Origin of the sequence: Bradyrhizobium sp. CCBAU 45389 (assembly GCF_028128625.1) — a bacterium.
Classification (GTDB): domain Bacteria; phylum Pseudomonadota; class Alphaproteobacteria; order Rhizobiales; family Xanthobacteraceae; genus Bradyrhizobium; species Bradyrhizobium liaoningense_B.
In genome coordinates this window covers 339583-449389 of record NZ_LBIY01000099.1, presented here as the reverse complement: position 1 = coordinate 449389, position 109807 = coordinate 339583, and the positions used below count along the sequence as shown (strand labels likewise).

General features: G+C 65.0%; 116 protein-coding genes and 1 riboswitch (2 of these 117 running past the window's edge). Of the genes, 54 read left to right on the top strand and 62 right to left on the bottom strand.

Annotated features, from left to right (window positions below; all coding sequences use genetic code 11):
- From XH79_RS41345 to pqqA, 8 genes are all read right to left on the bottom strand, one after another.
- On the bottom strand, positions 1–581 hold the 5' portion of the coding sequence (locus XH79_RS41345) for an FAD-dependent oxidoreductase (RefSeq protein ID WP_212339800.1). It extends 1219 nt beyond the left edge of the window; 581 of the gene's 1800 nt are visible here — the first part of the coding sequence; the start codon lies at positions 579–581; its stop codon lies beyond the left edge, outside the window.
- A 239-nt stretch (positions 582–820) separates the two neighbouring features.
- Positions 821–1498 carry a DUF4286 family protein gene (locus XH79_RS41340; RefSeq protein WP_212339799.1) on the bottom strand — a complete coding sequence of 226 codons (678 nt, stop codon included), beginning with the start codon at positions 1496–1498 and terminating at the stop codon, positions 821–823.
- Positions 1499–1652: 154 nt separating this feature from the next.
- Positions 1653–2639 (bottom strand): prolyl aminopeptidase, encoded by a 987-nt coding sequence (gene pip / locus XH79_RS41335; protein ID WP_271585442.1) that lies wholly within the window; start codon positions 2637–2639, stop codon positions 1653–1655.
- The gene (pqqE, locus tag XH79_RS41330; protein WP_271585441.1) at positions 2629–3822 is read right to left on the bottom strand and encodes a pyrroloquinoline quinone biosynthesis protein PqqE; all 1194 of its coding nucleotides are present in this window, start codon (positions 3820–3822) and stop codon (positions 2629–2631) included. The genes pip and pqqE overlap by 11 nt, the downstream gene beginning before the upstream one ends.
- A complete protein-coding gene (gene pqqD, locus XH79_RS41325; RefSeq protein WP_018641076.1) occupies positions 3819–4130 on the bottom strand; it encodes a pyrroloquinoline quinone biosynthesis peptide chaperone PqqD in 312 nt (103 codons plus the stop codon). The genes pqqE and pqqD overlap by 4 nt, the downstream gene beginning before the upstream one ends.
- Before the next feature lie 11 nt (positions 4131–4141).
- Positions 4142–4921, bottom strand: a complete 780-nt coding sequence (gene pqqC / locus XH79_RS41320; protein WP_271585440.1) for a pyrroloquinoline-quinone synthase PqqC — start codon at positions 4919–4921, stop codon at positions 4142–4144.
- Positions 4918–5847, bottom strand: coding sequence for a pyrroloquinoline quinone biosynthesis protein PqqB (gene pqqB, locus XH79_RS41315; protein WP_212339794.1), 930 nt, complete (start codon positions 5845–5847; stop codon positions 4918–4920). The genes pqqC and pqqB overlap by 4 nt, the downstream gene beginning before the upstream one ends.
- A 119-nt stretch (positions 5848–5966) precedes the next feature.
- Positions 5967–6047 (bottom strand): pyrroloquinoline quinone precursor peptide PqqA, encoded by an 81-nt coding sequence (gene pqqA, locus XH79_RS41310; RefSeq protein ID WP_007595659.1) that lies wholly within the window; start codon positions 6045–6047, stop codon positions 5967–5969.
- 261 nt (positions 6048–6308) lie between these two features.
- On the opposite strand from pqqA, the gene XH79_RS41305 reads away from it, so the two are divergent.
- The 5 genes from XH79_RS41305 to tarD all read left to right on the top strand — a co-directional run bounded on the left by XH79_RS41305 (position 6309) and on the right by tarD (position 10079).
- Positions 6309–6566: a DUF6894 family protein gene (locus tag XH79_RS41305; protein ID WP_130365152.1), complete on the top strand. Its 258-nt coding sequence runs from the start codon at positions 6309–6311 to the stop codon at positions 6564–6566.
- Between the two features lie 82 nt (positions 6567–6648).
- Complete coding sequence (locus tag XH79_RS41300) at positions 6649–8049, top strand: amidase family protein (RefSeq protein ID WP_212339793.1); 1401 nt, start codon at positions 6649–6651, stop codon at positions 8047–8049.
- A 2-nt stretch (positions 8050–8051) separates the two neighbouring features.
- Positions 8052–8528, top strand: coding sequence for a glutathione peroxidase (locus XH79_RS41295; RefSeq protein WP_271585439.1), 477 nt, complete (start codon positions 8052–8054; stop codon positions 8526–8528).
- Between the two features lie 11 nt (positions 8529–8539).
- Positions 8540–8782: a DUF3297 family protein gene (locus XH79_RS41290; protein ID WP_035730878.1), complete on the top strand. Its 243-nt coding sequence runs from the start codon at positions 8540–8542 to the stop codon at positions 8780–8782.
- Between the two features lie 127 nt (positions 8783–8909).
- Positions 8910–10079, top strand: coding sequence for a D(-)-tartrate dehydratase (gene tarD / locus XH79_RS41285; protein WP_271585438.1), 1170 nt, complete (start codon positions 8910–8912; stop codon positions 10077–10079).
- Between the two features lie 386 nt (positions 10080–10465).
- Here tarD and XH79_RS41280 read toward each other — a convergent pair whose 3' ends face one another.
- The 3 genes from XH79_RS41280 to XH79_RS41270 all read right to left on the bottom strand — a co-directional run bounded on the left by XH79_RS41280 (position 10466) and on the right by XH79_RS41270 (position 14723).
- Positions 10466–11911 (bottom strand): MmgE/PrpD family protein, encoded by a 1446-nt coding sequence (locus XH79_RS41280; protein ID WP_271585437.1) that lies wholly within the window; start codon positions 11909–11911, stop codon positions 10466–10468.
- 234 nt (positions 11912–12145) lie between these two features.
- Complete coding sequence (locus XH79_RS41275) at positions 12146–13498, bottom strand: malonyl-CoA decarboxylase (protein ID WP_271585436.1); 1353 nt, start codon at positions 13496–13498, stop codon at positions 12146–12148.
- A gap of 400 nt (positions 13499–13898) precedes the next feature.
- Positions 13899–14723 (bottom strand): AraC family transcriptional regulator, encoded by an 825-nt coding sequence (locus XH79_RS41270; protein WP_212339788.1) that lies wholly within the window; start codon positions 14721–14723, stop codon positions 13899–13901.
- A gap of 51 nt (positions 14724–14774) precedes the next feature.
- Between XH79_RS41270 and XH79_RS41265 the strand changes: the two genes are divergently transcribed.
- Together XH79_RS41265 and XH79_RS41260 are read left to right on the top strand one after the other, a co-directional pair.
- Positions 14775–15947, top strand: a complete 1173-nt coding sequence (locus XH79_RS41265) for an MFS transporter (protein ID WP_212339787.1) — start codon at positions 14775–14777, stop codon at positions 15945–15947.
- Positions 15948–16353: 406 nt separating this feature from the next.
- Positions 16354–18615, top strand: coding sequence for a cation:proton antiporter domain-containing protein (locus XH79_RS41260; RefSeq protein WP_271585435.1), 2262 nt, complete (start codon positions 16354–16356; stop codon positions 18613–18615).
- Here XH79_RS41260 and XH79_RS41255 read toward each other — a convergent pair.
- Together XH79_RS41255 and XH79_RS41250 are read right to left on the bottom strand one after the other, a co-directional pair.
- Positions 18612–21764: an efflux RND transporter permease subunit gene (locus XH79_RS41255; RefSeq protein ID WP_271585434.1), complete on the bottom strand. Its 3153-nt coding sequence runs from the start codon at positions 21762–21764 to the stop codon at positions 18612–18614. The genes XH79_RS41260 and XH79_RS41255 overlap by 4 nt on opposite strands.
- Before the next feature lie 12 nt (positions 21765–21776).
- The gene (locus tag XH79_RS41250) at positions 21777–22970 is read right to left on the bottom strand and encodes an efflux RND transporter periplasmic adaptor subunit (RefSeq protein ID WP_271585433.1); all 1194 of its coding nucleotides are present in this window, start codon (positions 22968–22970) and stop codon (positions 21777–21779) included.
- Between the two features lie 232 nt (positions 22971–23202).
- Here XH79_RS41250 and XH79_RS41245 point away from each other — a divergent pair, with 232 nt between their 5' ends.
- Entirely contained in the window at positions 23203–23994 is a 792-nt protein-coding gene (locus XH79_RS41245) for an ABC transporter substrate-binding protein (protein ID WP_271585432.1), read from the top strand.
- 36 nt (positions 23995–24030) lie between these two features.
- Here XH79_RS41245 and XH79_RS41240 read toward each other — a convergent pair whose 3' ends face one another.
- On the bottom strand, positions 24031–25206 hold the full coding sequence (locus XH79_RS41240) for a YncE family protein (RefSeq protein WP_271585431.1): 1176 nt from the start codon (positions 25204–25206) through the stop codon (positions 24031–24033).
- Between XH79_RS41240 and XH79_RS41235 the strand changes: the two genes are divergently transcribed.
- Entirely contained in the window at positions 25205–25396 is a 192-nt protein-coding gene (locus XH79_RS41235) for a hypothetical protein (RefSeq protein ID WP_271585430.1), read from the top strand. The two genes, XH79_RS41240 and XH79_RS41235, sit on opposite strands and share 2 nt — an antisense overlap.
- Here XH79_RS41235 and XH79_RS41230 read toward each other — a convergent pair.
- From XH79_RS41230 to XH79_RS41215, 4 genes are all read right to left on the bottom strand, one after another.
- The gene (locus XH79_RS41230) at positions 25393–26376 is read right to left on the bottom strand and encodes an NAD-dependent epimerase/dehydratase family protein (RefSeq protein WP_271585429.1); all 984 of its coding nucleotides are present in this window, start codon (positions 26374–26376) and stop codon (positions 25393–25395) included. The genes XH79_RS41235 and XH79_RS41230 overlap by 4 nt on opposite strands.
- Before the next feature lie 95 nt (positions 26377–26471).
- Positions 26472–27545, bottom strand: coding sequence for a hypothetical protein (locus XH79_RS41225; RefSeq protein ID WP_271585428.1), 1074 nt, complete (start codon positions 27543–27545; stop codon positions 26472–26474).
- 70 nt (positions 27546–27615) lie between these two features.
- Complete coding sequence (locus XH79_RS41220) at positions 27616–29103, bottom strand: flavin-containing monooxygenase (RefSeq protein WP_271585427.1); 1488 nt, start codon at positions 29101–29103, stop codon at positions 27616–27618.
- Between the two features lie 100 nt (positions 29104–29203).
- Entirely contained in the window at positions 29204–29653 is a 450-nt protein-coding gene (locus tag XH79_RS41215) for a cupin domain-containing protein (protein ID WP_024339447.1), read from the bottom strand.
- 189 nt (positions 29654–29842) lie between these two features.
- Between XH79_RS41215 and XH79_RS41210 the strand changes: the two genes are divergently transcribed.
- Positions 29843–30868: an AraC family transcriptional regulator gene (locus tag XH79_RS41210; protein WP_271585426.1), complete on the top strand. Its 1026-nt coding sequence runs from the start codon at positions 29843–29845 to the stop codon at positions 30866–30868.
- Between the two features lie 6 nt (positions 30869–30874).
- On the opposite strand, the gene XH79_RS41205 is transcribed toward XH79_RS41210, so the two are convergent.
- Together XH79_RS41205 and XH79_RS41200 are read right to left on the bottom strand one after the other, a co-directional pair.
- Entirely contained in the window at positions 30875–32743 is a 1869-nt protein-coding gene (locus tag XH79_RS41205; RefSeq protein WP_271585425.1) for an ATP-binding protein, read from the bottom strand.
- A 133-nt stretch (positions 32744–32876) separates the two neighbouring features.
- A complete protein-coding gene (locus tag XH79_RS41200; protein WP_212339776.1) occupies positions 32877–33509 on the bottom strand; it encodes a cupin domain-containing protein in 633 nt (210 codons plus the stop codon).
- 219 nt (positions 33510–33728) lie between these two features.
- On the opposite strand from XH79_RS41200, the gene XH79_RS41195 reads away from it, so the two are divergent.
- The 6 genes from XH79_RS41195 to XH79_RS41170 are packed head-to-tail and all read left to right on the top strand — an operon-like array spanning position 33729 to position 41464.
- A complete protein-coding gene (locus tag XH79_RS41195; protein ID WP_271585424.1) occupies positions 33729–35420 on the top strand; it encodes a peptide ABC transporter substrate-binding protein in 1692 nt (563 codons plus the stop codon).
- Positions 35421–35447: 27 nt separating this feature from the next.
- On the top strand, positions 35448–36398 hold the full coding sequence (locus XH79_RS41190; protein ID WP_271585423.1) for an ABC transporter permease: 951 nt from the start codon (positions 35448–35450) through the stop codon (positions 36396–36398).
- A gap of 3 nt (positions 36399–36401) precedes the next feature.
- Positions 36402–37277 carry an ABC transporter permease gene (locus XH79_RS41185; RefSeq protein WP_271585422.1) on the top strand — a complete coding sequence of 292 codons (876 nt, stop codon included), beginning with the start codon at positions 36402–36404 and terminating at the stop codon, positions 37275–37277.
- A 40-nt stretch (positions 37278–37317) separates the two neighbouring features.
- On the top strand, positions 37318–38646 hold the full coding sequence (locus XH79_RS41180; RefSeq protein ID WP_212339772.1) for an NAD(P)/FAD-dependent oxidoreductase: 1329 nt from the start codon (positions 37318–37320) through the stop codon (positions 38644–38646).
- A 13-nt stretch (positions 38647–38659) separates the two neighbouring features.
- The gene (locus tag XH79_RS41175; RefSeq protein WP_271585421.1) at positions 38660–39586 is read left to right on the top strand and encodes a 2-hydroxyacid dehydrogenase; all 927 of its coding nucleotides are present in this window, start codon (positions 38660–38662) and stop codon (positions 39584–39586) included.
- 9 nt (positions 39587–39595) lie between these two features.
- Positions 39596–41464, top strand: coding sequence for an ABC transporter ATP-binding protein (locus XH79_RS41170; RefSeq protein WP_271585420.1), 1869 nt, complete (start codon positions 39596–39598; stop codon positions 41462–41464).
- A 24-nt stretch (positions 41465–41488) separates the two neighbouring features.
- Here the strand turns inward: XH79_RS41170 and XH79_RS41165 are convergent, their stop codons facing one another.
- The gene (locus tag XH79_RS41165) at positions 41489–42403 is read right to left on the bottom strand and encodes a LysR family transcriptional regulator (protein ID WP_271585419.1); all 915 of its coding nucleotides are present in this window, start codon (positions 42401–42403) and stop codon (positions 41489–41491) included.
- 159 nt (positions 42404–42562) lie between these two features.
- Between XH79_RS41165 and XH79_RS41160 the strand changes: the two genes are divergently transcribed.
- The 8 genes from XH79_RS41160 (at position 42563) to XH79_RS41125 (ending at position 52207) form a co-directional block, all read left to right on the top strand.
- A complete protein-coding gene (locus XH79_RS41160; protein WP_212339768.1) occupies positions 42563–43528 on the top strand; it encodes an agmatinase in 966 nt (321 codons plus the stop codon).
- A 45-nt stretch (positions 43529–43573) separates the two neighbouring features.
- Entirely contained in the window at positions 43574–44431 is an 858-nt protein-coding gene (locus XH79_RS41155) for a transporter substrate-binding domain-containing protein (protein WP_212339767.1), read from the top strand.
- A 67-nt stretch (positions 44432–44498) separates the two neighbouring features.
- Positions 44499–45158: an amino acid ABC transporter permease gene (locus tag XH79_RS41150; protein WP_212339766.1), complete on the top strand. Its 660-nt coding sequence runs from the start codon at positions 44499–44501 to the stop codon at positions 45156–45158.
- 4 nt (positions 45159–45162) lie between these two features.
- Positions 45163–45882: an amino acid ABC transporter permease gene (locus XH79_RS41145; RefSeq protein ID WP_271585418.1), complete on the top strand. Its 720-nt coding sequence runs from the start codon at positions 45163–45165 to the stop codon at positions 45880–45882.
- Positions 45882–46694 (top strand): amino acid ABC transporter ATP-binding protein, encoded by an 813-nt coding sequence (locus tag XH79_RS41140; RefSeq protein WP_212339764.1) that lies wholly within the window; start codon positions 45882–45884, stop codon positions 46692–46694. Before XH79_RS41145 ends, XH79_RS41140 begins: the two co-directional genes overlap by 1 nt.
- Before the next feature lie 4 nt (positions 46695–46698).
- Entirely contained in the window at positions 46699–47682 is a 984-nt protein-coding gene (locus XH79_RS41135) for an arginase family protein (RefSeq protein WP_271585417.1), read from the top strand.
- A gap of 320 nt (positions 47683–48002) precedes the next feature.
- Entirely contained in the window at positions 48003–48539 is a 537-nt protein-coding gene (locus tag XH79_RS41130) for a hypothetical protein (protein WP_271585416.1), read from the top strand.
- 293 nt (positions 48540–48832) lie between these two features.
- Positions 48833–52207, top strand: a complete 3375-nt coding sequence (locus tag XH79_RS41125; RefSeq protein WP_271585415.1) for an adenylate/guanylate cyclase domain-containing protein — start codon at positions 48833–48835, stop codon at positions 52205–52207.
- 3 nt (positions 52208–52210) lie between these two features.
- Here the strand turns inward: XH79_RS41125 and XH79_RS41120 are convergent, their stop codons facing one another.
- Positions 52211–53434, bottom strand: coding sequence for a polyhydroxyalkanoate depolymerase (locus tag XH79_RS41120; protein ID WP_271585414.1), 1224 nt, complete (start codon positions 53432–53434; stop codon positions 52211–52213).
- 183 nt (positions 53435–53617) lie between these two features.
- Between XH79_RS41120 and XH79_RS41115 the strand changes: the two genes are divergently transcribed.
- Positions 53618–54274: a glutathione S-transferase family protein gene (locus tag XH79_RS41115; protein WP_212339759.1), complete on the top strand. Its 657-nt coding sequence runs from the start codon at positions 53618–53620 to the stop codon at positions 54272–54274.
- A gap of 280 nt (positions 54275–54554) precedes the next feature.
- On the opposite strand, the gene XH79_RS41110 is transcribed toward XH79_RS41115, so the two are convergent.
- Entirely contained in the window at positions 54555–54779 is a 225-nt protein-coding gene (locus XH79_RS41110) for a hypothetical protein (RefSeq protein ID WP_211406954.1), read from the bottom strand.
- Positions 54780–54961: 182 nt separating this feature from the next.
- Here XH79_RS41110 and XH79_RS41105 point away from each other — a divergent pair, with 182 nt between their 5' ends.
- A complete protein-coding gene (locus XH79_RS41105; protein ID WP_271585413.1) occupies positions 54962–55318 on the top strand; it encodes a hypothetical protein in 357 nt (118 codons plus the stop codon).
- A gap of 3 nt (positions 55319–55321) precedes the next feature.
- Here XH79_RS41105 and XH79_RS41100 read toward each other — a convergent pair whose 3' ends face one another.
- The gene (locus tag XH79_RS41100) at positions 55322–56425 is read right to left on the bottom strand and encodes a mandelate racemase/muconate lactonizing enzyme family protein (protein WP_271585412.1); all 1104 of its coding nucleotides are present in this window, start codon (positions 56423–56425) and stop codon (positions 55322–55324) included.
- A 176-nt stretch (positions 56426–56601) separates the two neighbouring features.
- Between XH79_RS41100 and XH79_RS41095 the strand changes: the two genes are divergently transcribed.
- The 5 genes from XH79_RS41095 to XH79_RS41075 all read left to right on the top strand — a co-directional run bounded on the left by XH79_RS41095 (position 56602) and on the right by XH79_RS41075 (position 61373).
- On the top strand, positions 56602–57435 hold the full coding sequence (locus XH79_RS41095; protein WP_271585411.1) for an AraC family transcriptional regulator: 834 nt from the start codon (positions 56602–56604) through the stop codon (positions 57433–57435).
- Between the two features lie 133 nt (positions 57436–57568).
- Entirely contained in the window at positions 57569–58495 is a 927-nt protein-coding gene (locus XH79_RS41090; protein ID WP_271585410.1) for an SMP-30/gluconolactonase/LRE family protein, read from the top strand.
- 198 nt (positions 58496–58693) lie between these two features.
- A complete protein-coding gene (locus XH79_RS41085; RefSeq protein WP_271585409.1) occupies positions 58694–59287 on the top strand; it encodes a GNAT family N-acetyltransferase in 594 nt (197 codons plus the stop codon).
- 16 nt (positions 59288–59303) lie between these two features.
- The gene (locus XH79_RS41080) at positions 59304–60950 is read left to right on the top strand and encodes a GMC family oxidoreductase (protein WP_271585408.1); all 1647 of its coding nucleotides are present in this window, start codon (positions 59304–59306) and stop codon (positions 60948–60950) included.
- Positions 60951–61106: 156 nt separating this feature from the next.
- On the top strand, positions 61107–61373 hold the full coding sequence (locus XH79_RS41075) for a hypothetical protein (RefSeq protein ID WP_271585407.1): 267 nt from the start codon (positions 61107–61109) through the stop codon (positions 61371–61373).
- Positions 61374–61455: 82 nt separating this feature from the next.
- Here XH79_RS41075 and XH79_RS41070 read toward each other — a convergent pair whose 3' ends face one another.
- A complete protein-coding gene (locus XH79_RS41070) occupies positions 61456–61980 on the bottom strand; it encodes a hypothetical protein (RefSeq protein ID WP_271585406.1) in 525 nt (174 codons plus the stop codon).
- 90 nt (positions 61981–62070) lie between these two features.
- On the opposite strand from XH79_RS41070, the gene XH79_RS41065 reads away from it, so the two are divergent.
- The 3 genes from XH79_RS41065 to XH79_RS41055 all read left to right on the top strand — a co-directional run bounded on the left by XH79_RS41065 (position 62071) and on the right by XH79_RS41055 (position 63356).
- A complete protein-coding gene (locus tag XH79_RS41065; protein ID WP_271585405.1) occupies positions 62071–62370 on the top strand; it encodes a hypothetical protein in 300 nt (99 codons plus the stop codon).
- A 165-nt stretch (positions 62371–62535) separates the two neighbouring features.
- The gene (locus XH79_RS41060) at positions 62536–62904 is read left to right on the top strand and encodes a hypothetical protein (RefSeq protein WP_271585404.1); all 369 of its coding nucleotides are present in this window, start codon (positions 62536–62538) and stop codon (positions 62902–62904) included.
- A gap of 116 nt (positions 62905–63020) precedes the next feature.
- Positions 63021–63356, top strand: a complete 336-nt coding sequence (locus XH79_RS41055) for a DUF1493 family protein (protein WP_271585403.1) — start codon at positions 63021–63023, stop codon at positions 63354–63356.
- Positions 63357–64299: 943 nt separating this feature from the next.
- Here the strand turns inward: XH79_RS41055 and XH79_RS41050 are convergent.
- Positions 64300–65142 (bottom strand): AAA family ATPase, encoded by an 843-nt coding sequence (locus XH79_RS41050; RefSeq protein WP_235544201.1) that lies wholly within the window; start codon positions 65140–65142, stop codon positions 64300–64302.
- Between the two features lie 96 nt (positions 65143–65238).
- The gene (locus XH79_RS41045; RefSeq protein ID WP_212339748.1) at positions 65239–65484 is read right to left on the bottom strand and encodes a GlsB/YeaQ/YmgE family stress response membrane protein; all 246 of its coding nucleotides are present in this window, start codon (positions 65482–65484) and stop codon (positions 65239–65241) included.
- Positions 65485–65607: 123 nt separating this feature from the next.
- Here XH79_RS41045 and XH79_RS41040 point away from each other — a divergent pair, with 123 nt between their 5' ends.
- The 3 genes from XH79_RS41040 (at position 65608) to sseA (ending at position 68326) form a co-directional block, all read left to right on the top strand.
- Complete coding sequence (locus tag XH79_RS41040) at positions 65608–66783, top strand: vWA domain-containing protein (protein WP_080134207.1); 1176 nt, start codon at positions 65608–65610, stop codon at positions 66781–66783.
- Positions 66784–66907: 124 nt separating this feature from the next.
- Positions 66908–67321 (top strand): rhodanese-like domain-containing protein, encoded by a 414-nt coding sequence (locus XH79_RS41035; protein ID WP_018641027.1) that lies wholly within the window; start codon positions 66908–66910, stop codon positions 67319–67321.
- A 150-nt stretch (positions 67322–67471) separates the two neighbouring features.
- Positions 67472–68326 (top strand): 3-mercaptopyruvate sulfurtransferase, encoded by an 855-nt coding sequence (gene sseA / locus XH79_RS41030; RefSeq protein ID WP_271585402.1) that lies wholly within the window; start codon positions 67472–67474, stop codon positions 68324–68326.
- A 1-nt stretch (position 68327) separates the two neighbouring features.
- Here sseA and XH79_RS41025 read toward each other — a convergent pair whose 3' ends face one another.
- On the bottom strand, positions 68328–69104 hold the full coding sequence (locus tag XH79_RS41025) for a hypothetical protein (RefSeq protein WP_271585401.1): 777 nt from the start codon (positions 69102–69104) through the stop codon (positions 68328–68330).
- Between the two features lie 367 nt (positions 69105–69471).
- Here XH79_RS41025 and XH79_RS41020 point away from each other — a divergent pair, with 367 nt between their 5' ends.
- The gene (locus XH79_RS41020; RefSeq protein WP_271585664.1) at positions 69472–70665 is read left to right on the top strand and encodes a L,D-transpeptidase; all 1194 of its coding nucleotides are present in this window, start codon (positions 69472–69474) and stop codon (positions 70663–70665) included.
- A 55-nt stretch (positions 70666–70720) separates the two neighbouring features.
- On the opposite strand, the gene XH79_RS41015 is transcribed toward XH79_RS41020, so the two are convergent.
- Together XH79_RS41015 and XH79_RS41010 are read right to left on the bottom strand one after the other, a co-directional pair.
- Positions 70721–71683 carry a D-2-hydroxyacid dehydrogenase family protein gene (locus tag XH79_RS41015; protein WP_271585400.1) on the bottom strand — a complete coding sequence of 321 codons (963 nt, stop codon included), beginning with the start codon at positions 71681–71683 and terminating at the stop codon, positions 70721–70723.
- A gap of 130 nt (positions 71684–71813) precedes the next feature.
- Positions 71814–72029, bottom strand: coding sequence for a hypothetical protein (locus XH79_RS41010; RefSeq protein ID WP_212339743.1), 216 nt, complete (start codon positions 72027–72029; stop codon positions 71814–71816).
- Positions 72030–72263: 234 nt separating this feature from the next.
- On the opposite strand from XH79_RS41010, the gene ettA reads away from it, so the two are divergent.
- Positions 72264–73913 carry an energy-dependent translational throttle protein EttA gene (gene ettA / locus XH79_RS41005; RefSeq protein WP_271585399.1) on the top strand — a complete coding sequence of 550 codons (1650 nt, stop codon included), beginning with the start codon at positions 72264–72266 and terminating at the stop codon, positions 73911–73913.
- A gap of 7 nt (positions 73914–73920) precedes the next feature.
- The gene (locus XH79_RS41000; protein WP_271585398.1) at positions 73921–75147 is read left to right on the top strand and encodes a lytic murein transglycosylase; all 1227 of its coding nucleotides are present in this window, start codon (positions 73921–73923) and stop codon (positions 75145–75147) included.
- Positions 75148–75230: 83 nt separating this feature from the next.
- On the opposite strand, the gene XH79_RS40995 is transcribed toward XH79_RS41000, so the two are convergent.
- Together XH79_RS40995 and XH79_RS40990 are read right to left on the bottom strand one after the other, a co-directional pair.
- Positions 75231–75512 (bottom strand): hypothetical protein, encoded by a 282-nt coding sequence (locus XH79_RS40995; protein ID WP_212339741.1) that lies wholly within the window; start codon positions 75510–75512, stop codon positions 75231–75233.
- 237 nt (positions 75513–75749) lie between these two features.
- Positions 75750–76070, bottom strand: a complete 321-nt coding sequence (locus tag XH79_RS40990) for a hypothetical protein (protein ID WP_212339740.1) — start codon at positions 76068–76070, stop codon at positions 75750–75752.
- A 132-nt stretch (positions 76071–76202) separates the two neighbouring features.
- Here XH79_RS40990 and XH79_RS40985 point away from each other — a divergent pair, with 132 nt between their 5' ends.
- The 3 genes from XH79_RS40985 (at position 76203) to bfr (ending at position 77563) form a co-directional block, all read left to right on the top strand.
- A complete protein-coding gene (locus XH79_RS40985) occupies positions 76203–76511 on the top strand; it encodes a hypothetical protein (protein ID WP_212339993.1) in 309 nt (102 codons plus the stop codon).
- A gap of 157 nt (positions 76512–76668) precedes the next feature.
- A complete protein-coding gene (locus XH79_RS40980) occupies positions 76669–76941 on the top strand; it encodes a (2Fe-2S)-binding protein (protein WP_212339739.1) in 273 nt (90 codons plus the stop codon).
- A gap of 133 nt (positions 76942–77074) precedes the next feature.
- A complete protein-coding gene (gene bfr, locus XH79_RS40975; protein WP_011089420.1) occupies positions 77075–77563 on the top strand; it encodes a bacterioferritin in 489 nt (162 codons plus the stop codon).
- Positions 77564–77787: 224 nt separating this feature from the next.
- Here the strand turns inward: bfr and XH79_RS40970 are convergent, their stop codons facing one another.
- A complete protein-coding gene (locus XH79_RS40970) occupies positions 77788–78390 on the bottom strand; it encodes an MSMEG_1061 family FMN-dependent PPOX-type flavoprotein (RefSeq protein ID WP_212339738.1) in 603 nt (200 codons plus the stop codon).
- 22 nt (positions 78391–78412) lie between these two features.
- Between XH79_RS40970 and XH79_RS40965 the strand changes: the two genes are divergently transcribed.
- Entirely contained in the window at positions 78413–79930 is a 1518-nt protein-coding gene (locus XH79_RS40965) for a S8 family peptidase (RefSeq protein ID WP_271585397.1), read from the top strand.
- 46 nt (positions 79931–79976) lie between these two features.
- A complete protein-coding gene (locus XH79_RS40960; RefSeq protein WP_271585396.1) occupies positions 79977–80219 on the top strand; it encodes a hypothetical protein in 243 nt (80 codons plus the stop codon).
- A gap of 4 nt (positions 80220–80223) precedes the next feature.
- On the opposite strand, the gene XH79_RS40955 is transcribed toward XH79_RS40960, so the two are convergent.
- Positions 80224–80577, bottom strand: coding sequence for a hypothetical protein (locus tag XH79_RS40955; RefSeq protein ID WP_212339735.1), 354 nt, complete (start codon positions 80575–80577; stop codon positions 80224–80226).
- A 140-nt stretch (positions 80578–80717) separates the two neighbouring features.
- On the bottom strand, positions 80718–81779 hold the full coding sequence (locus tag XH79_RS40950; protein WP_271585395.1) for an alpha/beta fold hydrolase: 1062 nt from the start codon (positions 81777–81779) through the stop codon (positions 80718–80720).
- 128 nt (positions 81780–81907) lie between these two features.
- Between XH79_RS40950 and XH79_RS40945 the strand changes: the two genes are divergently transcribed.
- Complete coding sequence (locus XH79_RS40945; protein ID WP_271585394.1) at positions 81908–82174, top strand: DUF2277 domain-containing protein; 267 nt, start codon at positions 81908–81910, stop codon at positions 82172–82174.
- Positions 82175–82269: 95 nt separating this feature from the next.
- Positions 82270–82491 carry a hypothetical protein gene (locus tag XH79_RS40940; protein ID WP_271585393.1) on the top strand — a complete coding sequence of 74 codons (222 nt, stop codon included), beginning with the start codon at positions 82270–82272 and terminating at the stop codon, positions 82489–82491.
- A 47-nt stretch (positions 82492–82538) separates the two neighbouring features.
- Here XH79_RS40940 and XH79_RS40935 read toward each other — a convergent pair whose 3' ends face one another.
- Positions 82539–83054 (bottom strand): collagen-like protein, encoded by a 516-nt coding sequence (locus tag XH79_RS40935; protein WP_271585392.1) that lies wholly within the window; start codon positions 83052–83054, stop codon positions 82539–82541.
- Positions 83055–83211: 157 nt separating this feature from the next.
- On the opposite strand from XH79_RS40935, the gene XH79_RS40930 reads away from it, so the two are divergent.
- On the top strand, positions 83212–83481 hold the full coding sequence (locus XH79_RS40930) for a hypothetical protein (RefSeq protein ID WP_271585391.1): 270 nt from the start codon (positions 83212–83214) through the stop codon (positions 83479–83481).
- A gap of 21 nt (positions 83482–83502) precedes the next feature.
- Here the strand turns inward: XH79_RS40930 and XH79_RS40925 are convergent, their stop codons facing one another.
- Together XH79_RS40925 and XH79_RS40920 are read right to left on the bottom strand one after the other, a co-directional pair.
- Entirely contained in the window at positions 83503–83748 is a 246-nt protein-coding gene (locus XH79_RS40925; RefSeq protein ID WP_018641007.1) for a helix-turn-helix domain-containing protein, read from the bottom strand.
- A gap of 263 nt (positions 83749–84011) precedes the next feature.
- Complete coding sequence (locus tag XH79_RS40920) at positions 84012–84779, bottom strand: SDR family NAD(P)-dependent oxidoreductase (RefSeq protein ID WP_271585390.1); 768 nt, start codon at positions 84777–84779, stop codon at positions 84012–84014.
- Between the two features lie 111 nt (positions 84780–84890).
- On the opposite strand from XH79_RS40920, the gene XH79_RS40915 reads away from it, so the two are divergent.
- Positions 84891–85376: a J domain-containing protein gene (locus XH79_RS40915; RefSeq protein ID WP_271585389.1), complete on the top strand. Its 486-nt coding sequence runs from the start codon at positions 84891–84893 to the stop codon at positions 85374–85376.
- 130 nt (positions 85377–85506) lie between these two features.
- Here XH79_RS40915 and XH79_RS40910 read toward each other — a convergent pair whose 3' ends face one another.
- The 4 genes from XH79_RS40910 to XH79_RS40895 form a co-directional block, all read right to left on the bottom strand.
- A complete protein-coding gene (locus XH79_RS40910) occupies positions 85507–86139 on the bottom strand; it encodes a hypothetical protein (protein WP_271585388.1) in 633 nt (210 codons plus the stop codon).
- A 119-nt stretch (positions 86140–86258) separates the two neighbouring features.
- Positions 86259–86510 carry a hypothetical protein gene (locus XH79_RS40905; protein WP_212339727.1) on the bottom strand — a complete coding sequence of 84 codons (252 nt, stop codon included), beginning with the start codon at positions 86508–86510 and terminating at the stop codon, positions 86259–86261.
- 241 nt (positions 86511–86751) lie between these two features.
- The gene (locus XH79_RS40900; RefSeq protein ID WP_212339726.1) at positions 86752–87012 is read right to left on the bottom strand and encodes a hypothetical protein; all 261 of its coding nucleotides are present in this window, start codon (positions 87010–87012) and stop codon (positions 86752–86754) included.
- A 155-nt stretch (positions 87013–87167) separates the two neighbouring features.
- Entirely contained in the window at positions 87168–87551 is a 384-nt protein-coding gene (locus XH79_RS40895) for a RidA family protein (protein ID WP_271585387.1), read from the bottom strand.
- Positions 87552–88022: 471 nt separating this feature from the next.
- On the opposite strand from XH79_RS40895, the gene XH79_RS40890 reads away from it, so the two are divergent.
- Positions 88023–88457, top strand: coding sequence for a hypothetical protein (locus XH79_RS40890; RefSeq protein ID WP_212339724.1), 435 nt, complete (start codon positions 88023–88025; stop codon positions 88455–88457).
- Between the two features lie 143 nt (positions 88458–88600).
- Here the strand turns inward: XH79_RS40890 and XH79_RS40885 are convergent, their stop codons facing one another.
- The 4 genes from XH79_RS40885 to XH79_RS40870 all read right to left on the bottom strand — a co-directional run bounded on the left by XH79_RS40885 (position 88601) and on the right by XH79_RS40870 (position 91123).
- Positions 88601–89296, bottom strand: coding sequence for a glutathione S-transferase family protein (locus XH79_RS40885; RefSeq protein WP_271585386.1), 696 nt, complete (start codon positions 89294–89296; stop codon positions 88601–88603).
- Between the two features lie 14 nt (positions 89297–89310).
- A complete protein-coding gene (locus XH79_RS40880) occupies positions 89311–89703 on the bottom strand; it encodes a hypothetical protein (protein WP_271585385.1) in 393 nt (130 codons plus the stop codon).
- 134 nt (positions 89704–89837) lie between these two features.
- A complete protein-coding gene (locus XH79_RS40875) occupies positions 89838–90386 on the bottom strand; it encodes a hypothetical protein (protein WP_271585384.1) in 549 nt (182 codons plus the stop codon).
- Between the two features lie 86 nt (positions 90387–90472).
- On the bottom strand, positions 90473–91123 hold the full coding sequence (locus tag XH79_RS40870) for a glutathione S-transferase family protein (RefSeq protein ID WP_271585383.1): 651 nt from the start codon (positions 91121–91123) through the stop codon (positions 90473–90475).
- Between the two features lie 250 nt (positions 91124–91373).
- On the opposite strand from XH79_RS40870, the gene XH79_RS40865 reads away from it, so the two are divergent.
- Positions 91374–91811, top strand: coding sequence for a VOC family protein (locus tag XH79_RS40865; RefSeq protein WP_212339721.1), 438 nt, complete (start codon positions 91374–91376; stop codon positions 91809–91811).
- A gap of 441 nt (positions 91812–92252) precedes the next feature.
- Here XH79_RS40865 and XH79_RS40860 read toward each other — a convergent pair whose 3' ends face one another.
- The 8 genes from XH79_RS40860 to XH79_RS40825 all read right to left on the bottom strand — a co-directional run bounded on the left by XH79_RS40860 (position 92253) and on the right by XH79_RS40825 (position 99138).
- The gene (locus tag XH79_RS40860) at positions 92253–92774 is read right to left on the bottom strand and encodes a mismatch-specific DNA-glycosylase (protein ID WP_271585382.1); all 522 of its coding nucleotides are present in this window, start codon (positions 92772–92774) and stop codon (positions 92253–92255) included.
- Between the two features lie 85 nt (positions 92775–92859).
- On the bottom strand, positions 92860–93375 hold the full coding sequence (locus tag XH79_RS40855; RefSeq protein ID WP_271585381.1) for a hypothetical protein: 516 nt from the start codon (positions 93373–93375) through the stop codon (positions 92860–92862).
- Between the two features lie 147 nt (positions 93376–93522).
- The gene (gene thiC, locus XH79_RS40850) at positions 93523–95421 is read right to left on the bottom strand and encodes a phosphomethylpyrimidine synthase ThiC (protein ID WP_271585380.1); all 1899 of its coding nucleotides are present in this window, start codon (positions 95419–95421) and stop codon (positions 93523–93525) included.
- Positions 95422–95601: 180 nt separating this feature from the next.
- Complete coding sequence (locus XH79_RS40845; protein ID WP_271585379.1) at positions 95602–96210, bottom strand: thiamine phosphate synthase; 609 nt, start codon at positions 96208–96210, stop codon at positions 95602–95604.
- On the bottom strand, positions 96197–96979 hold the full coding sequence (locus tag XH79_RS40840; protein ID WP_271585378.1) for a thiazole synthase: 783 nt from the start codon (positions 96977–96979) through the stop codon (positions 96197–96199). Before XH79_RS40840 ends, XH79_RS40845 begins: the two co-directional genes overlap by 14 nt.
- Before the next feature lie 164 nt (positions 96980–97143).
- Positions 97144–97341 carry a sulfur carrier protein ThiS gene (gene thiS, locus XH79_RS40835; protein WP_271585377.1) on the bottom strand — a complete coding sequence of 66 codons (198 nt, stop codon included), beginning with the start codon at positions 97339–97341 and terminating at the stop codon, positions 97144–97146.
- Positions 97332–98357, bottom strand: a complete 1026-nt coding sequence (locus XH79_RS40830) for an FAD-dependent oxidoreductase (protein WP_271585376.1) — start codon at positions 98355–98357, stop codon at positions 97332–97334. The genes thiS and XH79_RS40830 overlap by 10 nt, the downstream gene beginning before the upstream one ends.
- Positions 98345–98473: riboswitch (TPP riboswitch) on the bottom strand. It overlaps the preceding gene by 13 nt.
- A gap of 134 nt (positions 98474–98607) precedes the next feature.
- Positions 98608–99138 carry a lytic transglycosylase domain-containing protein gene (locus XH79_RS40825; RefSeq protein ID WP_271585375.1) on the bottom strand — a complete coding sequence of 177 codons (531 nt, stop codon included), beginning with the start codon at positions 99136–99138 and terminating at the stop codon, positions 98608–98610.
- A 232-nt stretch (positions 99139–99370) separates the two neighbouring features.
- On the opposite strand from XH79_RS40825, the gene XH79_RS40820 reads away from it, so the two are divergent.
- A complete protein-coding gene (locus XH79_RS40820; RefSeq protein ID WP_212339712.1) occupies positions 99371–99571 on the top strand; it encodes a hypothetical protein in 201 nt (66 codons plus the stop codon).
- Positions 99572–99634: 63 nt separating this feature from the next.
- Here the strand turns inward: XH79_RS40820 and XH79_RS40815 are convergent, their stop codons facing one another.
- Positions 99635–100963, bottom strand: coding sequence for an ATP-binding protein (locus tag XH79_RS40815; protein ID WP_271585374.1), 1329 nt, complete (start codon positions 100961–100963; stop codon positions 99635–99637).
- Positions 100964–100976: 13 nt separating this feature from the next.
- Positions 100977–101732, bottom strand: coding sequence for a response regulator (locus tag XH79_RS40810; RefSeq protein ID WP_271585373.1), 756 nt, complete (start codon positions 101730–101732; stop codon positions 100977–100979).
- Between the two features lie 180 nt (positions 101733–101912).
- Here XH79_RS40810 and XH79_RS40805 point away from each other — a divergent pair, with 180 nt between their 5' ends.
- Both XH79_RS40805 and XH79_RS40800 read left to right on the top strand, forming a co-directional pair.
- Positions 101913–102464, top strand: coding sequence for a hypothetical protein (locus XH79_RS40805; protein WP_271585372.1), 552 nt, complete (start codon positions 101913–101915; stop codon positions 102462–102464).
- 227 nt (positions 102465–102691) lie between these two features.
- Complete coding sequence (locus XH79_RS40800) at positions 102692–103222, top strand: PRC-barrel domain-containing protein (RefSeq protein WP_212339708.1); 531 nt, start codon at positions 102692–102694, stop codon at positions 103220–103222.
- A gap of 345 nt (positions 103223–103567) precedes the next feature.
- Here the strand turns inward: XH79_RS40800 and XH79_RS40795 are convergent, their stop codons facing one another.
- From XH79_RS40795 to XH79_RS40770, 6 genes are all read right to left on the bottom strand, one after another.
- Positions 103568–104779 (bottom strand): ABC transporter substrate-binding protein, encoded by a 1212-nt coding sequence (locus XH79_RS40795; protein WP_271585371.1) that lies wholly within the window; start codon positions 104777–104779, stop codon positions 103568–103570.
- A gap of 279 nt (positions 104780–105058) precedes the next feature.
- Positions 105059–105889: an ABC transporter permease gene (locus XH79_RS40790; protein ID WP_271585370.1), complete on the bottom strand. Its 831-nt coding sequence runs from the start codon at positions 105887–105889 to the stop codon at positions 105059–105061.
- Positions 105886–107136: an ABC transporter permease gene (locus XH79_RS40785; RefSeq protein WP_271585369.1), complete on the bottom strand. Its 1251-nt coding sequence runs from the start codon at positions 107134–107136 to the stop codon at positions 105886–105888. The genes XH79_RS40790 and XH79_RS40785 overlap by 4 nt, the downstream gene beginning before the upstream one ends.
- Before the next feature lie 255 nt (positions 107137–107391).
- Positions 107392–108450 carry an ABC transporter substrate-binding protein gene (locus tag XH79_RS40780; protein ID WP_271585368.1) on the bottom strand — a complete coding sequence of 353 codons (1059 nt, stop codon included), beginning with the start codon at positions 108448–108450 and terminating at the stop codon, positions 107392–107394.
- A 42-nt stretch (positions 108451–108492) separates the two neighbouring features.
- Positions 108493–109602, bottom strand: coding sequence for an ABC transporter ATP-binding protein (locus XH79_RS40775; RefSeq protein ID WP_271585367.1), 1110 nt, complete (start codon positions 109600–109602; stop codon positions 108493–108495).
- Between the two features lie 107 nt (positions 109603–109709).
- Positions 109710–109807, bottom strand: the end of a protein-coding gene (locus XH79_RS40770) for a DUF4403 family protein (protein ID WP_271585366.1). 1471 nt of this gene lie beyond the right edge of the window; the window shows 98 of its 1569 coding nt (coding positions 1472–1569); its start codon lies beyond the right edge, outside the window; it ends in the stop codon at positions 109710–109712.

The window sequence follows — 109807 nt, the reverse complement described above, 5'->3', positions numbered from 1 at the left end:
ATCGCGTCGTATTTCTCCGCGAGCAGCGACTTCATGCTCTCGATGCGATGGCCGCCCTTGAAGTCGACGCCGAGACCCAGGATGTAGCCGGTCTCCTCGTCGATGACGGAATTGGGCAGGCGGAATTTCGGGATCTGCGAGCGCATCATGCCGCCGGCTTCGGGATCGCCGTCGAACACGGTGCAATGATAGCCGAGCGGCGCGAGATCGCGTGCAACGGTCAACGACGCCGGACCGCCGCCCACAAGGGCAACACGCTTGCCGTTCTTCGGCGAAGGCCGCGGCAGGCGCTGCTTGATGTCGTCCTTGAAATCAGCGGCAACGCGCTTGAGGCGGCAGATCGCGACCGGATTTTCCTCGACGCGTCCGCGGCGGCACGCCGGCTCGCAGGGACGATCGCAGGTGCGTCCCAGAATTCCGGGAAACACATTCGATTTCCAATTGATCATATAGGCGTCGCTGTAGCGGCCTTGTGCGATCAGTCGGATGTATTCGGGAACCGGGGTGTGCGCTGGACAGGCCCACTGGCAATCGACCACTTTGTGAAAGTAGTCGGGGGCCGCGATATCGGTCGGTTTCATTCCTACCCTGTCCGCGCAGGCTCAAAGACCCCCGCGGCCTTTTCTTGAGCTTGGCGAGCGCTTAGCGCGCTTCGATCCGGTTTCTGAATGACGTCATTGGGTTAGCTTATTAGAACCATTCCGAAGCACAACGGCAAATTTGGGTGATTACCCGCTTTCATGGGAGCTGCGCGTGCACAGCATTAACGCGCCGCGCGCAGCATGCGGCGGTGCAATATGTTGCGATGCGGATGGCCGCTTCAGCCGCGCGCGATGTCGCTCTTTGCGAGGTCCCACATCAGGCAGTAGGTGCCCACCGAGACCGGAAGCGGGAAGGGTGATGCAGTGGGACCGGTGAAGCGCTCGGCGATGACCGCCGAGACTGCGCCGACATGCGTGCCGTCGATCAGCACGAACCAGTCGCGTGCACCTTCGTTGCGCACTGCCGGAATCTCGGGCGTTGCGCCCGACAATTCCGGCTCGCTCTCGAGCAGATGCATCGAGATGATGCCGGCGTGCTTTTCCGGTGCCAGGTTTTCTTGCAGTGCATCACGCCAAGGTGCGGCATTGTCAGGCGTCGGCCGCAGCCGCACCACGCCGAGCGCCGTCCCACGTCCGGTGCCGTTGCTGATCGTGATGCGCGCGACCACGCGCAGCATGTCCTTGAAACGCGCCATGGTCTGTCGCGACCAGTCGGTCGGATTGGCGAGCCGCGCCTTGTAGGCGGGGCTGTCGAGCACGTCGAGCGTCGCGGTCGAATAGAGGCAGAGATACTTTGGATTGGCGGCGTGCGCGACATAGCGCCGCGCTTCCAGGAAGCCCTCGATCGCGACGCGCTCTTCCAGATGCTCGCGATCGTACCAGCGATTGAACTCGACCTCATCCGAAACGTCGATGTTCATCGACGTCAGCAGCATGCCTTTCCCGGCGAGCGGCATTGTTCTTGTCCTTCCATGCTCGCCCCTCATGGTTCTACCGGACGATGCCGCGCATCGCCGGGAGAACCATGAAGGCCCCCGCTATTGCATCTCGGCCTTTCATCCTTCGAGACGCGCGCGAAGGGCGCGCTCCTCAGGATGAGGGGATAGATCCTTATCGCGGAATCTTCGACGCAAGGTCGGCGATCGACTTCATGACCGCGTCCCTCACGCCGCCATCATAGAGCGAATGCCCGGCATCTTCCACGATGCGAATCTCGGAACCGGGCCAGACTTTCGCAAGGGCATGCGATGTCTCGGGCGGGCACAACAGATCGTAGCGGCCCTGGACGATGATGCCGGGGATTCCCTTGAGCCGGCCCGCGTTCCGCAGCAGCTGGTTTGCGGTCATGAAGCTGTCGTTGATGAAATAATGCGCTTCCATGAACGGGGTCGCCGGCAATGTGCGCCAGACGTTCAGCGCGGCGAGGTCAAGCCGTGTCTTCGCAGGCTTGTGTTCGGACAAGATGCGTTCGGTGTCGTGCCAGGCCTTCGCCGCCGGGCCATGCACGGCCGGGTCGGCGTCGAGGATGCGGCGCCAACAGGCGTCCACCGGCTGGTCGCGCTCTTCTAGCGGCAGCACGCTGAGGAAATCCTCGTAAAGCGAGGGATAGAATTGCGACAGGCGCGAGGTGAAGGCCGTCACGACCTCGGCCCGCGTGCCCAGGAAGGTTGCGCGGAGCGCGATGCCCGAGACGCGCTCGGGATGCGCCTCGGCATACGCCAGCGCCAGCGTCGCGCCCCAGGAGCCGCCGACCACCATCCAGCGCGAGATGCCGAACTTCTCGCGGATCTTCTCCATGTCCGCGATCAGATGCGCCGTGGTGTTGTGCTCGCGCGATCCCTTGGGACGGCTGCGGCCGCAGCCGCGCTGGTCGAACAGCACGGCGCAGAAGCGGTCGGGATCGAACAGCCGGCGATGATCGGGCTGGCAGCCGCTGCCGGGCCCGCCATGCAGATAGACCGCAGGGATTCCGTCGGCGCGGCCGACGCTCTCGAGATAAAGCTCATGGCCGTCGCCGACATCGAGCATGTCGGAGGTCAGCGGCGCAAAGGGGTCGGCACGCCTGACTGAGCTGGCCGCGTCGGCGTCAGGCGCCATTGTCGGATTCCAGGGTGCCGCCCGCGAAGTTGCGGTAGAGGAAGCGGTTGGTCTCGCCCTCGGCCTCGCGCTCGGCCTGCTTGAAAATGGTCTCGTGCAGCGGCGACAGCGCGCAGGCCGGATCGGTGTTGGCGGCATCGCCCGTCAGCGCAAAGGCCTGGCAGCGGCAGCCGCCGAAATCGATCTCGCGGAATTCGCAAGATTTGCACGGCTCCTTCATCCAGCCGGTGCCGCGATAGCGGTTGAAGGCCTCGGAGTTCTGCCAGATCCAGGCGATCGAATGGTTGGAGCGCACGGATTCGAAGTCGAGCCCGGTGATGCTCTCGGCGGCGTGGCAGGGCAGCACCTTGCCGGCGGGCGAGATGTTGAAGAACTGCCGGCCCCAGCCGCCCATGCACTTCTTCGGCCGCAGCGCGTAATAATCCGGCACGACGTAGTCGATGGTCAGCCGGCCCTTCAGCCGTTCGCGCGCCTCCTCGACGAGGCGGGTGCATTCGTCGAGCTGCGCCACGGTCGGCATCAGGGCGGCGCGGTTCTTCAGCGCCCAGCCGTAATACTGGACATTGGCGACCTCGAGCCGGTCGGCATCGAGATCGATCGCCATCTGGATGATATCGGGAAGGTGGTGCAGGTTCTGCCGGTGCATCACCGCGTTCACGGTGAGCGGCAGGTCGAGCTCGCGCGTCCATTTCGCGACCTCGAGTTTCTTGCGATGACCGTTCTTGTAGCCGGCGACGCGGTCGGCGAGGCCTTCCTCGACGCCCTGGAAAGAGATCTGGACATGGCAGAGCCCGGCATCGGCGAGATCGCTGAGCTTCTCGCGCGTCAGCAGCACGGCCGAGGTGATGAGGTTGGTGTAGAGGCCGGCGTCGCTGGCATGCTTCACCAGTTCGACGAGATCTTTCCGCGCCGTCGGCTCGCCGCCGGAGAAATGCACCTGCAGCACGCCGATCTCGGCGAGCTCGCTCAGCACTTTCTTCCACTCATCCGTGGTCAGCTCCTTGCCCGAGCGGTCGAGCTCGACCGGGTTGGAGCAGTACGGGCATTGCAGCGGGCAGCGATGGGTGATCTCCAGCAGCACGGCGAGCGGAATGCCGAAGGTCTCCGCCGTCGACCGTTGTTTCTCCAGCACCGCGAGGCTGTCGCTCATCCCGGGCTGGATGTTGCCGAGCACGTCGCTCATGACGTCTTCTCCCGGGCCTCGGTGAGGAAGCCCTTGTCGGCGAGATCCTGCAGCATGGCGATGACGTCGGTGAGGATCGCCTCGCGCGGCGCGGCATATTTCGCCGCCAGCTGATCGGCGACGTCGCCGACATTGCGCTCGCCGTTGCAGAGCTGCAAGACCTCGACTGCGATCTCATCCGGTGCCAGCACGCGCTCCGGCGCGAGGATCACCCAGACTTGTCGCGTCTCGTCATATTTCAGCTTGGCATGCCGCGGCAGCACGGGGCGGCTTGCCTCGCTGACGCTGATGTTCCGCGGCCCGGCCATTGCTTTATCCCTCAGCTCGCTTTGGGCACGAACGCGCCCGGCGGAATGTTGCCCTCGACATAGGCGTGCTGGAGCGCATCTAACTGCACCCACAGCACGTTGGTCTTGAAGATCAGCGCGTTGCACACCAGCGCGCGCTGCTCCGGCGTCGTGGCATGCGCCTTGACATAGTCGAGCGCGAAATTGGCATCGCGCGGCGCCTGTGTCAGGCGGCGCTTGAAGTAGCTCATGATATCAGGGTTGACGAAGTCGTAGTGCTCCAGCATCCCGGAGATGCGCTCTTCGTGCAGGTTCGGCGCGAACAGCTCGGTGAGCGAGGAGGCGATCGCCTCCAGCGGGCTTTTTTCGCGGCAGTAGTGCACGTAGGCTTCCACCGCGAAGCGGGTCGCCGGCAGAATGCCTTCGGTGGATTCCACATAAGCGGTGTCGAGGCCGAGGCCTTCGGTCAGCTTGAGCCAGCGCTCGATGCCGCCCTCGCTGCCGACATCGCCGTCATGGTCCTCGATGCGGTGGCGCCATTCCACGCGCGTGGCGCGGTCGCGGAAGCGCGAGATCACCACCGCGTCCTTGATCGGGATGGTGCTCTGGTAATAGTAGCGGTTGAGCGCCCAGGCCTGCACCTGGCCCTTGTTGAGCTTGCCGCCATGCAGCAGCTTATGGAACGGATGCAGGCTATGATAGCGCGTCGCCCCGATATGGCGCAGCGTCGCCTCCAGCTCTTCGGCGCTCGTGAGCCTGATGTTCTTGCCGATCGAGAGCGCGGTCATTCCAGTCAGTGACGCGGCATTCACAGCACGATCTCCGTTCCATCCCCAGGTATCTGCCAACCCGCCTGTTCGACCCTTTTACGCTCCGGTGAGGCGGGCAGCAGCGCCGGGTTCGAGTTATTGATATGCAGAAATATCTTCCTGTCGATATCGAGGTCGGCGAGGCGCGCAATCGCGCCGTCGGCGCCGGACATCGCGACATGGCCCATGCTCTTGCCGGTCTTGAAGCCGAGCCCGGCCTTGATCATCTCGTCGTCCTGCCAGACCGTGCCGTCGAAGAACACCAGCGCGGCGCCGTCGATCTCGGCCTTCAGCGCATCGGTGACCTCGGCACAGGCGGCGATAAAATAGAAGCACTTGCCGGTGGCCTTGTCGGTGACCTTCAGGCCCAGCGTGTCGCCGTCGCCGGTCTCGCCGCCGGGATGGGCCTTGCCTTCGAGATACCAGGCCGACTTGCCGGGCACGGCAAAGGGCAGCACCTCGAGTCCTGAACGCGCGCCGTCGGGCAGCCGCGGCTCGAACGGCTCGCTGACACCGATCGGCTGGCGCTTGACGTTCTTCTCGTTCAGCACATTGAAGATGCTGTTGCTGGCAAGGATCGCCAGCACCTTCTCATGCGCATAGACCGTGAAGGGCGAGCCTTCGCGCATCGACAGCAGACCCGCCACCGCATCGACTTCGCCGTTGGTCAGGATCACGCCCGCAACCGGCGTATGGCGCAGCGCGCCGGCCTTCGGATGCAGTTGCGGCGTGGCATTCAATTGCTGGCGAAGATCGGGCGAGGCGTTGATCAGGAACCAGTGCTCGCCATCGCCGCTGAAGGCAACCGAGGCCTGGGTTCGATGGAGCTCATGTCCATTCGCACGGGCCGCGCGGCAGCCCTCGCAACCGCAATTCCACTGCGGCACTCCGCCGCCGGCCCCTGCGCCCAGGACGACGACGCGAAGCATGATCCGTCTCCTGGAAGCAACGTCGCGAGGTGAATCTCAGGCCGGCACGGCTTCCGTCATCCGGAAACCAATCGTGACCGAAAGATCCACCTGCGCAGAACGCAAAGCTGACCAACCGCTTACTTGCGGGTGGCGCTCACATACATGTTGATTTCCATGCCGCAGGGCACTTCGACGATCTTCGGGGCTTTCCAGGCCATTTGGCTCTCCATTTTCGCGAATTCGGACGTGTCCGCCCGCAGATAAATTAATGCGGGCGGAAAAGTTCGCCAGTGAAATTTTCCCGACCTAGGTAGTAGGCTGGCGGAATTGTTGCACCGCAAAGAGAGCGCATTGCGGCCGTAAAGATGAGCGAATGACATCCGCAAAATTGTCGATAGGTCGTGATCCCTGTCGGGATAAACCAGTTGTGAGTATGAAACGGCTTCCAATCGACTACAGGCGACCCCATTGGATCAGGCATGCCCAGATATTTCTTCAACACCCGTATCGGCGATGAATTGATCGTGGATCCTGACGGCGAGGACCTGCGCAATCCCGATCGCGCCTGGGAGGTCGCCCGCCAGATGATCCTGGAGGTCCTGAAGTCGGAAGGAACCCAGCCGGCGCTGCTGGAGGCGGTCATCGAGGTCACCGATTCCGACGGGGAGATCGTGCTGGAATTCCCCTTCACCGAGGCGCTGCTGGACATGCCGGACCAGTCGGCGACACGGCACTAGCTCCCGCCCTTCGCCCCTGCGAAATCCGCATGGCTTTGCTGCGTTCCCGGCGCTAAAAGACGCCGGTCATACGGAGCAAGCCATGCAAGATCTCTGGCGCCTGTCGGCCGCCGACCTCGCCACCCTCGTCAGGTCCAAAAAGGTGTCCGCCCGGGAGGCGGCCAAGGCCGGCCTCGCCCGCCTGGATGCGGTCAATCCCGCACTCAATGCCGTGATCGATCACCGTCCGGAGGACGTGCTCAAGCAGGCCGACGCCGTCGATGCCGCAATTGCCAGGGGCGAGGACCCCGGCGTGCTCGCCGGCGTGCCCGTCACCATCAAGGCCAATGTCGACCAGGAGGGCTTTGCCACCACCAACGGCCTCAAGCTGCAGCGCGACCTGATCGCGCGCGAGGACAATCCGGTGGTCGCCAATTTCCGCAAAGCCGGCGCCGTTCTGCTTGGCCGCACCAATTGCCCGGCCTTCTCCTACCGTTGGTTCACCACCAACTTGGTCCATGGCGACACCAAGAACCCCCGCGATGCCTCGCTGACGCCGGGCGGCTCCTCCGGCGGCGCCGGCTCGGCGGTCGCGGCCGGCATTGGCCACATCGCCCACGGCACCGACATCGCCGGCTCGATCCGCTACCCCGCCTATGCCTGCGGCGTGCACGGCCTGCGCCCGACGCTCGGCCGCATCCCCGCCTTCAACCCAGTGCTGCCGGAGCGCCCGATCGGCCCGCAGATCATGGCGGTGTCCGGACCGCTGGCCCGCACCGTGAATGATCTGCGCATCTCGCTCGAAGCGATGTCGGCCCGCGACATCCGCGATCCCTGGTATGTCCCGGCGCCGCTGGAAGGCCCGGCGAGGCCCAAGCGTGCCGCGCTCTGCCTCAATCCGAACGGCCTTGCCACGACGCCGGAGGTGAAGGCCGCGGTGAGCGATGCCGGCAAGCGTCTCGAGCGCGCCGGTTGGACGGTTGACGTCATCGAGGATACCCCGCCGATGCGCGAGGCGGTCGAGTGGCAGATCAAGCTGTGGCTCGGCGACGGCTACGAGGCCCAGCTGGAAATGGCCGAGCGCGAAGGCGATCCCGGCGCGCTGGCGTGCCTGCGCGGCAACCGCGCAAGGGTGACGCCGATGGACCAGGCCAACTACGCCAAGGCGCTGACCCGAAGAGCCACGCTGACGCGCGACTGGATGCTGTTCTTCGAAAAATACGCCGTGCTGCTGACGCCGGTCTCCGGCGAATTGCCGTTCCCCGATCATCTCGACCGCAAGGATGACGAATCCTTCAAGCGCGTCTGGGAAGCGCAGCTGCCGCAGATCGCGATTCCCTTCATGGGCCTGCCCGGCCTCGCGGTCTCCACCGGTCTCGTCGGCAAGGCGCCGGTCGGCGTGCACATCGTCTCCGGCCGTTACCGCGAGGACCTGTGCCTGCTCGCGGGCGAAGCGATCGAGGCCGGCGGCGTGCCGCCGTCGCCGATCGACCCCGTGGGTTAGCGATGCCTGCGATCTACGACTTCAAGGCCAACTCGCTTGCCGGCGACGAAGTGCCGATGCGCCGGTTCGAGGGACAGGTGCTGCTGATCGTCAACACTGCGAGCAAATGCGGTTTCACGCCGCAATATCGCGGCCTCGAGGATCTCTATCGCGATCTGTCGCCGCGCGGCTTCTCGGTGCTCGGCTTTCCCTGCAACCAGTTCGGCGCGCAGGAGCCGGGGCAGGCGAGCGAGATCCAGGAATTCTGCTCGACCCATTACGACGTCACCTTTCCCCTGTTCGAGAAGATCGACGTCAACGGCGCCAATGCGCATCCCTTGTATGAGTACCTGAAACGTCAGCAATCCGGCCTGTTAGGGGCCTCCATCAAATGGAATTTCACCAAATTCCTGGTGGACCGTGCCGGCAAGGTGATCGCGCGCTACGCGCCGACCGCAAAGCCGGAAGGATTGCGGCAGCAAATCGAAACACTGTTGTGAGCGAGACAATCATGAGCGACGAATTTCCGGACCGCCTGTCGGTCGATCCGAACAGCCCGTACTACAACGCGGACATCCTGGCGCGCGACGTCGGCATCCGCTTCAAGGGCATCGAGAAGACCAATGTCGAGGAGTACTGCATCAGCGAAGGCTGGGTCCGCGTCACCGCCGGCAACGCCAAGGACCGCTACGGCAATCCGCTGACCATCAAGGTGCATGGTCCGGTCGAGCCGTATTTTCGGGATAAGAAATAACCCACTGTCATTCCGGGGCTCGCGAAGCGAGAACCCGGAATCTCGAGATTCCCCGGTGCGCAATTGCGCACCTGAGGTCTGGTCCTTCGGACCATCCCGGAATGACGCCAATAGAAAGCCAACCCCCATGTCCGTCCGCATCGTCGACGTCCGCGAAATCACAAAACCGATCTCGTCCCCGATCCGCAACGCCTATATCGACTTCACCAAGATGACGACGAGCCTGGTTGCCGTCGTCACCGACGTCGTACGCGACGGCAAGCGCGTGGTCGGCTACGGCTTCAACTCCAACGGCCGCTACGGGCAGGGCGGGTTGATCCGCGAGCGCTTTGCCTCGCGCATTCTGGAGGCCGATCCGAAGTCGCTGCTGGATAGCGCCGGCGACAATCTCGACCCCGACAAGGTCTGGGGTGCGATGATGACCAACGAGAAGCCCGGCGGCCATGGCGAGCGCTCGGTCGCGGTCGGCACCATCGACATGGCGGTGTGGGACGCGGTGGCGAAGATCGCGGGCAAGCCGCTGTTCCGCCTGCTGGCCGAACGCCACGGCGTCAAGGCCAATCCGCGCGTCTTCGTCTACGCCGCCGGCGGTTATTACTATCCCGGCAAGGATCTTTCGATGCTGCGCGGCGAGATGCGCGGCTATCTCGACCGCGGCTACAACGTCGTCAAGATGAAGATCGGCGGCGCTGATATCGACGAGGATCGCACCCGCATCGAGGCGGTGCTGAAGGAGATCGGCAAGGACGCGCAGCTCGCCGTCGACGCCAACGGCCGCTTCAACCTGGAAACCGGAATCGCCTACGCAAAAATGCTGCGCGATTATCCCTTGTTCTGGTACGAGGAAGTCGGCGATCCCCTCGACTACGCGCTGCAGGCCGCGCTCGCCGAATTCTATCCCGGCCCGATGGCGACCGGCGAGAATCTGTTCAGCCACCAGGACGCCCGCAATTTGATCCGCTACGGCGGCATGCGCCCCGACCGCGACTGGCTGCAATTCGATTGCGCGCTGTCCTATGGCCTCTGCGAATACCAGCGCACGCTCGAAGTGCTGAAGACCTACGGCTGGTCGCCCAGTCGCTGCATCCCGCACGGCGGCCACCAGATGTCGCTCAACATCGCAGCCGGCTTAGGCTTAGGCGGCAACGAAAGCTACCCCGACCTGTTCCAGCCCTATGGCGGCTTCCCGGATGGTGTGCGCGTCGAGAACGGCCACATCACCATGCCGGATCTTCCCGGCATCGGCTTCGAAGGCAAGTCCGATCTCTACAAGGAGATGAAGGCGCTGGCGGAGTAGGCGGGCGCTGGGGCAAGAGCCGCGACGGCAGCGCCACACACTCGGTGTCGTCCCGGCCTAGTGCGCAATTGCGCACGGGGGGCCGGGACCCATAACCCCAGGGAGGAGTTATGGCGCGAGCCGGCAACCACGATCTTCGCCAAACCCAATCCCGTGGCTATGGGTCCCGGCCTTCGCCGGGACGACGGCCGAGTTTGTGGCCACGTTCACTGGCTATTCGGCGACGTTTGCGGCCACGACCTCGCCAATTCCTCCGCTGTCATGCCCCGGCTTGACCGGGGCATCCAGTACGCCGCGGCGGATGTGGCGGGAGCGCGCTCTTCAACGCCGGCTTCTGGAATACTGGATCGCCCGGTCAGGCCGGGCGATGACACTGAGTTTGCCCCTCACCCCCGTTGCAGCAGCGGCCGCAGGCTGCGAATGTCAGCCACCGCCTCGATCCCGTACACCGACTTGATCAGCTGCTCGCTCTTCTCCGCGCCCACCACCGGCGCGATCAGGTCGCGGGCCTTGTCGATCACCTCCTCGCGCGTCATCGGGTTGCGCGGGGTGCCGCGCACGGCGGTGACGCGCTCGGAGAGGCGGGTGCCGTCGGCGAGCTCGATCTCGACGATTGCGACGCGCACCGGCAGCTGCTTTGCCAGCTCCTCGTCGCGCACCAAATTCACCTTGGCGCGCTCCTTCAGCACCGTCGCATCCTGCATGCGCGGCTTGTCGTGCGCGGCGTGGAAGGAGGCGGTCTTGTCGAGCAGCATCACCGCGATCATGTGCTGCAGGCAGATGTCGGGGATGTCGCGGTTGTCCACGACCTCGGCGACCGACGGCGCAAGGCGCACCGTCACGCCCTTGACCTCTCCGGCCTCGAACGCCTGCTTGCTGCGGATCGCATAGATCGCATCGAGCGGTCCCTGGATCGGCGAGCCCACGGTCCATTTCTTGATGTCGGTGCCCGCGATCTCGTAGCGCTCGCCGAGTTTTTCGACGAGCTTTGCGGTCGCAGCCTTCGGCGCATAGGCCAGGAAATAATTATCCGGCCCCGAGAACACGTCGTCGACGCCGTTCCAGTCCGAGCGCACCAAGAGCGCCGCGGTCACGCCGTTGCGGGCCGGCATGCCGGCGAATACAAAACCCTTCTCGATATGGTCGACGTCGCGCCGCCACACGATGAAGCCGGAGGATTGCTGCGCGGCATAGTCGAGCACCCAGCGCATGCGCCGCGCGTCGAAGCCGGCGACACAGGCCGCCGCGGCCGAAGCGCAGAACGTGCCGGCAATGCTGTGCGTGCTCAGCACGCTCTCATAGCTGAAATCGGCGCCGCCCATTGCCATCACCACGCGCGTGCCGACGTCGTAGCCGAGCGTCACCGCGCGCAGGAAATGCCCGCCGTCGATGCCGAGATTTTCGCCGAGCGCAAGCGCCGCCGGCACCACCGAGCTGCCCGGATGCGAGCGCGACGGACTGTGTGAATCGTCAGTCTCGTCCGCGTGCGCCATCACGCCGTTGGCGAGCGCGGCCTCGACCGGCGATGCGTTAAGCGCGGTGCCGGCGACGGTCGATGCGCCCTGCGCCGCATTGGCGCGGATGTAGCGCTGCGCGGCCTGGCCGGGCGGCAGTTCCGACCCCGATATCATCGAGGCCAGCGTGTCGAGGATGTGGTGTTTTGCGTGCTCGACGATTTCAGGCGGCAGCGCGCGGGTTTTGGCGGCACTCATGTAATCGCACAGCGCCGTCATCTCGGGCCCCGTACTCGGGCCTTTGACACCGCGTGCTGGCGAAAGCGAGAGGCTGGCTGCCGTCGCTGCGGTCAGCCCGAGAAAGTCGCGTCGTTTCATGGTGTCCCGTCTTTGGTGCAGGAGCTGATGAAACGGATAGCGCTTATGAGAGCCGCATGTCCAGTAGCCTATAAATCTCCCGACGTCGTCCTGGACAAGCGCAGCGAAGCGGAGCGCTGATCCAGGACCCATTACCACAAGGCGCAGTTTTGCGAAGACTCGTGATTACCGATCTCGCACCGCAACTTCTCCCTGGGGTAATGGGTCCTGGCTTTCGCCAGGGGGACGAGGAGGCTACGACAGCCGCATATCCAGCAGCCGTCTTCCCTCGCCCTTCAGCAGCTTCTTCACCGCGCTCGACGCCACGACCTCGCCGTCATTGGCGTAGGCTTCGTGGTTCTTCTCGATGTCGTCGAGGCGGTAGAGGTAGTTGACCATCACGCCGGCGGACTCGCGCACGCCCTTCGGCGAAAGGTCACCCAGCCAGTTGATGCGCTCCAGCCTTGCGCCGTTGCCGAGATGGAAGCGGGCGACGGAGTCGATCAGCCGGCCCTTGGGCGTGCGCGCCTTCAGGAAATAATAGGCGGCGAGCGGCTCCAGCACGCCGCGGAGCAGCGTCGTCGTCTCGGGGCTCTCGAACCATTTGGGATCGTCGAGGCGCTTGAGCACCTCGCGGTCCTCGTCCGACAGCGGCAAATCCTTGTCCTGCTTCACCCATTGCATGAAGCCGGGGACCGGCGACAGCGTCACGAAGCTGTCGAGCTTGGGCAGCTCGCGGCGCAACTCCTCCACCACCTGCTTGATCAGGAAGCTGCCGAAGGAGATGCCGCCAAGACCGCGCTGGGTGTTGGAGATCGAATAGAACACGGCGGTGCGCGCCTTCTCGATCGGAAGGTACTGGCGATCGACGGCAAGCAGCGGCGCGATCGCGCCGGGGATGGTCTCGGTCAGCGCCACCTCGACGAAGATCAGCGGCTCGTCCACCATCGCGGGATGGAAGAAGGCGTAGCAGCGGCGGTCGACCGGATCGATGCGGCGGCGCAGATCGTCCCAGTCGGAGATCTCGTGGACGGCTTCGTAACGGATGATCTTTTCGAGGATGTTGGCCGGGGTCGACCAGTCAATCCGGCGCAGCACGAGAAACCCCCTGTTGAACCACGAAGAGAGAAGATGCGAGACGTCGCGATCGAGCGCGGCGAGATCGGTGTGCCCGTTCATCATGCTGAGCAAATCGGCGCGCATGGCGACGAGATCGCCGGTGCCGCCGGGCGCCCGGTTGAGGCGGCGGATCAGCTCCTGCCGCCGCGGCTCCGAGGCGAAATGCAGCGAGCTTGCGTCTTCGTCCGTCGGCTTGGCGCGCCACTTCTCGATCGCCGCGGACAGGCGTTCCCGGTCCGGGCCGAAATCGCGCACCAGCGCCTCGAAGAAGGCGCGGCGTCCCGCCGCATCCAGGTCCCTGTAGAGATCGAGCACCTCGCGTGCCATCGCGGTGCCGGAGGCTTCGCCCCGGCCCGACAGCAGTGCGCCGCAGAGCTCGATCAGCCCGTCGGCATCCTGTTTTGTGTCAGAGCCATCGCCGCGCCGAAGCAGCGTGCGGCCGCGCTCGGAGATCGTGGCGAGCAGGTCGGAGAAGAAGGCGTTGGCCATCTGGGCTTTCGAGTCCGGAATTGTGCGATGCGGAAGCTTACACGGGATTTAGGCGGAAGCCGATCACAATCAAGCAGGCGAATTTGGCAACTTTAGTTGGGCCGTGCGTTTGGAGAATGGCGGCATGTCCCGGCTTGCACCGCTGCCGTAGGGTGGGCAAAGGCGCACTTGCGCCGTGCCCACCGTCTCTCGACGATAGCGAAAAAGTCGTGGGCACGCTTCCGCCTTCGCTCTTCGAGCTACGGCGGACAAGTCGCTTTGCCCACCCTACGGCTCCTGTGGCTTGGCGGCCGCCTCCCACGCCGTCATTGCGAGCGCAGCGAAGCAATCCAGACTGCCGCCGTGGAATGATTCTGGATTGCTTCGCTGCGCTCGCAATGACGGGGTTGGGCGGCTGCGCTCACCCCTTCCCCGCAAACTCCGTCGGCGTCCGCCCCGTCACCTGGCGGAACGCCGCTGAGAACGCCGGCACGCTGGCGTAACCGAGCTGGGTCGCGAGCTGCTTCACCGACACGCTCGCATCCGTCGACAGCCGTTGGATCGCTGCCGCAATCCGTGCGCGTTGGCACCAGCTCTTGAAGCTCAGCTGCGTCTCGCTCGAGAACAGCCGCGACAGCGTGCGCGCGGAGGTTCCGACCTCGCGCGCCAGGGTGTCGATGTCGTGCAGGCCGGTGGGATCGTCGAGCACGATCATCGCCGCGCGGCGGCAGCGCGGCTCGCGCGGCAGCGGCACGAAGGTCGCGGAATCCTCGGCCTGGTGCAGTTCCAGCATCACCAGCCGCACCAGCAGCTCGGTGCGCTCTTCCGTATTGCGCGCGTCGAACAGCGCCAGGATCGCCTGGTTCAGCAGTGGCGACACCCGCACCACGAATTCCCTGGTCAATCCCTCATAGCGCTTTTCGCGCTTGAGCCATGACAGGTCGAAATACAGCGTGCGCATCTCGATGTCGGCGAGCAGGTCGAGGGCATGCTCCAGCCCGGCCGGCACCCAGACCGCGCGGTCCGGCGGCACCAGCCAGCGTCCCTCGGGCGTCGTCACCTGCATGGTGCCGCGTGCCGCATAGATCAGCTGCGCCTCGCGGTGCATGTGCAGATCGATCCGCATGCCCTTGGGATAGTCGCGCGCGACCAGGTGCACGCCCGCGGGCGAGCGGTGGTTGCTCCGGACCTCCCGCAGGATTGGCGTTTCCAAGATTGGCGTTTCCAAGACAGTCATTGGCAGCATCCCGTCATGGGTCCGACATATAACTCATTTCGGAGCAGGAGAGGATTCGTAATGAACAGCCCCAGCCGGGTCATCAGTTTCGTCAATGCAGGCCATTTCATCGATCATTATGCGATGCTGATCTTTGCCGCCGCCGTGATCATCATGGGGCCGGCGCTGGGCATGGCCTATTCGGAGCTGCTGCCTTACGCGACGCCCGGCTTCATCGCGTTCGGTGCCGGCTCGTTGCTCACCGGCTGGCTCGGGGACCGCTGGAGCCGCCGCCACATGATGCTGATCTTCTTCGTCGGCATTGGCGCCTCCATGATCTCGGTCGGCTTCGTGCAGACGCCCGTGCAACTGGGCGCCGCACTGCTCGCGATCGGCATCTTCGCCTCGATCTACCATCCTGTCGGCACCGCCATGATCGTGTCCTATGCCGACAGGCTCGGCCGCGAGATGGGCATCAATGGCGTCTGGGGCAATCTCGGCGTTGCCTCCTCGGCCCTGGTGACCGGCGTGATCGGCCAGTATCTCGGCTGGCGCTTTGCGTTCATCGTTCCCGGCGTGGTCACGGTCCTGATCGGCATCGCCTTCGCGATGATGGTCGTGCACGAGGACCGCAAGGGCTCCAAGCAGGCGGCGGCGCAGGCGCGGGTGGCCAAACAGGACATGTGGCGCGTGATCCTGGCGCTGCTGATCGTCGTGATCGCGATCTCCACGACCTTCAACGCCGTCACCGTCGCGCTGCCAAAGCTGTTCGCCGAGCGGCTCGCCGACCTGACCAAGAGCCCGGCGCTGCTAGGTGTGATCGCAGCCTGCGTCTATGTGTTCGGCGCGATGACGCAGTACACGATCGGCCGGCTGCTCGACCGCTATTCGCTGAAGACGGTGGCGCTGCCGCTGTCCTTCATGCTGGCGCCGTTCCTGTATCTCGCCGCCAGCCTGAGCAATCTGCCGCTGATCCTGGTTTCGATCGGCATCGTGATGGGCGCGTTCGGGCAGGTCACGGTGAACGACGCCATGGTCGGCAAATACACCACGGAAGAGTGGCGCTCGCGCGCCTATGCCGTGCGCTATTTCGTCGGCTTCACCGCGGCCGGCGCCTCCGTCGGCCTCGTCGCCTGGCTCTACGAGCAAGGCGGCTTCGTCACCATGCTGCACGCCTTCGCCGCGCTCTGCCTGCTCGCGATCGTCGCTGCGCTGATCCTGCCGCGCGAGATCCGGACGCCGCAGACGGCGTGAGGGGCTCCGTCATTCCGGGGCGCGCGGAAGCGCGAACCCGGAATCCATCGGGCGGCAGAGATTGCGGACAAATGGATTCTCAGATGCGCAATTGCGCATCGTAGCTCGTCGCTACACGACGCCCCGGAATGACGAGAGAGTTGCGCGCGCAACGACGGGGATGAGGAGGCACCCTGTCCATGCCACCCACGATGCCATTCTGCCAGTGTTTTGCCCGACGGAGCAAGCTGTTTCGGTAACACCGAAATTTTATCGAGCTTTTTCAACGCCGTTTCTACTGTGCATGGGGTTGTTTTCGCACTTTTTGTTTTCGCCGGTGAAACCGCGCCGTAGCAGATCGGGAACCTGCTCCACCTCCCGCGGGTTCTATCCCCGGTGGGACAGATGAAGGGGAAACGACACCTGCATGCAGTGGAGCCTGCTCCGACCGGTCGGCCTCGTCCCCGCGGCGCTTGTCCTCACCACACTTGCGGCCAGTGCCGAAGCCGGCAAGTCGGCCGGCCCGTCCGAGTTCCTGCTGGTGGCGCAGATCGTGCTGTTGATCGCCGTCGGCCGCGGCCTCGGCGAGATCATGCAGCGCATCGGCCAGCCCTCGGTGATCGGCGAACTGCTCGCCGGCATCCTGCTTGGGCCGTCGCTGCTCGGCTGGCTCTGGCCGGAGGCGCAGCACGCCATCTTCCCCAAGACACCCGAGCAGAAGGCGATGATCGACGGCATCGCCCAGTTCGGCATCCTGCTGTTGTTGCTGCTGACCGGCATGGAGACCGACCTCAAGCTGGTCCGGAAGGTCGGCAAGGCGGCGATCGCGATCTCGATCGCGGGCATTCTCGTGCCCTTCGCCTGCGGCTTCGTGCTCGGCGAGTTCCTGCCTGACGCGCTGCTGCCAAATCCGCAGCAGCGTTTGGTCGCCTCGCTGTTCATGGGCACCGCGCTGTCGATCTCCTCCGTGAAGATCGTCGCCGTGGTCGTCCGCGAGATGAATTTCATGCGCCGCGATGTCGGGCAGATCATCGTCGCGACCGCCGTGATCGACGACACCATCGGCTGGATCATCATCGCCGTCATTTTCAGCCTGGCCTCGCACAACACGCTGGATCTCGGCTCGGTGGCGAAAGCCGTGCTGGGCACGGCTGTCTTTCTCGCCGTCAGCTTCACCATCGGCCGGCGCCTGGTGTTCCAGCTCATCCGCTGGGCCAACGACAATCTGGTCAGCTCCGCCCCCGTCATCACGGTCATTCTGCTGCTGATGGGGACGATGGCGCTGATCACGCACCTGATCGGCGTGCACACCGTGTTGGGTGCTTTCGTCGCCGGCATCCTGGTCGGCGAATCCCCGATCCTGACGCGGCAGATCGACGAGCGCCTGCGCGGCCTGATCTCGAGCTTCTTCATGCCGGTGTTCTTCGGTCTCGCCGGCCTTGCCGCCGATCTGTCGGTGCTGCGCGATCCCAATCTCTTGCTGCTCACCGGCCTCTTGGTCGTCATCGCCAGCGTCGGCAAGTTCGGCGGCGCGTTCGTCGGGGGCACCGTGGGCGGGCTGAACACTCGGGAGTCGCTCGCGCTCGCGAGCGGCATGAACGCGCGCGGTTCGACCGAGGTCATCATCGCAACCATCGGCCTGTCCATCGGCGTGCTCAGCCAGAACCTGTTCACGATGATCGTCACCATGGCGATCGTGACCACGATGGCGATGCCGCCGATGCTGCGCGCGGCGCTGGCCAGGCTGCCGATGAACAAGGCGGAGGAGGAGCGCCTCGAGCGGGAGGAATTCGAGAAGCGCGGCTTCGTCGCCAACCTCGAACGTCCTCTGCTGGCGGTCGACGAGAGCTTCAATGCCACCTTCGCCGCCCACGTCGCAGGCCTGATCGCCGGCATGCGGGGCCTGCCGATCACCGTGCTGCATGTCGGCAAGCGCGCCACGGAGCAGGAGAGCGGCCGCGACGAGGGGGAGAGCCATGAAGCCGTGGTAAAGCGGGCGGCCGAAACGGTGGCTTCCGATCCCGAGGCCGGGAACGTCGACGTGACGACGCGGGTTCGCAGGTCGGATCTCGGCGAAGCGGTCGGCGACGAGGCGAAGAAGGGATTCGATCTCCTCGTCGTCGGCATCGACAAGGTCATCGCGACCAAGGATCGTTTCGACAGGAAGATCGAGGACATCGCCGCCGAATTCGAAGGACCGCTCGCGATCGTGGTGGCCAAGGGCCGCCACCTGAAGCAGCCGGTGCCCGACGGGCTCAAGATCCTCGTTCCCGTCTCCGGCAGCGCCGTCTCCAAGCGCGGCGCCGAGGTCGCGGTCGCGCTGGCGCAGGCCGGATCGGGCTCGCTGCGTGTGATCTATGTGGCGACGACGCGGGACAAGGGCGCGCAACGTGGCGTGTCCCGTGGCCTCAGCCAGGAAACCGGCATCCTGAAGGACGCCAGCGATCTCGCCGCCCGCTATGATGTCGATATCATCACGACGCTGCGCGTGAACCGGTCGCCGGAAGCTGCGATCCTGCGCGAGATCGACACCACCGACGTCGATCTCGTGGTCATCGGCGTCGATCGCATCCAGGCCGATCATCTCTCCTTCGGCGGCGTCGCCGACGCCGTGCTCAGGCAGTCGAAGGTCTCGGTGCTGCTGGTCTCGAACGGCGAGGCGCGACCGGCGTCCGCCGCCAAGGCCTAGGGCTTCACCTCCGCCACCGCCTTCGGCGCCTTCTTCGAGGCACGCCAGTTCTCGAAGCGCTGCACCACCACGAAGAAGGCCGGCACGAACAGCACAGCGAGACAGGTCGAGGCCAGCATGCCCGAGAACACGGTGATGCCGATCGACTTGCGGGCGCTGGCGCCGGCGCCGGTCGCGAGCACCAGCGGCACCACGCCGAGGATGAAGGCGAACGACGTCATCAGGATCGGGCGGAAGCGGGCGCGGGCCGCCTCGATCGCCGATTCCAGGATCGGCTTGCCGTCGCGGACGTGCAGCTCGAGCCCGACCTCGACGATCAGGATGGCGTTCTTCGCCGACAGCGCGATCAGGAGGATCAGGCCGATCTGGCAGTAGAGGTTGTTGTCGATCTTGAGGCCGCTCAGGATCAGCATCGGCCCGATCAGCGACAGCGGCACGGCGAGGATCACCGAGATCGGCGCGTACCAGCTCTCGTATTGGCCGGCGAGCACGAGATAGACCAGCAGCATGGCGAGCCCGAACACCCAGTAGATCTGGTTCGAGACCGCCTTCTCCTGGTACGACATCGCGGTCCATTCATAGCCGGTGCCGGGCGGCAGCGTCTTGTCCGCGATCTCCTCCATCAGCTTCAGCGACTGGCCGGAGGAGTAGCCCTGCGCCGGCAGGCCGATGATGGTCGAGGAGGGATAGAGATTGTAGAGGCTGATCAGCGACGGACCCGTTGCCGGCGTGATCGTGGCGACGGTGCCGATCGGGATCATGTCGCCGTTCGAGTTGCGCACCTGCATGTTGGCGATGTCGCGCTCGGTGACGCGGAAGGCGGGATCGGCCTGGGTGTAGACCTGGAACACGCGGCCGAACTTGTTGAACTGGTTGACATAGGACGAGCCGAGATAGGTCGACAGCGCCGAGAACACCTGGTCGGTGGTGACGTGCAGCGTCTGGGTCTTGATGCGGTCGATCTCGACGTTGAACTGCGGCACCGAGGAGCGGAACGAGGACTGCACGCGCTGCAGCGCGCTCTGGCTCTGGCCGTTGGAGACCATCGCGCCGGTGATCGCCTGCAGCTTGGCAAAATCGCTGTTGCCGTCGCGCAGCTCGACCTGCATCGAGAAGCCGGCGGCGTTGCCGATGCCCTGGATCGGCGGCGGCGGCAGCACGATGGTGCGCGCCTCCATGATCACGGCGAGCTTGTCGTTGAGGCCAAAGACCAGCGAGCGCAGATCCTCGCCGGGGCCTTTGCGTGCATCCCAGTCCTTCAGGATGATGTAGGCGACGCCGGCATTGGCAAGGCTCGCGCTGCTGTCGAGCGCGGAGATGCCGGCGATGGTGATGACCTGCGCCACGCCCGGCGCATCCTTGATGATATCGCTGGCACGGTCGAGCACGTTCTGGGTCCGCTCCAGCGAGGCGCCGTCGGGCAGCTGGATGGCGGCGATCAGATAGCCCTGGTCCTCGATCGGCAGGAAGCCGGTCGGCACCCGCGACAGACCGTAGCCGCCGATCCCGATCAGCACCAGCGCGACCGCGACCGACACCGTGGCGTGCCTGACCAGGAACGTGATCAGCCGCGTATAGCCGCGCTCGACCCGGTTATAGACGTTGTTGAAGCCGCGATAGAAGAAGTTGCGCTGCTCCGGCGGCACCGCCGGCCGCAGCCACAGCGCGCATTGCGTCGGCTTCAGGGTCGCCGCGTTGATGGCGGACAGCAGCGCGGTCGCCGCGATCACCAGCGCGAATTGCGAATAGATGCGACCGGTCAGGCCTGCGAGGAACGAGGCCGGCAGGAACACCGAGATCAGCACCAGGGTGATGCCGACGATCGGCGCGAACAGCTGGTCCATCGCCCTGATCGCGGCATCGTGGCCGTTCATGCCCTGCTCGATATTGTGGGCGGCGCCTTCCACCACCACGATGGCGTCGTCGACGACGATGCCGATCGCGAGCACGATCGCAAACAGCGTCGACATGTTGATGGTGAAGCCGAGCGCCGCCATCGCGGCGAAGGCGCCGATGATGGTGACCGGCACCGTCGTCGCCGGCACCAGCATCGCGCGCCAGTCCTGCAGGAAAACAAGGATCACGACCAGCACCAGAAGGCCGGCCTCGATCAGCGTCATGTAGACCTCGTGGACCGAGGCCTCGACGAATTTGGTGGTGTCGAACGGCGTGTCGTATTTGATGCCTTCCGGGAAGCGCTTGGCGAGCTCGGCCATCTTCTTCTCGACCGCCTGCTCGACCTGGAGCGCGTTGGCGCCGGGCGACTGGAACACGCCGATGCCGGTGGCGGGCTGCTTGTTGAGCGAGAAGATCTGGCTGTAGGTCTGCGCACCGAGCTCGACCCAGCCGACGTCACGCACCCGCGTGACGTCGCCGCTGGTCCCTGTCTTGACGATGATGTTCTCGAACTGGGTGGTGTCGTCGAGCCGTCCGTTGACGTTGAGCGTGTACTGGAACGCCTGGCCCGGCGGCGTCGGCGGCGCGCCGACCTGGCCGGCGGAGACCTGCTGGCTCTGCTGCTGGATAGCGTTGATGACGTCCTGCGGCACGAGGCCACGGACCTGCAGCTTGTTGGGATCGAGCCACACCCGCATCGAATACTGGCCGGCACCGAACACCGTGACGTTACCGACGCCGGGCAGGCGGGAGAGCTCGTCGCGGATGTTGATGGTGGCGTAATTGCTCAGGTAAAGGCTGTCGTACTTCGACTCGGGCGAGGTCAGCGTCACGAACAGCAGGATCGAGGTTGATTTCTTCTGGACGGTGACGCCCTGGTTCTGCACCGACTGCGGCAGCTGCGCGAGCGCGCTGGAGACGCGGTTCTGCACCAGCACCTGTGCGAAGTTCAGGTCGGTGCCGATCTTGAAGGTCACGGTCAGCGTATAGGTGCCGTCGGAGCCGCTGTAGGACTGCATGTAGAGCATGTCCTCGACGCCGTTGACCTGCTGCTCGATCGGCAAGGCAACCGTGTCGATCACGGTCTTGGCGCTGGCGCCGGGATAACGCGTGGTGACCTGCACCGTCGGCGGCACCACGTCGGGGTATTGCGCGATCGCGAGGTTGAACAGCGCGACGCCGCCGATCAGGATCATCAGGAGCGCGATGACGTTCGAGAGGACCGGCCGCTCGATGAAGAACTTTGAGATCATGGCCGGCGGCTCCTACTTGGTGGACGCCTGGGACTGGTCGATCTTCGTCACCTGCGGGTCGATCTTCTGGCCCGGGATCACGCGCAGCAGCCCCGCGATCACGACGCGGTCCTCCGGCTTGAGGCCGCTTTCGATCACGCGCAGGCCGTTGTCAGTCGGCCCGATCTGCACCTTGCGCTGCTCGACGACATTGTCCTTATTGACGACGAGGAGATAGCGGCCGCCCTGGTCGCTGCCGAGCGCGGTGTCGGGGACGAGCAGGGCGCTCTTCTCCTGGTCGAAGGGCACGCGGACGCGGACGAAATAGCCGGGCAGCAGCGCCCGCTTGTCGTTGGGTATGACGCCGCGCACCGCGAGGGTGCCGGTCGATGTATTGAGGGTCGGCGAGACGTAGTCGAGGTGGCCTTCATGCGGATATCCAGTCTCGGTCTGGAGGCCCACCTGGACCGGCAACTGTTTGAGGTCGGCGACGGTCAGCCCGCGGCGGGCCGCTTCGGCGCGAATGCGAAGGACGTCCTGCTCGTTGACTGTGAAGTTCACCCAGATCGGGTCCATGGCGACGATGGTCGCGAGCTGGGTCGGGGAGGAGACGCCGACGAGCTCGCCGACAGAGACCAGGTGCGCGCTGACAATACCGTCGAACGGCGCGCTCACCTTGGTGTAGCCGTAATTGACCTCGGCGAGCCTCGTATTGACCTGGGCCTGCTGGAGGTTGGACTGAGCGTTGTCGCGGGTCGATGTCGAGGTGTCGAGGGTGGACTGCGAGACCGCCTGGCGCTGCACGAGATCGACCTGCCGCTTGTAATCGGCTTCGGCCTGCTTGACCGTTGCTTGCGCGCCGACCTCCGCGGCCTTCGCCTGCTCGACCTTGAGCTTGTACGTCTCCGGCTCGATCGTGAACAGCTGGGTGCCCTGCTTGACGAAGCTGCCGTCCTGATAGTCGATCGATTGCAGAAAGCCCTGCACGCGCGCGACGAGATCGACGCTCTTGATCGGCGCGGTGTTGCCGGTGGCCTCGACATAGCGCGTCACCGGCCGCTGCACCGGTGTGGCCACATCCACCTTGGGCGCGGGCGGGGCCACGTAGGCGTTCTTGTCCTCGCAGCCGGCGAGGGCGATCACGGCGCTTGCGGCGGCGAGCGCCCGTCCGACATGTCTCCACGCTCCATTGCGATGGGCGAGAGATGCGGGATCTGCGCAGGTCATTCGGTGGCCCCCGATTATTGTCTGTCGGTGCGGCAGGCTATCAACAAACGCCCGGCCGTGGAACACCATAGCCATGGCAGTCGCCGGCCTTGCGCTGCACACCGCGCCGTGGCTTTTGACAGATTTGTCATGACAAACCGCTTTTCACCGCGCACACGATCGACCAGAATTGTGTCAGGCCGTGTGCCGGAGACGGAGCAGTTGAAAGAAGAAAAGGTGAGGAGAACATGACATGCCCACGATCCTCCACTCGGCCCTTGCCGGCCTCGTTCTCGCAGCGGCCCTCGCCATGCCCGCGCTAGCCGATGGCCTGAAGGACGAGATCGCGCCGACCGGCAAGCTGCGGGTTGCGATCGCGATCAGCCCGGCGGGCGGCGCGTTCTGGTCGACCAGGACGGAAGCCGGCTACGCCGGCGTGCCGGTCGACCTCGGCAAGGAGATGGCCGCGCAGCTCGGTGTATCGGTCGAATATGTCGTGCACCAGAATTCCGGGCAGATCACCGACGCGGCGTCGAAAGGCACCTGGGACGTCACGTGGCTGCCCAAGGATCCCGAGCGCGAGACCAAAATGCTGTTCGGCCCGATTTACGAGGTCGCCGACGCCACCTACATCGTCAAGCCGGGTTCGAGCATCACCAATTTCGCCACGCTGGACCAACCCGGTATCAAGGTCGCGGCCGTCAACGCCACGACCACCATGCGCGGCGCGATCGCGCATCTGAAACAGGCAAAGGTCACCGGCTATCAGACCTATGACGAGATCTTCGGCCTCCTCAAGAGCGGCGAGATCGACGCCTTCGCGCTGTCGCGCGACCAGCTCAACAAGATGGCACAGAAGATTCCGGGGACAAAGGTGCTCGACGAGACCTTCAAGAAGACGGTGACAGCCGTCGCCGTCCCGCTCGGCCACAGCCAGGCCCTGGCCTTCGTCACCAAATTCATGAACGAAGCCGTGACGAACGGCACCCTGCGCAAGGCCTATGACAACAACGGCCTGAAGGACTCGCCGATCCGCACCGAGTAGGCGGGCGGCGCAGGAGGGCTGCGCCGCGCACCGGTCCTACGGCTCCGCGGTTCTGATCCCCGCGGGGCTCACCTGCAGCTTGAGCGTGGACGTCCTGGTCAGCGCCTTGCCGTCGAACGCGAAGGCGATCAACTCGTTCTCGACCATGCACTGCGCCACGACATGTTTGGAGTCCTTCGACCACACCATGCCCTGGCACCAGTGGCCGATCTTGGCTTCCGCCACCGGCGTAAGGTCGGTCCCCGAGATCCGGTAGACCTTGAGCAGGCCGAAATCGTTGAAGAACGGCGAGGCCGACGGCTTGTTCGAGCCGTTCATGACAGTCACCGCGACATGGTTTCCGTCCGGCGACATCTTCACGGCCTCAGGCGTCTGCCCGACGGTCACCGTCGAGACGACACGGATCGGCTTTGCGGTCATGTCGATCAGGCTGATCGTGTCGTTGTCGCCGCTGCCGGCGCCGACATTGCCGACCACAGCGGCGGCGCTGCCGGTGAGATCGATGTCATAGGGACGGATGCCTGCGGAGAGGTCGCGCTTGGCGTACTCGACCTTGGTGCCGTCCACGGTGAGAAGCGAGATCTTGCCGTCGCCGTCACGGGTGACCAGCGCGGTCGCGCCGTCACGCGAGAACACGGCGTGGCTCGGGCCTGACTTGGCATCGCCAAGCTGGATCTTGCCGGACGGCGTCAGCGTGCTCCCGCTGATCGAAAAGACCGAGACCGTGCCCTCGCTCCGGTTCGCAACCAGCGCCAGCGTGCCCGCGCGGTTGATCGAGACGCCGGCCGCGCCCGCGCCGGCCTGGTGGGTCGCGAGCAGCTTTGGCGGTGAGGATTTCAGATCGATGACCGAAAGCTTGTCGTCGGGGATCGCCTTGGTCGGATCCGCCGGATCGACCTTCATGGCGCCCGTCACCAGCGCAAAGGCGCCGTCCGGTGCGATTGCCACGCTCGGCGGCGGGCCGACGACGCTGGCAGGCGCGGGCACCTCGCCGAGCAGCTTCAATGCGCCGTCGGTGAAGTCGATGACGCTGACCGTATCCGGCAGCGGCTGCTTGCGCACGACGGCACTGCCGTTCTCCAGCACCATCTTGCCGTCATTGGCGCTGACGACGATTTCGGCGTGGGCGGCGAAACTGGCAAGGCCGGCCAGGGACGTTGCGACCAGAGCTGACGCGGCATGGCGCACGCGTATGCGAGGAGCGGTTGTCATGTTTCCCCCGAGGATTTGTTCTTGTCCGGCCAAGCTAAATGCAACCGGGCGCTGGATGCAACAACTTCACCGCGATCATTTTTGCCTGGGCCCGGGGAATAAAGAACATGAAGAGCCCCCGGCGGGCATGGGAACGCGCGCCCGTTTGGCGATGGCGACGCTGACCGACGGCTACAAGGTGGAGAACTAGCTCGCCTTGCCCGCATGCCAAGCGGCGAGCACGGCCTTCTCCTCATCCTCTGTAAGTCCGACGACAGGTCCCTTGCTGCTGCGGAGCCAGCTGCGCGTATCGCGGGCCGTCACTGCTGGCGGCCGCGAGGTGAGCCCGGCCGCGCGCGCCGGCGAGGTGTCGCGCGTCATGAAGCCGGCGAAGTCGGGCAGGGGCAGCCACATCGGCAGCGACCGCGGGCCGGCCCAGCGCCGGACGTCGTGCGCCTCAAGAAAGGTGCGATCGACCCAGGTGAATTTGCAGGACGGGTTCAGCGCGGACGCGCACTCGGTCAGAACTTCGCCGCGCGTGCGAACGGGTCCAATGCCGTCATAGATGCCGGTGAGGCCAACCTCTGACGCATGCACGATCCACTGCGCGAGATCGCGCACATCGATGAACTGGACGGCGTCATCGGGCGATCCCGGCGCCAGCACCTCGCCGCCGCGCGCCAGTCGCGCCGGCCAGTACGAGAACCGCCCCGTCGGATCCTCCGGCCCGACGATCAGGCCGGCCCGGCAGATGAAGGCGTCGTCGCCGACCACCTGTTCGCAGGCGACCTTGGCGGCGCCATAGATGGCGTCGGTGCTGTGCTCGATATCCGCCGTCACTGGCTCGCGGAGCGAAGCCGTGTCGGCGCGCTGCCCGGGCGTGCGATTGTCCGCATAGACGCTGACGGTCGAGACGAAGGTCCAGTGCACGCCCGGCCGCTTCAGCGCCGCCACCGCGCGGCGGACCTGACCGGGATGACGCGAGACATCGACCACCGCATCGAACGTCCCGCCCGCAAGCGGCGCAAGCCCGTCAACGGTGTTGCGGTCGATCATCACGAAGCGGGCGCCCGGTGCGATCGGTCCCGCGAGGCCGCGGGCCGCGCAAGTCACGTCGTGCCCGGCCGCGCAGGCATGGGTGGCGATCGCGCGCCCGAGAAACTGGCTGCCGCCGAGGATTAGCAGGCGCATGAGATGGCCGATGACATCGTGGCGCGTCCTTCCCGATGACGAAGGTGTGGGAGAGGGAGCCTACGACGTCCGGTAGCAGTTGCAAGCCGCTTCCCTCAGCGCGGCTTGAGCTCCGCGTACTTCGCCATGGCCCGCTCGAACTTCCGGTTGAACAGCCACATCGCCGCGAGGATCTCGCGGAAGCTGGCCGAGGTCCTCGCGCGGTCGGCCTGTCCGAACGCGAAAATGCTGTTGTTGCGCAGGTGCTTCATGACCGTGGAGCTGGATACCCGGTAATTCAGGAGGTCGCCGGATTTCAGCGCGGACCTTGTCGGGGTCGGCACGATCTGGATCAGCTCGAACAGCTTCATCTGGTCGATCGGGTCGGGCAGGGTCTTCACGATTCCCGGGATCTCGCGGAAGATGTCCGCGTGCGCGTTCATCAGGCCGTCGCGCACGTTGGTCCAATGATTGAAACGATGGTCGGTGCCGCGGGCGCGGGCCTCTTCCTTGTCGTCACGCGCGTTCAGTTCGGGATCGAGCGCCGCGATCTCGCCCTTGATGGCTTCCCATTTCCTGCGGCCGTTGCGGTCCTCGGAGGGGCCGGTCTGGAAGCTGCCCATATAGGTGTTCGAGCGCCCATTGCGGACATTCTGCTTGCCGTTGGTCTCCGCAAAGAACAGCCCGAGGCTGATGCGCCCGGCAGCTTGCGCGTGATCGGGCGCAAGCCCCTTGGCGCGCGCAATCGCAACCGCGAGATCGACGACATCCCTAAACGGCGTCGCCGAGTTCTGCGCATTGGCCGGCGGCGCCTCCATGATGTCGAACAGCTTTCCGTATTCGTCGACCAGCGGCTCGATATCGGCGTCGAAATAGGCCGGAGGGATCTCGAACTTGTTGGGCCGGCCGATCCGCGACGGCATGGCGTCGGTGAGATCCTTGTAGCTGCTGATCACGGCGACGCGCGCGAGATAGAGCGCCTGACCCGGCAGGTTCGGTAGTGGTTCCTTCGCCTCGATCTGGCGCCGCCGCTCGGCGAGGATCGACTTGAAATCGCCGAGCGCGCGCTCGTAGGTGGCGAGCGCCTCGGATTGCTTTGGCGTCGGCGCGCCGCCCTGTGCAACGGCGGGCGTCGCGACGAAGAAGGCGACAGCTGCAAAGGCCGCGGCGGCAAGTCGTCTCGATCCCATGGCTGGTTCCCGTCGATTCGATGGCCAGGGAGATCGTAAACATCAGACGTCAGCAGCTGCAATTCTCCTCTCACGCCGCCCGGTAGTCCGGCGCCGTCGCCAGGAACTTGGCATAGGCATCCGCGTCCGGTGGCAGGAAGCGGCCTCCTACTCCGCCGCGCTTCTGGTGCTTCGCGCCGATATCGGCCATCAGCTCGTCGAAATGGCGGTAGTGATAGGGCGCAACACAGAGGCCGCCATAGACGCCCGCCGCCGGCCGCTCGACACGCTTGAAGTGCAGCATCATCTCGATGTTGTCGCGCATCGCCTGCGCCGTCGGCTGGTTCGCGAGCTGGCCGTCGGCGTAGCGCACCAGCCAGTTGGCCGCGAGGTCGGCGCAGAGCACGGTGCAGAATGAGGAGTTGAAGCCGACGAAGCCGAGCTCCGGCAGATTGGGATTGGCGATCAGGCGATAGAGCCGGTACTGCCCGTCGGCATCGACCAGCTTCTGCTGGTATGCCGCGGGCAGGAATGGCACGCCGAGCTTGTAGCCGATCGCGAGCACGGCGACGTCCGCGCCGACGCGCTCGCCGCCGCTCATCACGATGGTGTCGCCTTCATAGTGGTCGAAGCTGCCGAACACCGCCTTGATGCGGCCGTCGGCGACCATCGGATAGAAGCCGGGCGTTGCGATCGGCACCGAGCAGTTGACGCCGTCCTCGATCCGCTCGGTCGGCACCATCTTGCACTGCTTGAGCTTGAGCTGTGCCTTCAACAGGCTCTCCAACCCGCGCCAGTTGGCCCAGACCAGCGGCGCGGCGATGCGATGCGCAAGCCTTGCCATTGCGCTCGCGCCCCAGCCCGGAAACATCTCCTCCTGCGCGCGGATGTAGAGGATGCGTTTGAAGTTCACGAGGCCGCCGATGAAATAGGGGATGCGCCAGACCGGCTCGCGCATCACGATCGTGACCTCGCGCGCGCCTGACTTCACCGCGTTCACGGCGATGTCGGTCGCCGATTTCGAGCCGCCGAGCACGACGACGCGGCGACCCTTTGCCAGCGCCGGATCGCCGTATTTCGACGAGTGCAGGATCTGGCCGCCCTGCGCCAGGAAGCCGTCCTCGCCCGGACAATGCAGCTCGCGCGGCTCGTTGAATTGCCCGGTGCAGACAGCGACGAAATCGAAATCTTCGTTCGTCGTTCCGCCATTGCTCGTCAGGGTGAGCGTCCAGCCCGGTCTGCCGTCGGCGCGCCGCGCCATGCCCGCGACTTCGGTGTCGAGGCGCAGCATGCGGTCGAGGCCAAAACTTTTGGCATAGTCGGCGAGATAGGCGTGGACCTGCGGCCCGGTCGGCCATTCCGGATAGGCGTCCGGCATGGCGCGATCGGTGTAGCGGTAGAGATCCTTCGGGCTCTGGGTCTGCACGTCAGGATAGGAGCGCGCCGGCTCCCAGACACCGCCGAGATCGCCGCTGCGCTCGACGATGGTGACGTGGTGGCCGCGGGTGGCGAACGCTTTTGCGGCGGCAAGGCCGGAGACGCCGGCGCCGATCACGCAGACATGTTTTGGGTTGACCATGGGATTGCTCGATGTGTTTCGCGCGCAAGCGGCCGCGTTCGGCCGCAAGGCGCGGCCGGCAGGGCCTGCACGCAGATGAAAGTGGGCGAGGGTGCGACGCCTAGTCGTTGGCCTCGGGCGGCAGGAAGTCGACCTCGTGCAGCGCCGAGATGCGCACCACCTCGGCGGGGTCGGTGAGATTGTGCAGCTGGTTGAACAGCGCCTCCAGCTTCTGCATCGGCGAGACCCAGAACAGCGCGCGGCACGGCTTGTCGGACTTGTTGAAGTATCCGTGCGGGATGCCGCGCGGCATGCGCACGAGGTCGCCGGCATGGGCCTTGACCCACTGGCCGTCGAGCTTGAGGTCAAGCGTGCCCTCCTGCACCAGGATGAACTCGTCCTGGGTCGGATGGATGTGCACCGGCACGAACTGGCCGGGATCGCTGTTGGTCTCGAATGCGAAGGTGGAATCGGTGACGGCCTTGGGGAAATAGACCTGGCCCAGGATGTTCCAGCTCTTGCCGCCATAGCCCGTGCCGTTGGCGGTAATGCCCTTTTCGAGTGCAGTCATGGCTTGCTCCTCATGGATTCCGGCGGGGAGGGAGCTTCGGCCAGCCATGGGCCGCCTGTCTATCCGCTAAACGAATCCGGATGCGGCTGTTGCCATGCAGCACGACGATTTTGCGCCTTGCGGCCCTTTTCGCGTTCGGGGAACTATTATAGGCTTAAAGCAATTCCGCGACGCGAAGCGTGGTCGACGATGTCCGCAGCCGTGCTGGAAATGAGCGCAACTGTGTCTGCAGCCGAACGGCTTGCGGATTTCGCCCGCGTCACCACTGATGACGTCGACGAAGCGGCCGAGCAGATCGGGCGCATCTTCTGCCCGCACGATCTCACACCGACACGCCCGCGCGCGGCCGGCTTCTCGGCCCGGCACAATTGCGCGGCCTTCGATGGCTTTTCCATCAACTACGTCGCCTATGGCGGATCGGTCAGCATCGATCCCGGCTGCCTCGAGCGCTTCTTCCTGGTGCAGATCCCGCTCACGGGCTCGGCCCGCATACGTGCCGGCGCCGGCGAGCTCGATGCCTGTCCGGGCCGGACGGCATCGCTGCTGTCGCCCACCATCCCGACCCGGATGGTGTGGAGCGACTGCGCGCAGGCGATCCTCTTGCTTGACCGCCGTCTGGTCGAGCAGCGTGCCGCGGCGCTGTCGGGCAGGGCGGCTGGCGCAGTCGAGTTCGATGCTGCGATCGACCTGGACACACCGTCCGGACGCCGCCTGCAAACCAGCCTTGCCGAGCTGATGTTGATTGCCGAGCGCCTCGGGCCGTCCGGCAGGCTGTCCCCGGTCGCAATGGCCGATTGGCGCGAGGCGCTGCTCGATCACCTCCTCAATGGCCAACGGCATGGCCTGTCGGATGCGATCCGGACGTTTTCGGGCCAGGCCGAGCGCCTGCCGCGCGCGCTCCGCGCCGCGCGCGATCATCTTGCGGACAATGCCGGCGAGCCGCTCGACCTCGTGCAGCTTGCCCGCGCCTCCGGCATCGGCATCCGCGCGCTCCAGCTCGGCTTCCGCCGTCACTTCGGCGTCTCGATCTCACAGATGCTGCTCGACATGCGCCTCGCCGGCCTGCATGCCCGTCTCGGGCAGGCCGCGCCCGATGCCTCCGTCACCGAGATCGCCTTCGATCTCGGCTTCACCCATCTCGGCCGCATGGCCGGCGCCTACCGCGAAAAATTCGGCGAGACCCCGTCGGCGACGCTGCGGCGGAGAATGAGTTAGGCGGAGCTATTTCCGCGACCGCGTCGTGCCGCCGTCTTCAGCCGCCTGCCTGCGCAAGAAGCCCTCGACGTCCGCCTGCACTGAGTACGGCGTCGGGATTGCATCGCCCGCGGAATCGACGGCGGTGTCGAGAGAGCGGCGCAGCATGCGGGCGAGCTCGGCCTTGCGGTACGGCTTCGTCAGCAGCGGCGCGCCCATCGTGGCGCGGGCCTGCGTGGGCGAGTCATAGGCGTAGCCCGAGGTGAACAGCACTCTCAGCGACGGCCGCGCGGCCACCATCTGCTCGGCGAGCTCGCGCCCGTTGATGCCGCCCGCCATCACGATGTCGGTGAACAGCAGGTCGAACGCCTTGCCCTCCGCGGCGATGGCGAGCGCTTCGGTGGCGTTCGCGGCGGGGATGACCTTGTAGCCGAGGCTCTCGAGCTGCACCGTGACGTATTGGCGGACGTCGCGGTCGTCCTCGACGCACAGGATGGTTTCGTGTCCTCCCACGACCTTGCGCTCGTCATAGCCGGCCGGGCGAAGCGTGCTGGTCTCGGCCTTCGGTAGATAGATCGTGAATGTCGTGCCGCGGCCTTCGGTGGAGGCGACCTTGATGCCGCCGCCGGACTGCTTGACGAAGCCGAACACCATGCTGAGCCCGAGCCCGGTGCCCTTGCCGACCTCCTTGGTCGAGAAGAACGGATCGAAGATGCGTTCGAGAATGGCCCGCGGAATGCCCGTGCCGCTGTCGGCGATCTCGATCTCGACATAGTCGCCGGCATAGCCGGCGCCGACCGCGACGGCCTCGCGGACGCCGAACACCACGTTGCGCGTCGTCAGCGTGAGCCTGCCGCCGCCCAGCATCGCGTCGCGGGCGTTGATGGCGAGGTTGAGCAGCGCCGAGCTCAATTGACCGCGATCGGCGAAAGCCAGCCAGGCATTGGCGTCCAGCTTCGTCACGATCTCGATCTTCTTGTCGAAGGTCGCCAGCAGCAGCTTGGCCAGTTCCTCGAGCAGCTCGTTGATGTCGATCTCGGCCGGCTGGAGCGCCTGCTTGCGGGCAAAGGACAGCAGGCTCGACGTCAGCGCGGCGCCGCGATCGGCGGCCTCGCTGATCAGTTTGGTGATGGTCGCAAGCGGCGGATTGTCTTTCACGGCGTCGGCGAGGATCTCGATCGTGCCGGTGATCACGGTGAGCATGTTGTTGAATTCGTGCGCGATGCCGCCGGTGAGCTGCCCGACCGCCTCCATCTTCTGCGCCTGGATCAGCTGCTCCTCGGCGGCCCGCTTCTGCGTGACGTCCTTGACGAAGGTGTTGATGATTTGGCGTTCCCCGAGACGCAGTGCCGTGCTTGACGCCTCGATCAGGATCTCGCCGCCATTTCTGTGCAACAGGCTCGCCTCGAAGCGGATGCCGATCGGCGCATGCGACAGTTCCGGCAACAGCCGCATCATGCGCTGCCTGAAGCCGGCCCGGAGCGGCTCGGCGACGAGGAGGTCGACGACATCGGCGCCAATGGCCTCCTCGCGTGTCCATCCGGTCAGGGCTTCGGCCTGGAAGCTCCACTCCAGGACGATGCCGCGCTCGTCGGTCTGGACGAAGGCGTCGAGCGCGGTCTTGATGACGGCTTGCGTCATTTGCACGCTCTCGGCGATGGCCTTCGTTTGATCCGCCAGGGCTGCGGCAGCCTGATCGCGCTGCGAAGTCTCGATCGCACGCAGGCACAGGCGCGCGATCAGCACCGCAATGACGGCGCTTGCGAGCAGGGCAATGACCTGGGGAGTGCCGAAGCCGCCGGCGGTTCCGGTCAAGGCATGGGAGACGAGGAGGGCTGCGGCAGTCACGACGACCTGCGCGGCCATCGCGAGAGTCAGAAGCCCCCTGAGTTTCATGTCACACCAAGACGTCAGCCGCGGATCGCCCGTCGAGCTGTCGACGGGCCGGCATCATGTGAGCTACAGACTGCCCCGCTCTCCGTCGAGGGTCAATTTACAGCACCGGGGCGCCGGGAACAGGGTGCGTGGTTCAACCTGGCGGCGAATCGGTCTGGCGCAGCGTCGTCACCCAGATTGCGCGTGCCACCTGCTGGGTCGGGTTATCGAACATGTGCGGCACGGTGCTCGGGAAGCGGAAACTGTCCCCGGCCTCGAGCAGATGGGCCTGGTTGTCGAGCCACAGCCGCAGGCTGCCCGACAGGATGTAGCCCGCCTTCTCACCGGTGTGCTGGAGGAAGTCGGTGCCCGAGGAGGCGCCGGGATTGAGCGTGAGCTCGTAGAGCTCGAGCTGGCCCTTGCCGTCGGGGGTGAGGGCTTCCTTGACGACGCCGCTGGCGGTGAGGCGCAGCAGGCGCCTCGCGTTCTTGCGCACGATGTAGCGCTGCACGTTGTCGGGATCGCTGGTCTCGAAGAAGTAGGAGATCGGCACGTCGAGCGCGATGCTGAGTAGGCGCAGGGTGCGGATCGACGGCATGGCGCGCGCGCGTTCGAGCTGGCTGATCATGCCGTTGGAGAGGCCGGTCTTGTTGGCGACGTCCTGGATCGAGAGCCCGGCGCGCTGGCGCAGCAGCCGCACGGTCTCGCCGAGGCGCTGGTCGACCGCGTCGTCGGCCTCGACTGCCGGGGCGTCCTTGGTGCCGTTCGTATCGCCGCGACCATCCATGTCGCTCTCCCATGCATCGTCTCACCCCGGGACCCGAGTCGATCCGAGGTTCAGTCACAGTGAAAAGGTCGCGCATCCTAGCAATGTGATTGACAGCTGTATTTAGTCATGATGAACTTTTGATCGAAAAATTTAGAAGCACTAAAGCCCACTCCTTGTCCCTTGCCGGGGTCTCGGGGGCGCGGGAGACGGTGCCGCGTGCGACAAGGAGAGTGGGTCATGGCAGACGACACCGGCAAGTTCGGCGTTGGGGCAGTGCATCTCGGTGTTCCGAATCGCCGTCAATTCTTCCAGCTCGGCGCCGGCGCCGCGGCGGGATGGAGTCTCGCGGGCAGCGCCTTCGCGCAGGCCGAGCGCCCGACCAGCCCGCCGGACAAGCCGCGCGGACAGGTGATCGCGGCGCTGTCGCAGGAGCCGACCGTCTTCCATCCCTTGATGCCGGGCATCGAGGTCGATCAGGGCATCTGGTGGCAGGTCTTCTCGCCGCTCTGGTACATCGATCCCGACGGGAATTTCGTTCCCGACCTCGCCCGTGAAGTCCCGACCCTCGAGAATGGCGGTCTGTCGGCCGACGGCCTGACCTGGAAGATCAAGCTCCGCAAGGACGTGAAGTGGCACGACGGCACGCCGTTCACGGCGGAGGACGTCAAATTCTCCATCGAGCTGATCAACAATCCCGGTTTCCGCGCGCGCAGCCGGGTCGGCCATAGCCTCGTCAAGGACATCACCGTCGTGGCGCCCGACGAGATCCAATGGCGGATGGAAGCGCCCTATTCGCCCTATATGTCGATCCTGGCGTCGTTCACCTTCATCGTGCCCAAGCACATCCTGGAGAAGGTGTCCGATCCGAACGCCTCGCCGTTCCACAATGCGCCGGTCGGGACCGGCCCGTTCCGCTGGGGCGAGCGCGTGCCCGGCGATCATATCCAGTTGAATGCCCACACCGGCTATCACGGCAAGGGGCCGTACGTCGAACGCGTGGTCTTCAAGTACATCCCTGATCTCACCGTGCTCTACACGCAGTTCCGCACCGGACAGGTCGACTACACCGGCCTTGCGGGCATCCTGCCGAACTTCGTGCAGGAGGCGAAGACGCTGAAGGGCCGCAAGATCTTCGTCTCCTCGACCTCCTCGGTGGAGCATATCGCGCCCAACCTCGACTTCGGTCCCTTTACCGACCGCGCCGTGCGCGAGGCGCTCTATCTCGGCATCAACAAGCAGGCGATCATTGATGCGCTCTATTACGGCCTGCCGACGCAGACCGAGAGCTTCGTGCCGCAGCAGGCCTGGTCGTTCCAGCAGGGGCTGCCGCAGCACAAATACGATCCTGCCAAGGCCAATGCGCTGCTCGACGCCGCCGGCTGGGTTCGCGGCTCCAGCGGCATCCGCGAGAAGGGCGGCGTCAAGCTCGAATTCACCAACTCGACGACGGCGGGCAGTGCCGTGCGCGAGCAGTGCCAGCAGCTCCTGATCCAGGACTGGCGCGCCATCGGCGCGACGATGCGCGTCAACAACATGCCGGCGGCCGTGATCTGGGGTGACTTCTGGCAGCAATCGAAGTTCAATTCCGTGATCGTCGGCGTGAACTTCATGCTGGGCAGCGACCCCGACGTGACGCCGCGCTTCGGCTCCGGCGCCATTCCCGCCAAGGGCGGCCGCGGCTACAACACCTATCAATATCAGAGCGCGGAGGCCGACCGGCTGCTGGCCCAAGGCGCCAAGCAGTTCGACCTGGCGCAGCGCAAGGCGACCTATGGCGAGCTGCAGAAGCTCATCCGCAACGACCTCGCGATCCTGCCGCTGTTTCAGAGCTTCATCGCCGAGGGCATCAAGGAGGGGCTGCAAGGCTTCCGTCCGAACATCAACATGTCGATCAACAGCTGGAACATGCGCGAATGGTACTGGGCCTGATGTCTCAGGCCGGCTGGATCGCCTGAGATGGCCCGCTACGTCGCCAATCGCCTGGCACAAGCGATCATGCTGCTCGTGATCGTTTCGGCGATCGGCTTTGCCATTCTGCATCTGGCACCGGGCGGCCCGCTCTCGCAGTTTGCCGTCTCCGGGCAGATGACGCAGGAGGATCTCGACCGCGTCACGAGGCAGCTTGGCCTCGACCGGCCGCTGCCGATCCAGTACCTCGACTGGTTCGGCCGCATGCTCAAAGGCGACTGGGGCAAGTCCTATCGCGATGGCGAGGCGGTGCTGTCGGTGATCTCCTCGCATCTCGGCGCCACACTGGAGCTGATGGCGACGGCAACCATGATCGCGGTGCTGCTCGGCTGCTGGATCGGCATCCTTGGTGCGCTGCGCCGCTATTCGGTGTTCGATACGCTCGCCACCGTCGGCGCCATGATCGCGCTGTCGATTCCGACCTTCTGGTTCGGCCTCGTCACCATCTACGTGTTCTCGGTGAAGCTCGGCTGGCTCCCGGCCGGCAACCGGCAGACGATCGGCGACGGCTCCTTTCTCGACCTGCTGCACCACCTGATTGCGCCGGCCATGGTGCTGGCGCTGGTCGAGACCGCGATGTGGGGGCGCTTCATGCGCTCCTCGATGCTGGAGGTCATCAACCAGGACTACATCCGCACCGCGCGCGCCAAGGGCATGCCGGAATGGCGCATCCTCACGGTGCACGCCCTGCGCAACGCGCTGCTGCCGATGATCACGGTGGCCGGCCTGCAGTTTCCGACCTTGCTGGGCGGCGCGCTGGTGGCGGAAACCGTATTCACCTGGCCCGGCATGGGCCGGCTCTTTCTCGATTCCATCGGCTACCGCGACTATCCCGTGGTGATGGGCATCCTGATGTTTTCGGCGACGATGGTGCTGATCGGCTCGCTGCTCGCCGACATCCTCTATGCCGTCGTCGATCCGCGCATCCGGGTGGGCTAGGCGATGGCGACTGCGGCCCTCTCCACTGTCCAGCGCACGCCCGGCCAGGCCGCATGGCGGCGCTTTTGCCGTCACCGTCTTGCGCTTGCGGGGGCGGTGATCATTCTCGTCCTGGTCCTCGGCTCGGCATTGGGTCCCTATCTCCTGCCGTTCGACGACACCTATATCGACATCATGAAGCGGTTCGCGCCGCCGCTGTCGGGTGCGCATATCCTCGGCACCGACGAACTCGGCCGCGACGTGCTGGCGCGGTTGATGATGGGCGGACGGGTGTCGCTCTCGATCGGCATCGTCGCGATGGTGATGGCGATGGCGATCGGCATCGTCGTCGGCGCCTTCGCCGGCTTCTATGGCGGCGCCGTCGGTGCGGTCCTGATGCGGCTCGTCGATGCCGTGCTGTGCTTTCCGACGATCTTTCTGCTGCTTGCGCTCGCGGCGCTCACCGAGCCCGGCCTTGTCACCACCACCGTGTTGATCGCGGCCACCGCCTGGATGGCCGTTGCCCGTGTCGTCGAAGCCCAGGTCCGGTCGCTGCGCGAGCGCGAATTTGCCGTGGCGGCGCTCGCCTTCGGCTCGTCGAACCTACGCATCATGTTCCGCGAGCTCGTGCCCAATGCGATCGCGCCGATCGTGGTGGCGGCGACGCTGAACGTCGCCAAGGCGATCCTGCTCGAATCCTATGTCAGCTATCTCGGTTTCGGCATCCAGCCGCCGGCCGCGAGCTGGGGCAACATGCTCAACAACGCGCAGATCTATCTCACCAGTGCGCCCTGGCTCGCAATCGTGCCGGGTGTCGCCATCACGCTCGCGGTGACCAGCTTCAACTTCCTCGGTGACGGCCTGCGCGATGCGCTGGATCCGCGAATGAACATCCCATGACGAGCAAGAGCTCGGCCGAACTGAATGCCAGGAGTACCCCATGTCCCCGCCGCTCAACCGTATAAATAGCGACGAACGCCTGCCGGCGCAGGTGGATGTCGTCGTCATCGGCGGTGGCGTGATCGGCGTGTCCGCGGCCTATCATCTCGCGAAGAAGGGCCATTCCGTCGCACTCGTCGAGAAAGGTCATGTCGGCGGCGAGCAGTCGAGCCGCAATTGGGGCTGGTGCCGCCAGCAGGGCCGCGCCCGCGAGGAGATTCCGCTTGCGCGCGAGGCGCTGCGGCTGTGGGAGGACATGCAGAACGACGCCGGCGTCGATGCCGGCTTCCGCCGCACCGGCGTCCTGTTCCTCACCAAGAGCAAGGACGAGCTCGCCGGCTGGGAGCGCTGGGCCGCGATCGCGCGCGAGCAGCAGGTGCACTCCACCGTGCTGACGCCGGCGGAGGTCGCCGAGCGCATGCCTGATAATGCCGACAAATGGGTCGGCGGCCTGCACACGCCGAGCGATGGCCGTGCCGAGCCGTCGATGGCCGTGCCCGCACTCGCCACCGCCGCGCGCAAGCACGGCGTCACCATTCATCAGGGCTGCGCCGCGCGCGGGCTGGAGACGACCGGCGGGCGGGTTAGCGCCGTCGTCACCGAGAAAGGCACCATTCGCACCCAGTCCGTGCTGCTGTCCGGCGGCGCATGGTCGTCGCTGTTCTGCCGCCGCCACGGTATCGAGCTGCCGATCGGCCTCGTCAATGCGACCGCGTGCCGGACCACGCCGGCGCCGGAGATCACCTCGGGCGCGCTCGGCACCGACTTCTACTGCATCCGCCGCCGCCTCGACGGCGGCTTCACGCTGGCGCTGCGCAACCGCGGGACGGTCGAGCTGTCGCCCGACCTGTTTCGCTACGCGCGCACGTTCTGGCCGACCTATCAGCATCGCAAGAACGGATTGAAGCTGTCGTTCGGCAAGTCATTCTTCGACCAGCTCATGCGCGGCACGGGCTGGAGCTTCGACAAGCCGTCGCCGTTCGAGGCCGAGCGCGTGCGTGATCCCGCGCCTGACATGTCGTTGGTCAATGCGGCGCTGGCTTCGTTGATCAAGTCGAACCCGGAGCTAAAGGACATCGAGATCGCGGAAGCCTGGGGCGGCACGATCGATTGCACGCCCGACACCATTCCCGTGATCTCGCCGGTCGATGCGCTGCCCGGCTTCTTCCTCGCGACCGGCTTCTCCGGCCACGGCTTCGGCATCGGCCCGGCGGCCGGCAAGCTCGCCGCCGATATCGTGACCGGCTCGACGCCGCTGGTCGATCCCGCCGCCTACAGCCACAAGCGCATGATCGACGGCCGCCGGCTGGCGCCGGTCAGCCCGTTCTGAGGATGCCCGTGACATGACGGTTCTCTACAAGGCCAACGTGGCACGCGGGGCGGAATGGGCCCGCTTCTTCGCGGAGCGGGCGCCCGACATGCCGTTCCGGCTCTGGCCCGACATCGGCAATCCCGCGGACGTGCGCTATCTCGTGACCTGGGTGCCGCCGGACGATATCGCGACGACGTTCCCGAACATCGAGCTGGTGTTCTCGGTCGGTGCCGGCGTCGATCAGTTCGACGTGGCAAAGCTCCCGCCGCACATTCCGCTGCTGCGCATGCTGGAGCCCGGCATCGCCGAGACCATGGTGGAATACGTCACCATGAGCGTGCTCGCCCTGCATCGCGATCTCCTGCACTTCATCGCCCAGCAGAAGGAGCAGGTCTGGCGCGAGATCCGGATCACGCCGGCCAGGCGCCGACGTGTCGGCGTGATGGGGCTCGGCCAGCTCGGCCAGGCCGTGCTCGAACGGCTCAAGGCGTTCGGCTTTCCGCTTCTCGGCTGGAATCGGTCGCCGCGCGAGATCGAAGGCGTCACTTGTTACGCAGGTGCCGAGGCCCTGCCGGATTTCCTCGCGCAGACCGACATCCTCGTTTGCCTGCTGCCCCTGACCGACGAGACCCGCGGCATCCTGAATGCGGACCTCTTCGCCCGCCTGCCGCGCGGTGCTGGTCTCGTCAATGTCGGACGCGGGCCGCATCTCATTGAGGCCGATTTCCTCGCGGCGCTCGATAGCGGCGCCCTGTCGGGTGCGGTGCTCGACGTCGCCGAACCCGAGCCGCTCCCGGCGGGCCATCCGTTCTGGAGCCATCCGCGCATCCTGCTGACGCCGCACAATGCCAGCATGACCACGCCCGATACGGCCGTCGACTACGTGCTGGACGTCATCGCACGCCACCGCCGCGGTGAAGACCTGCCGGGGCTGGTCGATCGTACGCGCGGCTATTAGGGCAATCGCATGAGCATGGACGCGAGCAGAGCTGACCAGGTGATCGCACAAGCGCGGTCCCCTGTGCTATCGGTCTCAGGCCTTACCACGTCCTTCATGCGCGAGCGGCAATGGGTCCCCGTCGTCCGCAACGTCTCGTTCGACATCGCGCCTCGCGAAACCGTGGCGATCGTGGGCGAGTCCGGCTCGGGCAAGAGCGTCACCGCGCTTTCGATCATGCGGCTGATCCCGAAGGACAGCGGCCGCATCGAGGGCCGCGTCACGCTGGCCGGGCGCGATCTCTTGTCGCTGCCCGAAGCGGGCATGAAGGACATCCGTGGCAACGACGTCGCGATGATCTTCCAGGAGCCGATGACGAGCCTCAATCCGGTGCTCACCATCGGCTTCCAGATCGCGGAAGCGCTGATCCAGCATCGCGGCCTGTCGCGCGCGGCGGCAGAGGCCGAGACCATCCGTCTTCTCGACCGTGTCCGCATCCCGGCGGCGAAGTCGCGCTTCCACGAGCATCCGCACCGCTTCTCCGGCGGCATGCGCCAGCGCGTGATGATCGCGATGGCGCTGGCCTGCAAGCCGAAGCTTCTGATCGCGGACGAGCCGACCACCGCGCTCGACGTCACCATCCAGGCCCAGATCCTGGAGCTCTTGAAGGAGCTTCAGCAGGAGGAGGGGATGTCGATCCTCTTCATCACCCACGATATGGGCGTGGTCGCCGAGATCGCGGACCGCACGGTGGTGATGTATGGCGGGCAGGCGGTCGAGACGGACGCCACTGCGCGCATCTTCGCCGCGCCCTCGCATCCCTATACGCGCGCGCTGCTCGCCGCCGTACCGCGGCTCGGCTCGATGGACGGACGTCAGCGGCCGATGCGTTTTCCCATCGTCGACAAGGTGACGGGCACATCGGATGACCCGATCGAGACGCCCGAGACGGTTTCGACCGCCGAACGCCCGCTGCTCGAAGTCTCGAACCTCACGACGCGCTTTCCGATCCGCTCGGGCCTGTTCGGCAAGGTCTCCGGCCGCGTCCACGCGGTCGAGAACGTCTCCTTCACCCTGCGTGCCGGCGAGACGCTGGCGCTGGTCGGCGAGTCCGGCTGCGGCAAGTCGACGACGGGCCGCTCGATCCTGAAGCTGACGGAGCCCGACAGCGGCACGGTCCTGATCGACGGCCAGGATGTTCTCGCCATGAACGGCCGAACCTTGCGCGACTTCCGCAAGCACATGCAGATCGTGTTTCAGGATCCGTTCGCAAGCCTCAATCCGCGCATGTCGGTGGGCACGGCGATCGCGGCCCCGTTGCTCGCCAACGGCCTCGCCACGGCTGCACAGGCCCGCGACAAGGTCGCCGATCTGCTCGTGCGCGTCGGTCTTTCCGCCGATATGGCCGCGCGCTTTCCGCACGAATTCTCCGGCGGCCAGCGCCAGCGCATCTGCATTGCGCGCGCGCTCGCGCTCGGGCCGAAGCTGATCGTCGCCGACGAGGCGGTGTCCGCGCTCGACGTCTCGGTGAAGGCGCAGGTCGTCAATCTGATGCTCGACCTCCAGGCCAGCATGGGCCTCGCCTATCTCTTCATCTCCCACGACATCGCGGTGGTCGAGCGGATGAGCCACCGCGTCGCGGTGATGTATCTCGGCGAGATCGTCGAGATCGGCCCGCGCGCTGCCGTGTTCGGCAATCCGCAGCATCCCTATACGAAGAAGCTGATGGCCGCCGTGCCGGTGCCGGATCCATCGCGCCGCGGCACGAAGCGTGAAGCCTCCAACGACGAGATCAGAAGCCCGGTGCGCGCACCGGATTACCAGCCGCCGGTGCGGCAATATCGCGAAGTCTCGCCTGGCCACGTGGTGCAGGTGTGGGGTGATGGTGAATGGTCTTGAAAGAAGGCGACAGAGCGAGACGCCTCAGCTCGCGCTCTGTGGATCGGTCAGCAATCTGGTAAGCAACCGGCCGCTCGGCGGCAGGGGGCGATTGATCGCCGAGATCAGCGAGAACTGGGTCGTGTAGCGAAACGCCTCGGCGCCTGTAACCTCCGCCAATTGATGGATCGGTCTCAGCATCTCGACATAATGCGTCGGCAGGAAGCCGACGAAGCCGCCGCCGACCAGCATCGTCGCGACCGCCTCCAGCCCGAAGGCGACGGCGCGCTGCTTGATGTGAAGCCGCCGCGCGAGATTTTGCGTGCGTCGATCGTTTGTCCGCGTCACCAGAACCACGCCGCCGGCGCGCAAGTCGTCGAGCGCAAGCGGCGCGGCCGACGCCGTGTAGAGCCGGAACTCCTCGGTGAACAGCGAGACGTATTCGAGCTTGCTGTTGATGGCGGGCTGGCCGCTGATCGCAAGATGCAGTCGCCGCTCCAGCACGTCCTCGACCAGCGCGCCCGGCAGGCCGATCGCGACGTTCAAGGTGACATCGGGGGCGGCCGCGCGAAACCGGGCCAGAGTGTCCGCCAATCGGCACTGCGGATTGGAGAGGCAGTTGTCGGCGATGCCGATCTTCAGTTCGCCCGACAGGATGTTCCTGGCCAGGTTGAGCTCGTGATGCACCATTTCGAGTGCGTCGCAGGCCGCAATGCTGGCGAGCAGGGCCCGGTGGCCGAAATCGGTCAGCTCGAACCCGGAAGGGCCGCGAAAGCAGAGCCTGCTGCCGAGGCGCGTTTCCAGCGCGAGCAGATGCCGGCTGATGGTCGATCGCTCCATCCCGAGCTGGGCTTCCGCCGCGGTTAGCCCGCCCGCTTCGGCGACGGCGCGAAAGATGCGCAGCAATCTGAGATCGCTCTCGGTGAGCGGCGGAACGGGCGCCGGCGGGACGTGCTTCATGTTGCGGTTCCTGCAAGCATGGTTTCGGGAAACGTCATTCCGGGCGCCGTCCGGTCAGCGTTACCGTCGCTGAACATCCGGGCAATGCGCAGACCGGTCGCCCGGCGGCCAGATGCCGATTTGTTCGGCAAGACCAATCTGCTGTGATCTGGAGGACGTATGGCTTTGCCCCTGACGGTGCCGCCTTCTCTCAAGCACCAGAGCCTGCTCTGGTCGCCCATCTGCACCGATCTCGACGCTCTCGACGCACACATTGCCATCCTCGGCATTCCCTACGGCAGCGCCTACGACGCCGCCGCGATCACCAACGACCAGTCGAAGGCACCCGATGCCGTCCGTTCGGTCACCGATCGGATCTGTCGCAGCCTTGAGCGCTACGATTTCGACGTCGGTGGCCCGATCTACGGCGGACGTGCCTTGAAAGTGGTCGATGTCGGCAACGTGCCTGCCGACATGACCGATCTCCGCAGCCACTCCGTTCGAGCCGAACAAGCGGTAAGCAAGATCCTTGCCGCCGGAGCCATGCCCATCACGATCGGCGGCGACCACGGCATTCCGATCCCGATCCTGCGCGCCTTCAAGGGCCACGGTCCGATCACGCTGATTCAGGTCGATGCCCATATCGACTGGCGCGACGAGGTGAACGGCGTTCGCGACGGCCTCTCGAGTCCGATCCGGCGGGCCTCCGAGATGCCCCATATCGGCGAGATCTTCCAGATCGGCATTCGCTCATCGGGCAGCGCGCGGCCCGAAGAGGTCGAGGCGGCGGCGGCCTATGGCTCCAACATCATCCCGGCCTTCGAGGTGCACGACAAGGGCATGGAGTCGGTGCTCGAGCGGATTCCGGAGGGCGGCCAGTACTACATCACGATCGACGCCGATGGCCTCGATCCCAGCGTGATGCCTGCCGTCGAGGGCCCGGCGCCGGGCGGCCTCACCTTCCATCAGGTCCGCAAGCTCATTCACGGCCTGGTGCGCAAGGGGCGCGTGGTCGGCATGGACGTCGTGGAGATCACGCCGTCCATCGACGTCAACATGATCAGCTGCATCACGGCCGGCCGCCTGATCGTGAATCTGATCGGCGCGGCGGTGAGGGCGAATTATTTCGACGCGCCGCCCGCCTGAGGCGGCGGCAAGGCTTTGCGACCACAGACAACAAAAGGATCAGCCATGCGGAAGACCAATCGCACGATATTCGGCATCCTGGCCGGCGCTGCCTGCCTCGCGCTGGTCGCGAGCCAGCCTGCCTTCGCCGAGACGACACTGGACAAGATCAAGCGGACCGGCGAATTGACGGTCGGCACTGAAGCTGCCTTTCCCCCCTTCGAGTTCGTCAAGGACGGCAAGATCATCGGCTATGGCTCCGACATCCTGGCCGAAGTGGTCAAGGAGCTCGGCGTCAAGAAGCTGAACCAGCTCGATCTGCCCTGGCAGGGCATCCTGCCCGGTGTGCTGGCCGGCAAGTTCGATTTTGTCGCCACGACGGTCGGCATCAATGCGGAGCGCGCAAAGCGTTACGCCTACACCATGCCGATCGCCGACGGTCTGCCTTACGCCATGAAGCGCAAGGGCGACAAGATCGCCAAGGTGGAAGACCTCAACGGCAAGGTGGTCGCAACCCAGCTTGCCTCGTCGACCGAACCGGTTGCGCGCGCGCTCGATGCCAAGCTGAAGGCTGCGGGGGGCACGGGCTTCAAGGAGCTGAAGCTCTTCACCGCTTACCCCGAGAGCTACGTGGCGCTCGCAAATGGTGAGGTCGACGCCGTGCTCCAGCCGCTGCCGAGCCTTGCGGCCCTGGTCAAGGACAAGTCCGATGTCTTCGAGCTGATGGCGCCGATTCCTCAGGACGGCGTGCACCCCTATCTCGCCTGGGTGACGCGGCCAGATGACAAGGACCTGCGCGACGCCATTTCCGGTGTGATCCTCAAGATGCGCGACGACGGCCGCCTCGCGGCGCTTCAGAAGAAATGGTTCGGCTTCGAGATGACCATCCCGGACAAAGACTATCTGCCGCCCGGGGCCATGTAGCCGCTCGGCGCGACGACCAAGGGGTAACGGCGGGACCAGGCATCTTCCGACAAGAAAGGCCCGTATCATGGGCTTCAAGCTCGACTATCTGTTGTCGATCCTGCCCCGTCTGATCAGCGCTGCGGCCGTGAACCTCCGGCTGGCGATCATCATCATGCTGCTCGCCCTTGTGCTCGGCACCGCTTTGACGATCGTTCGCTCCCGGAAGATTGCGGCCGTCAACGCGTGCATCGCCGTCGTCATCAGCTTCGTGCGCGGCACGCCGCTCCTGATCCAGATCTTCATCGCCTATTACGTGCTTCCGGCGGTCGGTCTCGACCTCTCGCCGGAAGTGGCGGGCGTTTCGGCCATCGCCTTCAACAGCATGGTGTTCGTCAGCGAGAGCATGCGCGGCGGCCTCGCCACCATCGACGCCGGTCAGATCGAAGCCTCGACGGCGCTCGGACTGCCGCCGCATGCCATCTGGCTCAGGGTCGTGCTGCCCCAATTGTTCCGGCGCATCGTGCCGGTGCTGATCAACGAGGCGACGATCGTCGTGAAGGGCACCGCGCTTCTGTCGGTCATCACCGTCGTCGACGTGCTGCGCACGTCGCAGCAGATCGCCAGCTCCAGCTATCGGCCGTTCGAGACCATGATCGGTTCGGCACTCGTGTTCCTCGTCATCAATCTCGCTATCAGCCTGTCCGGCAGGCTGGCGGAGAGACGCTTCGCCGCGGCGCGAGCCTAGCGCGATGCATTTCGATCCAGCCATACTGGTCGATTATTGGCCGCTGCTCCTGCAGGGTGCGTGGCTGACCCTCCAGGTGTCGGTTGCAGCCCTGCTGCTGGGCTATGCCGCGGGAATTGCGGTCGCCTTGATCGCGCTGACGCCGGGCTGGCTGCCGCGGTTCGTCGCCGGTTTCTATGTCGAGATCCTGCGCAACATTCCCTTCATCATCATTCTCTTCGTCGTCTATTACGGCTTGCCGTTTTGGGGCATCCGGCTGCCGGCGACCCTGGTCGGGACCGTGGCACTCGCGCTGTTCGCCAGTGCCTACTATGCCGAGATCGTGCGTGCCGCGATCCTCGCCTTGCCGCGCGGCCAGTTCGAAAGCGCGCGCGCCATCGGCATGTCGCCGGCGAACGCGATGTGGCATGTGGTGGCGCCGCAGATCCTGCGCACCCTGGTGCCGCCGTCCACCAACATGACGCTGACCATGATGAAGGAGATGGCCGTCCTGTCCTCCATCACGGTGCCGGAGCTCACCTATCAGAGCCTCGTGGTGCAGGGAAACACCTTCGCGCCCTTCGAGGTGTTTGCGGCCGTAGCCTCGATCTACTGGCTGATCGCGGTCGTCATCGCGGAAGCCTCGAGGCGGCTGGAACGCAGGGTCGGGGCCGTGCAGGCCGAGGCCGTCAGCCGCAACCGGATCGCCGACCGCTATCTCTCGCTGGTGGCCAGGAGGACCTGATGAGCGCTGTGCCCGTCCTCCGCGTCTCCAACCTGACCAAGCGCTTTCACGGCGTCACTGCGCTCGACCAGGTGTATCTCGACGTCCATGCGGGTCAGATCGTCGCACTGATCGGCCCGAGCGGATGCGGCAAGAGCACCCTGTTGCGCTGCCTGACCTGGCTCGAGCAGCCCGACGACGGCTTCATCGAGGTGGCGGGCAAGCCGCTGGGGCGCGAATTGATGCCGGGTGGTGTCGTGCGCCGCCACAGCCGCCGGCAGATCGACGCGCTGCGTCCGCAGGTCGGCATCGTCTTCCAGCAATTCCACCTCTGGCCGCATATGACGGCACTGGAAAACGTGGTGCGGCCGCAGATCGTGGTGCTCGGCCGCTCGCGGGACGAAGCGACGCGGCGCGGTGCGGAGCTGCTGACGCGGCTTGGTCTTGCCGACCGGATGGATCGCCATCCGCACGCGCTCTCCGGAGGTCAGAAGCAGCGGGTGGCCATCGCCCGTGCGCTGGCCATGGATCCGGCCCTGATGCTGTTCGACGAGCCGACCTCGGCGCTCGATCCGGAACTGGTCGGCGAGGTGCTCGCCGTGCTGCGCACGCTCGCCGATATCGGCATGACCATGCTGGTCGTCACCCACGAAATCGGCTTTGCGGCGAGCCTCGCCGACCGCATTGCCTTCATGGACCGCGGCCGCATCCTGGAGGAGGGGCCGGCGCGCGACATCATGGCCGCGCCGAAGGAGCCGCGCCTGCAGAGCTTTCTCGATCTGGTGCGGACGGACCACCGCATCGTCAGGACAACAGCCAAACCCACGGAGTAATGCCATGCCTCGCGTCAACCGGCCCTATGTCGGGATCCCATCCTTCCTGCGCGCGCGGATCTGCGAGGATCTGTCCATGCTCGAGGCGGCCATTGCCGTGCTCGGCGTGCCCTTCGATGAGGGCTCGCCGTTCATGCCGGGCAGCCGGCTTGCGCCGCGCGCGCTGCGCGAGCACTCGCTGCGCTTCTACGGCAGCGGCCAAGGGTACTACGATCCGGAGACCCGGCGCGAATATCTGGTCGAGGAAATGTCGCAGGGCCTGATCGCCGACGTCGGCGATGTCGATATCCATCCGGCCAATGCGCCGCGCACCTTCGAGAACATCACCGCCATGGTGCGCGGGATTCTCGATCGCGGCGCGCTCCCCGTGGTGCTCGGCGGCGATCATTCGATCACCTATCCGGTGTTTCGCGCCTTCGACGAGAAGCTGCACGTCATCCATTTCGACGCGCATACCGACTACGCGCCGTTCGAGAACGATCTGACCATCACCAACAGCCATGCCTTTCGCCATATCGCCGGCATGGACAACACGCTCAGCCTGACGCAGGTCGGCATCCGCAGCCTGCGTCATTCGCCCGCGCAGGTCGAGGAGGTGATCGCAGGCGGTAACCGCGTCATCCCGATGGGCGAATTCCGGCGGATCGGCGCGGAGGGAATTGCCGCTCTGCTGCCGGCCAATTCACGTGTCTACGTCAGCATCGACGTCGACGCCATGGACATGTCTCTGGTCCCGGGCTGCGTCTCGGCCGAGCCGAACGGGATGAGCTATGTCGAGCTGCGCGACAGCCTGAAGGCGATCGCCGAGCGGCACGACATTGCAGGCTTCGACTTCGTCGAGGTCAACCCGCCGCTCGATGTCGGTACCGGTGTTACCGCCTATCTCGGCGCGCTGACCGTCGTCGAATTCCTCGGCCACATCTGCGCCCAGCCGCGCTGGGCCGCGCGCCGCTTGCGACTACGCGGCGATGCGGACTTGTCCTCCTGAAATCGTGACCGGATGGAGCGACAGGAAACTGCGCTGTGTGAACCATCTCATAGTTCATCACTCTCTTTCTGAACTACCACTCCGGCAAGAAATTGCCGCACCCGGACTCCATTCGACAAATACGGGTGAGATGCAATGCCTGCGCAGCCGCGTGCTCGCAGCTTTGGATTGGCTCCTCGTCTTGTTCACGAGCAAGCCAGCCCCATCACTCAGCACAGATCTTTCAGAAGTGGGAATCAAGGGCATCGAGAAACGCGTCCAGGCAGCTTCTATTTGGGGTCAGCCAGAAGGCTGCCAATTACTCAGAAGGAGCCCCCCCAATGAAGATAACCAGCGCAATTTCCAGCGCATTTTCCCTCAGAAGGCACGTCGGCAGTCTTCGGATCGCCCGTTCCAGTCTGATCAAGTCGGCCCATATCCTTGAAAGAATTGGGCTGGCGGCCGTTGGGGCCTCTTGCGGCCTCTATGTCGGTGCGACTCTGTTGCGTCAGAAAGGCGGACTGTTTGAAAGCGGTTGGATTGTGCTCCTGACAATGCTCTACGGAGCCATTAGCTGTTACGTCGGAATTGATTTGTCCGGCAATGTCGCACGGAAGCCGAAATCGAGCATCTCGGAAGAATGGACCGGCTCCGAGCCGGCTGAGATCATGAGTGCGGCCGGAACGTTCGGCGCGGCCATTGCCGCAACTCTGTCCGTCAGCATCCTTGTCCTTGATCAAAATCTGCCCAACGGCCTGATAGGCTTTGTCGCCGGCTGTTGGGTGGTTGGTTCTTCGCTTCAGGTTGCTGCGGGCACGATGGCTCGCAGCCACGATGCGTCCGCGAATGAGCCAATGAAGGACTGCGCTCGCGAATAAACGCCCGCTTGGAATCGTACGTGAGCGAAGCCGCAGCGTTGGTTCGGCTTCAGATCTGCAGTGAGCAGCGAGGACTCATCGCAACCTCTACCGCGCAACGCTGCGCGCCAGCGATGTTTGGTAGTGCAGCCGTTCGCATCGAGCGCTGTCCCGATCGAAATCGTGCCGGTATCGAATAACCTAAATTCTCGCACAGCAAACAAGACGTGCCATCATGGTGGCGTTGGGATATTGTCCGCGCGCGGCCGTGGTCCAAGAGTCTGCTAACTGCCAGCCACAACATCGGTGGTGCCATGCAGATTGCGGAGTGGCTCGAGAAGCTGGGGCTTGGGCAATACGCAGATCGTTTTGCCCAGAATGGGATCGACGTGGGCGTCCTCCCCGAGCTGATGGACGAGGACTTCGACAAGCTCGGAGTCCTGCTCGGTCATCGCCGCAAGATGCTGCGTGCCATTGCCGACCTCGACCCGGCCGCGTTGATCGCATCGCCGGCTCCTCCTCACGACGCAGAGCGGCGTCATCTCACCGTGATGTTTTGCGATCTGGTCGGCTCGACTGCGCTCTCGGCGCGTCTCGATCCCGAGGACATGTGGGAGGTGATCCGTGCCTATCGCGCCGCCTGCGCGAGCGTCATTGCCGCGTATGACGGCAGGATAGCCAGGTTCGTCGGTGATGGAATACTCGTCTATTTCGGCTATCCCCGCGCCCACGAGGATGATGCGGAGCGGGCCGTGCGAGCGGGTCTCGACACCATCGCTGCGGTTCGGCAACTCAGGACAGGCGCCGGCGAACGGGTCGAATTGCGGATCGCAATTGCGACCGGACTTGTGGTGGTCGGCGATCTCATCAGCGGAGATGCATCGGAGGAGCACGCAACCATCGGCGACACACCAAACCTCGCTGCGCGGCTTCAGAGCCTGGCGGAGCCGGGGGCGGTCGTCGTTGCTTCATCGACGCGCCGGTTGCTTGGCGATCTCTTCACCTTTCGCAATCTCGGCCGCCGCGAGGTCAAGGGGGTCGGCGAACCGATTGCGGTCTGGGCGGTGGAAGGAGCAACCGCATCGGAGAGTCGCTTCGAGGCGGTCCGTGCCGCGCGCTCGATCGGCTTTGTCGGCCGCAAGGACGAGATCGAGTTCATTCTCTCGCGCCAGCGGGAGGCATGGCAGGGCCAGGGCCAGATCGTATTGATTTCCGGCGAAGCGGGCATCGGCAAGTCGCGCATTGTGGCAACGCTGTCCGAGAGCGCCTCGCTGGGGACGCACCGTCGCGTGCGATATCAGTGTTCGCCTTACCACACCAACAGCGCACTTCATCCCTTTGTCGCGCAGCTCGAGCGCGCCGCCGGAATCCGCTCGCACGACACGCCAGAACAAAAGCTCGACAAGCTCGAGGCGATGCTGGCGCTGGGAACCCGGCAGGCCGCCCGAGCAACACCGCTCATTGCGGCTCTGCTTTCGATTCCGACCGGCGACCATTGCCCGCCCCTCGGCTTGAGCCCGGCGCAGCAGCGGCGACAGACATTCGCCGCCCTTCTCGATCAGCTCGAGGGATTGGCGCGAGACCAGCCTCTGCTGATCATCTGCGAGGATATGCATTGGGCCGATGCCACGACCCTCGAACTGTTCGATCTCGCAGTCGATCGGATCAGGGGACTGCCGATACTCGTGCTCTTGACATCCCGGCCGGAGTTCGAGCCCTCCTGGTCGGGCCTTGCCAATGTCAGCCTGTTGCGGCTCGACCGGCTCGATCGGCAGGACACGCGCGCGCTGGTCGAGCAGCTGGTCGTCGGCCGCCAGCTGCCACGCGAGATGATGAAGCAGATCATCGACAAGACCGATGGTATCCCGCTATTTGTCGAGGAATTGACCAAGATGGTGCTGGAGTCCGGGCTGCTCGTCGAAGATGCCGGGCGCTACCGCCTGAACAGTCCGCTCCCGCCGCTCGCCATTCCCGCGACGCTGCAGGATTCGCTGATGGCGCGGCTCGACCGGCTCGCTCCGGTCAAGGAGGTGGCGCAAATCGGCGCCGCCATCGGCCGCGACTTCTCCTACGCGCTGCTGAAAGCGGTGGCGGGACGGGACGATCTGACGCTGAGCGCTGCGCTGGGACAACTCGAAGAGGCCGAACTATTGTTGCGTCGTGGGACGCCGCCCGAAGCAAATTACAGTTTCAAGCACGCCCTCGTTCAGGAAGCGGCCTACGAGAGTCTGCTCAAGAGCAAGCGGCAGGTGCTTCACACACGCATTGGCGAGGTCCTGCGCGAGAAGTTTCCAGTCGTCGCCGGGACCGAGCCGGAAGTTCTGGCGCACCACTTCACCGAGGCGGGGCTGGGCGACGTCGCCCTCGAATGGTGGCGCAAGGCGGGCCAGCAGGCGCTGAAACGCTCGGCCTATTCCGAGGCGATCGCGCATCTCGGCAAGGCCATTGCGGCCGCCGATCAGTTGCCTGACGATCCCCGCCGGATGATGAGCAGGCTGCATCTTCAAATCGCCTATGGCCGTGCCTTGCGGGGCAGCCTCGGCCACAGCGCGCCCGAAACGGTTGCGGCATGGACGCGTGCGCGCCAGTTCGCAGCCGACATCGATGATCCCGTTGAACTTGCTCCGGTGCATTCGGGACTCTTCAATGCCTGCCTGACGCACGGCGAACTCGCTCCGATGCGGGAGCTGGCGGACGCCATCAGGAGCGCCGCTGACCGACGACCGGATTCGCCAGTGGCCGCCGTCGTCGCCCATTGGACGGGCGGTGTCACCTGCTGGTTCGCCGGCGATTACCTGAATGCGAGAACGCACCTCGAGCAGGCGCTGGCGATCCATGGTGCCGAACCGGATCCCGCGACCTTCAGGGCTTCGGCGCTGGATCTGCCGTTCGTGATCATGAGATTTCTTGCCCTGGTGCTCTGGCCGCTCGGTAGCACCGCTCGTGCGCGCAAGCTCGCCGCGGAAGCGGTGGGTGCTCCGGGAGAGAAACGGGCGCTGTCCCAGGCCAATGCGCTGGTTCATCGCGCCGTGTTCGACGGGGTGTGCGGGGGCATGTTGCAGCAAACAGAGACGATCCTGGCGCTCGGTCTCGCGCGCGACCACACGATGCCGCTGTACGTTGCCGCGGGCACCTACCTGAATGGCCTGGCCAAGTGGCGTGCCGGCGACCGAATGGCCGGACTGGCGGACATGCGTCACGGCTGGACCTCGCTGCACGAGAACGATTGCTACCTCTGCGAACCGTTCTGGGGGATGCATGTTGCCATGGCGATTGCAGAGGTAGGCGAAGTCGAGACCGGGATGGAAATCCTGAACGAATTGATCGCCGGGACGGGACAATCCGGCCAGCATTGGCTCGATGCCGAGCTGCATCGTGTCCGCGGCAGACTTTTATGGCGTCATGACCCTTCGGACGAATCCAGCGCCGAAGACGCCCTCAAGCGAGCGCTGGACATCGCGCGACACCAGCAGACCAGGACTTTCGAGCTGCGCAGTGCCGTTGAACTTGCACGCCTGTACAAGACAAATGGCCGTACGGCTGCGCTATCCGAAGTGCTCGCTCCCGTGCTCGCCGAATTCGAGGCGGAGCGAAATCTTCCGGAATTCGTGGAAGCGCAAGAGCTGCTCAGGCAAGAGCATGAGGCACGTGCCGATTCCCCTGGCCGGCGGTCGTTTGGGCAGAGATGACGGTCACGAATTCACGTGCACGAAATCCCGCAGCAACGGGTAGATCTCGTTGTTCCAGCGTTTGCCGGAGAATACGCCGTAATGGCCGACGCCGGCCTGCATGTGGTGGACGCGGCGATAGGCGCGCACGCCGGTGCAGAGGTCTTGCGCGGCGAGCGTCTGGCCGATCGAGCAGATGTCGTCCTTCTCGCCCTCGACCGTCATCAGCCCCATGCGGCCGACGGCCCTGGTGTTCACGGGACGGCCGCGGTGCATCAGCTTGCCTTGCGGCAACAGGTGCTCCTGGAACACGTCGCGCACGGTCTCGATGTAGAACTCCGCAGGCAGGTCCATCACGGCGAAATATTCGTCGTAGAAGGTCTTGATCGTCGCGGCCTTCTCCTTCTCGCCCTTGGCGATGTGATTGGCGAGGTCGAGATGCTGCTTGATGTGGCGCTCGAGGTTCATCGAGACGAACGCGGTGAGCTGCACGAAACCGGGATAGACCTTGCGCAGCGCGCCGCGGCACTGCATCGGCACGTAATTGATCAAATTGCGCTCGAACCACTCGATCGGCTTGCTCTTGGCGAAGTCGTTGACCTTGGTGGGCTGGATGCGCGTGTCGATCGGCCCTGCCATCAGCGTCAGCGTCGCCGGCCGCGACGGATGATTGTCCTCGCACATGATCGCGGCGGCCGCGAGCGCCGAGACCGAGGGCTGGCAGATCGCGACCATGTGCGGGCGCGGGCCGAGCTGTCCGAGGAAATCGATCAGATGCTCGGTGTAATCGTCGAGCCCGAAGCGGCCTTCGCTGCGCGGAATGTCGCGCGGGTTGTGCCAGTCGGTGATGTAGACGTCGTGGTCCTGCAGCAGCGTCTTCACGGTGCCGCGCAGGAGCGTCGCGAAATGACCGGACATCGGCGCTACCAGCAGCATGCGCGGCTGCTCGCCCACGTCATCCTTCTTGAAATGCAGCAGCGAGCCGAACGGCGTCGCGTAGGCAATCTCCTCGCGGACGGCGACCTCGCGGTTGCCCACCATGGCGCTGTCGATGCCGTAGGCCGGGCGGTCGTAGGTGAGGGTGGAGCGCGAGATCAGCTCCAGCGCGGCCGAGAGCCGGCCGACCACTTGGTGCGACATGCCCTGAGGCGCCAGATTCAGGAATTTGAGCGCGGACGAGGCTCCCGCCCGCCATGGCGCCGTCAGATCCATATGGTTCTGAAAGGCCTGATAATACATCGACATCATACTGAATTGCCCACCCTGTTCCCTGCCGTCATGCAATATCGAAGCCAGACGGGAGCAGGACCGCCCGCAAAATTGGCACATCGCTTGCTCCGGAAGCGGGGTGAGGACATAGGGAAGCTCAGCGAATGAGCACGTCCGCGGGCCGGGCGGGGTGCGGGTCACAGGCGTGAGGGAAGGGGCCATATGGCGAAAGCGACACTGACCATCAGCAGCAAGAACTACTCGTCCTGGTCGCTGCGTGGCTGGCTGCTGACGAAATTTTCCGGGCTCGATTTCGAGGAAGTTGTGACCGCGCCGGATGACGCATCGGCGCGTGCGGAGATCCTCCTGCTGTCGTCGTCGATCCTGGTGCCATGCTTGCGGCACGAGGGCGCCGTGGTCTGGGATACGCTGGCGATCGCCGAATATCTCAACGAGGTGATGCCATCAGCCGGGCTGTTGCCGGATGACCGCCTCCAGCGCGCCCATTGCCGCTCCATTTGCGGCGAAATCCATTCCGGCTTCACCACGCTGCGCGCTTCGCTGCCGGTCAACCTCAAGGGACATTTCCCCGGCTTCAAGATCTGGTCGCGCGCGCAGGCCGACATCGACCGCGTCTGGTTCATCTGGCGCGACTGCCTGGAGAAGTCCGGCGGTCCGTTCCTGTTCGGCGAACGGCGCACCATGGCGGATGCGATGTACGCACCCGTGGTGACGCGCTTCGTCACCTATGACGTCAAGCTCGAGCCGCGGCTGAAGGCTTATGCCGATACCATCATGGCCATGCCCGAGATGAAGGAATGGATCGCGGCGGCGAAGGAAGAGCCGGCCGAGATCGAGGAGCTCGAGGTCGAATATTAGGCAGGGGCGGCGTCGCCCTGCCTGTTTTGGGAGCGAGACCTCACGCCGCCGCTCCCGGCAGCCATGTCATTGAAGCTGTTAACTTTTGGGGTTCGTCCCGGGACCCGGCGGCCCCTCATGGTACGCAGATATTGTATGGCCGCGTGGGCCGGTTGCGACATCTAGCCGTGAACAGCCGCGTACGAGGTCGCTCCGCTGATTCGGACGTGATTCGTTCGGGCCGCGTTCCGTTCGTTAAGGCGGAGCGCGGCTCCGTCGCATTTTGGAACACAAGTCGCGGTCAGGCGACGCCCGAGTGCTTCACCCGCGGCAGGCGCCAGCCGATGACGGTCGCTTCGACCGCAATGCCGGCCTCGTGGTTTTGCCAGCGTCCTCCGACATAGCGGCAGGCGAACGGCAGTTGATACGTTCCGCTGTGATCCTCGCACAGCACTTCGACCGGCAGGCCGGGGGGCGGTTCTCCCGCGCCATCGAACTCCGCCAGACGTCTATCGCGCGTAGCCATTGTAAAAATCTCCCCTAAACAAAGCCGCAGAAGAGCGCCCACTTCCTCCGCGTGCGGTTCATTGCTCCCCGTCCCAGGGAACAAGCCAAGCTCAACGCGAGAATGCGGTACGAGTGTGGTAGCGTCCGGGCGCTGCGCGCAATCGGCGCACATTGCCGTGATCATCTGACGAGGAACCCCGCATGCCGCTTCGAAGCGCCGGCATTTTTTTCCCGATGTTGCTGCTCGCCACGCTGGCGGTTGCGCCGCTCCGCGCGCAGGACGTGCCCGGCATCGAGATATGCACGGTCGAGAAGACCATGGAGCGCCGCACCAGCTGTCTCCAGAGCAATGTCGACTTCCTCCAGAAGACGATCACGAAGCTCAACCTCGACCACCAGCAGAAGCTGGATGCGGCGGGTCGCCAGATCGACGCGCTGAAGACGAGCCTTGCCGGCCTGCAGAAGACGATCGGTGATCTCCAGGCCGCGCAGGCGAAGACGGCCGAGGATCTGAAGAAGAAGCAGGACGCGCCACCGCCAAAGGACGCGGCGAAATAGCGATCACGTCACGCGATAGCGCTCCATCACGTCGCGATCGGGCTCATAGCCGAGCCCGGGTCCTGCGGGCACCGCGACATGGCCGGTGGCATCGACGTCGGCGCGGCCGCCCCACAGGCAGGCTTCGCGCTTGAGGTAGAACATCTCGACCAGCCCGTCGTCGCGCGTCGCGAGCAGGTGCAGCGTCGCCAGCAGGCCGGGGCCGAAATAGGGCGAATGCGGAACGATCTTGACGCCGAGCCGATCGGCCAGAGCCGCGACTTTCAAAAACTCCGTGATGCCGCCGACCTTGATCACCGACGGCTGGGCGTGGCTGACCGCACCCGCCTCCATCATCTGGCGGAATTGATATTCGGTGCAGGCATTCTCGCCGGCGGCGATGCCCAGCCCGCCCTTGCTGCGAACGCCGGCGAGCGTGGCAAAATCCTCGGGCGGCCAGACCGGCTCCTCCAGGAACATCGGCTGCGCGTCGCGGCATGCTTTCGCGAATGCGATCGCCTGCTCGCCTGACAGCGGGCAGTTCATGTCGACCATCAGCGGAATGCCGGGGCCGATCGCCTCGCGCGCGGCGAACACCGCAGGCGTCGTGGTCTCGTGCAGCTTGATTGCGCCATAGCCCAGCGCGAGCGCCTTCCGGCATTCGCCGGCGATGTTGTCGGGCGAACCGATCCGCAGCAGGCTCGCGTAGGCGGGAATGGCCGGGCGCCTGATCTCGCCGAGCAGGCGGTGCAGCGGAACGCCCTTGATCTTCGCAGCGAGGTCCCACAGGGCGATGTCGAGGCCGGAGATCGCGAACATGGTGATGCCGTAGCGGCCGAACAGATGCAGATTGCGCTGGATCTGCTCCATCGCCGCGGCAATGCCGGCGGCATCGGGAACCTCGAGGCCGATGGCCTGCGGCGCGATCATCTCCTCGACGGCGCTGCGCGTGGTGCGCGGGGAGACATAGGCGAAGGCATCGCCCCAGCCGGTCAGCCCAGCATCGGTCGTGACCTCGACGATCACCATGTCGAGGGCGGTGATGGCAGAGGCGCCCTGGCGGAAGCTCGCAACACCGGCGTCGTAGGGGATGCGGATATGGTGCGCCCGCACATCGGTGATCCTCATGCTGCGGTTCCTCCTGCTTTCTCGTGAGCGGATTTGCGAATGTAGCCACGAACGCCCGGACGTTGCCAGTGCCCGTTCCGGCGTTATCCTCCCAAGGGGACCGCAACGCCGATCAAGCGAAGCCGTTGGTCTTCGGTGCAGTATGGCCTTGCTTCGAACGAGGGCTAGAAACCACCATGAACCCAGCCCAGCGCGCGCTCTGGTACATCGAGAGCCATCTGGCCGAGCCGCTGACGCTCGACGAGATCGCCGCGGTCGCAGGCGTGTCGCGGTTCCACATCGTGCGTGCGTTTGCCGCAGCCACCGGTCTTTCCGTGATGCGGTACGTGCGCGCGCGGCGGCTGAGCGAGGCGGCGCGCAGTCTTGCGAACGGCGCGCCGGACATTCTGTCGCTGGCGCTGGAGGCGGATTACGGCTCGCACGAGGCATTCACCCGCGCGTTCCGCGAGCACTTCGGCACCACGCCTGAAGCGGTCCGGGCCGCGAACTGCGTCAGCCATCTCAAGCTTCAGGAGCCGATCCTCATGGACTCCACCATGCTCGACAATCTTGCTGCACCGCGTTTCGAAACCGCGAAGGCCTTCCTCGTCGCCGGCCCTGCCGAGCGCATCTCCTGCGACAACGGCGCCATGATCCCGGGCCTGTGGCACCGCTTCCATCAGGAGGTCGCCGATATTCCGGCGCGGGTCGGTCACGTCGCCTATGGCGTCTGCTGCAACGGCGATGATGCCGGCAATTTCGATTACATCGCCGGCGTCGAGGTCGCCGATTTCTCCGACCTGCCGCGCCGCTTCGGTCGCGTCCGCATCCCCGAGCAGCGCTATGCGGTGTTCACCCACACCGACCACGTCGCCTCGATCCGCCGCACCGTCAATACGATCTGGAATCAGTGGCTGCCGGCCTCCGGTCTGAAAGCCGCGGACGCGCCGAATTTCGAGCGCTACGACGAGAAATTCGATCCGGCCACCGGCAATGGCGGCTTCGAAATCTGGATACCAGTGAAAGAGTAGCGCAAGGCTGGCATACCATCCCGCTTGCTTGGCAAGCCCCGGTGACTTTGTCATAACCGCAGGCAAATCTTGCGTGTGGGGCCCGTGCCGGACATCCCGTGCAAGCCATAACAAGCAGCCGGGAGGGTCCCACATGTCCAACGTCCGCGTCCTCGCCACCGACCTCGAATTTCCCGAAGGGCCGGTCGTGATGCCGGACGGCTCGGTGGTGCTGGTGGAGATCCGCGGCCAGCGCCTGACGCGCGTCTATCCCGACGGCCGCAAGGAGATCGTCGCGAAGATTCCGGGCGGCCCGAATGGCGCCGCCCTCGGCCCAGACGGCAAGATCTACATCTGCAACAATGGCGGCTTCTCCTGGATCCCGACCCGCAACATGATCATGCCGGGTCCGCAGCCCGACGATTATCGCGGCGGCTCGATCCAGCGCGTCGACCTGCAATCCGGCAAGGTCGAGACCGTCGTGACGAAATGCGGCGAGCACGATCTGCGCGGACCGAACGATCTCGTGTTCGACAGGCAGGGCGGCCTCTGGTTCTCCGATCTCGGCAAGCGCCGCGCGCGCGAGATGGATGTCGGCGGCATGTATTACCTCAAGCCCGGCATGACCGAGATCGTCGAGATCGTGCACGGCGTGCTGCCGGCCAATGGTATCGGGCTGTCGCCGGACGAGAACACTGTCTACATCGCGGAGACGCCGACGGGGCGGCTCTGGGCCTACGAGCTCTCCGCGCCCGGCACCCTGAAGCCGCGCGATGCGATCTATCGCGGCGAGCGCGGAAAACCGATCTGCGGCCTCGGCGGCTACCAGATGTTCGACTCGCTCGCGGTGGAAGCTGGCGGCAATGTCTGCGTCGCCACTCTCGTTTCCGGCTGCATCTCGGTGATCGCGCCCGACGGCACCCTGGTCGAGCAGGTGCCGACCGGCGACCGCGTCACCACCAATATCGCCTTCGGCGGCCCCGGGCTGAAGACCGCCTACATCACGCTGTCGGGCAAGGGCGAGCTGATCGCCATGGACTGGCCGCGCGGCGGTTTGCCGTTGAATTTTTTGAATAAGTGAGCCAAGCCGTCATTGTACGGGAGGCGAGGCAACTCCTAGACCCTCACCCTGAGGAGCGCGCATCTCGCGCGTCTCGAAGGGCGAGGCCACCGGCGGGGCCTTCATCCTTCGAGACGCGCGTTCCGCGCTCCTCAGGATGAGGATCTGGCAGTTTGGATTGCTTCGCTTCGCTCGCAATGACAACGGAGAGAGACATCAATGCCCTGGCCTGACCCCATCACCCTGCGTGGACAGCACGCCCGTCTCGAGCCGCTGTCGCACCAGCATCGAGAGGGGCTGGTCGAGGCCGTCAAGGACGGCGAGCTGTCAAAACTCTGGTACACCGCGATCCCGCTGCCGGAGAACATGGGCAAGGAGATCGACCGCCGCCTGGCCTTGCAGGCCGCGGGCTCGATGCTGCCCTTCACCGTATTCGACGCCGGCGGCAACATCGTCGGCATGACGACCTACATGAACATCGATGCCGCCAACCGCCGCGTCGAGATCGGCTCGACCTGGTACGGCAAGAGCGCGCAGCGCGGTCCGCTCAACACGCAGTGCAAGCTGCTGCTGCTCCGGCATGCCTTCGAGACGCTGAACTGCATCGCGGTCGAGTTCCGCACCCACTTCTTCAACCACCAGAGCCGCCGCGCCATCGAGCGCCTGGGCGCCAAGCAGGACGGCATTCTGCGCAGCCACCAGATCGCGCCGAACGGCACGTTGCGCGATACTGTTGTTTACAGCATCACCGCCGCCGAATGGCCGACGGTGCAGGCGCATCTGGAATTTCAACTCAACGACAAGCCGCGCTAGGGGCGGCCGAGGGACCATGGATAGATTTGATTATGTGATCGTCGGTGCGGGCTCCGCCGGTTGCGTGCTCACCAGCCGGCTCAGCGAAGATCCTGATATCAGCGTCTGCGTGCTCGAAGCCGGGCCCAGCGACTGGCACCCCTACATTCATCTGCCGGCGGGGTTCATCAAGACGTTCCACATGAAGAGCATCAACTGGGCCTACCAGCAGGAGCCCGGCCCGTACACCGGTGGGCGCAGCATCTACGCGCCGCGCGGCAAAACGCTCGGCGGCTCGTCCTCGATCAACGGCCACATCTACAACCGCGGCCAGCGCATGGATTTCGACACCTGGGCGCAGATGGGCAATCGCGGCTGGGGTTATGCCGACGTGCTGCCGTACTTCCGGCGCCTGGAGAAGCGGGTCGGCGAGGGCGAGGACACCTATCGCGGCCGCGAGGGCAGCCTTACCGTCACCACCATGGACTGGCGCGATCCGCTCTGCGAGGCCTTCATGGAAGGCGCGGTCTCGCTCGGCATTCCCCGCAATCCCGACTACAACGGCAAGACCCAGGAAGGCGTCTCCTACTGCCAGCGCACCATCGAAAACGGCCTGCGCGTCTCCGGCTCGACCGCGTTCCTCAAGCCCGCGATGAAGCGGCCGAACGTGCATGTGCACACCCATGCGCACGCGACCGAGATCATCTTCGAGGGCAAGCGCGCCGTCGGCGTGCGCTACACCAAGGGCGGCCGAGGCGGCACGCCTGTCGAGGTTCGCGCCAACAAGGAAGTGATCCTCTCCGGCGGCACCTATAATTCGCCGCAGCTCCTGCAGCTCTCCGGCGTCGGCTCGCCCGATCTGCTGCAGCAGCACGGCATCGCGGTGCGTCACGCGCTGCCCGTCGGCGAAGGCCTTCAGGACCACTACGCGCCGCGCACGGTGGCGCGCGTGAAAGACATCAAGACCATCAACGAGCTCCGCCGCGGCTTCTCGCTGTGGATCGAGGCGCTGAAATGGGCGACCGCGCGCCGCGGCCTGCTGTCGCTGTCGCCGACCATGGTCTATTGCTTCTGGCACTCCGGCGAGAGCGCGGAGAGCTCCGACCTCCAGCTCACCTTCACGCCCGCTTCCTACAAGGAAGGCGTGCAGGGCCAGCTCGAGGACGAGCCCGGCATGACGGTGGCCTCCTGGCAGCAGCGCCCGGAGAGCCGCGGCTATGTCCGCATCCGCTCCAATGATCCGTTCGCGCCGCCGATCATCCAGACCAACTATCTCGACGCCGAGCTCGACCGCCGCGTCATCGTCGGCGGCATGAAGCTCGCGCGCAACCTTTTGAAGAGTGCGCCGCTCTCGCCCTATTACGCCTACGAGGATTTCCCCGGCCCCAACGTCAACACCGACGACGAGTTCCTGCACGCCGCCACCGAGCGCGGCACCACCACCTTCCACCCCGGCTGCACCTGCCGCATGGGCCCGGCGGATTCGACCTGGGCCGTCGTCGACGACCAGCTCCGCGTCCACGGGCTGCAGGGCCTCCGCGTCATCGATGCCTCCGTCATGCCGCGCATGATCTCGGCGAACCTGAATGCGTCAACGATGATGATCGCCGACCGCGCCTCCGACCTGATCCGCGGCAAGGCGCCGATGGAAGCCGCCCGCATTCCGGACGCGGCGGTGGCGTGAAAATGTCTTCGCCTCTCCCCGCTTGCGGGGAGAGGCCGGACTGCATCGAAGATGCGGTCCGGGTGAGGGGGAGTCTCCGCGAGTCAAGTTTCACTTGCCCGCGAAAGGCCAGCACGCGAATGGACTCCTCGCGATCAACGGAAGCATAGCAACACGATGAACTCTGCCCGTGAGCGACAATCCGTTGGCCAGATAGCCGTCTGCGGCCTCGTCTTTCTCTGCACCGCTATTCCGGTCGGTCTGCTGTTGCGCGTGGGCTGGCGGGATTGGACCCTCTTTGCCGGCCTCTGGGCGGTCATGTATTTCATGGGCGGAATAGCATGGTTTCCTCGGGGCACACCGGTTCAAAAGGCCTTTTCATATGGCCTGCTCGTCGGCACGGTGCTCCCGGCTCTGGAGTGGGCGGCGAGCCTGAAGCATTGAGTAACCCACCACTTCTGCCGATGCGGAAACGAAAGAGGTGGGTTTACGCTGACGCTAACCCACCCTACGGCGCCGCTGATATCTAGGAATAATTGTCCTGCAGCGCCGTCAGAAATCCCTCGCCGACGCTGTCGACCACTTCACGATCGCGCGGCGTTCGACGCGAAAGCCAGCCCCTGACATTGCCCAGCGAGAAGAAGCAGTCCGCGATGGCGTCGACACTCATGAGTTGTTGAGAGCTATCAATCGCAAAAATGCCAACATCGACCGGACTGGCTTGATAGGCTGCCCACCGGTTCTGGCTGTCCACAAGGGCTAGTCCATAGACGTCGCCCTCATCGCGCATGGCGTTGCCAAGCGCAGTGATTCCAAGAGTCCAATCGGCGTCGCTCGTCAGTCGCGCTAGGAAGGACCGGCTTGAAGTGGCATACACATCCATATCGGTATCCGAGCCGAGGCATATCGCGGTCGCTTGCCGGATCGCGGCAGCCAACGGTTTTGAGGTGCAGATGTCGGCGTCAAAGAACAGATACTGCTTGAACCGGCGATTGAAGACATCGCAGGGAAGCTCGACGCCGAGAACGATCGTTTCCAGCTGTTTTGGCATGATGCTGAGCGTCGTATCCTTGCCTGCGATCACCTTCTACGGAAGCGTGGCCCTATGCCAGAGTTTTTGAAACGTCCCAGGGGAGGTTCAATGGACAGCACATATGTTGAGCCATGGCGTCAAGTCACCGATGCACGGGAGCGCCGTCTTCTCGAAGAAGAGCTGACGAAAGAGGCTGGCGATGGGCACCCGCTTGTCGGCTGGGAGATCACAGTGCTCGCGAGGCGTGATGATTGCGACGATATCCTGGTCTCGTCAGGAAATGGAAGGCTGGCCGAAGTTCACTTGACGTGGTCTGGCAAAAGAGAAGCCCGTCCAAGCTGGCCGAGAACCGTCATTTTCGAATCTATGGAAGAATGGCGGGCAAAGGCAGCGGACGATCTGGCGTAGCTCGGAGGTACCGTAGAGTGGGGTAGTGCCGTAGGGTGGGTTAGCTCGCGGCTGCGCGAAGCGCAGTCCGCGCGGCGTAACCCACCACTTCTGTTGGCGCGGAAACGAAAGAGGTGGGTTACGCTGACGCTAACCCACCCTACGAGCTGAAGGTGTCGTAGCCATTTGAGCAGCGAGCAAAATCGTCCTCTCACGGATGCCGAGCGTGTCCTTGCCCGCTGGATGCTCGATCACGGCACGGAAGAGGCAAGGCAGTATCTCGATCAACTCGAGTTGGCTGAAGTCACCCCCTGGAAATGCCGGTGCGGGTGCGCCAGCATCAATTTCCAGATCAGGGGACACGCTGAAGCGCCGCCTGGAGCCCGGATTCTGGGTGAATTCCTGGTGAACGATGGTGATCACCCAAGTGGGATCTTCATCTATTCGAGTGATGGCTTGCTGAAGGGCATCGATGTGTATGGCTTGGCAGGCGATGCGCCATCTGTATTGCCGTCGCCGGAGGAATTGTCCGCGTTTGAAGGTGACACTCCGTAGCCCGGATGGAGCGCAGCGCAATCCGGGACGATCATATCGGTCCTTGCATTTCCCCCGGATTTCGCTGCGCTCCATCCGGGCTACGAGGTCGTTGTTTATGGGTACAGGACGTCGTGATGACTGATATCGGCGATGCCGAGCTTCTGGAAAGCTTGCTTTCTTTTGTCCGGACAGAGACATTGACGCGCAAGCAAATTACGCTTGGCACCGACATCGCCCGCGATTTGGGCGTCGACGGAGACGACGCGCATGAATTCATTTGTCGATTTGCGGATCAGTTCAACGTCGACATGTCGGAGTTCGATTTTGACATGTATTTTGGCGGGGAAGGGTTTGATCTGATCGGCCTGATCAAGTCTCTCTTTGGGCGGAAAACCAAGGCGCCGATGACGGTGGAGCTTCTTTTCGCAGCGGCGAAGGAGAGGCGCTGGCCTCGCAATTCCAAGGCGTGAGACCTTGTTCGTTCATCCGTTTTGCCCGTCGGGCAAAACACCCTGCACCTCGTCAACCCCTTCCAGCAAAAATATTCCGCTTTACCGAAATTCGGAATTGCGGCATAGATCGAAATAGCCCGGCCCGACGAAGAGGGGCGGTTCGCGAGTCGTTCGAAGCGCGGGCCGGGTTGCGGTGGACGCGGCAGCGTCGGCACGAGAGGTCGCGGGCAGGGCGGGTAGTCCCTGTGAGTCTGCGGCCCCGTGTAGACGAACGGCGCTGAGTGCGTACGGCAAAACCGTGTGGTCCTGGCCGTCGTTGCTACGGTCAAGCCTTTCGCGGAGGTGTGAGCGAGCCCAACCGGGCGGACTGCATCGTCAATCTGCGGGGCGAGGGAGGCCAGAACGAACTCGGCTCCCGGGAGAGCGCGGCATAAGCCGTCTGACCATCGCGCAGGGAAGGCCGTGTGTTGGGCTTCACCTGTATGCTGTTGTGCGGTTTCTCTGCGCTACATTCGCGCAGCAGACCGCGGGTGCCGCCGGCACCCGGCCTTCCCTGCGCCCTCTTTCTTTGGGGGCGGCGGAGAGAGCAAAGCTCGGGCGAAATGAGCCGCGAGGATGTGAAGGTGTGTCTGCGATTTGGGATGCGAGGTGGAAGCTACTTGCGACACACTCGATATCGTAGGGTGGGCAAAGCGAAGCGTGCCCACCGTCTTACACGCCGCTCGCGATTCGAATGGTGGGCACAGCGCTTTGCGCCTTTGCCCACCCTACGGCACCGTGCACATATTCCGCTCTCGTGCCCCGGACGCAGCGCAGCGTCTCCCCGGCGATGCGAAGCATCGTCCGGTGCGGTGCGCTGCAGAGCCGGGGCCCATGTCTCGGAGCAATCCGTGTCGCCTTCTGGGTCCCGGCTCTGCGCAGCAGCGTTGCACGCTGCAGCGCGTCCGGGACACGAGAGCCTCTACACTTCCCGTCGGCTCAAGAACGCCAGCCGCTCGAACAAATGCACGTCCTGCTCGTTCTTCAGCAGCGCGCCGTGCAGCGGCGGGATCAGTTTGCGCGGGTCGCGTTCGCGCAGCTGCTCGACGCTCATGTCTTCGTTGAGCAGCAGCTTGAGCCAGTCCAGAAGCTCAGACGTCGACGGCTTCTTCTTCAGGCCGGGCACTTCGCGCACCTCGAAGAAGATGCGCAAGGCTTCCTCGACGAGGCGCTTCTTGATGCCGGGGAAGTGGACGTCGACGATGCGGGCCATCGTGTCGGCGTCGGGGAACTTGATGTAGTGGAAGAAGCAGCGGCGCAGGAACGCGTCCGGCAGCTCCTTCTCGTTGTTGGAGGTGATCATCATGATCGGGCGCTGCTTGGCCTTGATCGTCTCGCCGGTCTCGTAGACATGGAATTCCATGCGGTCGAGTTCGAGCAGCAAATCGTTCGGGAATTCGATGTCGGCCTTGTCGATCTCGTCGATCAGGAGCACCGGGCGCTGCTCGGCGGTGAAGGCTTCCCACAGCTTGCCGCGCTTGATGTAGTTCCTGATGTCGGAGACGCGGGCATCGCCGAGCTGGCTGTCGCGCAGGCGCGACACCGCGTCGTATTCGTAGAGGCCCTGCTGCGCCTTGGTGGTGGACTTGATGTGCCAGGTCAGAAGCGGCGCGTTCAGCGCCTTCGCCACTTCCTCCGCGAGCACCGTCTTGCCGGTGCCGGGCTCGCCCTTCACCAGGAGCGGGCGCTCCAGCACGATCGAGGCATTGACGGCGACCTTGAGATCATCGGTCGCAACATAGTCCTTGGTACCGGTAAACTTCATTGCGTGTCCTTAGGTATTCGTCGGCGCGAGGCTCTGGCCCCTGTCGCGACAAGGGAACGGCCGCTCGCGGCGGCCGTTCCTGGTTCGGTCAGGCTTTCAGACCCGTTTTATCAGCGAAAGGATGACGAGCACAATCACCGCGCCGATGGTGGCGTCCACGATGGCGCCGACCGTGCCCGTTGCCAGCTGGATGTGCAGCTGGGGCAGAATCCAGCCTGCCACCAGCGCGCCGATGATGCCGACGACGATGTTGCCGACCAGCCCAAATCCCGCCCCGTGGACAATCTTGCCGGCAAGCCAGCCTGCGATCGCGCCGATGATGAGCGCTGCGAGAATTCCCATTGCAAACGTCCCCAAAACAACCCCTTGAGGTGGCCAATTCTAGAGCAAAAAGCCTCCCGGTCCAGCGCAGAGCGCCGGTCTCCGCCCCTTGACGTTCGCCACCCGACGGGCAATCTGTCACCCATGTTCCTGCAATTCTTCACCTCTCTGCGCGACGCGCAGGTCCCCGTGACGCTGCGCGAATACCTCACGCTGATGGAGGCGCTCGACGCCGACCTCGCGGACTATACGGTCGAGAATTTCTACTATTTGTCGCGCGCATCCCTCGTGAAGGACGAGCGCAATCTCGACAAGTTCGACCGCGTCTTCGGCACGGTGTTCAAGGGGCTGGAAAGCCTGCTCGACGCCATGGAGAAGGCGGAGATCCCCGAGGAGTGGCTGAAGAAGCTCGCGGAAAAGTATCTCACCGAGGAAGAGAAGAAGCAGATCGAGGCCATGGGCTGGGACAAGCTCATGGAGACGCTGAAAAAGCGCCTCGAGGAGCAGAAGGGCCGCCACCAGGGCGGCAGCAAATGGATCGGCACCGCCGGCACCTCGCCGTTCGGCGCGCACGGCTACAATCCCGAAGGCGTGCGCATCGGTCAGGAGAAGAACCGCAACAACCGCGCCGTGAAGGTGTGGGACAAGCGCGAGTTCAAGGATCTCGACGGCAATGTCGAGCTCGGCATCCGCAACATCAAGGTGGCGCTGCGCCGCCTGCGCAAATTCGCGCGCACCGGCGCGCCCGACGAGCTCGATCTCGACACCACCATCCGCGAGACCGCCAATCACGGCTATCTCGACGTGCATATGCGCCCCGAGCGGCGCAATGCGGTGAAGCTCCTGGTGTTCTTCGACATCGGCGGCTCCATGGACGCGCATATCGAGCAGGTCGAGGAGCTGTTCTCGGCGGCGAAGAGCGAGTTCAAGCACATGGAGTACTTCTATTTCCACAACTGCCTCTATGAAGGCGTGTGGAAGCAGAACAAGCGCCGCTTCACCGACCGCACGCCGACCTGGGACGTGCTGCATAAGTATCCGCACGACTACAAGGTCGTGTTCGTCGGCGATGCCTCGATGTCGCCTTACGAGATCATGGTGCCCGGCGGCTCGGTCGAGCACGTCAACGAGGAGCCGGGCTCGGTCTGGCTCGACCGCATCATCCGGACCTATCCGCATGCGGTGTGGCTGAACCCGGTGCAGCAGAAGCACTGGGACTATTCGGAGTCGACCACCATCATCAAGCGCATCTTCGCCAACCGCATGTACCCGATCACGATCGAGGGGCTGGAAGGTGCGATGAAGGAATTGACGCACTAGCTGTTGTCATTCCGGGGCGCCCGAAGGGCGAGCCCGGAATCCATCGGGCGGCAGCACGCGTAGATCAATGGATTCCGGGCTCGCGCTACGCGCGCCCCGGAATGACAACAAGAGGGAGAACCATATGCCCCAGACCATCACCCGCGGCATCAAGGCGCTGATCGACGAGGCTAATGCCGAGATCGAGACGCTCACTGCCAAGGATGCCATCGAGATCTCCAAGAACGGCGACGTCGTCATCGTCGACATCCGCGATCCCCGCGAGATCGAACGCGACGGCCGCATCCCCGGCGCCTTCGCCTGCACCCGCGGCATGCTCGAATTCTGGATCGATCCGCAGAGCCCCTACGCAAAGCCGATCTTCCAGGAGGACAAGAAGTTCGTCTTCCACTGCGCCGGTGGCCTGCGCTCCGCGCTCGCCGCCAAGACCGCGCAGGACATGGGCCTCAAGCCCGTCGCCCACATCGCCGGCGGCTACGCCGCCTGGCGCGACGCCGGCGGCCCGACCGAGCAGTGGGAGCCGAAGAAGAAGGGGTAACTCTCTCCCTTCGTCATTCCGGGGCGCGACGAAGTCGCGAACCCGGAATCCATTCATCTACCGACACTGCCGCACGATGGATTCTCTGATGCGCAAGTGCGCATCAAAGCTCGTGCTGCGCACGCCCCGGAATGACAAGAAAGACCTCGCATGACTGCCACCGACCCTCTCGTCTCCACCGAATGGCTCGCCGCCCACATGGGCGACGCCAACGTCAAGATCCTCGACGCCAGCTTCAAGCTGCCGGGCGTGCTGCCGCTGCCGAAGGACGACTATCTCGCCGCGCACCTTCCGGGCGCCGTGTTCTTCGACGTCGATGCGGTGTCGGATCATTCCAACCCGCTGCCGCACATGTTTCCGAGCGCCGAGCAGTTCGGCCGCGACGTCGGCAATCTCGGTATCTCCAATGCCGACACCGTCGTGCTCTACGATGCCGGCGGCTGGGTCGCCGCTCCCCGCGCGTGGTGGATGTTCCTGTCCTACGGCCACGCCAATGTGCGCATCCTCAATGGCGGCCTGAAGAAGTGGCGCGCGGAGGGGCGCGCGACCGAGGGCGGCGAGGTGAAGCCGAAGCCGGCGACGTTCAAGGCGAGCTATGATCCGAAGCGCGTGCGCAGCATGCAGCAGCTGATCGCCAACGTCGAAAGCCGGGCCGAGCAGGTGATCGACGCGCGCGCCGCCGATCGTTTCGAGGGCCGCGCGCCCGAGCCGCGGCCCGGCATCCGCTCCGGCCACATCCCCGGCGCCCGCAACGTGCCCTACAATCAGCTGTTCGACGCCGCGACCGGCGAGATGAAGCCGCTCGATCACTTGCGCGCCGCCTTCACCGGCGCCGGCGTCAAGCTCGACGCGCCGATCGTGACGAGCTGCGGCTCCGGTGTGTCCGCGGGCGTACTGACTCTCGCGCTCTATCGCTTGGGCGTCACCGACACCGCGCTCTATGACGGCTCATGGTCGGAATGGGGCCAGGACAAGGGCCCGCCGATCGCGACAGGGCCGGCGTAAGCTACTGGCGTGCCCTCGTGGCCGTCGTCGTCGCAAACGTCTGCTGCGGCTGCCTGAACGGATCGAGCTGTTGCTGCAGCTGCTGAGGCGGCGGACGCCGCACCACGCGGTGCCGCTTCTTCGCCTTGGGCTTGGTCGCCTTGCTCTCCGGCTTGCTGGCGTCGGTCTTCACATCGGCCTTGACGTCGGCCTTGGCCTTCGCCGGCGCATCCTTCGAGGCCGTGGCGGCGGGATCGTTCAGTGCGGCGAGTTTGGCCGGGGCGACATCGACCGCCAAGGCCGGAGCGGCACTCGGATCGGCAGGCGCCGGTGCGCTCGCGGCTACGGCAGGCGTCGCCTCGGGAACGGATGCCGTGGTGTCGGCGGGCGTGAGCGTGTCAGTCGCGGCGGGCGCCGCGGCTTCCGCCGTGGTCTCGGCCTTGGCCGGCTCGGTGGCCCGGGTGTCAGCGGCGGGTGCGGCGACCTGCGGCGCCGCCTCGGCCTCGCTTGTCACCGGGGCCGTCTGCTCGGGCTCCTGGACCGGCAGTCCGATGGTCGGCACCTGGTCACGCAGCGTCGGCGCGGGCTCGGCCGGCTCTGGCTCCGCGCGCAACGCAGCGAGCACCGGCTGGGCCGGCTCGGGGGCTTGCGCGAACACCTGCGGGCCGTTCCGCCAGGAGGGGTTGCTGACATACTGCTCATGGGTCGCCCGCAGCAGCGCGGCGGCCCCTAGGCCGAACACCAGGATGGAGGTTGACAGCACGATCGCGGCAAACAGGAAGCGAAAGCCGGGAAGCATCGGACGGGTTACGAATTTCCGCCCCGGCGGGTGGCGGCCGGGACCCAAGAGCCATCTGAACGCGGTGACGGTACTGCTTGCCGCGTTCGCCACGCGGGGATCGGAGCTCAAAGCGGCGGCGAATCAGGCTGATTCGAACATACCGCAACGATTCCGACCCGTTCCGCTAAAATCGGGGCCGAAGCTCCGGCAATTCTCGGCGCAATGCGATTTCCGCCCCGTGATGCAACGGGGCAACGGTCGTCTTGCGGATCACAAATCGGCAAATCCGGCGCAAATCGGCCTGATATGTCTTGAATGTGCCGCTATCTTCGGTCATCTGGCCGTTAACGGTCCGGATGGGCCCGGGGACTATAAAAGAGCGATGATGATCAAACATTTTCTGACGATATGCGCTGCCGCGACAGTCGCTGCGGCGGGAACCTCGCTCGCGCAGGCTCAAAGCTACCCGGTCCAGCAGGTGCCGAGCTACGGCGCGCCGGCCGAATATCGCCCCGGCGACCGCACGCCGAATTTCGACTCGCTGGACGAAGACGATGATGCGATGCCGCAGGCGTCGCTGCCGCCGCCCGGTCCGGGCGGGCCGATCACCTCGCCCAACGATCCGCGCTACGGCCGCCCCGCAGGTCCCCCGGTCTATTCGGCCGCCCCGCCGCAGGGGCCGGTGATGTCGCCGGATGATCCCCGTTATGGCCGTCCGGCTGGCGCTCCGCCGGTCTATTCGGCGGCTCCGCAGGGCCCCGTCATGTCGCCCGACGATCCGCGCTATGGCCGCCCCGCCGGCCCGCCGCCGGTGATTTATGCCGATCGTCCGGCTCAGGCGCCCGGCAACGACGGCTTGCGTCCTCCGGAAGCGGTCGGCGGTCCCGCTGCGACCGGAACGGTCCAGGCTGGACAGCCGCCTGTCGGCGCCGATGGCCGGCCGATGACGATCGCCTCGCTGCCGCCCGAGGAGCAGCCCGATGCTGCGCCGGCGCAGTTGCCGCAGAACCTGCGCCGCCAGGAGGTCTCGTTCCAGACCAAGGAGCCGGCCGGCACGCTCGTGGTCGATACGCCCAACACCTACCTCTATTACGTGCTCGGAGGCGGCCGTGCGATCCGCTACGGCGTCCGCGTCGGCCGCGACGGCTTCACCTGGACCGGCGTGCAGAAGATCACCCGCAAGGCGGAGTGGCCGGATTGGCATCCGCCGACCGAGATGATCGAGCGCCAGCCCTATCTGCCGCGCTTCATGGCCGGCGGCCCCGGCAATCCGCTCGGCGCCCGCGCGATGTATCTCGGCTCGACCGTCTACCGCATCCACGGCACCAACCAGCCCTCGACCATCGGCAAGTTCGTGTCGTCCGGCTGTATCGGCATGCTGAACGAGGACGTCTCGGACCTGTTCGATCGCGTCAAGGTCGGCACCCGCGTGGTGGTGATGCCGGGCGGCCCGCCGCCGGGAACGGCGACGGCGTCCGCAGCGCCCGCGCCGGCTCCGATGTCCGCGCAGGCTGGCCCGGTCCCGGGCACGCAGCCGACGGTGGTGCCGCCGCTGCCCGCGCCGGTCACAGTGCGCTAAGCGCTTCAACGAATTCAGATTGCGAAGGGCGTGCCGACGGCACGCCCTTTTCGTTTCAGGCCAGCTTGCGCGGCAGCTCGCTACCCTCAGTGAAGGCGTCGATCGCCTCGACCATCTGGCCGTAATGGATGCGCAACCCGTCCTCGGTCGCGTAGCCGAGATGCGGCGTCAGCACGAGATTGTCGAGCTTGCGGAAGGGATGGTCGACCGGCAGCGGCTCGACCGAGAACACGTCGATGCCGGCGCCCGCGATCTTGCGCTGCTGCAAGGCCTCCAGCAGTGCCTGCTCGTCCACGATCGGGCCGCGCGCGGTGTTGACGAGGAAGGCCGTCGGCTTCATCCGCGCAAGATCGGCGCGGCCCACAAGACCGCGCGAGCGCTCGCTCAGCACCACATGAATGGTGATGATGTCGGCCTTGGCGAACAGCTCCTCCTTCGTGGCGTAGCCGACGCCGGCCGCCGCACACTTCTCCGGCGTCAAGTTCGGGCTCCAGGCGATCACGTTCATGCCGAACGCCTTGGCGATGCCCGCCATCTTGCTGCCGAGCTTGCCGAGCCCGATGATGCCGAGCGTCATCCCCTCGATCTCGACGCCAGCAAAGGTCTGCCACGGTTCGCCCGCATGCATGCGTGCGTTCTCGCGGCCGATGCCGCGCGTCAGCTCCAGGATCAGGCCCATGGTCAGCGGTGCCGTGGGATCGCGCGAATATTGCGTGCCGCCGATGGCGATGCCGCGTCCCTTCGCCGCCTCCATGTCGATTGCGGCGTTGCGCATGCCCGACGTCAGGAGCAGCTTCAGCTTCGGCAAGCTGTCGAACAGGCTCTTGGGAAACGCCGTGCGCTCGCGCATCGCGCAGATGATCTCGAAGTCGGCCAGCGCGCTCGCCGCGGCCTGCTCCGAGGCGAAAGGATGGCTGAACACGGTGACGTCGACGCGGTCCGACAGTTTCGGCCAATCGGCGACGTCGAGGGCAAGGTTGAAATAGTCGTCGAGAATTGCGCAGCGCAGCCGGCTCATCAGCGTTCATCCATGGCGAGAGGTGAGGGCGCGGGCGGGGCGCCGTCGTCGGAACCGGGCCATGGTTGCGCGCAATCAGCCTCGCGCGCAAGCAGCCTGCGTCTTCAAAAATCCGATAGGAGGTCGTCGCTCAGAGGTCGCGCGGCTTGAGCCGGATCGGCGCATCCAGGCCGTGCTTGGCGCGCCAAGCGGGGCCGGGGCCACGCATGTAGTGCAGTTCGGGCCGGTAGGGGTTGAAGGCGGTGGTGAAGAAGCGCTTCCAGAAGGCCCTGATCTCCGAGACAAACCCGGAGACGCGCCCGGCTTCTGCCGGAACAGGAAGAGAATTGGTCTCGATCAGAGCCATGATGCGGCCTCGCTGTGCTCCCCGTTCGTTCTGAGCGGGCGGCGCTGTTTCCGCGCGAAACCGAGCTTTGGCCTGCTTTATTAAAAAATGGTTTCAATTGTCCGGATCTGCGTCCGGATGGTGTCCGTCCCGTATTCATCCGTGGTGAACGGAGGGAAAACGTTGCCCTTTGGGGGCGGGATCGTTACATCGGCGGCAAGCAAATTTCCTCAAATCGAAGGTTTCACGGGACCGATGGCGCGCCAGTTCATCTATTTCATGCAGGGCCTGACCAAGAGCTACCCGACCCGGAAGGTGCTCGATAACATCCATCTGAGCTTCTACCCGGACGCCAAGATCGGCGTGCTCGGCGTCAACGGCTCGGGTAAGTCGACGCTGCTCAAGATCATGGCCGGTCTCGACAAGGAATATACCGGCGAAGCCTGGGTCGCCGAGGGCGCCCGCGTCGGCTACCTCGAGCAGGAGCCGCACCTGGATCCTGCGCTGTCGGTGCGGGAAAACGTCATGCAGGGCGTCGCCAAGCAGAAGGCGATCCTCGACCGCTACAACGAACTCGCGGTCAATTATTCGGACGAGACCGCCGACGAGATGACCAAGCTGCAGGACGAGATCGAGGCCCAGGGCCTGTGGGATCTCGACAGCAAGGTCGATCAGGCGATGGACGCGCTGCGCTGCCCGCCTGACGACGCCGATGTCACAAAGCTTTCGGGTGGTGAACGCCGCCGCGTCGCGCTGTGCCGGCTGCTGCTCGACCAGCCCGAACTGCTGCTGCTGGACGAGCCGACCAACCATCTCGACGCCGAGTCGGTGTCGTGGCTGGAAGGCCATCTGCGCAACTATCCGGGCGCGATCCTGATCGTCACCCACGACCGCTACTTCCTCGACAACGTCACGGGCTGGATCCTCGAGCTCGATCGCGGCCGCGGCATCCCGTACGAAGGCAATTACTCGTCCTGGCTGGTGCAGAAGCAGAAGCGCCTGGAGCAGGAAGGCCGCGAGGAGGCCGCGCACCAGAAGACGCTGGCTCGCGAGCAGGAATGGGTCGCGTCCTCGCCCAAGGCACGCCAAGCCAAGTCCAAGGCGCGCTACCAGCGCTATGAGGAATTGCTCAAGCAGGCCAGCGAGAAGCAGACCCAGACCGCGCAGATCATCATTCCCGTCGCCGAGCGCCTCGGCGCCAACGTGGTCGATTTCGAAGCGCTCAGCAAAGGCTATGGCGATCGCCTCCTGATCGACGATCTCACCTTCAAGCTGCCGCCCGGCGGCATTGTCGGCGTGATCGGCGCTAACGGCGCCGGCAAGACCACGCTGTTCAAGATGATCACCAAGCAGGAAACGCCGGACAACGGCACGATCACGGTCGGCGAGACCGTGCATCTCGGCTATGTCGACCAGTCGCGCGACGCGCTCGACGGCAAGAAGACCGTGTGGGAGGAAATCTCCGGCGGCAACGAGCTGATCCTGCTCGGCAAGAAGGAAGTGAATTCGCGCGGCTATTGCTCGTCGTTCAACTTCAAGGGCGCCGACCAGCAGAAGAAGGTCGGCGCGCTCTCGGGCGGTGAGCGCAACCGCGTGCATCTCGCCAAGATGCTGAAGTCGGGCGCCAACGTCCTGCTGCTCGACGAGCCGACCAACGACCTCGACGTCGATACGCTGCGCGCGCTGGAAGAGGCGCTGGAGGATTTTGCCGGCTGCGCCGTCATCATCAGCCACGATCGCTGGTTCCTCGACCGCATCGCGACCCACATCCTGGCCTTCGAGGGCGACAGCCACGTCGAATGGTTCGAAGGCAACTTCCAGGACTACGAGAAGAACAAGATGCGCCGGCTCGGCCAGGACAGCATCATTCCGCACCGCGTGAAGTACAAGAAGCTGACGCGGTGATGGCGGCATGATGCGGCGGGCGCTCATCGCTGCGGTGATCGTCGTCACCTGCTGCTGGTCGTCCGCCCGCGCCGCCGACGCGGCCTTCACGCAGTTCATCGCCTCGCTGTGGTCGGAGGCGCAGGCGGCCGGCGTCTCGCGCGCGACGTTCGACGAACAGACGCGCGGGCTCGAGCCCGACTACAAGCTGCCCGATCTGATCCTGCCGGGACGGCCCGCGACCGGTGCGCCGTCGCAGGCCGAGTTCGTGCAGGTGCCTGCCGACTACGTCAAGGACGCCTCGATCGCGCGGCTGGCCGGCGAGGGCCAGCGGCTCTTGCAAAAATATCGTCCGGCGCTGACCGAGATCGAGAAGAGCTCCGGTGTGCCGGCCACCGTGATGCTCGCAATTTGGGGCCGCGAGACCGATTACGGCCGCTACACGCTGCCCTATGATCTCGTTCGTGTGCTGGCGACGCAGGCCTATGTCGGACGGCGCAAGGACACCTATCGCAACGAGTTCATCCTCTCGCTCAAGATCCTCGGCGAGGGCGTGGTGACGCGCAAGGACATGCGCTCCTCCTGGGCAGGCGCCACCGGGCTCACGCAATTCCTGCCATCCGAATATTACAAGCACGGCGTCGACTTCGACCGTGATGGCCGCATCGACATCTGGCATTCGGTGCCGGATGCGCTGGCGTCTGCCGCGCAACAGCTCGTCAACAAGGGCTGGCAGAGCGGCGTGCGCTGGGCCTACGAGGTGCAGGCGCCGGCGAAGGTCGATTGCACCACCGGCGTGCCGGAGGTGACGAAGCCCATCAGCCAATGGCTGCGCGAAGGCTTCGTGCCGGTGCGCGGCGCGAGGCTGAGCGCGGCCGAGCAGGCGCAGCCGGCCTCGCTGCTTCAGCCCGAAGGCATCTATGGTCCGTCGTTCCTCACGACGAAGAACTACTTCGTCATCAAGGAATACAATTTCTCCGACCTCTACGTGCTGTTCGTCGGCCATCTCAGCGATCGCATGACGAGCCCGCTGCCGTTTGCAACGCCCTGGTCGGCCTCGAAGCAAATGCGCACCAAGGATGTCGAGACCATGCAGCGCGGGCTCACCCGCGTCGGGCTCTACAAGGACAAGATCGACGGCAAGGCCGGCATGCAGACGCGTGCCGCGCTGGGCGCCTATCAGAAGTCGGCAGGACTCAAGGTCGATTGCTGGCCGAGTGAAGAGGTGCTGCGTTCGATCCAGGCCGCGCGCTAAAGCGCGAGACCAAAAGAAAAAAGCCCGGCCGATGCTCTCGGCCGGGCTCTTGATCGCGGCGCATATGCGCCAGGGCGATCAGATCAGTAGCAGACGCGAACCGGACGGCTGACCCAGCCGTAGCCGTCCCAATAGCGCTCACGACGCCAGTAGCAGGGCGCGGGCGGCGGGGGCTCGGCGACGTAAACGGGGCCGCCATAGGCGGGCCGGCTCGACGCGATGGCGCCGCCGACGATGGCGCCGCCAATCAGGCCGGCTGCGATGCCGGCGCCGACGTTGTCACCGGCTTTGGCGGACGGAGCAGCGGTCACCAGCGAACCGGCGACCGTCGCAACCGTGAGGGCGGCAACTAAAGTCTTCTTCATGCTCTTGGCTCTCCTGGGAGATGGGTTCCTCTTGTTAGAGGCGCCCGGGGTTCAAAGGTTCACGCACACTCTGATGGAATTGGCCTTGCGGCTAGGAAGCGCGCAAATGGTCAATCCACGGTAAACGCACACGGAGCTGTGACGAGAAAAAGCGGTCTTTTTCGGGCTCCAAGATGAACGGCATATCCGTAGTCAACCGGTCCAAGCAGCTGTTGCAAACGAGCCGGCCCAAGGGTCTCAGCCGCAAACCCGGACGCGGCGGACGCGCCAGGCGTAGCCATCCCAGAAGCGCTGCTTCTGCCAGACGCAGCCGCCGTAATAGTCGTCGGCGGCATAGCCCGGGCCCGGCGCGTAGTAGCGGGGCGGGTAGTAGCCCGGCTCGTAATAGCCGGGGCCCGGTCCGTAATAATACGGAGACGCCAGCGCGCCGCCGACGATGGCGCCACCGATGATCCCTGCCGCCACGCCGGCAGCGACGCCGCGCTGGGCATGGGCCGGCGTTCCGGCCGTCAGGGCCACAGCGGCGAGGGCAACGGCTGCCAGGAGCGACTTCTTCATCGATTGGACCTTTCGCATACGTACACGGGAACTCTTTGAGGTCAGAGTTCCATACTTCGTTTGAATGATCAATGAACGGCACCTTTGCCGGGGACGACCAATTGGTATGGACCGCAGGTCTGCCAGGAGACGATGATGGGCAACGCGATGATCAATGCATTGATTGCTGCCGGGATCGTCTTTGCGATCGGCTACGGCTGGATCACCCACCTCCAGAACCGTGGCCAGCGCCGCTCGCGCGCAGGGGCCGGCGGTGATGGTGGGGGTGCGGGCGACAGCTATTCGGGGAGCAGCGACGGCTTCTCGCTGGGCAGCTGGTTTTCCGGCGACAGCTCGGGGAGCTCGACCGACGGCGGCAGCTGCTCCAGCAGCGACAGCGGCAGCGGTGGTGGAGATTGCGGGGGCGGCGGCGATGGTGGAGGAGGCGGTGGCGGCGACTAGGCGCGCAAGCTTGATCCACCGCAATACCTTATTTTAGAGCCGTTCTAGGCTGTTTCCGGGCCAGTTTGGAATAGCTTCAAATACCGGTTTTTCCCTTTGCATCCGGCTGGCCCGTTAAATATCGATGATGGCGCATCACGAAGGGCCTGCCGCTTCCATGATCGTTTGTTCCTGTAACGTGCTGAGCGATGACGATATCCGCGCCGCCGTCGCCGAATCCGACGACGCCGTGCGCCATGCCAAACAGGTCTATGGATGCCTCGGCTGCAGCGCCGAATGCGGCCGTTGTGCCCGCACGATCAAGACCATCATCGACGAAGCCCTCGGTCCCTGCGCCAAGTCCTGCTGCTCCGGCTGCCCGCACAGCCACACCGTGGCCGCCAATGACGAGATCGCCGAGCCCGCCCAGTTCGCGCTCGCGGCCTGCTGAAATCTTCCGCATTCTCGGCTGAGCTTTTCCCCGGCTGCGTTCCCGTAGCTGGTTGCCCTCATTCGCAAAGTGATTTAGAAGCGTTCTAAATTCGGTTTAGGGCCGAATTGGACTGCAAGAGCTGGAGTGAACCATGCAGGGCGACGCAAAAGTCATCGACTATCTCAACAAGGCACTGCGTCATGAGCTGACTGCGATCAACCAGTATTGGCTGCACTACCGCTTCCTCGACAATTGGGGCCTCCTGGACATGGCCAAGGTCTGGCGCAAGGAGTCCATCGAGGAGATGGAGCACGCCGACAAGCTCACCGCGCGCATCCTGTTCTTCGACGGCTTCCCGAACATGCAGGTGCTCGATCCCCTGCGCATCGGCCAGAACGTCAAGGAGATCATCGAGTGCGACCTCGCCGCCGAGATGAGCGCGCGCGCGCTCTATCAGGAAGCGGCCACCTATTGCCACGGCGTCAAGGACTACGTCACGCGTGACCTGTTCGAGAAGCTGATGAGCGACGAGGAGCATCACATCGATTTCCTCGAGACCCAGCTCGATCTGATCGGCCGCATCGGCCTCGAGCTCTACACCCAGAAGCACGTTGGCGGGCTCGAGGGCGAAGGGCATTAAGCTCCGGCGCTAGCCGCACACTCGGTGTCGTCCCGGCGAAAGCCGGGACCCATAACCACCGGGAGTGGTTTGGCGAAGACTCGTAGTTATTAGCGTTATTAGCGCTCTACGTAACCACGTCCTGTGGCAATGGGTCCCAGATCTGCGCTCCGCTCCTGCCAACGCTGCGCGTTGTCGGGAGCTAGGCTTGTCCGGGACGACAGCTGAACTTGTAGTTCGCCACCCTACAGCTGCGCCTTGTAGCGCTCTTCCGTGATCGCCTGGCTCTCTGGCTCGCCCAGACCGGTCTGCTCGTGAATGACCTCGGTGATGCTCGGCATCACCGAGCGCTGCACCTTGTCAGCCGACCATAGTTTCGAGCGCATCAGCGCCTTGCCGCAGTGGAAATAGACTTCGCTCACCGCAACGTTCAGCACCGCGCGCGGCGGCTTGCCGAATTCTACCATGGAGGCGAGCAGGTCCGGATCGGCCGACAGCGTGCCGCGTCCGCCGACGCGCAACGTCTCGTCGATGCCGGGGACGAAGAACAGCAGGTGCACGAAACCCGAGCCTTCGACGACGTTGCGAAAACTGTCGATCCGGTTGTTGCCGGAGCGGTCGGGCATCAGCAACTGGTTGGGAGCGGCGACGCGCACGAAGCCGATGCCACCGCCGCGCGGCGAGGCATCGACGCTGCCGTCCGCTCCCGATGTCGCGAGCACGCAGAACGGCGACATCTCGATGAACTTCTTCGCATGCGCATCGATGGTGGGACGCGCCTTTGCGATCACGCGTGGGGTCGGCTTGGCATAGATGGTGGCGAGGTCTTCGGCGCAAAGATCGGTCACGAAGGTCTCCCTGATTGAGGACTTGAGGACATCAATAGCACGCGCGCCGCGGTGCCGTCACTGCACCGCACGGGCCGGGAGCAGGGTCATCGGGCCGCGCTGGTGGCATATACCGGAAATTTCGCTTATAACGGGTGCCGTACTTTATCGCTTTTCAGGGAAGGAATTCATCATGGCCCTGACGCAGGCAATGCGGGTCGCGGGCGACCGGCCGCGCCGTCGCAAGCATGTCCCGGGACAGCTCATCGTTCGGTTGAAGCCGGCCGTTGCCCGACAGATCGCAGCGGACGCGCCCCGGGCGGCTACGTCGCGCGCGCTGACGGCTGCGATGCCCGATGAGGTCCGGGGTCCGATCGATTTCCTGCGCGACAATTTCGGGCTTCAGTCGATGAAGCCGCTGTTCGTGGTCGAAGCCGGTGACGCACCGGCGCAGCCGCAGGCCTTGGCCGCGGTTCATCGCGCGATAGCGCGCTCTGCAACGGCGGCACCGCGAGAAGCGCTGGCCGGATTTCAGATCGTGCAGGTGAAGGACAGAAAGATAGATGCCGGAGTCCTGAAGCGCCTGAGTGCATCGAAGGCGATGGATCTGGTCGAGCCGGTCCCCAACCGGTGGCTCAGTGCCGCCGCCGATCCCATGAAGATCCGCCAGTGGGGCCTTCGCGCCATCAGATGGTTCGACAGGCGGCGGCCGGGTGCGGGGCGCGTTCACGTCGCCGTGCTCGATAGCGGTGTCGACGCCGGACATCCCGATCTTGCAGGAGCGATCGAGGAATACCGGCACGACGGCAACGGAGCGCGCGACTTTCTCGGCCACGGCACGCATGTCAGCGGCACGATCGCGGCCGTGGTCAACAATTCGGTCGGTCTCGCAGGCGTGGCCAATTGCCGGTTGCACTGCTGGAAGGTCTTCGACGATCCCAAGCGCGCAGGCGATGACGAGAACTTCAACTTCGAGTTCTACAGCAAGGCGCTCGCGGCCGCGCTCGATTCCAACATCAAGGTCATCAATCTCAGCATTGGCGGTGAGGACCATTCGAAGGCGGAGGCGGCGATCTTCGCCGAATTGATCGATGCGGGCGTCGTCATCTCGACCGCGATGGGCAACGAGTTCGAGACCGGCAATCCGAAGGAGTATCCGGCGGGCTACGCGGACACGATCGGAGTTGGCGCCGTCGACGAATCTCATCGGCGCGCCTCGTTCTCCAATACGGGCAAGCACATCAAGCTGGTCGCGCCGGGCGTCAACATCCTGTCGACAGTGCCGCGGGTGAAGGCGAGCTTCGCCGATCATACGAGTTACGATTCCTGGCCCGGCACGTCGATGGCAACGCCGCATGTGACGGGTGCCGCTGCACTCGTCTACGTCAACAAGCCGAAATCCAGAGCGGCCGGACTTGCGGTTGCCAGGCGCCTGATCGCGACGGCGACCAAATTGCCGTCGATGCGGGGACGGGACTTCACGCCGGAATACGGCGCGGGCCTCCTCGACGTCGCCGCTGCGCTCGGTCGCGCGAAACCGGCGAGGAAGCGGCGAAAATAGGTTCCTGCGACCTTGATCGGGCGCTGCGAACGGCTAGGTTCTCGGCATGTCCGTGCAGTTCAAATTCCGCGATCGTGTCGATCAGCGCCGGCGGCGCATGATCATCAAGACGCTCGCCGAGGCCGGCTACACCGCCCGAAGCCTGTTTCCGGGACAGAAGCGGCAGACCCTCGCCGCGATCTTCACCGTCGCCGATGCCGACGCCAAGTCCGTCCGCGCCGCGCTGGATGATTTCGGCGATGACATTGAATTTGTCGAGGCCTCGCCCAAGCGAAAGCTGAAGGCCTAGCGGCCTACACCGCGTCCGCGGGCACGAAGCAGCTGATGATGATGGCGCCGCGATGGCGGACGTACCAGACCACGGCCTGGCCGACCGGATTGCCGCGGTCGCGGATGATGGCGCGCTCGGGGACTTCCATCCATTGCCCCTCGATCGGCACCCAATAGGTGCCGCCGCGCACGTCGTATTCGGTGCGATGGCCGTCGGAAATGTCGCAGCAGGGCACGCCGTTCGGCGCGATCACGCTCTTGAACCAGGCGCGGATGTCGGGCGGGACGTGATCATATTGCCCGTTGTCGAACGCCAACGCGGCGCTCGTCAGCGCGGTCGTCGCGGCCAGCCAGACGCACAGTGCGAGCCTGTGCATGCGATGCTCCTCCTCACGCGTCGATTCGTATCGTTGACGCGATTAAGCCCGAGCTGCCGGCGCATTGCATGCTCAAATAATATGCGGCGCCGAAGCGCCGCACATGATGCATTGCGATATGAGGATTTGCGCTTCCTGTCCTACATCGTCCGTTGCGGCGCGGTTTGCAGCAATTGTCGGATTTGCTCGCTGTAGAACTTTGCATTGCTGGTGGTGCCGTGGCCGCGCGTCTCGGTGCTGGCGGGGATCAGGTAGAGGCGGCCGTTCTTGACGCGCTTCATCGCAGCGTCCGTGATGCCGGTCTCGGGCGGGTTGCGCTCGTCGTCGGCGGAATTGATCAGCAGCAGCGAGGCTTCGATCGCCTCCAGCTTTTCGCTCGCATTGTAGTCGTGCGAGGACTCCCACTGATAGACGAAGTCGTTGGCGTCGGCCGTGATCGGCGCCGCGAGCCGTTCGTCGACGATCTTGTCGGCCTTGGCTGCCGTCGGCGCCTGCGATTGATAGGCCAGCGTGCCGCCGATGCTGGCGATGCCGTAGGCGGTGATGGCGTATTTCATCATGCGCGGCTGGCTGGCGTAGTTGCCGCCGTTGTAGTCGGGATCGTTGCGGATGGTATCGAGCATGATCCGCCGCAGCATCCAGTTACGCGATGCCATCTCGGTCGGCTGCGAGGCCATCGGGATCAGCGCGTCCATCGCCTTCGGATATTTCTCGCCCCACAACCAGGTGTGCATGCCGCCCATCGAATTGCCGATGACGAGGCGCAGGTGCTTGACGCCGAGCCCTTCCGTCACCAGGCGATACTGCGCCTCGACCATGTCCTCGTAATCGTATTTCGGAAAGCTCGTCTTCATGCCGTCGGACGGCTTCGAGGATTTGCCATGGCCGATGCTGTCGGGAATGATGATGTAATATTTGGACGCGTCGAGCGGCTGCCCGGCGCCGAACAGCTCGCCGGCAAAGGACGGCGTCAGCATGCTCGCGCCCGAGCCGCCCGTGCCGTGCAGCACCAATACGGGCTGGCCGCTCGGCTCGCCCACGGTGGTGTAGTGCAGCCGCAGCTCCGGCATGGTTTCGCCGGTGTGGAACTTGAAGTCCCTGGCGATCCAGTCGCCCTGTTTGGGGGCCGGATAGTCAGCGGCCATCGCCCACGTCGAAACGGACAGCAGAACGCCTGTCAGCGCCGCGCAAGAAGCTCTCATGTCTCTCTCCTCGAGCGGCTCATGGTCGTCGGCCGCCTTGGTGCGGAACTTAGCAGAAGCGCGGGGAAGGATGTAGGATTTCGCCTCCGCCGATCGTCCTTATGGAAACCCAGGGAGAGAGACGCCGCATGTGCCGCAACATCAAGACGCTGTTCAATTTCGAGCCGCCGGCGACGGAGGACGAGATCCAGGCCTCGGCCTTGCAATTCGTGCGCAAGCTGTCCGGCTTCAACAAGCCGTCGCAGGCCAATGAGGCCGCCTTCGACCGCGCCGTCGCAGAGGTCTCGGAGGCCGCGCGAAGACTCCTGACATCGCTGCATACCCATGCCCCGGCGCGCGACCGCGAGGTCGAGGCGGAGAAGGCGAAGGAGCGTTCGAGGTTGCGGTTCGGCTAGAGGCTCCAGGGGCTCTTCCGTGATCTGGCTCACGGTACAGGTCGCCTCGACTTGCAATGATGCCTGCCGGGGTTTTGACAGCCCGGAGCACGACCATGAGCCGCCCCCTTCTTCCCCTCAAGGCAGGTGCCATCATCTTCACGCTGCTGTGGACCGCGTGGATGATGTGGTGGAGCGGCTCGTTCTCGAGCGCGAGCGTCGTGATCCTGGCCCTGTGTGGTGCTGCGGTCGGCTATCTCTGGTATCGCGCCATGCGCTGGCAGTTCGAGCGCATGGGCATGCTGCCGCGCCGGGATGATGCCTCCCGGTCATCTTGATTGGCACGTATCCCGGGCGCGCTGCTCTGCGTCCGGGCATGAGCAGACTAGCTCTTGCCGTGCTTCTTCTTTTTCTTCTTTTTCTTGTGATCGTCGGCTTCGCTGTCGTCGCTCTCGTCATCGGCGATCGGCTCGCCGGTCTCCATGACCGCAGCCTCCAGCGCCTCGCGCTCGGCGGCTTCACGCTCGCGCTGGCGGCGGCGCTCGTCCCAGGCGTCGAAGAGCTGCTCGAGCCACGGCAGCACCTGTTCGATCGACGGCAGCTGGCCGGGCGGACCTTGCTCGCCGCGAGGGCCTTGCGGCCCTGCCGGTCCCTGCGGTCCAACCGGACCCTGCGGGCCGGCAACGCCACGCGCACCGGCATCGCCCGGCTTGCCCTGCAGGCCGGCCTTGCCTTGGGGGCCTGCCTTTCCGATTGGTCCGGGCTTGCCCTGCGGCCCCGGCTTGCCGCGCGCGCCGTCCGGGCCCCGCTTGCCCGGATGACCCTGCGGTCCCGGCCGTCCCGGTTCGCCCTGCCGCCCACGCGGACCCGGGGGTCCCTGCCGTCCCTGATCGTCTGCCACGCCACTGCTCCCTTGACCGGAAGCAAGCTACTTAGCGGCGTTTGACGACAGCAGCAATTCTAACGGCGCATCGTGCCGCGCTCGATCAACATCAATCGACGGGACGAGGCGCCGTGTCATTGAGTTGTGAGGCCATGATCATCGCGAGGAGCGATCGATGCGCGCAGCATGGAAAATCGTCTGCCTGTCCGCCGCTGTCCTTGCCGCGGCCATCGTCATCGCGCAGCTGCTCGTGCCTGACATCGTGCCGATTGCGTTTGCCGAGGAGCCGCAGCCGTCATGGGCGGTCATGACGGCTTTCGTGCTTTGCGCCATCGAGCTGATGACGGCCGCGGTCGCGGTCATCGCACTTGCGATGCTGGTCGGCATGTGTGCGCAGCGCGGGCTGCGCCGCTTGTCTCGCGGCACGGCCACGCAGGCGGATTGATCATCCGCACGCAGTTGCGCACTACTCCTGACAGGTCGGCACCTCGATGCCGGAGGCGGCATAGAGCCTGATCTTGTTGCGCAGCGTGCGTACCGACAGGCCGAGCACGCGCGATGCGCGTGTGCGGTTGCCGTCGCAGCGGGCGAGCGTCTGGAGCACGAGCTCTCGCTCGACCTCGTCGACGGTTGCGCCGATCAGGAGTGGAACGATCTGGTTCGGAGCGAGGAATTGTGCGTCCTGCGGCGCCGCGACATGAACAGTGGTCATCAACACACCCCGATCAACGCCCGCTTCCTTCGCTGGAAGCGGATCGAGAACAAACGACCCCCAGGCCGTAAAACCACGGTGGGCGGGTTTGGTTAATGAAAGGTTAATTGCGCGCGATCGCACCCAGATGACCTCAGGAATGCCGCGAAGCGGCCGCGTTTGGCAGAAGATGCATGGCGATGCGGACCTATCTCGATCCGCAATTTCGTCTCTTTGCCTAGCGCAGCCGGCGATGATGCCGCGTGGCGACGATAGTGCGCCGCTCACACCGTCCGGTAGCCGCCGTCCACCATCACGATCGTGCCCGTGACGTAGGCCGACAGATCGGAGGCGAGGAAGATCGCGGGGCCCACGATGTCCTCGGGCTTGCCGGTGCGCGCCAGCGGCGTGTGATCGACGAAGGCCTGCACCAGCGCCGGATTGGTCGCGCGCACATGGGCGTTGATGTTGGTCTCGATGAAGCCCGGCCCGATCGCGTTGACGCGCACGCCTTCCTTGCCGAGCTCGACCGCGAGCGCCTTGGTGAAGCCGAGCACACCGTGTTTCGAGGTCGTATACGCCGCCGAGCTCGGCGTACGCAGATGCACGAAGGACTGGATCGAGCCGATATTGACGATGCGGCCTTTGCTCGCGCGCAGCGGCGCGAGAAAGGCCTGCGTCACGTTGAAGACGCCGTTGAGGTTGAGCGAGATGATGTCGTTCCAGTCCTTCGCCACCGTCTCGGTCTCGGCCGTGAAGGCGTTGCGGCGGGTGATGCCGGCATTGTTGACGAGGATCGAGACCTGTCCGACCTTGCCCGCGACCTGCTTTGCGAGCGCAAAGCAATCGTCACGTCTGGTCACGTCGAGCGCGAAGCTCTCGGCCTTGCCGCCGGCTTTGCGGATCTCCTGCGCGGCCTCCGCGACGGTGTCGGCGTTGACGTCGAGCAACACCACTTGCGCGCCCTCGCGGGCATAGCCGGCCGCGATCGCCCGGCCGATGCCGGAACCGGCGCCCGTGATTACGGCGATGTGGTTTGCGAGCAATGCCATGACATTTTCCTCCCGATTTCGTTTCTAAGTTTCATGAAAGGCTAACCCGAAATTAAGGGGTCGGAAACGGCGGCCTTGGCATACTGATCTTCATTGCTAAACGTTGCGCGCATGATGGAACGGCTTGAATCCTGGAAACTCGCTCTCGAACGCCTGCGGACGGCACAGCCGGCCGACTGGGCCGAGGCCGGCCGGATCGTGGCCGAGATCGTGCGGATGAGCACGGATGCCACGCTGCGGCAGGCCGCCGAGCAGGCGCTTCCGGTGCTGCGTCAGGCTCTGGTCAATGACGATCACAGCGTCACGCAGGCGGCGCAGCGCCGCCTCAGTGTGGTGCTCGAGGTCGTCCATGGTCTGACCGCGCCGCGCTTCGGTCGTCGCAACGCGATGCCGAAGAAGCTTTCGAGCGAGGATCGCGCCCGCAAGATGCTCGGCCTGCCGCTCGCGGTGCAGCTCACCTGCGACGACATCAACCAGGCCTACCGCCGTGCCGCCAAGGGCATGCATCCCGACCACGGCGGCACCGCGCAAGCCTTCATCGACCTCGCCGCCGCGCGCGATGTCCTGATCCATCCCGGCGCGCACAAGGACGCCTGAGAGATCGAGTGAGATCTCGTAGGGTGGGCAAAGGCGCGAAGCGCCGTGCCCACGGTCTTCTTCATGATGGACGGAGTGGTGGGCACGCTTGCGCTTTGCCCACCCTACGAGGCCTGAGCTTGCGGCGCGCTCAGCTCTTGTTCACGCAGCTCGGATAGGGCGCGGCTTCGCCTGGCACGATCGGGCAGAGGGCGATCGGATTGAGATCGTTCAGGCGGGCTTGCCAGCGTTCGTCCCTGACCGGCGGCTCGTCGCTCTCGGGGCCGCGCTCGGCCCATTGGATGGTGTAATAGTCGGTGGTGCCCTTCAGCGTGATCAGCAGCGCGGTCTCGCTGTGCCGGGTCGGGCCGCTGTCGATGCGGCCGCAGCCGATCACGGCGGCGAACGCCTCGAAGCGACCGAATGTCATGGCGCCGAGCGGCTGCGCTGCGAAGCTGTCGGGGCAGGCCGATCTGAAGCCGCCGGCAATGGTGCCCGCGAAGCTTTCCGGCGATGCATCCGGCGTCAGCGTCATGCCCTTCTCGCCGGTGACCGTGATCATCTGGATCCACTGCTCGGGCGTCTCGCCCTTCAGCACGGCTTCGCGGATGTAGTGGCCGCCTTTGGTGTTCTCGAACACCACCGCGAAATTCGACGGCATCGCGAAGCTGACGAGCTGGCCGAAGATCGGCGAGATCACGCGGAACGATTGCGGCGCCTGCGCGGGCGCCGCGGAGACGAGCGCGAGTGACAAGATGGCTGCCGTCGTGGTGAGCGTGCGCATCGATTGATCCCGCCAGGACTTAACAGAAAGGCTGGATAGAAACGCTGGATGGAAACGCGAACGGGCAAGGATGCTAGCATTGCATCCTTGCCCGGCCCTTGTCGTCCGCCGATCGAATCTTACCAGGTGCAGTGACCGGCCTTCAGCGCATTGTCTTTCACCACGAGCGCGTCGAGGAAGGTCGGCACGGTCGCGCTGGCGCGGTGATAGCCGGCCGGCCACGGCGTGGTCGGGAGGCTCTCGTCCCAGATCTGGCAGAAGCCGGTGTCGTGCCAGCGGATCAGATGATAGCTGGCTTCGGCGGGGCTCGCGGCGACGAAGGCCGTGACGGCAAGACCCGCAGCAGCGCACAGCATGGAAAGACGACGCATGATCAGCTCCTCAAATGAAAGATGTGATGCGCCTCCCGACAATGATGGGGAGGAGTGGCGCGGGGCGCTTCTTGGCCTGCGCCCCGGACAAGATGTGAGTAGTTCCGCGCGCCGACGAGGTTCAAAGAGCGGGCGCTGGAAATGCGCGCCGTCGGCTGAAAAAAAGGGCGGTCCGTCAAAAAGAGGAAGGACGGACCGCTCGCACGATCCGCCCTTTTCAATCTGGTATGTCGCGTAAAGCCTAGAGCGTGCAGCGGCGCTCGGCGCGCATCTTGATCTGCAGGTCGGACGCCTGCTGGAAGGTCGGGGCCGGCTTGCTGACGACCTTGTAGGTCGACACGCCCCACTGGAACGGCTTGTACTTCAGGTCCTCGTTCCAGACCTGGCAGATGCCGGTGTTGTCCCACCGGATCACGTAATAGCCCGGCGCTGCGGATGCGGGCACGGCGAACACGGAACTAGCGATGCCGGCAACGGCACAGAGGGCGAGAACGCGACGCATGAAATATCTCCTTGTGGGGAAGTGTGACGCGAAAATTCGTGCGGGAAAAGCCGGTCCTTTGCAAGCCGGGAGCCGCCGTTTCACGGACATGTCAGGCGATGCAGGGCATTTGGTTCGGCCGCGTGCCCGGCAGGCCACACGTGCCCAACCGCGGTTCACTTCGCGAGCGACGCCACCGCCTCGATCTCGATCAGCATCTTCGGATCGGGCAGCGCATGCACCACGCATGTGGTGCGCGCCGGGTAGGGCGGCGGGCCGAAGGCGCCGGCATAGAGCGCGTTCATGGCGGCAACGTCCGAGGCGCGGGTCAAGAGCACGTTGACCTTGGCGAGGTCGCGCAAGGTCGCTCCGGCCTCGTCCAGCACGCGCTTGATGTTGACGACGACATTGGCGAACTGCGCCTCGAAGCCGTCGGGCAGCGCGCCATGGGCGTCGAAGCCGGGAATGCCCGAGACGAACAGCAAGTCGCCGACGCGCGTCGCAAAGGACAGCGGTGGCGCCTTGACGTGCGGCGGGGCCGCGAAATGCTGGATCGGCATGGCATCACCTCGTGGGCGTGTCGGGAGCAGGAGCGTAGCGGGATGCGGGGGAGTTGCAATCGGGTTGCCGAGGGGCAAAGACAAAAAATGCGAAAACAACCCCATGCACAGTAGAGACCAAGCCGAAATCATTGATCTTTTTTGATTTCGGGAACGACGAAATATTTCGTTTGCGCCGTCGGGCAAAACAGGGGCAGAATGGCATGATGCGGTTGGCCTGTGCTGCGATCCCAACCTCCGCGGTCATGCCCCGGCTTGACCGGGGCATCCAGTACGCCGCGGCTTCTCGGTTCAATCTCAGGCGCCTCTGGAATACTGGATCGCCCGGTTGAACCGGGCGATGACAGTTGGGTGCGTGGCCGCAGACCGCGCCCCTTGTCCGCCCCATCATGTTGCCGCCGCGATCGATCGGGTAGATTGGCCGCGTCTGATTCGATTCCCTCCTTGAAAAATAGCCCCCGGAGACACTCCATGAAGATCGCTAGCCCCCTTCGCGCCGCGCTGGTCGCCATTGCCGCGCTTGCCGGCCTTTCGACCTCGGCGCTGGCCGACGGCGGCACCGTGGTGCTGACGATCTACAAGGCGGGCTGGATCATCGGCGGCTCCGGCGGGAGCGGCGTGCTGAACTTCCGCGGCCGCTCCTACGGGCTCTCGACCGGCGGGCTCGACTACGGCCTCGTGTTCGGGGGATCCAAGACCGTGTTGCGTGGCCGCGTCTCCAACATCAACCGTCCCTCCGACGTCGCCGGCGTCTATGGCGCCGCCGGTGCCGGCCTTGCGGTCGGCCGCGGCGCCCGCGCCATCGTGCTCACCAACCAGAAGGGCGCGGTGCTGGAGCTGACCGGCACGCAGGTCGGCCTGATGGCGAATGCGGATCTCAGCGGGCTTGCGATCACGATGCGGTAGAAAACGGTGCCGTAGGGTGGGTTAGCCTTGCGGATGCGCGAAGCGCATCGGCAGGGCGTAACCCACCTCTTTGGTTTCCGCGGAGACAGAAGTGGTGGGTTACGCCCGCGGACGCGCTTCGCGCGGCCGCGAGCTAACCCACCCTACGTTCCCGTCACCATCGCATGCACCCGCTCGCAATGCGCGACGAGGTTCTCGTGCGCATCGACGAAGGCCTTCAGCGGCGTCGGGATCGGAAAATAATAGATGTTGGCGACAAAGCCGTAGATGCCGGCATCGATGCTACCAGGCGCCGCGCCGTGGACGAAGCCTGTGCCCGGCACGATCTCCGCCAGCACCTGCAGATCGGCGAGCCCCCGCGCATAGGCCTGATCGGGCGTGTAGCGGCCGATGCCCTGGTAGTGATAGCGCTGCGCGTTGTACGCCTTCGCCTTCTCGAACCCTTCGGCGCTGACCTGCGGATGCTGCGCGATAAAACCGTCGCGGAACGCCGGATAGAAGCGCTCGTCCTTCCAGCGCGAATACGACATCACCCAGTAGAGATCGTCCAGCATGCGCGTGACGAGATGATTGGTGCGCCGTGCGGCCTGTGACAGCGCCGCATCGATGGTCAGGCGATATTTCGCGATGGTGTGCGCGATGATGGTCTCGCTGTCGCCGATGGTCTCGCCGTCGTCGACGACATAAGGCAGCTGCCCGCGCGGCGCGGCGGAGGCATCGAAGATGTGCTCATGCACGAACGGCACGCCTGCGAGCTTGAGGAAGGCGTAGACCTTGAGGCCGTAGCCGTTGTTGTCGGCGACGCCGAAGAGTTGCGGGTAGGAATAGAGGGTCAGCATGGGCGGGCTCCCTGCTAGCGTGCCGGCTCCTTGGCGCGGTCCTCGATGGTGGTCGCCTGTGCGGGCCTGCTCGAGCGGATCATCAGAAACGATCCTGACTCGCGGGGCAGGCGCCAGCGACCATCGATCTCCGTGGCGCTGGCGTTCACGGTGCCTTCGTACACGACGGTGTCATAGCCGTAGCCCGGCGGCTCGTAGCGCTTGACGAACGAGACCACGCTGCCGGACCGGTGACCCGCGATCGAGGCGTTGTGGGTGCTGAGCGGACAACGCGGGTTCATGCAGGGCTCGGTCACGCTTCCGCCAAGCGCGCCTCCGGCCTCGACCAGCGTCGCCGTGAAGGTGACCATTCCCGTGCCCGGTTGAACATAGGTGCCGTCCCAGACACCGGAGAGATCAGTGCTCATGATGGTCCAGATCGGTGTGCGGCGTCGCGTCACCCGCGAGCGTAGCGGGATGCGACGCAGATACAACCCCGGATGATGCTCTCATACTCGCCCGCCGTGCCGGGACGGACAAAGCGGCTTACACTGCCGACCTGCTACTGTGTCTTGGTGTAGCTGAGCTGCCTGAATTCGGCCGGCGGCGCCTCGGTCGCAGCCGCGATCCGAACCGAGAAGGTGCTGTGGTTGATCGAGTCCCTTTCGGGCACGACGGCCGATCCGACCATGGTGTAGCGGTAGCCGGCGTCCTCGCCCCAGGCCTTCGGCAGCAGGTAATAGGACTTGCCTGCCTCCACGACGAACTCGGCCGGATGCGGGATGCCTGAGATCACGCGTGTCCAGTATTCGTTCGGTGAGCCGACACTGTGTGGGCCCGGCGGCAACTCGACCGTGGTGTACTTCCCCGGAGGCAGCGACATCAGGGCCTTGCCGTCGACCTCGATGGGCAGCGCAAACACACTGGTGTTGGAGCCGAACGGGCGGCCGATGTGAACCGATGCGTAGCCGGCCTTGGGAGGCGAGGGTGTCACGGGCGCCGCCGTCGTCGGCGCCTGATTCGACGTCGACAGGCAGCCGGTCAGGAGCCCCAGGGCCAGCCCGATCGCGGCAACGCGCGCCGCCTGACGATACGCAAGATGTGTTGTCACGCCGTTCCCCAACCGCGCCGAGATGTACCAGGATCGTACCACCCGTTGTGCGCGAGGGCGCTGGGCGAGTCAAGGCGAGCGCTCGGCTAGCTGTCGTTCGACGCAGCGTTGAACACCGCAAGCTGCGCATCGAACGCGCGCCGGAACGCCGGCCGCGCCTCGCCGCGGGCGACATAGGCGGCGATGTCAGGATATTCGTCCAGCAGGCCGGACGTGTTCAGCCGGCGCAGCACCGTCACCATCATGAGATCGCCGGCGCTGAACGCGCCGTCGATCCAGTCGGCTTTGCCGAGGCGGCGGGACAATTCGCCGAGCCTGGTGCGGACGCGATCCTGCAGCATCGGCAGCCGCTCCGCGTACCAGCTCCTGTCGCGCTCGAACAGCATGGCCATGCCGAGCTCGACGATCGGCGGCTCCAGCGTGTTCAGCGCGGCGAACATCCACGCGATCGCGCGGCTTCTCGCGTTGCTGTCCGTCGGCAGCAGTCCGCCATGACGCTCGGCGATGTGCAGCACGATCGCGCCGGTTTCGAACAGGGCGAGATCGCCGTCCTCATAGGTCGGGATCTGCCCGAACGGATGCAGCGCCAGATGCGCCGGCTGCTTCATCGCGGCGAATGAGACCAGGCGGACGTCATAGGGCTGGCCGACCTCTTCGAGCGCCCAACGCACCCGCATGTCGCGCGCCTGCCCCCTGCCGCGGTCGGGGGAGGTTTCGAAGGCGGTGATGGTCGGCATTGGGGGGCTCCGGGTGTGATCGCGGTTTGCGTCCAGAGGACGAACGGGCGGGGCGGTTTCCGACAGGTTATCGCGATTTCGCGGAGCCCGTAGCCCGCATGAGCGAAGCGATATGCGGGAATAGTCGCCCCGGATATCGCTTCGCTCATCCGGGCTACAAGAAAAATCCCGTCCCCATTGTCGGAACGCCCCTCCTGCCCGCGTCCTTGGAGCACCAGCGCGCCCCGCCCAAGCCGAAAGGATCCCGCCCATGACCTCGATCACGCCGTTTCTCTGGTTCGACAACAACGTCCCCGAGGCGGTCGCGTTCTACAAATCGGTGTTTCCCAATGCCAAGGTCGACACCGTCAGCGACTTCATGGCGGTGTTCGAGCTGGAGGGCCAGCGCTTCCACGCGCTCAATGGCGGGCCGCAATACCGTTTCAATGAGGCGGTGTCGTTCTTCATCAGCGTCGAGACGCAAGGCGAGGTCGACTATTTCTGGAAAGCGCTCACCGCCGACGGCGGCGAAGAATCGCGGTGCGGCTGGCTCAAGGACAAGTTCGGCCTGTCCTGGCAGGTGATCCCGACGGCGCTCGGCCGCTATCTCGGCGATCCCGACCGCACCAGGGCGAACCGCGTCATGCAGGCGATGATGGGCATGCGGAAGATCGTGATCGCGGAGCTGGACAAGGCGTATGCGGGCTGAGGGGCCAACGGTCCCGTAGGGTGGGCAAAGGCGCGCTCTACGCGCGCCGTGCCCACGCACTGTCGGGACCCACGGAGAAATCGTGGGCACGGCGCTGACGCGCCTTTGCCCACCCTACGAGGCTTCGAGTTTGAGCAAGATCGCGAGCTACACCCACAGTGTCGTCCTGGCGACCCATACCGCGTGATCTATCGATTGCGGTTGGTCGCAGTACCGGACCACGAGTCTTCGCCAAACCTCTCCCTGGGGTAATGGGTCCTGGCTTTCGCCAGGAAGACGGCGGAGTGTGGAGGTCCGTAGGGTGGGTTAGCCGATCCCAATTGCAGTCTATCGTCGCGCGACGGTGCGAGGCGTAACCCACCACGTCTGTGTTCGCGGCGACAGACCTGGTGGGTTACGACGAGCGGACTGCGCTTCGCGCATCCGCACGTCTAACCCACCCTACGCAGCAATCCACCTAGCCAACTCCCGCCACGGCTCCAGCGTCCAACTCCCCGACGCCGCACCCGACGGTGACGGCAGCACAAATGTCTCCGGCCAGCTTCCATCCCGCGCCTGCCGCCCCAGCGCAATCGCAGCTGACGGCCTGCCGTAAAACAGGCTCGCCGCCTTCTTGCTCGTGAACGCAATCGTCCGCGGCCGGTACTTTTCCATCTTCGCCCTGAACCCGGGCAAGTCGATCGTTTCCGCCGCGATCTGGTGATCCATCCCGGCGCCCGACTTGGAGAGATCGGTGAAGCCGATCCCGAGCTCGATCAGCGATGCGAACTCGCCCGGCTGATACCGCCGCGGCGTGATCCCCGCCTCATGGATCGCGCGCCAGAAGCGGTTGCCGGGATGAGCGTAATAGTGCCCGAGCTCGGCCGAGCGCGTCGAGGCGGCGGTGCCGACGAAGACGAGGCGGAGGTCGGGACGGAGCTGGTCGGGGAGACGGTGGGGGGCGGGTTCAAGCACGTGCAACATCCACGACTGCATGACCGGAGCGATATGCGGACAGCGAAGACTCCCGATGCCGCTTCGCTCATCCGGGCTACTTGCTTCTCAGAAGTTAGTGCTGAACGCTATCGGCCAAACGTCTCTTAGCCAAATCTGCAACTTGTTGCACCGCCTTGTCGTAGTATTTTGATGCGACACACGTACCCAGAACTGACGCTAGTGTTAGACCCATCAGGATTTGAACTTCTGCATTGTCTCCACCACTCTGGTAGACTCGCTCCACGATTTGCTTGCCGGCAGGAACACAGAGGGTCTCAAATATTTCGTTCATTCGCTCATGTACTTTCCGCTGCCGGAATTCCGAGAGTAGCTCCTCGAGACGGGGTATGCTCTCTTGAACGACGGAGAAAACTCTCATCTGATCCAATTGCGCAATGGGAGGTGAACCCTCGTCCTCCAAAAATCCAAGCTTCGCAAGCTCGGTCCATAGGATGTGGTTGGAACTGCCGACGATCGTCGACATAGCTGAGGTACGATTCTCAACCGCAGCAATGAGCACGGACATATCCGCATCACTCATTTGCAGCATCAAATCCAGGAGACTTCGCAACAACAGATCGGTCTTCATTTCTCGTTCCCCTGGACATCGGTTAGCTGATCGCAACCACACATAGCATGTCTGTAAGGGTACATATCGAAAAAGACCGGGCGCTTGCCCGGTCTTTTGCTATTGACTGATGCCGGGTCAAGCCCAGGCAAGACGCGCGGGGATAGCTCACAACACCCGGTTACTCTCCTTCACCTTCTCCGCATCCAGATAAACGCTGCTCCCCATCTCCTTGAACTTCGCGCTCATCTTCGCCATGCCGTCCTCGGCCGTCCCGCTGATCGACATCCCCACCGAGTTCGGATCGTTCAGTGTCGCGGCATAATCCCGCACGTCCTGCGTGATCTTCATCGAGCAGAACTTTGGTCCGCACATCGAGCAGAAATGGGCGACCTTGTGGGCTTCCTTCGGCAGGGTCTCGTCGTGGAAGCTCTTTGCGGTGTCCGGATCGAGGCCGAGGTTGAACTGGTCGGTCCAGCGGAATTCGAACCGCGCGCGGGAGAGGGCGTCGTCGCGCAGTTGCGCGGCGGGGTGGCCCTTGGCGAGGTCGGAGGCGTGGGCTGCGATCTTGTAGGTGATGACGCCGGTCTTGACGTCGTTGCGATCGGGTAGCCCGAGATGCTCCTTCGGCGTCACGTAGCAGAGCATGGCGCAGCCGAACCAGCCGATCATGGCCGCGCCGATGCCCGAGGTGATGTGGTCGTAGCCCGGTGCGATGTCGGTGGTCAGCGGTCCAAGGGTGTAGAACGGGGCTTCGCCGCACTCCTTGAGCTGCTTGTCCATGTTGATCTTGATCTTGTGCATCGGCACGTGGCCGGGGCCTTCGATCATGACCTGGCAGCCCTTGTCCCACGCGATCTTCGTGAGCTCACCGAGCGTCTCCAGCTCGGCAAACTGCGCGCGGTCGTTGGCGTCCGCGATCGAGCCGGGACGCAGGCCGTCGCCGAGCGAGAACGAGACGTCATACTTGCGCATGAGGTCGCAGATCTCGTCGAAATGCGTATAGAGGAAGCTTTCCTTGTGGTGCGCCAGGCACCACTTCGCCATGATCGAGCCGCCGCGGCTGACGATGCCCGTGACGCGGTTGGCGGTGAGGTGGATGTATTGCAGGCGCACGCCGGCGTGGATGGTGAAATAGTCGACGCCCTGCTCGCACTGCTCGATCAGCGTGTCCTTGTAGAGCTCCCAGGTGAGTGCCACCGGGTCGCCGTTGCACTTCTCCAGCGCCTGGTAGATCGGCACGGTGCCGATCGGCACCGGCGAGTTGCGCAGGATCCACTCGCGCGTGGTGTGGATGTTGCGGCCCGTCGAGAGGTCCATCACGGTGTCGGCGCCCCAGCGGATCGCCCACACCATCTTCTCGACCTCTTCCTCGACCGACGAGGTCACCGCCGAGTTGCCGATATTGGCGTTGATCTTGGTCAGAAAGTTGCGGCCGATGATCATCGGCTCGAGCTCGGAGTGGTTGATGTTGGAGGGGATGATGGCGCGGCCGCGCGCGATCTCGTCGCGCACGAACTCCGGCGTGATGAAGGCGGGCACGGAGGCACCAAAACTCTCGCCGTCGGCAAGCGCGGCTTCGGCGCGCTCGAGCTGCTGCTTGCGGCCAAGGTTCTCGCGGGCGGCGACGTAGATCATCTCCTTGGTGACGATGCCGGCGCGGGCGAATTCGAGCTGGGTGATCTTCTGCCCGTCGAGGCCGCGCAGCGGCTTGTGATAGGCCGAGAAGGCGCGCGCGGCCTTGTCGGTGGAGACGCTGCCATTGTCCTCCGGCTTGATCTGCCGGCCCTCATATTCCTCGACGCCGCCGCGCTCCAGCACCCATTGCTTGCGGTTGCGCGCAAGGCCGGCGTTGACGTCGATGGTGACGGACGGATCGGTGTAGGGGCCCGAGGTGTCGTAGACCGGCAGGTTCGGCTCGCCCGCGCCTTCGGAGAGGATGATCTCGCGCAAGGGCACGCGCAGGTCGGGCGCGGCGTCGGGAGACGCGAAGATTTTTCGCGAGGAGGGTAGTGGGCCGGTGGTGACGGCGGGGACGGTCTTGTCGGGGTTGGAGCGGATGTTCATGGGATCCTCCGGTTTAATTCGTTGATGCCGCTGTGCGAGAGGCAAATACCGCTGTCATCCCCGCGAAGGCGGGGATCCAGTACTCCGAGGCGGTGCGGCTAGAGCCGAGACGCCGCGGCGTACTGGATCGCCCGGTCAAGCCGGGCGATGACAGTGGCGTGTGGGGTGAGAGCGTGCGCATCACGCCGCCTCCTTCGACTCGCCGAGCCATTGCCGCACGCGAGCATCGGGGTCGGCGTTCTGGGTGACGTCGCTGACGACGGCGATGGAATCCGCGCCCGCCGCAAAAATCTCCGCGGCGTGCTCGAACTTGATGCCGCCGATCGCGACCAGCGGGATGCTGCCGATGCGCTTCTTCCATTCCGTGATCTTCGGAATGCCTTGCGGTTCGAACCGCATCGACTTCAGCGTGGTGAAGAAGATCGGGCCGAGCGCGACGTAGTCGGGCTTTGCCGCGAGCGCGGTGGCAAGCTCGGCGTCGTCATGGGTGGAGATGCCGAAGAGCAGGCCGGCCTCGCGGATGGCCTTGAGGTCGGCATCCGCCAGATCCTCCTGGCCGAGATGCAGATATTTCGCGCCGGCGACGATCGCGGCGCGCCAATAGTCGTTCACGACCAGCTTGGCTTGCGTGTCTTTCGTGATCGCCAGCGCGTCGGTGACGATCTGCAGCGCGTCGGCGTCGTTGAGCTCCTTCGTGCGCAGCTGGATGGTGCCGACGCCGAGCTTGGTCAGCCGTTCGACCCAGTTGAGGCTGTCGACGACGGGATAGAAGCGATCAGGATACGGCATGCCAGAACGGGGTCCCAACGACAGGGGTGGAGGGGGAGGCGAAGTCGCGGGCGTTCATCAGCCCGGCTTCGTAGGCGGTGCGGCCGGCATCACAGCCGAGGCGGAAGGCATTCGCCATGGCGACGGGATCGGCGGCCTTGGCAATGGCGGTGTTGAGCAGCACGGCGTCATAGCCGAGCTCGAGCGCCTGCGCCGCGTGGGAGGGCGCGCCGATGCCGGCGTCGACCACCAGCGTGATATCGGGCAGCCGCTCGCGCAGCAGCTTGAGCGCATCGCGGTTGGTGATGCCTTTGGCGCTGCCGATGGGAGCCGCCCACGGCATCACCACCTTGCAGCCGGCGTCGACCAGGCGGTTGGCGACCGAGAGGTCCTCGGTGCAATAGGGGAACACCTCAAAGCCGTCCTTGACCAGGATGGTCGCGGCTTCGACGAGGCCGACGACGTCGGGCTGCAGCGTGTCGTTGTCGGCGATCACTTCGAGCTTGATCCAGGACGTCCCGAACAGCTCGCGCGCGAGTTTTGCCGTGGTCACGGCCTCGCGCACGGTGCGGCAGCCGGCGGTGTTCGGCAGCACGGCGACGTCGAGCTCGCGGATCAGCTTCCAGAACGCGTCCCCGGTCTTGCCGCCGGCGGATTCGCGCCGCAGCGACACCGTGACGATGTTCGAGCCGGACGCGCGGATCGCCTCCTGCATGATCGCCGGCGACGGATAGAGCGCGCTGCCGATGAGGAGGCGGGAGGGGAAGGATTTGCCGTAGAAGGTCACCATGGCTTCAATTTCCTTGCAGGCGACTTGCACAGGCCGTCATCCTGAGGTGCGCGCACTTGCGCGCCTCGAAGGATGACAGCGCCGCTTGCGGCCATCCTTCGAGGCGAGCCGAAGGCGGCTCGCACCTCAGGATGACGGCGGAGTTTGTGGCGGTATTCATCTCCTCACCCTCCCTGCCGCGGCGTGATGATCTCGATCTCGTCGCCGGCCTTCAGGCTCGTCTCGGCCCAACGGCTTTTCGGCACGACGTCGTAGTTCAGCGCGATGGCGAAATGGGTGCCCTCGTAGTCGAGCTCGGTGAGCAGCGCATCGACGCTGGCCGAGCTGATCTCGCGTTGCTCGCCGTTGACGATCACGCGCATTGCATCACCTCATTGTCGATCTGGCCGCGCTGGACATAGGCGAGCGTCAGCTCGGCGAGCGCCGGCGCGATCAGGAAGCCGTGGCGGTAGAGGCCGTTGACGGCGATGGTCTCGCCGCGAATGCCGATGCGCGGCAAATTGTCGGGGTAGGCGGGGCGAAGGCCGGAGCCGAATTCGACGATGCGGGCTTCGCCGAAAGCGGGATGCACGGCGTAGGCCGCGCCGAGCAGCTCCAGCGCGGAGCGGACGCTGACGCCGGTGTCCTCGGCCTCGATCGAGGTCGCGCCCAGCATGAACAGGTTCTGCTCGCGCGGGATCACGTAGAGCGGCCAGCGCGGATGGATCAGTCGCACGGGACGTGACAGCTGCACCTCGCTGGTCTCGATCAGGATCATCTCGCCCTTGACGCCGCGCAAGTCCGGCTGCTCCTCGCGTGCGGAAAGGCCGCGGCAGTCGATCACGATGCCTTTAGGATTGAGGTTTGCGAGATCTTTTGCGGTGACGTCGCTGTCGAACTTGATGGTGCCGCCGGCAGCCTTGATGCGCTCGTGCAGCTTCGGCAGCACGCGGCGCGGCTCGACATGGCCCTCGGTCGGGAAGAACAGCGCATCGCGGAAGCGGCCTTCGAGCGACGGCTCGAGCTCGGCCAAGCTTGCTGCATCGAGGCGGCGATGGCCTTCGGTCATCCGGGCAAAGCGCTCGAAATCGTTGCGCTCGCGCGGATGGGCGACGACGAGCGAGCCGTTGAAGGGGGTGTCGGGCAGCTCGCGCCGCCAGATGTCGAGGGAGCGCAGGCCGAGCCTGGAGATGATGGGTTCGGCGACCTCCGCCTCGCAATAGGGCGCCAGCATGCCGCCGGCCCAATGGCTGGTGGCGTCGGTCATGGCGGCGTCACCGCGCTCGTGTAGCGTCACGGTGTGGCCGGCCTGCGCGAACAAAAGCGCCTGCCAGGCGCCGGCAATGCCTGCGCCGATGATGGATACCGGGGAATCCGGTCGCTTGGTGGTCTGCAACATCCCTGTCCCTTCGCCGGCATGACCCGGATCAGGTTCAAAGGGTCACCGCGGTCCTGGGCGGTATTGCCCATTTAGCGGTATCTCAGCTCCTCCTCGGAGCACCCCTCGGAACGGGTCTAATGTATGCCAGGGAGGCGGGGTGGTCAACGCGTCAGCCACAGGGCAGTCATTCCGGGATGGTGCGAAGCACCAGACCCGGAATCTCGAGATTCCGGGGTCAGTCATGCAGACTGCCTCGGAATGACAGCGGTTAGTGCGGAACCTGCGCCCGCGCGTTGCGGACGCCTTGCGCCAGCTTCCTGTGCGGGGCGGTGCCGAACATCGGCTGCGGATTGCCGTTCGGCTCGAGCCAGGTCTCGTTGCTCGCCTGCTGCACCATCTCCTGGCGCTGCCGCTTTGCAACGTAGTAATAGCCGCCCGCGAAATAACGCACAGCTCGTGCGTGGTCGCCATTGGCGGCGCGATAGGCGCCGGCGAGGTACTTCACCGCATAGGTGAGGTTGGTGTTGGGATCGCGCAGCCCGGCGGCATCGCCGGTGTAGCCGACGCCGCGCGCGGTCGCGAGCTTGATCTGCATCAGGCCGATGGTGCCGCCACGGCCGACGAGGCCGGGCTGATAGCGGCTTTCGCGCATGATGACGCGATGCACCAGCGCTTCCGGCACGCCGTTGGCGCGGGCATGCATCGCGACCATCTCGGCATACTCGGCTTCGCCCGCGAATGCGACCGGCGTGATCATCAGTCCCGCCGCGGCAAGCGCGGCAATACGCAAAATTTTCATCGAAATATTCCTCGGCAGAACGGACCTGCACCCTTGCGCGTTAGGCCGCGGGAACACGGCGATGATGTGGCGAAATGTCACCAACGGCGATTTTCGCCGGCCCGTCGCTTTTACGACTTAAACTTGGGTTAAGTTTAGAGCTGGCGGTGCGCCTTACGCGACAGCGGGTCTGTCCATTCGTGCATTCGCTCAAAAACTGCTCGTCAAGAAACGGCAACTCGGGAGGACGTCAATGAGCAGAGCACACATCGACGACATCCCCATGCAGAACCCGTGCGCACAATGTGGCACACCGATCCCGTTCCCGGACTGGATCGAACCGGGCGAAGGCCGCGTATCCTATCTCTGGACGTGCCAGGCCTGCGGCTACCGCTTCGAGGCGGTGGCGATCTTCGATGAGCACGCGATCGAGCATCCGCCGCTCGCAGCCTGAATTGCTGGCTTAAGGGCGCATGATCTCTTCGGAAAACCGCTACACACTTTTCCGGATCATGCGCTAGGCCGCGAGTCGCGGCTCCTGCCACACCGGCAATTGCATCCGCACGATCAGCCCGTGCGGCTCGCGATCGTGCAGCGACAGCTCGCCGCCATGGGCGATCGCGATCGCGCGTGCGATCGACAGGCCGAGGCCGAAGCCGGTGGACTCGTCCATGGTGCGCGCGTCGTCGCCGCGCACGAACGGCTCCAGCATCTCCTGCTTGCGCGCATCCGAAATGCCGGGGCCGTCATCCTCGACGTCGATGACGAGCTTGGTGCCCGATATGTCGAGGCGGATCGTGACCTCGGCGCCGAAGCGCACCGCGTTCTCGACGAGATTGGTGACGCCGCGATGCAGATCGTCGGGCCGCGCTGCGGCGGTCGCCGATATGGGCCCCTCATAGTGCACGACGTGGCCCATGTCGGCGAACTGGTCGGCAATGAGCTGCAGCGTGCTGGCGATATCGACCAGCGTCACCGCCTCGATCTTGCGGTCGTTGCGCAGCAGCGACAGCACGGATTCCAGCATCGAGCGCATCTGGTCGAGATCCATCAGCATGCGCTTGCGGTTGCCCTCGTCCTCGATGAACTCGGCGCGCAGGCGCAGCCGCGTGATCGGCGTGCGCAGATCATGGCTGATCGCGGCCAGCATCCGCGTGCGATCCGACATCAGCCGCGCGATCCGCTCGTGCATGCGGTTGAGCGCGCGCGCCACCGAGCGGATCTCTTCAGGCCCGCGCTCGGGCAGCGGATCGGCCTCGCCGTCCAGGCTGAAATTCTCCGCGGCCTTGGCGAAGGAGGACAGCGGCGCAGCCAGCGCGTAGGAGGCCCAGAGACCGAGCGTGGTGACGCTGATCAGCACGAACAGCAGCGTCATCATCCACGGCCCGCCCCAGAACCGCGATCCGTGCGGCGACGGCTCAACGCGGCCGGCAACCATGGTGCCGTCGGGCAGCTCGACCGCGATCCGGTGCGGGCCGCCCTGCGGCGCAAGCGCGAGCACCTTGTACTGATGGCCGAGATGCCGGCGCACATTGTGCAGCTGCGGGCCCTCGCGGTCGCCGCCGGCGGCAACCGTACCGGGCGCGAGCAGCTCGATTCCGGCCTTCGGAAACGCACGGGCGATATCGGCGAGGATCCGCGGCCGCTCGCCCGCCTCCGCGCCGTTGAGCAGCAGGGCTGCGTCCGCGAGCTGATGCGCGCTGTCGGGCGGCGGATCGGCGCGATCCGGCCGGCTTACCAGGAAGCTCACGGTGAGGATCAGATGCAGCGCGACGATCGAGGCCACCACCAGCGCGGCGATCTGTCCGCCGATGCTCTTGAGGTGGAAGAAGCGGAACGGCGTCATGACGGCCGTTCCCTCAGCTGCTCAGGGATGGCGCGACCGCTTCCGTGCTTGCTACTTCAGTTCTGGGCGTGAACAGATAGCCGCCGGAGCGCACCGTCTTGATGATGGTGGGATCGGCCGGATTGGGCTCGATCTTGCGGCGGATGCGGCTGACCAGCACGTCGATGGAGCGCTCGAACGAGCCGGTGTTGCGCCCTTGGGTGAGGTCGAGCAGGCTGTCGCGCGACAGCACGCGGCCGGGCCGCTCGCAGAAGGTGCGGAGCAGATCGAACTCGGCGCTGGTCACCGCGACGCGCGCACCTTCCGGATTGCGCAGCTCGCGCAGGCGCAAATCGATGCGCCAGCCCTCGAAGGCGAGCGTGCTCGCGCCCTCGATCGAGCTTGCCGCCTGCGCGGCCGCCTGGCGGCGCAGCACCGCGTTGATGCGGGCGAGCAGCTCGCGCGGGTTGAAGGGTTTCGGCAGATAGTCGTCCGCGCCCATCTCGAGGCCGACGATGCGGTCGACGTCCTCGCCGCGCGCGGTCAGCATGATGATCGGCGTCTGCGTCTCCGAGCGCACCTTGCGGCACAGGCTGAGGCCGTCCTCGCCCGGCAGCATGACGTCGAGGATGATGAGGTCGACGCGGTGGTCGGCCATGGCGCGCGACATCTCGCGGCCGTCGCTCACGGCGGTGACGTTGCAGGCGTTGTTGCGCAGGTACTTCGCAATCAACGTCCGGGTTTCGCGGTCGTCTTCGACGACCAGGATGTTGGGATTGGGAATGGCCATGCGCTTTGTTTGTCCAAGATTCGGGCCAAATGGCGAAGATTTTTGTTTCAGATTGTTTCCGTAGCCCTTTCCGCAACATGGCGACATGCCCGGGCAGGGAAGCGGCAAGGTATCGTTAAGGCCGTTAACCATACCGTGGCGCGGTCACACAAGAAACCCCGCAAAATCCACGGAGCCATCATGACTTCGATTTCGGCGGCATCCGCCGGCAGCTACCAGTCGCCCTTGCAGCGGCTGCAGCAGGAATTGCAATCGGAAGTTTCCGCCGGCACGATCTCGTCGTCGGACCAGTCCGCGCTCTCGACGGCGCTGACCGACATCGACACCGCGCTCCAGCAGAGCCGGTCGAGCGACCAGTCGAGCGGCACGCGTCCCTCCAAGGAGGACATGCAGTCGAAGATCGACGAACTCATTTCCAGCGAAGTGTCGAACGGGACGCTGACCTCGGACCAGGCCGAGGAGTTGAAGAACGTCTTTCAGTCCGCCTTCGCGAACGGTCCCGACGGTGCCGGTGGACCGCCGCCCGGCCCGCCGCCGGACGACGGCTCCTCGGATTCGTCGTCGACGGACTCGACGAGCAGCAGCTCGACCGACCAGACCACGGCCGAGATCCTCCAGCAGTTTCTGCAGGCGCTGCAGCAATCGCAATCGTCGAGCTCGTCCTACGGCGCCAACGGCAGCTCATCGAGCAGCTCGAATTTCTCCGCGCTCCTGATCGACTTCAAGAGCTGACCCCGAGCGACGCGGGTCGGCACGTTCCCCGCCGCGATCGTGCTTCACCCAGGGCGCATGATCGCCGGCGGGGAACGGTGCGCCGCAAAATGTTCCTGGGTGACGCAGGAACATTCGTCCAGCGAGTCCTTCTCGCGTATCGCGCGACGAAATTGCCGCGCGCTCGGAACTGCTGATGTTCAGCGCTGTTTTCTCCACACGAGCTTTTTGTTGAAGGAGAGGACAACATGCTGACGAAATCGATCGTCGCCGGCCTCGCCGGCACTGCACTGCTTGCGACCGCCGCGTTCGCGCAGAACCCGACGGCCACCACCGACAAGGCAGCGCCTGCAGCCACCGCGACAACGACGGCCACGACCGCTTCGGGCGAGTGGCGGACGTCGAAAATGTCGGGCCTGAAGGTCTACAACGACGCCAACGAGAACATCGGCTCGATCAACGAGCTGCTGATGGACAAGAGCGGCAACATCAAGATCGCCGTGATCGGCGTTGGCGGCTTCCTCGGCATGGGCGAGCATCTGGTTGCGGTGCCCTATGAGAAGCTGAAGTTCGTCAATGAGGCCGTGGCCTATACCGGCGCCGCCACGAACCCGGGCGCCAAGCCCGCCGCGACCACGACGACGGGCGCTGCGACCGGTACCGACAAGCCTGCGGCGACCACGACGTCGTCCACGTCGAAGTGGTATCCGGACCACGCCGTGTTCAATGCGAGCAAGGACGAGCTGAAGAACATGCCCGAGTTCAAGTACGCGGAGTAACGGGCTTCTAGTCGGCTGAACGAAGCGCGCCTGGTTTTCACCGGGCGCGCTGTCGTGTCGTTTTTCACCTCTCCCCTCGAACGGTGGAGCTATCGCAGATGGCGGCCTGAGCAAGCGCCTCGTCCTTCGAGACGACCGCTTCGCGGTCTCCTCAGGATGAGGCTAAGCAGCATCGGCCTCGTTGAAATTGCTGCCGCGCACTCCGCCCTCATCCTGAGGGCCCGCCATCGGCGGGCGTCTCGAAGGATGCGCTGCGGGCGCGCTACCCGCCATTCTTCTTCGTTTGCGAAGCCCCGCCTTGAGTGGGGCTCCCTCTCCCCGCAAGCGGGGAGAGGGAGAAGACTGTCAGTGCGTCACCAGCGGGCAGCCGCCCTTGTCGAGCGGACGGAACGCCTCGTCGCCGGGCACGGTGGCGATCAGCTTGTAGAGGTCCCACTCGCCCTTGGACTCCTCGGGCTTCTTCACCTCGAACAGATACATGTCGTGGACCATGCGGCCGTCGATGCGGATCTTGCCGTTCTTGGCGAAGAAGTCGTTGACCGGCGTCTTGCGCATCTGCTCCATCACCTTCGGCGCCTCGTCGGTCTTGATGGCCTCGATCGCCTTCAGATAGTGCATGGTCGCCGAATAGAGGCCGGCCTGGATCATGGTCGGCATGTGGCCGACCTTCTCGTTGAAGCGCTTGGAGAAGGCGCGCGTTTCCTCGTTCATATCCCAGTAGAAGGCATCGGTGACGATCAGGCCCTGTGTCGCCTTGATGCCGAGCGAGTGCGTGTCGGTGATCTCCTGCAGCAGCGCGATCATCTTCTGGCCGCCTTGGGTCAGGCCGAACTCGGCGGCCTGCTTCAGCGCGTTGGTGGTGTCGCCGCCGGCGTTGGCCAGCGCGACCACCTTGGCCTTGGAGGCCTGGGCCTGCAGCAGGAACGAAGAGAAGTCCGACGAATTGAGGGGATGACGGACCTCGCCGAGCACCTTGCCGCCGCTCTCCTTGACCACGTTGGCGGCGTCGCGCTGCAGCGCCATGCCGAAGGCGTAGTCGGCGGTGACGAAGAACCAGGTGTCCTCGCCGCGCTTCACCATCGCCTTGCCGGCGACGTTGGACAGCGCGTAGGTGTCGTAGGTCCAGTGCACGGTATTGGGTGAGCATGCGGGGCCCGTGATGTCGGAGGAGCCGCCGCCCGAATTGATGTTGATCCTGTTCTTCTCGCGCGTCAGCGCCGAGATCGGCAGCGCCACCGACGACGTCGGCACGTCGAAGATCGCATCGACCTTGTCGTTGTCGTACCAGTTGCGGGCGATGTTGACGCCGACGTCGGGCTTGTTCTGGTGATCGGCGGCGACCACCTGAACCGGCTTGCCCGCGACCTTGGCGCCGTAATCGGCCACCGCCATCTCGACGGCGGCGAGCGAGCCCTTGCCGGTCGCGTCCGCATAAAGGCTCGACATGTCCGTGAGCACGCCAATCTTGACGACATCGTCGGAAATCTGCGCCCGCGCGGCGCCGGAGGTTGCGGCGAGCGCGAGACCGGCCGCGACGGCGGCGATGAGTTTTTGCATGTTGTTTTCTCCCTGAGTGTTGTTGTTCGGGCGTTGTTGCGGGGACTGTTCTAGCTTCTATCCGTCGCGGCAGCTAAGCGGCGCGCGCCATAGCGGAATGCAAAATCAGAAGGGGCGGGCGGTGTTCCCTTCGCCTCTCCCCGCTTGCGGGGAGAGGCCGGAATGCATCGAAGATGCATTCCGGGTGAGGGGCGCACTCCGCGAGTCCCACTCTCACCGTCCTCGCGGAGGCTCCCCCTCACCCGACCCTCTCTCCGCAGGCGGGGAGAGGGAGAAGTATCAACCGCTGCCGCTCTTGAGCCGTTCGTTGCGCCGGCGCAGCCCTTCCAGCGTCGCGAGGAGGATGACCGACACCGTCGTCAGGATCACCGCCGCTGCCGTGATGGTCGGGCTGATGTTCTCGCGGATGCCGCTGAACATTTCGCGCGGCAGGGTGCGCTGCTCGGGACCGGCCATGAACAGCACGATCACCACCTCGTCGAAGCTGGTTGCGAAGGCGAACAGCGCACCTGACGCCAGGCCCGGCAGGATCAGCGGCAGGATCACGCGCCGGAACGCTTGAAGCGGCGAGGCGCCGAGCGAGGCGGCGGCGCGCGTCAGATTGGTGTCGAAGCTCTGCAGGGTCGCGCCGACCGTGATCACCACGAAGGGCGTCGCCAGCGCGGTGTGGGCCAGGATCAGGCCGAGATAGCTACCGGTAAGGCCAATCGGCGCGAAGAAGAAATACAGGCCCACCGCGGTGATGACGCCGGGCACGACGACCGGCGACAGCACGAAAGCCAGCACCAGCGGCTTGAATCGGCTCTTCCACTGCGCCAGCCCCAGCGCGGCCAGCGTGCCCAAGACCATGGACAGCAGCGTCGAGGCTATGCCGATGATCATGCTGTTCTTCAGCGAATTCATCCAGCGCGGCGAATTGATGAAGTCGTCGTACCAGCGCAAGGAAAGTCCCGGCAGCGGATAGGTCAGGTACGAGCCCGAGCTGAAGGACAGCGGCATGATCGCAAGGATCGGCGCGATCAGGAAGACGAACACCAGCGTGGAGATGACGATGGTCGCGGCCCACGCGATGCGCTGGCTGGGCGTGCGGAGGGGAGAATTGTCGCTCAATTCTTCATCCCTCCGGTGACCTGCTGGCCCTGCACCAGCTTGCCGTAGACGAGGGCGAGCAGAATGGTCGCCAGCAGCAGCACCGCACCCAACGCCGAGGCGAGGCCCCAATTGGCCGTCTCGGTCGTGTAGAGCGCGATGAAGTAGCTGATCATCTGGTCGGCGGCGCCGCCGACGAGTGCTGGTGTGATGTAGTAGCCGAGCGCCAGGATGAAGACGAGCAGGCTTCCCGCGCCGATGCCGGGCAGCGTTTGCGGCAGGTAGATGCGCAGGAAGGCGGTGAGCGGTGGCGCGCCAAGCGAGGCGGCGGCCCGCATGTAGGCGGGCGAGATCGCCTTCATGCTGCTGTACAGCGGCAGGATCATGAACGGCAGGAGCACGTGGGTCATGGCCACGCAGACACCGAAACGGTTGTAGATCAGGCGCAGCGGCTCGTCGATGATGCCGAGCCAGTGCAGGCTGTCGTTCACGACGCCCTTGCTCTGCAACAGTACGATCCAGGCGCAGGTGCGGACCAGAAGCGACGTCCAGAACGGCAGCAGGACGAAGATCATCAGCAGGTTCGACCGACCGGGCGGCAGCGTCGCCAGCAGATAGGCGACCGGAAAGCCGAGGATCAGGGAGAGTGCGGTGACACCGAGGCTGATGAGGAAGGTGCGGGCGAAGATGTCGCGGTAGATGGCCTGGTCCGGCGGGGCTGCGACGATGGCGCCGTCCGCGTTCCGCGTCAGGTCGAGCGCGGCGAGAAGGTAGAAGCCGGTGACAGGGCCGCCGGCGTCCTTGATCGTCGTCCAGGTGGTGCGTTCGCGCCAGGCCGGATTGATCTTGCCCAGCGTCTCCTTCGCAGTGCTGGGCTCCGGAGCCGCCTTCAGATTGCGTGCCGTGCCGGTCAGGATCGTGCGAAAACCGTTCAGCGCGTAGTTGAGCCGCTTGGCGGCGATCGCGATGGTGCCGGCAGCGCGCGCCGCCAGGATGTCGTTTGCCAGTGCCGCATAGGCCTTTTCATCCGGCAGGTCCTTGCCGTCCCAATCGGCGAGAGCCGCGATCGTTTGCGGCAGAACCTGGCGCACCTCCCTGTCATCGACCGCGCGCCAGAGCATGCCGGCGATCGGGCCTGCGAAGGTGAAGAGCAGGAAGACGAGAAGCGGCAGGACGAGCGCCAATGCCTTGACCTGGCGTGTCCGCTCCGCCCGCCTCAATCGGCGCTTGAGCGGGACCTCGGTCTCGGTCAGGGACGCCGCTGTCATCGCGCGAACCTCTTTGACCGGACGTCCCTCGCCATTTCGGGGCGGTCTGAGCGCGCGCCTCGTCCTTCGAGACGACCGCTTCGCGGTCTCCTCAGGATGAGGCTCCTCGACATCGGTGTCTGTAAGGTCGCTGCCACAGACTCAGACCTCATCCTGAGGGCCCGCCGTAGGCGGGCGTCTCGAAGGATGCGCCGCGGGCGAGCTATCCGCCACGTTTTTCCCTCCGCCTGTGTCGCACGCCGGTGCTGTCGCTTGCTACTTCGCGGCCCATTTGTTGAAGCGCTCGGTCAGGCGGTCGATGTTCTCGAGCCAGAAGGCCACGTTGATCTCGACCGCGTTCTTGATGTTGTCAGGCGCTGTCGGCAGATCCTTCAGGACGGCGGGCGCGAGCCGGCCGGCGGCGTCCTTGTTCGAAGTGCCGTAGGCAATGTTCTCCGACAGTTTTGACTGGTTCTCCGCCTTGCCTGCGAAGTCGAGGAACTTGTAGGCCGCGTCCTTGTTCGGGCTGCCCTTCAGGATGACCCAGCTGTCGAGCGTAAAGAGCGCGCCGTCCCATACCATGCCAAAGTTCTTCTTCTCGTTCTTGTTGGCGGTGTCGATGCGGCCATTGTAGACCGAGGTCATCGCCACCTCGCCGGAGGCGAGCAGTTGCGGCGGCTGGGCGCCGGCCTTCCACCACACGATGTCGCCCTTGATGGTGTCGAGCTTCTTGAAAGCGCGATCGACGCCCTCGTCGGTCGCCAGCACCTTGTAGACGTCCTTCGGCGCGACGCCGTCGGCCATCAGCGCAATCTCCAGCGTGGTCTTTGGGCCCTGACGCAGGGCGCGCTTGCCGGGAATCTTCTTGGTGTCGAAGAAGTCGGCCCAGCCGCTCGGGGCCTCCTTCAGCTTGTCCTTGTCGTAGCCGAGAACGAAATCGTAGAGGATGGCACCGACGCCGCAAGGATTGACCGACGGCGGAATATAGGCGGCCTCGCCGCCAATTTTGGAATAGTCCAGCTTCTCGAACAGGCCTTCCTCGCAGCCGACCGCGAGCTCGTCGCTCTCGACCTGGACGACGTCCCAGGTGGCGGCACCTCCCTGCACCTTGGCGCGCAACACGCCGACGCCGCCGTCCCAGGACTCGTCGTTCATTGGCGCGCCGGACGCCTTCTTGAACGGCTCGAAATAGACCTTCTTCTGGGCATCCTGGTACGCGCCGCCCCACGACACGACAGTGAGGTCGCGCGCCTCTGCGACCGTGGCCAGCGCAGCGCTGGCGCCCAGTGCCGCGGCGAAACCCAGAGCGATCTTGCCAATCTTGCGCTTCAGCATGGTCGTTGTTCCTTCTTCATCTGCGTTCTGTTGATCGTTGCATCATACGGGATCGAGGGCGAGGCAATCCTCGGGCCGGAAGGTGATGGACACGCCTTCGCCAGGTGCAAGACTGTGATGCGCTCCCGGTTGAAGCTTGACCATGAACTCCCCGTTGCCGGCGACCTCGAGCACGGCCAGCGCGTGGTCGCCGAGATAGATGGTGTTCTGCACTCTTGCCGGCAGCCGGTTCGGTCCTTCACCGGCGCTGCCATCCGGAACAATGGCGACACGCTCGGGCCGCACCGACAGCGAGGTCGATGCGCCCGCGCCCGAGACATTGACCGCCCGTGCGGTGACGGCGCCGCCGCCGGCCAGCGCGACGCGGCAATAGTCCTTGTCGATCGTCTCGACGGTGCCGGCCAGCACATTGTTCTCGCCGATGAAATGGGCGACGAAGCTGTTCACCGGATGCTCGTACAGCGCGTCGGGCCTGTCGATCTGCTGCACGATGCCGTCGTTGAACACAGCAATGCGGTCCGACATGGTGAGCGCTTCGCTCTGATCGTGGGTGACGTAGACGACCGTGATGCCCATCGTCTCGTGCAGCTGCTTGATCTCGAGTTGCATCTGCTCCCGCAGGCGCTTGTCGAGGGCGCCGAGGGGCTCGTCCATCAGCACGAGTTGCGGGTTGAACACCAGCGCGCGGGCCAGCGCGACGCGCTGCTGCTGACCGCCGGACAGCTGCCCTGGCCGCCGCTGCGCCATGGTTTCCATCTTGATCATGCGCAGCGCCGCGTTGACACGCTCCTGCACGTCCGCCTTACTCGTGTTGCGAACGGAGAGCGGGAAGGCGATATTCTCCGCGATCGTCAGGTGCGGAAACAGGGCGTAGTTCTGGAACACCATGCCGATGTCGCGCCTGTGCGGCGGCACGTTCTTGATCGGCCGGTCGGCGAGGTAGATCTCGCCATGGGTCGGAACCTCGAAGCCGGCCAGCATCATCAGCGTGGTCGTCTTGCCCGAGCCCGATGGACCGAGCAGGGTGATGAACTCGCCCTTCCTGATGTCGAGATCGAGGTTCTTCACCACGAGGTGCTCGCCATCGTAGGTCTTCTGAATGCCGGAAAAGCGCACCAGCGCCGGCGCAGGCGTGACCATGCCGGCTTCCATGTTGTCCTCGCGTTGTCCCCTACAATGCCGTGTGAGACTAGCACCCTGCGGCGAGAATGCCAGCGTCGCAAGCGGCGAAGAGGCGTGCGGGCCCGGTGAGCGAGGCGCTACATCCCCGACAGCTTCGTCACGGACACATTGAGCGTTCCGCCGGCTTCCGCAACCACGCGCAGCGTCTTGGAGTCGAAGGCGATGTCGGCGAGCG

Excerpts from the sequence above, each read along its gene's own strand:
- XH79_RS41340 (WP_212339799.1), bottom strand. The coding sequence starts at position 1,498 with ATGCCGCTCGCCGGGAAAGGCATGCTGCTGACGTCGATGAACATCGAC.
- pip (WP_271585442.1), bottom strand. The coding sequence starts at position 2,639 with ATGGCGCCTGACGCCGACGCGGCCAGCTCAGTCAGGCGTGCCGACCCC.
- pqqE (WP_271585441.1), bottom strand. The coding sequence starts at position 3,822 with ATGAGCGACGTGCTCGGCAACATCCAGCCCGGGATGAGCGACAGCCTC.
- pqqD (WP_018641076.1), bottom strand. The coding sequence starts at position 4,130 with ATGGCCGGGCCGCGGAACATCAGCGTCAGCGAGGCAAGCCGCCCCGTG.
- pqqB (WP_212339794.1), bottom strand. The coding sequence starts at position 5,847 with ATGCTTCGCGTCGTCGTCCTGGGCGCAGGGGCCGGCGGCGGAGTGCCG.
- pqqA (WP_007595659.1), bottom strand. The coding sequence starts at position 6,047 with ATGGCCTGGAAAGCCCCGAAGATCGTCGAAGTGCCCTGCGGCATGGAA.
- XH79_RS41305 (WP_130365152.1), top strand. The coding sequence starts at position 6,309 with ATGCCCAGATATTTCTTCAACACCCGTATCGGCGATGAATTGATCGTG.
- XH79_RS41300 (WP_212339793.1), top strand. The coding sequence starts at position 6,649 with ATGCAAGATCTCTGGCGCCTGTCGGCCGCCGACCTCGCCACCCTCGTC.
- XH79_RS41295 (WP_271585439.1), top strand. The coding sequence starts at position 8,052 with ATGCCTGCGATCTACGACTTCAAGGCCAACTCGCTTGCCGGCGACGAA.
- XH79_RS41290 (WP_035730878.1), top strand. The coding sequence starts at position 8,540 with ATGAGCGACGAATTTCCGGACCGCCTGTCGGTCGATCCGAACAGCCCG.
- tarD (WP_271585438.1), top strand. The coding sequence starts at position 8,910 with ATGTCCGTCCGCATCGTCGACGTCCGCGAAATCACAAAACCGATCTCG.
- XH79_RS41280 (WP_271585437.1), bottom strand. The coding sequence starts at position 11,911 with ATGAAACGACGCGACTTTCTCGGGCTGACCGCAGCGACGGCAGCCAGC.
- XH79_RS41275 (WP_271585436.1), bottom strand. The coding sequence starts at position 13,498 with ATGGCCAACGCCTTCTTCTCCGACCTGCTCGCCACGATCTCCGAGCGC.
- XH79_RS41270 (WP_212339788.1), bottom strand. The coding sequence starts at position 14,723 with ATGCTGCCAATGACTGTCTTGGAAACGCCAATCTTGGAAACGCCAATC.
- XH79_RS41265 (WP_212339787.1), top strand. The coding sequence starts at position 14,775 with ATGAACAGCCCCAGCCGGGTCATCAGTTTCGTCAATGCAGGCCATTTC.
- XH79_RS41260 (WP_271585435.1), top strand. The coding sequence starts at position 16,354 with ATGCAGTGGAGCCTGCTCCGACCGGTCGGCCTCGTCCCCGCGGCGCTT.
- XH79_RS41255 (WP_271585434.1), bottom strand. The coding sequence starts at position 21,764 with ATGATCTCAAAGTTCTTCATCGAGCGGCCGGTCCTCTCGAACGTCATC.
- XH79_RS41250 (WP_271585433.1), bottom strand. The coding sequence starts at position 22,970 with ATGACCTGCGCAGATCCCGCATCTCTCGCCCATCGCAATGGAGCGTGG.
- XH79_RS41245 (WP_271585432.1), top strand. The coding sequence starts at position 23,203 with ATGCCCACGATCCTCCACTCGGCCCTTGCCGGCCTCGTTCTCGCAGCG.
- XH79_RS41235 (WP_271585430.1), top strand. The coding sequence starts at position 25,205 with ATGTTTCCCCCGAGGATTTGTTCTTGTCCGGCCAAGCTAAATGCAACC.
- XH79_RS41240 (WP_271585431.1), bottom strand. The coding sequence starts at position 25,206 with ATGACAACCGCTCCTCGCATACGCGTGCGCCATGCCGCGTCAGCTCTG.
- XH79_RS41230 (WP_271585429.1), bottom strand. The coding sequence starts at position 26,376 with ATGCGCCTGCTAATCCTCGGCGGCAGCCAGTTTCTCGGGCGCGCGATC.
- XH79_RS41225 (WP_271585428.1), bottom strand. The coding sequence starts at position 27,545 with ATGGGATCGAGACGACTTGCCGCCGCGGCCTTTGCAGCTGTCGCCTTC.
- XH79_RS41220 (WP_271585427.1), bottom strand. The coding sequence starts at position 29,103 with ATGGTCAACCCAAAACATGTCTGCGTGATCGGCGCCGGCGTCTCCGGC.
- XH79_RS41215 (WP_024339447.1), bottom strand. The coding sequence starts at position 29,653 with ATGACTGCACTCGAAAAGGGCATTACCGCCAACGGCACGGGCTATGGC.
- XH79_RS41210 (WP_271585426.1), top strand. The coding sequence starts at position 29,843 with ATGTCCGCAGCCGTGCTGGAAATGAGCGCAACTGTGTCTGCAGCCGAA.
- XH79_RS41205 (WP_271585425.1), bottom strand. The coding sequence starts at position 32,743 with ATGAAACTCAGGGGGCTTCTGACTCTCGCGATGGCCGCGCAGGTCGTC.
- XH79_RS41200 (WP_212339776.1), bottom strand. The coding sequence starts at position 33,509 with ATGGATGGTCGCGGCGATACGAACGGCACCAAGGACGCCCCGGCAGTC.
- XH79_RS41195 (WP_271585424.1), top strand. The coding sequence starts at position 33,729 with ATGGCAGACGACACCGGCAAGTTCGGCGTTGGGGCAGTGCATCTCGGT.
- XH79_RS41190 (WP_271585423.1), top strand. The coding sequence starts at position 35,448 with ATGGCCCGCTACGTCGCCAATCGCCTGGCACAAGCGATCATGCTGCTC.
- XH79_RS41185 (WP_271585422.1), top strand. The coding sequence starts at position 36,402 with ATGGCGACTGCGGCCCTCTCCACTGTCCAGCGCACGCCCGGCCAGGCC.
- XH79_RS41180 (WP_212339772.1), top strand. The coding sequence starts at position 37,318 with ATGTCCCCGCCGCTCAACCGTATAAATAGCGACGAACGCCTGCCGGCG.
- XH79_RS41175 (WP_271585421.1), top strand. The coding sequence starts at position 38,660 with ATGACGGTTCTCTACAAGGCCAACGTGGCACGCGGGGCGGAATGGGCC.
- XH79_RS41170 (WP_271585420.1), top strand. The coding sequence starts at position 39,596 with ATGAGCATGGACGCGAGCAGAGCTGACCAGGTGATCGCACAAGCGCGG.
- XH79_RS41165 (WP_271585419.1), bottom strand. The coding sequence starts at position 42,403 with ATGAAGCACGTCCCGCCGGCGCCCGTTCCGCCGCTCACCGAGAGCGAT.
- XH79_RS41160 (WP_212339768.1), top strand. The coding sequence starts at position 42,563 with ATGGCTTTGCCCCTGACGGTGCCGCCTTCTCTCAAGCACCAGAGCCTG.
- XH79_RS41155 (WP_212339767.1), top strand. The coding sequence starts at position 43,574 with ATGCGGAAGACCAATCGCACGATATTCGGCATCCTGGCCGGCGCTGCC.
- XH79_RS41150 (WP_212339766.1), top strand. The coding sequence starts at position 44,499 with ATGGGCTTCAAGCTCGACTATCTGTTGTCGATCCTGCCCCGTCTGATC.
- XH79_RS41145 (WP_271585418.1), top strand. The coding sequence starts at position 45,163 with ATGCATTTCGATCCAGCCATACTGGTCGATTATTGGCCGCTGCTCCTG.
- XH79_RS41140 (WP_212339764.1), top strand. The coding sequence starts at position 45,882 with ATGAGCGCTGTGCCCGTCCTCCGCGTCTCCAACCTGACCAAGCGCTTT.
- XH79_RS41135 (WP_271585417.1), top strand. The coding sequence starts at position 46,699 with ATGCCTCGCGTCAACCGGCCCTATGTCGGGATCCCATCCTTCCTGCGC.
- XH79_RS41130 (WP_271585416.1), top strand. The coding sequence starts at position 48,003 with ATGAAGATAACCAGCGCAATTTCCAGCGCATTTTCCCTCAGAAGGCAC.
- XH79_RS41125 (WP_271585415.1), top strand. The coding sequence starts at position 48,833 with ATGCAGATTGCGGAGTGGCTCGAGAAGCTGGGGCTTGGGCAATACGCA.
- XH79_RS41120 (WP_271585414.1), bottom strand. The coding sequence starts at position 53,434 with ATGATGTCGATGTATTATCAGGCCTTTCAGAACCATATGGATCTGACG.
- XH79_RS41115 (WP_212339759.1), top strand. The coding sequence starts at position 53,618 with ATGGCGAAAGCGACACTGACCATCAGCAGCAAGAACTACTCGTCCTGG.
- XH79_RS41110 (WP_211406954.1), bottom strand. The coding sequence starts at position 54,779 with ATGGCTACGCGCGATAGACGTCTGGCGGAGTTCGATGGCGCGGGAGAA.
- XH79_RS41105 (WP_271585413.1), top strand. The coding sequence starts at position 54,962 with ATGCCGCTTCGAAGCGCCGGCATTTTTTTCCCGATGTTGCTGCTCGCC.
- XH79_RS41100 (WP_271585412.1), bottom strand. The coding sequence starts at position 56,425 with ATGAGGATCACCGATGTGCGGGCGCACCATATCCGCATCCCCTACGAC.
- XH79_RS41095 (WP_271585411.1), top strand. The coding sequence starts at position 56,602 with ATGAACCCAGCCCAGCGCGCGCTCTGGTACATCGAGAGCCATCTGGCC.
- XH79_RS41090 (WP_271585410.1), top strand. The coding sequence starts at position 57,569 with ATGTCCAACGTCCGCGTCCTCGCCACCGACCTCGAATTTCCCGAAGGG.
- XH79_RS41085 (WP_271585409.1), top strand. The coding sequence starts at position 58,694 with ATGCCCTGGCCTGACCCCATCACCCTGCGTGGACAGCACGCCCGTCTC.
- XH79_RS41080 (WP_271585408.1), top strand. The coding sequence starts at position 59,304 with ATGGATAGATTTGATTATGTGATCGTCGGTGCGGGCTCCGCCGGTTGC.
- XH79_RS41075 (WP_271585407.1), top strand. The coding sequence starts at position 61,107 with ATGAACTCTGCCCGTGAGCGACAATCCGTTGGCCAGATAGCCGTCTGC.
- XH79_RS41070 (WP_271585406.1), bottom strand. The coding sequence starts at position 61,980 with ATGCCAAAACAGCTGGAAACGATCGTTCTCGGCGTCGAGCTTCCCTGC.
- XH79_RS41065 (WP_271585405.1), top strand. The coding sequence starts at position 62,071 with ATGGACAGCACATATGTTGAGCCATGGCGTCAAGTCACCGATGCACGG.
- XH79_RS41055 (WP_271585403.1), top strand. The coding sequence starts at position 63,021 with ATGACTGATATCGGCGATGCCGAGCTTCTGGAAAGCTTGCTTTCTTTT.
- XH79_RS41050 (WP_235544201.1), bottom strand. The coding sequence starts at position 65,142 with ATGAAGTTTACCGGTACCAAGGACTATGTTGCGACCGATGATCTCAAG.
- XH79_RS41045 (WP_212339748.1), bottom strand. The coding sequence starts at position 65,484 with ATGGGAATTCTCGCAGCGCTCATCATCGGCGCGATCGCAGGCTGGCTT.
- XH79_RS41040 (WP_080134207.1), top strand. The coding sequence starts at position 65,608 with ATGTTCCTGCAATTCTTCACCTCTCTGCGCGACGCGCAGGTCCCCGTG.
- XH79_RS41035 (WP_018641027.1), top strand. The coding sequence starts at position 66,908 with ATGCCCCAGACCATCACCCGCGGCATCAAGGCGCTGATCGACGAGGCT.
- sseA (WP_271585402.1), top strand. The coding sequence starts at position 67,472 with ATGACTGCCACCGACCCTCTCGTCTCCACCGAATGGCTCGCCGCCCAC.
- XH79_RS41025 (WP_271585401.1), bottom strand. The coding sequence starts at position 69,104 with ATGCTTCCCGGCTTTCGCTTCCTGTTTGCCGCGATCGTGCTGTCAACC.
- XH79_RS41020 (WP_271585664.1), top strand. The coding sequence starts at position 69,472 with ATGATCAAACATTTTCTGACGATATGCGCTGCCGCGACAGTCGCTGCG.
- XH79_RS41015 (WP_271585400.1), bottom strand. The coding sequence starts at position 71,683 with ATGAGCCGGCTGCGCTGCGCAATTCTCGACGACTATTTCAACCTTGCC.
- XH79_RS41010 (WP_212339743.1), bottom strand. The coding sequence starts at position 72,029 with ATGGCTCTGATCGAGACCAATTCTCTTCCTGTTCCGGCAGAAGCCGGG.
- ettA (WP_271585399.1), top strand. The coding sequence starts at position 72,264 with ATGGCGCGCCAGTTCATCTATTTCATGCAGGGCCTGACCAAGAGCTAC.
- XH79_RS41000 (WP_271585398.1), top strand. The coding sequence starts at position 73,921 with ATGATGCGGCGGGCGCTCATCGCTGCGGTGATCGTCGTCACCTGCTGC.
- XH79_RS40995 (WP_212339741.1), bottom strand. The coding sequence starts at position 75,512 with ATGAAGAAGACTTTAGTTGCCGCCCTCACGGTTGCGACGGTCGCCGGT.
- XH79_RS40990 (WP_212339740.1), bottom strand. The coding sequence starts at position 76,070 with ATGAAGAAGTCGCTCCTGGCAGCCGTTGCCCTCGCCGCTGTGGCCCTG.
- XH79_RS40985 (WP_212339993.1), top strand. The coding sequence starts at position 76,203 with ATGATGGGCAACGCGATGATCAATGCATTGATTGCTGCCGGGATCGTC.
- XH79_RS40980 (WP_212339739.1), top strand. The coding sequence starts at position 76,669 with ATGATCGTTTGTTCCTGTAACGTGCTGAGCGATGACGATATCCGCGCC.
- bfr (WP_011089420.1), top strand. The coding sequence starts at position 77,075 with ATGCAGGGCGACGCAAAAGTCATCGACTATCTCAACAAGGCACTGCGT.
- XH79_RS40960 (WP_271585396.1), top strand. The coding sequence starts at position 79,977 with ATGTCCGTGCAGTTCAAATTCCGCGATCGTGTCGATCAGCGCCGGCGG.
- XH79_RS40955 (WP_212339735.1), bottom strand. The coding sequence starts at position 80,577 with ATGCACAGGCTCGCACTGTGCGTCTGGCTGGCCGCGACGACCGCGCTG.
- XH79_RS40950 (WP_271585395.1), bottom strand. The coding sequence starts at position 81,779 with ATGAGAGCTTCTTGCGCGGCGCTGACAGGCGTTCTGCTGTCCGTTTCG.
- XH79_RS40945 (WP_271585394.1), top strand. The coding sequence starts at position 81,908 with ATGTGCCGCAACATCAAGACGCTGTTCAATTTCGAGCCGCCGGCGACG.
- XH79_RS40940 (WP_271585393.1), top strand. The coding sequence starts at position 82,270 with ATGAGCCGCCCCCTTCTTCCCCTCAAGGCAGGTGCCATCATCTTCACG.
- XH79_RS40930 (WP_271585391.1), top strand. The coding sequence starts at position 83,212 with ATGCGCGCAGCATGGAAAATCGTCTGCCTGTCCGCCGCTGTCCTTGCC.
- XH79_RS40925 (WP_018641007.1), bottom strand. The coding sequence starts at position 83,748 with ATGACCACTGTTCATGTCGCGGCGCCGCAGGACGCACAATTCCTCGCT.
- XH79_RS40920 (WP_271585390.1), bottom strand. The coding sequence starts at position 84,779 with ATGGCATTGCTCGCAAACCACATCGCCGTAATCACGGGCGCCGGTTCC.
- XH79_RS40915 (WP_271585389.1), top strand. The coding sequence starts at position 84,891 with ATGATGGAACGGCTTGAATCCTGGAAACTCGCTCTCGAACGCCTGCGG.
- XH79_RS40910 (WP_271585388.1), bottom strand. The coding sequence starts at position 86,139 with ATGCGCACGCTCACCACGACGGCAGCCATCTTGTCACTCGCGCTCGTC.
- XH79_RS40905 (WP_212339727.1), bottom strand. The coding sequence starts at position 86,510 with ATGCGTCGTCTTTCCATGCTGTGCGCTGCTGCGGGTCTTGCCGTCACG.
- XH79_RS40900 (WP_212339726.1), bottom strand. The coding sequence starts at position 87,012 with ATGCGTCGCGTTCTCGCCCTCTGTGCCGTTGCCGGCATCGCTAGTTCC.
- XH79_RS40895 (WP_271585387.1), bottom strand. The coding sequence starts at position 87,551 with ATGCCGATCCAGCATTTCGCGGCCCCGCCGCACGTCAAGGCGCCACCG.
- XH79_RS40890 (WP_212339724.1), top strand. The coding sequence starts at position 88,023 with ATGAAGATCGCTAGCCCCCTTCGCGCCGCGCTGGTCGCCATTGCCGCG.
- XH79_RS40885 (WP_271585386.1), bottom strand. The coding sequence starts at position 89,296 with ATGCTGACCCTCTATTCCTACCCGCAACTCTTCGGCGTCGCCGACAAC.
- XH79_RS40880 (WP_271585385.1), bottom strand. The coding sequence starts at position 89,703 with ATGAGCACTGATCTCTCCGGTGTCTGGGACGGCACCTATGTTCAACCG.
- XH79_RS40870 (WP_271585383.1), bottom strand. The coding sequence starts at position 91,123 with ATGCCGACCATCACCGCCTTCGAAACCTCCCCCGACCGCGGCAGGGGG.
- XH79_RS40865 (WP_212339721.1), top strand. The coding sequence starts at position 91,374 with ATGACCTCGATCACGCCGTTTCTCTGGTTCGACAACAACGTCCCCGAG.
- XH79_RS40860 (WP_271585382.1), bottom strand. The coding sequence starts at position 92,774 with ATGTTGCACGTGCTTGAACCCGCCCCCCACCGTCTCCCCGACCAGCTC.
- XH79_RS40855 (WP_271585381.1), bottom strand. The coding sequence starts at position 93,375 with ATGAAGACCGATCTGTTGTTGCGAAGTCTCCTGGATTTGATGCTGCAA.
- thiC (WP_271585380.1), bottom strand. The coding sequence starts at position 95,421 with ATGAACATCCGCTCCAACCCCGACAAGACCGTCCCCGCCGTCACCACC.
- XH79_RS40845 (WP_271585379.1), bottom strand. The coding sequence starts at position 96,210 with ATGCCGTATCCTGATCGCTTCTATCCCGTCGTCGACAGCCTCAACTGG.
- XH79_RS40840 (WP_271585378.1), bottom strand. The coding sequence starts at position 96,979 with ATGGTGACCTTCTACGGCAAATCCTTCCCCTCCCGCCTCCTCATCGGC.
- thiS (WP_271585377.1), bottom strand. The coding sequence starts at position 97,341 with ATGCGCGTGATCGTCAACGGCGAGCAACGCGAGATCAGCTCGGCCAGC.
- XH79_RS40830 (WP_271585376.1), bottom strand. The coding sequence starts at position 98,357 with ATGTTGCAGACCACCAAGCGACCGGATTCCCCGGTATCCATCATCGGC.
- XH79_RS40825 (WP_271585375.1), bottom strand. The coding sequence starts at position 99,138 with ATGAAAATTTTGCGTATTGCCGCGCTTGCCGCGGCGGGACTGATGATC.
- XH79_RS40820 (WP_212339712.1), top strand. The coding sequence starts at position 99,371 with ATGAGCAGAGCACACATCGACGACATCCCCATGCAGAACCCGTGCGCA.
- XH79_RS40815 (WP_271585374.1), bottom strand. The coding sequence starts at position 100,963 with ATGACGCCGTTCCGCTTCTTCCACCTCAAGAGCATCGGCGGACAGATC.
- XH79_RS40810 (WP_271585373.1), bottom strand. The coding sequence starts at position 101,732 with ATGGCCATTCCCAATCCCAACATCCTGGTCGTCGAAGACGACCGCGAA.
- XH79_RS40805 (WP_271585372.1), top strand. The coding sequence starts at position 101,913 with ATGACTTCGATTTCGGCGGCATCCGCCGGCAGCTACCAGTCGCCCTTG.
- XH79_RS40800 (WP_212339708.1), top strand. The coding sequence starts at position 102,692 with ATGCTGACGAAATCGATCGTCGCCGGCCTCGCCGGCACTGCACTGCTT.
- XH79_RS40795 (WP_271585371.1), bottom strand. The coding sequence starts at position 104,779 with ATGCAAAAACTCATCGCCGCCGTCGCGGCCGGTCTCGCGCTCGCCGCA.
- XH79_RS40785 (WP_271585369.1), bottom strand. The coding sequence starts at position 107,136 with ATGACAGCGGCGTCCCTGACCGAGACCGAGGTCCCGCTCAAGCGCCGA.
- XH79_RS40780 (WP_271585368.1), bottom strand. The coding sequence starts at position 108,450 with ATGCTGAAGCGCAAGATTGGCAAGATCGCTCTGGGTTTCGCCGCGGCA.
- XH79_RS40775 (WP_271585367.1), bottom strand. The coding sequence starts at position 109,602 with ATGGAAGCCGGCATGGTCACGCCTGCGCCGGCGCTGGTGCGCTTTTCC.